Origin of the sequence: Ewingella sp. CoE-038-23, assembly GCF_040419245.1 — a bacterium.
Taxonomy (GTDB): domain Bacteria; phylum Pseudomonadota; class Gammaproteobacteria; order Enterobacterales; family Enterobacteriaceae; genus Ewingella; species Ewingella allii.
This window is the reverse complement of record NZ_JAZHOH010000002.1, coordinates 54,869-167,274: the sequence shown is the minus strand read 5'-3', so window position 1 is coordinate 167,274 and position 112,406 is coordinate 54,869. Positions and strand designations below refer to the sequence as shown.

At 53.0% G+C, this 112,406-nt stretch carries 119 protein-coding genes and 4 pseudogenes (2 of these 123 running past the window's edge); 59 read left to right on the top strand and 64 right to left on the bottom strand.

The features are described from left to right. Positions 1-105: the 3' portion of a LysR family transcriptional regulator gene (locus V2154_RS23245; protein WP_353504220.1), read on the top strand. It extends 825 nt beyond the left edge of the window; the window shows 105 of its 930 coding nt (coding positions 826-930); the start codon falls outside the window, past its left edge; its stop codon occupies positions 103-105. 202 nt (positions 106-307) lie between these two features. Then, positions 308-1,132 (top strand): methionine ABC transporter substrate-binding lipoprotein MetQ, encoded by an 825-nt coding sequence (metQ, locus tag V2154_RS23240; protein ID WP_353504219.1) that lies wholly within the window; start codon positions 308-310, stop codon positions 1,130-1,132. 62 nt (positions 1,133-1,194) lie between these two features. Here metQ and V2154_RS23235 read toward each other — a convergent pair whose 3' ends face one another. The 3 genes from V2154_RS23235 to V2154_RS23225 all read right to left on the bottom strand — a co-directional run bounded on the left by V2154_RS23235 (position 1,195) and on the right by V2154_RS23225 (position 3,628). Continuing rightward, positions 1,195-2,022 (bottom strand): AraC family transcriptional regulator, encoded by an 828-nt coding sequence (locus V2154_RS23235; RefSeq protein ID WP_353504218.1) that lies wholly within the window; start codon positions 2,020-2,022, stop codon positions 1,195-1,197. 5 nt (positions 2,023-2,027) lie between these two features. Beyond that, positions 2,028-2,630: a tellurite resistance methyltransferase TehB gene (gene tehB / locus V2154_RS23230; RefSeq protein WP_353504279.1), complete on the bottom strand. Its 603-nt coding sequence runs from the start codon at positions 2,628-2,630 to the stop codon at positions 2,028-2,030. Between the two features lie 98 nt (positions 2,631-2,728). After that, positions 2,729-3,628, bottom strand: a complete 900-nt coding sequence (locus tag V2154_RS23225; RefSeq protein ID WP_353504217.1) for a LysR family transcriptional regulator — start codon at positions 3,626-3,628, stop codon at positions 2,729-2,731. Positions 3,629-3,753: 125 nt separating this feature from the next. On the opposite strand from V2154_RS23225, the gene V2154_RS23220 reads away from it, so the two are divergent. Together V2154_RS23220 and V2154_RS23215 are read left to right on the top strand one after the other, a co-directional pair. Continuing rightward, positions 3,754-5,136, top strand: coding sequence for an MFS transporter (locus V2154_RS23220; RefSeq protein ID WP_353504216.1), 1,383 nt, complete (start codon positions 3,754-3,756; stop codon positions 5,134-5,136). Further along, positions 5,133-5,528 (top strand): DUF4440 domain-containing protein, encoded by a 396-nt coding sequence (locus V2154_RS23215; RefSeq protein WP_353504215.1) that lies wholly within the window; start codon positions 5,133-5,135, stop codon positions 5,526-5,528. Before V2154_RS23220 ends, V2154_RS23215 begins: the two co-directional genes overlap by 4 nt. A 44-nt stretch (positions 5,529-5,572) precedes the next feature. On the opposite strand, the gene V2154_RS23210 is transcribed toward V2154_RS23215, so the two are convergent. Beyond that, a complete protein-coding gene (locus V2154_RS23210; protein ID WP_353504278.1) occupies positions 5,573-5,959 on the bottom strand; it encodes a winged helix-turn-helix transcriptional regulator in 387 nt (128 codons plus the stop codon). Between the two features lie 176 nt (positions 5,960-6,135). Here V2154_RS23210 and V2154_RS23205 point away from each other — a divergent pair, with 176 nt between their 5' ends. Beyond that, on the top strand, positions 6,136-6,993 hold the full coding sequence (locus V2154_RS23205) for an SDR family oxidoreductase (RefSeq protein ID WP_353504214.1): 858 nt from the start codon (positions 6,136-6,138) through the stop codon (positions 6,991-6,993). 48 nt (positions 6,994-7,041) lie between these two features. Here V2154_RS23205 and V2154_RS23200 read toward each other — a convergent pair whose 3' ends face one another. Genes V2154_RS23200 through V2154_RS23190 form a run of 3 tightly spaced genes read right to left on the bottom strand, consistent with a single transcriptional unit; the run spans position 7,042 to position 9,809 of the window. After that, entirely contained in the window at positions 7,042-8,040 is a 999-nt protein-coding gene (locus V2154_RS23200; RefSeq protein WP_353504213.1) for a FecCD family ABC transporter permease, read from the bottom strand. Between the two features lie 2 nt (positions 8,041-8,042). After that, positions 8,043-8,999 carry an ABC transporter substrate-binding protein gene (locus tag V2154_RS23195; protein WP_353504212.1) on the bottom strand — a complete coding sequence of 319 codons (957 nt, stop codon included), beginning with the start codon at positions 8,997-8,999 and terminating at the stop codon, positions 8,043-8,045. A gap of 27 nt (positions 9,000-9,026) precedes the next feature. Beyond that, positions 9,027-9,809 (bottom strand): ABC transporter ATP-binding protein, encoded by a 783-nt coding sequence (locus tag V2154_RS23190; protein WP_353504211.1) that lies wholly within the window; start codon positions 9,807-9,809, stop codon positions 9,027-9,029. A gap of 256 nt (positions 9,810-10,065) precedes the next feature. Here V2154_RS23190 and V2154_RS23185 point away from each other — a divergent pair, with 256 nt between their 5' ends. From V2154_RS23185 to ovoA, 5 genes are all read left to right on the top strand, one after another. Continuing rightward, the gene (locus V2154_RS23185; protein WP_353504210.1) at positions 10,066-11,178 is read left to right on the top strand and encodes a tyrosine-type recombinase/integrase; all 1,113 of its coding nucleotides are present in this window, start codon (positions 10,066-10,068) and stop codon (positions 11,176-11,178) included. Positions 11,179-11,431: 253 nt separating this feature from the next. Continuing rightward, positions 11,432-13,201 carry a colicin-like bacteriocin tRNase domain-containing protein gene (locus tag V2154_RS23180; protein WP_353504209.1) on the top strand — a complete coding sequence of 590 codons (1,770 nt, stop codon included), beginning with the start codon at positions 11,432-11,434 and terminating at the stop codon, positions 13,199-13,201. Next, the gene (locus V2154_RS23175) at positions 13,198-13,524 is read left to right on the top strand and encodes a colicin transporter (RefSeq protein ID WP_236942826.1); all 327 of its coding nucleotides are present in this window, start codon (positions 13,198-13,200) and stop codon (positions 13,522-13,524) included. The genes V2154_RS23180 and V2154_RS23175 overlap by 4 nt, the downstream gene beginning before the upstream one ends. Positions 13,525-13,618: 94 nt before the next feature. After that, positions 13,619-13,954 carry a colicin transporter gene (locus tag V2154_RS23170; protein WP_353504208.1) on the top strand — a complete coding sequence of 112 codons (336 nt, stop codon included), beginning with the start codon at positions 13,619-13,621 and terminating at the stop codon, positions 13,952-13,954. Positions 13,955-14,122: 168 nt separating this feature from the next. Continuing rightward, entirely contained in the window at positions 14,123-16,264 is a 2,142-nt protein-coding gene (gene ovoA, locus V2154_RS23165) for a 5-histidylcysteine sulfoxide synthase (protein ID WP_353504207.1), read from the top strand. 82 nt (positions 16,265-16,346) lie between these two features. On the opposite strand, the gene V2154_RS23160 is transcribed toward ovoA, so the two are convergent. The 3 genes from V2154_RS23160 to V2154_RS23150 form a co-directional block, all read right to left on the bottom strand. Further along, a complete protein-coding gene (locus V2154_RS23160) occupies positions 16,347-17,729 on the bottom strand; it encodes a PTS transporter subunit EIIC (RefSeq protein WP_353504206.1) in 1,383 nt (460 codons plus the stop codon). Positions 17,730-17,749: 20 nt separating this feature from the next. Further along, positions 17,750-18,820 carry an SIS domain-containing protein gene (locus tag V2154_RS23155; RefSeq protein ID WP_353504205.1) on the bottom strand — a complete coding sequence of 357 codons (1,071 nt, stop codon included), beginning with the start codon at positions 18,818-18,820 and terminating at the stop codon, positions 17,750-17,752. Between the two features lie 225 nt (positions 18,821-19,045). After that, positions 19,046-20,098: a LacI family DNA-binding transcriptional regulator gene (locus V2154_RS23150; protein ID WP_353504204.1), complete on the bottom strand. Its 1,053-nt coding sequence runs from the start codon at positions 20,096-20,098 to the stop codon at positions 19,046-19,048. Between the two features lie 183 nt (positions 20,099-20,281). On the opposite strand from V2154_RS23150, the gene V2154_RS23145 reads away from it, so the two are divergent. Then, on the top strand, positions 20,282-20,803 hold the full coding sequence (locus V2154_RS23145; protein ID WP_353504203.1) for a PAAR domain-containing protein: 522 nt from the start codon (positions 20,282-20,284) through the stop codon (positions 20,801-20,803). A 188-nt stretch (positions 20,804-20,991) separates the two neighbouring features. Here the strand turns inward: V2154_RS23145 and V2154_RS23140 are convergent. Further along, positions 20,992-21,689 (bottom strand): IS1 family transposase gene (locus tag V2154_RS23140; protein ID WP_225865976.1). Its coding sequence is split into 2 segments (ribosomal slippage): positions 20,992-21,440 and positions 21,440-21,689, totalling 699 coding nucleotides; the frame shifts between segments, so codons are not numbered across the junction. A 124-nt stretch (positions 21,690-21,813) separates the two neighbouring features. Here V2154_RS23140 and V2154_RS23135 point away from each other — a divergent pair. Both V2154_RS23135 and V2154_RS23130 read left to right on the top strand, forming a co-directional pair. Continuing rightward, positions 21,814-22,749: a hypothetical protein gene (locus V2154_RS23135; RefSeq protein ID WP_353504202.1), complete on the top strand. Its 936-nt coding sequence runs from the start codon at positions 21,814-21,816 to the stop codon at positions 22,747-22,749. Next, entirely contained in the window at positions 22,746-23,195 is a 450-nt protein-coding gene (locus V2154_RS23130) for a hypothetical protein (RefSeq protein ID WP_353504201.1), read from the top strand. The genes V2154_RS23135 and V2154_RS23130 overlap by 4 nt, the downstream gene beginning before the upstream one ends. A gap of 149 nt (positions 23,196-23,344) precedes the next feature. Here V2154_RS23130 and V2154_RS23125 read toward each other — a convergent pair whose 3' ends face one another. After that, positions 23,345-24,295 (bottom strand): DMT family transporter, encoded by a 951-nt coding sequence (locus tag V2154_RS23125; RefSeq protein WP_353504200.1) that lies wholly within the window; start codon positions 24,293-24,295, stop codon positions 23,345-23,347. Positions 24,296-24,384: 89 nt separating this feature from the next. Between V2154_RS23125 and V2154_RS23120 the strand changes: the two genes are divergently transcribed. Continuing rightward, positions 24,385-25,239, top strand: a complete 855-nt coding sequence (locus V2154_RS23120; RefSeq protein ID WP_353504199.1) for a LysR family transcriptional regulator — start codon at positions 24,385-24,387, stop codon at positions 25,237-25,239. A 164-nt stretch (positions 25,240-25,403) separates the two neighbouring features. Here the strand turns inward: V2154_RS23120 and V2154_RS23115 are convergent. Continuing rightward, positions 25,404-25,694, bottom strand: a pseudogene (locus V2154_RS23115) (LysR family transcriptional regulator); the annotation flags it as partial. Between the two features lie 144 nt (positions 25,695-25,838). Between V2154_RS23115 and V2154_RS23110 the strand changes: the two are divergent. Continuing rightward, complete coding sequence (locus V2154_RS23110; protein ID WP_353504198.1) at positions 25,839-26,213, top strand: YebG family protein; 375 nt, start codon at positions 25,839-25,841, stop codon at positions 26,211-26,213. Between the two features lie 73 nt (positions 26,214-26,286). On the opposite strand, the gene phoC is transcribed toward V2154_RS23110, so the two are convergent. From phoC to V2154_RS23075, 7 genes and pseudogenes are all read right to left on the bottom strand, one after another. Next, positions 26,287-27,024 carry an acid phosphatase PhoC gene (gene phoC, locus V2154_RS23105; protein ID WP_185690422.1) on the bottom strand — a complete coding sequence of 246 codons (738 nt, stop codon included), beginning with the start codon at positions 27,022-27,024 and terminating at the stop codon, positions 26,287-26,289. A 219-nt stretch (positions 27,025-27,243) separates the two neighbouring features. Continuing rightward, positions 27,244-27,389, bottom strand: a pseudogene (locus tag V2154_RS23100) (thioredoxin domain-containing protein); the annotation flags it as partial. A gap of 4 nt (positions 27,390-27,393) precedes the next feature. Continuing rightward, positions 27,394-28,059, bottom strand: a complete 666-nt coding sequence (locus tag V2154_RS23095) for an amino acid ABC transporter permease (RefSeq protein WP_353504197.1) — start codon at positions 28,057-28,059, stop codon at positions 27,394-27,396. Next, complete coding sequence (locus V2154_RS23090) at positions 28,052-28,786, bottom strand: amino acid ABC transporter ATP-binding protein (protein WP_353504196.1); 735 nt, start codon at positions 28,784-28,786, stop codon at positions 28,052-28,054. Before V2154_RS23090 ends, V2154_RS23095 begins: the two co-directional genes overlap by 8 nt. A 22-nt stretch (positions 28,787-28,808) precedes the next feature. Beyond that, positions 28,809-29,450, bottom strand: a pseudogene (locus tag V2154_RS23085) (amino acid ABC transporter permease); the annotation flags it as partial. Between the two features lie 3 nt (positions 29,451-29,453). Next, a complete protein-coding gene (locus V2154_RS23080; protein ID WP_353504195.1) occupies positions 29,454-30,218 on the bottom strand; it encodes a transporter substrate-binding domain-containing protein in 765 nt (254 codons plus the stop codon). A gap of 494 nt (positions 30,219-30,712) precedes the next feature. Continuing rightward, positions 30,713-31,609 (bottom strand): AraC family transcriptional regulator, encoded by an 897-nt coding sequence (locus V2154_RS23075; RefSeq protein ID WP_353504194.1) that lies wholly within the window; start codon positions 31,607-31,609, stop codon positions 30,713-30,715. 130 nt (positions 31,610-31,739) lie between these two features. Between V2154_RS23075 and V2154_RS23070 the strand changes: the two genes are divergently transcribed. Then, entirely contained in the window at positions 31,740-32,627 is an 888-nt protein-coding gene (locus V2154_RS23070; protein ID WP_353504193.1) for an SDR family oxidoreductase, read from the top strand. On the opposite strand, the gene V2154_RS23065 is transcribed toward V2154_RS23070, so the two are convergent. Together V2154_RS23065 and V2154_RS23060 are read right to left on the bottom strand one after the other, a co-directional pair. After that, positions 32,620-33,861 (bottom strand): TCR/Tet family MFS transporter, encoded by a 1,242-nt coding sequence (locus tag V2154_RS23065; RefSeq protein WP_353504192.1) that lies wholly within the window; start codon positions 33,859-33,861, stop codon positions 32,620-32,622. The genes V2154_RS23070 and V2154_RS23065 overlap by 8 nt on opposite strands. Positions 33,862-34,079: 218 nt before the next feature. After that, positions 34,080-34,733, bottom strand: coding sequence for a hypothetical protein (locus V2154_RS23060; protein ID WP_353504191.1), 654 nt, complete (start codon positions 34,731-34,733; stop codon positions 34,080-34,082). 152 nt (positions 34,734-34,885) lie between these two features. Here V2154_RS23060 and V2154_RS23055 point away from each other — a divergent pair, with 152 nt between their 5' ends. The 4 genes from V2154_RS23055 to V2154_RS23040 all read left to right on the top strand — a co-directional run bounded on the left by V2154_RS23055 (position 34,886) and on the right by V2154_RS23040 (position 37,716). Further along, positions 34,886-35,353, top strand: a complete 468-nt coding sequence (locus V2154_RS23055) for an Rrf2 family transcriptional regulator (RefSeq protein WP_353504190.1) — start codon at positions 34,886-34,888, stop codon at positions 35,351-35,353. After that, a complete protein-coding gene (locus V2154_RS23050) occupies positions 35,350-36,045 on the top strand; it encodes a class I SAM-dependent methyltransferase (protein ID WP_353504189.1) in 696 nt (231 codons plus the stop codon). The genes V2154_RS23055 and V2154_RS23050 overlap by 4 nt, the downstream gene beginning before the upstream one ends. 67 nt (positions 36,046-36,112) lie before the next feature. Next, positions 36,113-36,751, top strand: coding sequence for a TetR family transcriptional regulator (locus tag V2154_RS23045; RefSeq protein WP_353504188.1), 639 nt, complete (start codon positions 36,113-36,115; stop codon positions 36,749-36,751). 80 nt (positions 36,752-36,831) lie between these two features. Beyond that, positions 36,832-37,716, top strand: a complete 885-nt coding sequence (locus tag V2154_RS23040) for a helix-turn-helix domain-containing protein (protein WP_353504187.1) — start codon at positions 36,832-36,834, stop codon at positions 37,714-37,716. Positions 37,717-37,749: 33 nt separating this feature from the next. Here V2154_RS23040 and V2154_RS23035 read toward each other — a convergent pair whose 3' ends face one another. Next, positions 37,750-38,661, bottom strand: a complete 912-nt coding sequence (locus V2154_RS23035; RefSeq protein WP_353504186.1) for an AraC family transcriptional regulator — start codon at positions 38,659-38,661, stop codon at positions 37,750-37,752. A 127-nt stretch (positions 38,662-38,788) separates the two neighbouring features. Between V2154_RS23035 and V2154_RS23030 the strand changes: the two genes are divergently transcribed. Together V2154_RS23030 and V2154_RS23025 are read left to right on the top strand one after the other, a co-directional pair. Continuing rightward, entirely contained in the window at positions 38,789-39,628 is an 840-nt protein-coding gene (locus tag V2154_RS23030; RefSeq protein ID WP_353504185.1) for a class I SAM-dependent methyltransferase, read from the top strand. A gap of 156 nt (positions 39,629-39,784) precedes the next feature. After that, positions 39,785-40,756, top strand: a complete 972-nt coding sequence (locus tag V2154_RS23025) for an oxidoreductase (RefSeq protein WP_353504184.1) — start codon at positions 39,785-39,787, stop codon at positions 40,754-40,756. Between the two features lie 75 nt (positions 40,757-40,831). On the opposite strand, the gene V2154_RS23020 is transcribed toward V2154_RS23025, so the two are convergent. From V2154_RS23020 to V2154_RS22985, 8 genes are all read right to left on the bottom strand, one after another. Beyond that, positions 40,832-41,137: a YdgH/BhsA/McbA family protein gene (locus V2154_RS23020; RefSeq protein WP_353504183.1), complete on the bottom strand. Its 306-nt coding sequence runs from the start codon at positions 41,135-41,137 to the stop codon at positions 40,832-40,834. A 248-nt stretch (positions 41,138-41,385) separates the two neighbouring features. Further along, the gene (locus tag V2154_RS23015; RefSeq protein ID WP_353504182.1) at positions 41,386-42,738 is read right to left on the bottom strand and encodes an LLM class flavin-dependent oxidoreductase; all 1,353 of its coding nucleotides are present in this window, start codon (positions 42,736-42,738) and stop codon (positions 41,386-41,388) included. 36 nt (positions 42,739-42,774) lie between these two features. Further along, the gene (locus V2154_RS23010; protein ID WP_353504181.1) at positions 42,775-44,382 is read right to left on the bottom strand and encodes a dipeptide ABC transporter ATP-binding protein; all 1,608 of its coding nucleotides are present in this window, start codon (positions 44,380-44,382) and stop codon (positions 42,775-42,777) included. Further along, the gene (locus V2154_RS23005) at positions 44,379-45,218 is read right to left on the bottom strand and encodes an ABC transporter permease (RefSeq protein ID WP_353504180.1); all 840 of its coding nucleotides are present in this window, start codon (positions 45,216-45,218) and stop codon (positions 44,379-44,381) included. Before V2154_RS23005 ends, V2154_RS23010 begins: the two co-directional genes overlap by 4 nt. Next, the gene (locus tag V2154_RS23000; protein ID WP_353504179.1) at positions 45,215-46,222 is read right to left on the bottom strand and encodes an ABC transporter permease; all 1,008 of its coding nucleotides are present in this window, start codon (positions 46,220-46,222) and stop codon (positions 45,215-45,217) included. Before V2154_RS23000 ends, V2154_RS23005 begins: the two co-directional genes overlap by 4 nt. Before the next feature lie 42 nt (positions 46,223-46,264). Next, positions 46,265-47,845, bottom strand: a complete 1,581-nt coding sequence (locus tag V2154_RS22995) for an ABC transporter substrate-binding protein (protein WP_353504277.1) — start codon at positions 47,843-47,845, stop codon at positions 46,265-46,267. A gap of 79 nt (positions 47,846-47,924) precedes the next feature. After that, positions 47,925-48,488, bottom strand: coding sequence for a GNAT family N-acetyltransferase (locus V2154_RS22990; RefSeq protein WP_353504178.1), 564 nt, complete (start codon positions 48,486-48,488; stop codon positions 47,925-47,927). Positions 48,489-48,499: 11 nt separating this feature from the next. Next, the gene (locus V2154_RS22985; protein WP_353504177.1) at positions 48,500-49,498 is read right to left on the bottom strand and encodes an LLM class flavin-dependent oxidoreductase; all 999 of its coding nucleotides are present in this window, start codon (positions 49,496-49,498) and stop codon (positions 48,500-48,502) included. A 195-nt stretch (positions 49,499-49,693) separates the two neighbouring features. Here V2154_RS22985 and V2154_RS22980 point away from each other — a divergent pair, with 195 nt between their 5' ends. Together V2154_RS22980 and V2154_RS22975 are read left to right on the top strand one after the other, a co-directional pair. Further along, positions 49,694-49,981, top strand: coding sequence for a HigA family addiction module antitoxin (locus V2154_RS22980; RefSeq protein WP_353504176.1), 288 nt, complete (start codon positions 49,694-49,696; stop codon positions 49,979-49,981). 55 nt (positions 49,982-50,036) lie between these two features. After that, a complete protein-coding gene (locus V2154_RS22975) occupies positions 50,037-50,450 on the top strand; it encodes a hypothetical protein (protein ID WP_353504175.1) in 414 nt (137 codons plus the stop codon). 69 nt (positions 50,451-50,519) lie between these two features. Here V2154_RS22975 and V2154_RS22970 read toward each other — a convergent pair whose 3' ends face one another. Together V2154_RS22970 and V2154_RS22965 are read right to left on the bottom strand one after the other, a co-directional pair. Then, complete coding sequence (locus tag V2154_RS22970; protein ID WP_353504174.1) at positions 50,520-51,350, bottom strand: phosphoenolpyruvate hydrolase family protein; 831 nt, start codon at positions 51,348-51,350, stop codon at positions 50,520-50,522. Positions 51,351-51,362: 12 nt separating this feature from the next. Further along, positions 51,363-52,577 (bottom strand): Tm-1-like ATP-binding domain-containing protein, encoded by a 1,215-nt coding sequence (locus V2154_RS22965; protein WP_353504173.1) that lies wholly within the window; start codon positions 52,575-52,577, stop codon positions 51,363-51,365. A gap of 176 nt (positions 52,578-52,753) precedes the next feature. Between V2154_RS22965 and V2154_RS22960 the strand changes: the two genes are divergently transcribed. Beyond that, on the top strand, positions 52,754-53,380 hold the full coding sequence (locus V2154_RS22960) for a TetR/AcrR family transcriptional regulator (RefSeq protein WP_437342051.1): 627 nt from the start codon (positions 52,754-52,756) through the stop codon (positions 53,378-53,380). A 39-nt stretch (positions 53,381-53,419) separates the two neighbouring features. Here the strand turns inward: V2154_RS22960 and V2154_RS22955 are convergent, their stop codons facing one another. The 3 genes from V2154_RS22955 to mntR form a co-directional block, all read right to left on the bottom strand. After that, positions 53,420-53,854 (bottom strand): hypothetical protein, encoded by a 435-nt coding sequence (locus tag V2154_RS22955; RefSeq protein ID WP_353504171.1) that lies wholly within the window; start codon positions 53,852-53,854, stop codon positions 53,420-53,422. Further along, positions 53,832-54,221, bottom strand: a complete 390-nt coding sequence (locus V2154_RS22950; protein WP_353504170.1) for a polymorphic toxin type 44 domain-containing protein — start codon at positions 54,219-54,221, stop codon at positions 53,832-53,834. The genes V2154_RS22955 and V2154_RS22950 overlap by 23 nt, the downstream gene beginning before the upstream one ends. Before the next feature lie 178 nt (positions 54,222-54,399). After that, a complete protein-coding gene (gene mntR, locus V2154_RS22945) occupies positions 54,400-54,843 on the bottom strand; it encodes a manganese-binding transcriptional regulator MntR (RefSeq protein ID WP_396132107.1) in 444 nt (147 codons plus the stop codon). A 190-nt stretch (positions 54,844-55,033) separates the two neighbouring features. Here mntR and V2154_RS22940 point away from each other — a divergent pair, with 190 nt between their 5' ends. From V2154_RS22940 to ompC, 7 genes are all read left to right on the top strand, one after another. Beyond that, on the top strand, positions 55,034-55,975 hold the full coding sequence (locus V2154_RS22940; RefSeq protein WP_437342047.1) for a metal ABC transporter substrate-binding protein: 942 nt from the start codon (positions 55,034-55,036) through the stop codon (positions 55,973-55,975). Continuing rightward, a complete protein-coding gene (locus V2154_RS22935; RefSeq protein WP_353504168.1) occupies positions 55,972-56,769 on the top strand; it encodes a metal ABC transporter ATP-binding protein in 798 nt (265 codons plus the stop codon). Before V2154_RS22940 ends, V2154_RS22935 begins: the two co-directional genes overlap by 4 nt. Further along, entirely contained in the window at positions 56,766-57,635 is an 870-nt protein-coding gene (locus tag V2154_RS22930) for a metal ABC transporter permease (protein ID WP_353504167.1), read from the top strand. The genes V2154_RS22935 and V2154_RS22930 overlap by 4 nt, the downstream gene beginning before the upstream one ends. Beyond that, on the top strand, positions 57,632-58,483 hold the full coding sequence (locus V2154_RS22925) for a metal ABC transporter permease (protein WP_353504166.1): 852 nt from the start codon (positions 57,632-57,634) through the stop codon (positions 58,481-58,483). The genes V2154_RS22930 and V2154_RS22925 overlap by 4 nt, the downstream gene beginning before the upstream one ends. A 51-nt stretch (positions 58,484-58,534) precedes the next feature. Next, positions 58,535-59,104: a GNAT family N-acetyltransferase gene (locus V2154_RS22920; RefSeq protein ID WP_353504165.1), complete on the top strand. Its 570-nt coding sequence runs from the start codon at positions 58,535-58,537 to the stop codon at positions 59,102-59,104. Between the two features lie 141 nt (positions 59,105-59,245). Then, a complete protein-coding gene (locus V2154_RS22915) occupies positions 59,246-59,449 on the top strand; it encodes a hypothetical protein (protein ID WP_353504164.1) in 204 nt (67 codons plus the stop codon). A gap of 483 nt (positions 59,450-59,932) precedes the next feature. Further along, entirely contained in the window at positions 59,933-61,093 is a 1,161-nt protein-coding gene (gene ompC / locus V2154_RS22910; RefSeq protein ID WP_353504163.1) for a porin OmpC, read from the top strand. A 64-nt stretch (positions 61,094-61,157) separates the two neighbouring features. On the opposite strand, the gene V2154_RS22905 is transcribed toward ompC, so the two are convergent. Next, entirely contained in the window at positions 61,158-61,706 is a 549-nt protein-coding gene (locus V2154_RS22905) for a helix-turn-helix domain-containing protein (RefSeq protein ID WP_353504162.1), read from the bottom strand. 115 nt (positions 61,707-61,821) lie between these two features. On the opposite strand from V2154_RS22905, the gene V2154_RS22900 reads away from it, so the two are divergent. The 4 genes from V2154_RS22900 (at position 61,822) to kup (ending at position 66,149) form a co-directional block, all read left to right on the top strand. Continuing rightward, a complete protein-coding gene (locus V2154_RS22900) occupies positions 61,822-62,490 on the top strand; it encodes an AzlC family ABC transporter permease (RefSeq protein ID WP_353504161.1) in 669 nt (222 codons plus the stop codon). Beyond that, complete coding sequence (locus tag V2154_RS22895) at positions 62,487-62,810, top strand: AzlD domain-containing protein (protein ID WP_353504160.1); 324 nt, start codon at positions 62,487-62,489, stop codon at positions 62,808-62,810. The genes V2154_RS22900 and V2154_RS22895 overlap by 4 nt, the downstream gene beginning before the upstream one ends. Before the next feature lie 152 nt (positions 62,811-62,962). Further along, positions 62,963-64,144 carry a sugar transporter gene (locus V2154_RS22890; protein WP_353504159.1) on the top strand — a complete coding sequence of 394 codons (1,182 nt, stop codon included), beginning with the start codon at positions 62,963-62,965 and terminating at the stop codon, positions 64,142-64,144. 136 nt (positions 64,145-64,280) lie between these two features. After that, positions 64,281-66,149: a low affinity potassium transporter Kup gene (gene kup / locus V2154_RS22885; protein ID WP_353504158.1), complete on the top strand. Its 1,869-nt coding sequence runs from the start codon at positions 64,281-64,283 to the stop codon at positions 66,147-66,149. Between the two features lie 25 nt (positions 66,150-66,174). Here kup and V2154_RS22880 read toward each other — a convergent pair whose 3' ends face one another. The 3 genes from V2154_RS22880 to V2154_RS22870 all read right to left on the bottom strand — a co-directional run bounded on the left by V2154_RS22880 (position 66,175) and on the right by V2154_RS22870 (position 68,759). Further along, the gene (locus V2154_RS22880; protein ID WP_353504157.1) at positions 66,175-66,744 is read right to left on the bottom strand and encodes a glycine zipper family protein; all 570 of its coding nucleotides are present in this window, start codon (positions 66,742-66,744) and stop codon (positions 66,175-66,177) included. A 17-nt stretch (positions 66,745-66,761) separates the two neighbouring features. Then, positions 66,762-67,106 (bottom strand): hypothetical protein, encoded by a 345-nt coding sequence (locus V2154_RS22875; RefSeq protein WP_353504156.1) that lies wholly within the window; start codon positions 67,104-67,106, stop codon positions 66,762-66,764. 192 nt (positions 67,107-67,298) lie between these two features. After that, positions 67,299-68,759 (bottom strand): AMP nucleosidase, encoded by a 1,461-nt coding sequence (locus V2154_RS22870; RefSeq protein ID WP_353504155.1) that lies wholly within the window; start codon positions 68,757-68,759, stop codon positions 67,299-67,301. A 307-nt stretch (positions 68,760-69,066) separates the two neighbouring features. Between V2154_RS22870 and V2154_RS22865 the strand changes: the two genes are divergently transcribed. The 3 genes from V2154_RS22865 (at position 69,067) to V2154_RS22855 (ending at position 71,898) form a co-directional block, all read left to right on the top strand. Further along, positions 69,067-69,921 (top strand): LysR substrate-binding domain-containing protein, encoded by an 855-nt coding sequence (locus V2154_RS22865; RefSeq protein WP_353504154.1) that lies wholly within the window; start codon positions 69,067-69,069, stop codon positions 69,919-69,921. A gap of 111 nt (positions 69,922-70,032) precedes the next feature. Beyond that, complete coding sequence (locus V2154_RS22860; protein ID WP_353504153.1) at positions 70,033-71,430, top strand: amidohydrolase family protein; 1,398 nt, start codon at positions 70,033-70,035, stop codon at positions 71,428-71,430. A gap of 150 nt (positions 71,431-71,580) precedes the next feature. Then, entirely contained in the window at positions 71,581-71,898 is a 318-nt protein-coding gene (locus tag V2154_RS22855; RefSeq protein ID WP_034795720.1) for a DMT family transporter, read from the top strand. 67 nt (positions 71,899-71,965) lie between these two features. On the opposite strand, the gene V2154_RS22850 is transcribed toward V2154_RS22855, so the two are convergent. The 3 genes from V2154_RS22850 to V2154_RS22840 form a co-directional block, all read right to left on the bottom strand. Beyond that, positions 71,966-73,360, bottom strand: a complete 1,395-nt coding sequence (locus V2154_RS22850; RefSeq protein WP_353504152.1) for a heavy metal sensor histidine kinase — start codon at positions 73,358-73,360, stop codon at positions 71,966-71,968. Next, complete coding sequence (locus V2154_RS22845; RefSeq protein WP_353504151.1) at positions 73,357-74,028, bottom strand: heavy metal response regulator transcription factor; 672 nt, start codon at positions 74,026-74,028, stop codon at positions 73,357-73,359. Before V2154_RS22845 ends, V2154_RS22850 begins: the two co-directional genes overlap by 4 nt. Before the next feature lie 75 nt (positions 74,029-74,103). Beyond that, positions 74,104-74,892 carry an alpha/beta fold hydrolase gene (locus V2154_RS22840; protein WP_353504150.1) on the bottom strand — a complete coding sequence of 263 codons (789 nt, stop codon included), beginning with the start codon at positions 74,890-74,892 and terminating at the stop codon, positions 74,104-74,106. Between the two features lie 186 nt (positions 74,893-75,078). Here V2154_RS22840 and V2154_RS22835 point away from each other — a divergent pair, with 186 nt between their 5' ends. Further along, a complete protein-coding gene (locus V2154_RS22835) occupies positions 75,079-75,828 on the top strand; it encodes an SDR family oxidoreductase (RefSeq protein ID WP_353504275.1) in 750 nt (249 codons plus the stop codon). A 96-nt stretch (positions 75,829-75,924) separates the two neighbouring features. Then, the gene (locus V2154_RS22830) at positions 75,925-76,377 is read left to right on the top strand and encodes a cupin domain-containing protein (RefSeq protein ID WP_353504149.1); all 453 of its coding nucleotides are present in this window, start codon (positions 75,925-75,927) and stop codon (positions 76,375-76,377) included. Here the strand turns inward: V2154_RS22830 and V2154_RS22825 are convergent. Beyond that, positions 76,348-76,734 carry a winged helix-turn-helix transcriptional regulator gene (locus V2154_RS22825; protein WP_353504148.1) on the bottom strand — a complete coding sequence of 129 codons (387 nt, stop codon included), beginning with the start codon at positions 76,732-76,734 and terminating at the stop codon, positions 76,348-76,350. The genes V2154_RS22830 and V2154_RS22825 overlap by 30 nt on opposite strands. A 100-nt stretch (positions 76,735-76,834) precedes the next feature. On the opposite strand from V2154_RS22825, the gene V2154_RS22820 reads away from it, so the two are divergent. The 7 genes from V2154_RS22820 (at position 76,835) to V2154_RS22790 (ending at position 82,710) form a co-directional block, all read left to right on the top strand. Then, on the top strand, positions 76,835-77,566 hold the full coding sequence (locus tag V2154_RS22820) for an SDR family NAD(P)-dependent oxidoreductase (protein WP_353504147.1): 732 nt from the start codon (positions 76,835-76,837) through the stop codon (positions 77,564-77,566). Between the two features lie 171 nt (positions 77,567-77,737). Continuing rightward, complete coding sequence (locus tag V2154_RS22815) at positions 77,738-78,088, top strand: ArsR/SmtB family transcription factor (protein ID WP_353504146.1); 351 nt, start codon at positions 77,738-77,740, stop codon at positions 78,086-78,088. Beyond that, positions 78,075-78,782, top strand: coding sequence for an arsenical resistance protein ArsH (gene arsH / locus V2154_RS22810; protein WP_437342046.1), 708 nt, complete (start codon positions 78,075-78,077; stop codon positions 78,780-78,782). Before V2154_RS22815 ends, arsH begins: the two co-directional genes overlap by 14 nt. 90 nt (positions 78,783-78,872) lie before the next feature. Beyond that, positions 78,873-79,340: a GNAT family N-acetyltransferase gene (locus V2154_RS22805; protein WP_353504144.1), complete on the top strand. Its 468-nt coding sequence runs from the start codon at positions 78,873-78,875 to the stop codon at positions 79,338-79,340. Positions 79,341-79,782: 442 nt separating this feature from the next. Continuing rightward, positions 79,783-80,274, top strand: coding sequence for an autotransporter outer membrane beta-barrel domain-containing protein (locus V2154_RS22800; protein WP_353504274.1), 492 nt, complete (start codon positions 79,783-79,785; stop codon positions 80,272-80,274). A 397-nt stretch (positions 80,275-80,671) separates the two neighbouring features. Beyond that, positions 80,672-81,652 (top strand): DUF1852 domain-containing protein, encoded by a 981-nt coding sequence (locus V2154_RS22795; RefSeq protein ID WP_353504143.1) that lies wholly within the window; start codon positions 80,672-80,674, stop codon positions 81,650-81,652. Positions 81,653-81,678: 26 nt separating this feature from the next. Then, positions 81,679-82,710 carry a methionine synthase gene (locus V2154_RS22790; RefSeq protein WP_353504142.1) on the top strand — a complete coding sequence of 344 codons (1,032 nt, stop codon included), beginning with the start codon at positions 81,679-81,681 and terminating at the stop codon, positions 82,708-82,710. Positions 82,711-82,850: 140 nt separating this feature from the next. Here V2154_RS22790 and V2154_RS22785 read toward each other — a convergent pair whose 3' ends face one another. Together V2154_RS22785 and V2154_RS22780 are read right to left on the bottom strand one after the other, a co-directional pair. After that, entirely contained in the window at positions 82,851-83,180 is a 330-nt protein-coding gene (locus V2154_RS22785; RefSeq protein ID WP_353504141.1) for a type II toxin-antitoxin system RelE/ParE family toxin, read from the bottom strand. A gap of 11 nt (positions 83,181-83,191) precedes the next feature. Continuing rightward, entirely contained in the window at positions 83,192-83,461 is a 270-nt protein-coding gene (locus V2154_RS22780) for a hypothetical protein (RefSeq protein WP_353504140.1), read from the bottom strand. 245 nt (positions 83,462-83,706) lie between these two features. On the opposite strand from V2154_RS22780, the gene V2154_RS22775 reads away from it, so the two are divergent. The 4 genes from V2154_RS22775 to V2154_RS22760 all read left to right on the top strand — a co-directional run bounded on the left by V2154_RS22775 (position 83,707) and on the right by V2154_RS22760 (position 90,209). After that, positions 83,707-83,895: a YjfB family protein gene (locus tag V2154_RS22775; RefSeq protein WP_353504139.1), complete on the top strand. Its 189-nt coding sequence runs from the start codon at positions 83,707-83,709 to the stop codon at positions 83,893-83,895. 248 nt (positions 83,896-84,143) lie between these two features. After that, positions 84,144-85,058, top strand: a complete 915-nt coding sequence (locus tag V2154_RS22770; RefSeq protein ID WP_353504138.1) for a DMT family transporter — start codon at positions 84,144-84,146, stop codon at positions 85,056-85,058. A gap of 394 nt (positions 85,059-85,452) precedes the next feature. Continuing rightward, on the top strand, positions 85,453-87,873 hold the full coding sequence (locus V2154_RS22765) for a TonB-dependent receptor domain-containing protein (RefSeq protein WP_353504137.1): 2,421 nt from the start codon (positions 85,453-85,455) through the stop codon (positions 87,871-87,873). A 275-nt stretch (positions 87,874-88,148) separates the two neighbouring features. Next, positions 88,149-90,209: an FUSC family protein gene (locus tag V2154_RS22760; RefSeq protein WP_353504136.1), complete on the top strand. Its 2,061-nt coding sequence runs from the start codon at positions 88,149-88,151 to the stop codon at positions 90,207-90,209. Between the two features lie 51 nt (positions 90,210-90,260). On the opposite strand, the pseudogene V2154_RS22755 reads toward V2154_RS22760, so the two are convergent. From V2154_RS22755 to V2154_RS22745, 3 genes and pseudogenes are all read right to left on the bottom strand, one after another. Further along, positions 90,261-90,377: pseudogene (locus V2154_RS22755) on the bottom strand (30S ribosomal protein S5 alanine N-acetyltransferase); the annotation flags it as partial. A 54-nt stretch (positions 90,378-90,431) separates the two neighbouring features. Then, the gene (locus tag V2154_RS22750) at positions 90,432-91,667 is read right to left on the bottom strand and encodes a diguanylate phosphodiesterase (protein WP_353504135.1); all 1,236 of its coding nucleotides are present in this window, start codon (positions 91,665-91,667) and stop codon (positions 90,432-90,434) included. Positions 91,668-91,828: 161 nt separating this feature from the next. Further along, positions 91,829-92,014, bottom strand: coding sequence for a hypothetical protein (locus V2154_RS22745; RefSeq protein WP_353504134.1), 186 nt, complete (start codon positions 92,012-92,014; stop codon positions 91,829-91,831). Between the two features lie 394 nt (positions 92,015-92,408). Between V2154_RS22745 and V2154_RS22740 the strand changes: the two genes are divergently transcribed. The 3 genes from V2154_RS22740 (at position 92,409) to V2154_RS22730 (ending at position 94,087) form a co-directional block, all read left to right on the top strand. Next, positions 92,409-92,891 carry a CesT family type III secretion system chaperone gene (locus V2154_RS22740; RefSeq protein ID WP_353504133.1) on the top strand — a complete coding sequence of 161 codons (483 nt, stop codon included), beginning with the start codon at positions 92,409-92,411 and terminating at the stop codon, positions 92,889-92,891. 20 nt (positions 92,892-92,911) lie between these two features. Beyond that, the gene (xopG, locus tag V2154_RS22735; protein ID WP_353504132.1) at positions 92,912-93,547 is read left to right on the top strand and encodes a XopG/HopH/AvrPtoH family type III secretion system effector; all 636 of its coding nucleotides are present in this window, start codon (positions 92,912-92,914) and stop codon (positions 93,545-93,547) included. Positions 93,548-93,610: 63 nt separating this feature from the next. Beyond that, a complete protein-coding gene (locus V2154_RS22730; RefSeq protein WP_353504131.1) occupies positions 93,611-94,087 on the top strand; it encodes a TetR family transcriptional regulator C-terminal domain-containing protein in 477 nt (158 codons plus the stop codon). A gap of 530 nt (positions 94,088-94,617) precedes the next feature. Here the strand turns inward: V2154_RS22730 and V2154_RS22725 are convergent. From V2154_RS22725 to V2154_RS22715, 3 genes are all read right to left on the bottom strand, one after another. Next, positions 94,618-95,124, bottom strand: coding sequence for a YciE/YciF ferroxidase family protein (locus tag V2154_RS22725; RefSeq protein WP_353504130.1), 507 nt, complete (start codon positions 95,122-95,124; stop codon positions 94,618-94,620). A 376-nt stretch (positions 95,125-95,500) separates the two neighbouring features. Then, on the bottom strand, positions 95,501-95,983 hold the full coding sequence (locus V2154_RS22720; protein WP_353504129.1) for a glutathione peroxidase: 483 nt from the start codon (positions 95,981-95,983) through the stop codon (positions 95,501-95,503). Between the two features lie 275 nt (positions 95,984-96,258). After that, complete coding sequence (locus V2154_RS22715; protein WP_437342045.1) at positions 96,259-97,650, bottom strand: CoA transferase; 1,392 nt, start codon at positions 97,648-97,650, stop codon at positions 96,259-96,261. 69 nt (positions 97,651-97,719) lie between these two features. Here V2154_RS22715 and V2154_RS22710 point away from each other — a divergent pair, with 69 nt between their 5' ends. Further along, on the top strand, positions 97,720-98,943 hold the full coding sequence (locus V2154_RS22710; RefSeq protein WP_353504127.1) for a citrate synthase family protein: 1,224 nt from the start codon (positions 97,720-97,722) through the stop codon (positions 98,941-98,943). 28 nt (positions 98,944-98,971) lie between these two features. On the opposite strand, the gene V2154_RS22705 is transcribed toward V2154_RS22710, so the two are convergent. From V2154_RS22705 to V2154_RS22685, 5 genes are all read right to left on the bottom strand, one after another. Next, positions 98,972-99,703: an SDR family NAD(P)-dependent oxidoreductase gene (locus V2154_RS22705; RefSeq protein ID WP_353504126.1), complete on the bottom strand. Its 732-nt coding sequence runs from the start codon at positions 99,701-99,703 to the stop codon at positions 98,972-98,974. Between the two features lie 102 nt (positions 99,704-99,805). Beyond that, positions 99,806-100,264 carry a tautomerase family protein gene (locus tag V2154_RS22700; RefSeq protein WP_353504125.1) on the bottom strand — a complete coding sequence of 153 codons (459 nt, stop codon included), beginning with the start codon at positions 100,262-100,264 and terminating at the stop codon, positions 99,806-99,808. A gap of 56 nt (positions 100,265-100,320) precedes the next feature. Further along, on the bottom strand, positions 100,321-101,694 hold the full coding sequence (locus tag V2154_RS22695) for an NAD-dependent succinate-semialdehyde dehydrogenase (RefSeq protein ID WP_353504124.1): 1,374 nt from the start codon (positions 101,692-101,694) through the stop codon (positions 100,321-100,323). A gap of 213 nt (positions 101,695-101,907) precedes the next feature. Beyond that, complete coding sequence (locus V2154_RS22690) at positions 101,908-102,330, bottom strand: RidA family protein (RefSeq protein WP_353504123.1); 423 nt, start codon at positions 102,328-102,330, stop codon at positions 101,908-101,910. 182 nt (positions 102,331-102,512) lie between these two features. Beyond that, positions 102,513-102,752, bottom strand: coding sequence for a hypothetical protein (locus tag V2154_RS22685; protein ID WP_353504122.1), 240 nt, complete (start codon positions 102,750-102,752; stop codon positions 102,513-102,515). 37 nt (positions 102,753-102,789) lie between these two features. On the opposite strand from V2154_RS22685, the gene V2154_RS22680 reads away from it, so the two are divergent. After that, a complete protein-coding gene (locus V2154_RS22680) occupies positions 102,790-103,980 on the top strand; it encodes an MFS transporter (protein ID WP_353504121.1) in 1,191 nt (396 codons plus the stop codon). A 70-nt stretch (positions 103,981-104,050) separates the two neighbouring features. On the opposite strand, the gene V2154_RS22675 is transcribed toward V2154_RS22680, so the two are convergent. Beyond that, positions 104,051-104,347, bottom strand: a complete 297-nt coding sequence (locus V2154_RS22675; protein ID WP_100934905.1) for a hypothetical protein — start codon at positions 104,345-104,347, stop codon at positions 104,051-104,053. 236 nt (positions 104,348-104,583) lie between these two features. On the opposite strand from V2154_RS22675, the gene V2154_RS22670 reads away from it, so the two are divergent. Further along, a complete protein-coding gene (locus V2154_RS22670; RefSeq protein WP_437342050.1) occupies positions 104,584-105,918 on the top strand; it encodes a glycoside hydrolase family 10-like protein in 1,335 nt (444 codons plus the stop codon). Positions 105,919-106,122: 204 nt separating this feature from the next. Next, positions 106,123-106,869 (top strand): SDR family NAD(P)-dependent oxidoreductase, encoded by a 747-nt coding sequence (locus V2154_RS22665; RefSeq protein WP_353504120.1) that lies wholly within the window; start codon positions 106,123-106,125, stop codon positions 106,867-106,869. Positions 106,870-106,910: 41 nt separating this feature from the next. On the opposite strand, the gene V2154_RS22660 is transcribed toward V2154_RS22665, so the two are convergent. The 6 genes from V2154_RS22660 to V2154_RS22635 form a co-directional block, all read right to left on the bottom strand. Further along, positions 106,911-107,438 carry a MarR family winged helix-turn-helix transcriptional regulator gene (locus tag V2154_RS22660; RefSeq protein WP_353504119.1) on the bottom strand — a complete coding sequence of 176 codons (528 nt, stop codon included), beginning with the start codon at positions 107,436-107,438 and terminating at the stop codon, positions 106,911-106,913. 137 nt (positions 107,439-107,575) lie between these two features. Further along, positions 107,576-108,289, bottom strand: coding sequence for a T6SS immunity protein Tli3 family protein (locus V2154_RS22655; protein ID WP_353504118.1), 714 nt, complete (start codon positions 108,287-108,289; stop codon positions 107,576-107,578). A gap of 29 nt (positions 108,290-108,318) precedes the next feature. Then, the gene (locus tag V2154_RS22650; RefSeq protein ID WP_353504117.1) at positions 108,319-109,032 is read right to left on the bottom strand and encodes a T6SS immunity protein Tli3 family protein; all 714 of its coding nucleotides are present in this window, start codon (positions 109,030-109,032) and stop codon (positions 108,319-108,321) included. 29 nt (positions 109,033-109,061) lie between these two features. Further along, positions 109,062-109,775: a T6SS immunity protein Tli3 family protein gene (locus V2154_RS22645; protein WP_353504116.1), complete on the bottom strand. Its 714-nt coding sequence runs from the start codon at positions 109,773-109,775 to the stop codon at positions 109,062-109,064. Continuing rightward, complete coding sequence (locus V2154_RS22640; RefSeq protein ID WP_437342049.1) at positions 109,772-111,970, bottom strand: T6SS effector phospholipase Tle3 domain-containing protein; 2,199 nt, start codon at positions 111,968-111,970, stop codon at positions 109,772-109,774. Before V2154_RS22640 ends, V2154_RS22645 begins: the two co-directional genes overlap by 4 nt. A gap of 74 nt (positions 111,971-112,044) precedes the next feature. After that, positions 112,045-112,406 carry the end of a type VI secretion system Vgr family protein gene (locus V2154_RS22635; RefSeq protein ID WP_353504114.1) on the bottom strand. 2,197 nt of this gene lie beyond the right edge of the window, so 362 of the gene's 2,559 nt are visible here — the last part of the coding sequence; its start codon lies beyond the right edge, outside the window — the gene reads right to left on this strand; the stop codon is at positions 112,045-112,047.

The window sequence follows — 112,406 nt, the reverse complement described above, 5'->3', positions numbered from 1 at the left end:
ATCACTATCTCGCAGATGTGGCACCCGAGATCTGAAGTGGATCCCGCCCATCGCTGGCTGCGGCAGCTGGTGCTCAACGTTTGTCGGCGACTGGCTCCCGGCTGATTCTCACCGCCGAAGTATTTAATTTATACCCTTGAATTTACAGGCTGAAAGTCTGAAAAAAGTCTCGCATTTTTAATGCATAGGTTATGTCTTTTTCTTATTTGCCAGCGAGGGCGGGGTTTGAAAAACTCACGCCACAAAACTAGCCCGACGGGCACCTTCATTTTGGTTGTTTTTTATAGTTTAAGGAAAGACATTGTCTATGCGCACCTCTCTCAAACACGCGGTAAAAGCTTCTTTATTAACAGTTTCTTTGGCAAGCGCGCTGATCCTTAGCGGCTGTGGCCCGAAGAAAGATGACAACCACATCAAAGTCGGCATCAGCGCCGGTATTGACCAGCCGCTGTGGGACACGGTCAAAAAAGTCGCCAAAGAGAAATACAATCTCGACGTGGAAGTCGTCACCTTCACCGATTATGTGCTGCCAAACTCAGCATTGAGCAGCGGCGATATCGACGCCAACTCCTTCCAGCACGGCCCTTATCTGGAAAAACAGATTAAAGAGCGTGGCTATAAACTGGCGGCTGTAGGCAACACCTTCGTTTACCCAATCGCAGGCTATTCGCGCAAAATCAAATCCGTCTCCGAGCTGAAAGACGGCGCGCAGGTTGCCGTGCCAAATGACCCCACCAATCTGGGACGCTCTCTATTGCTGTTGCAAAAACAGGGTTTGATTAAGCTGAAGGATAACGTGGGCTTACTGCCGACTTCTCTGGATATCGTCGAGAACCCAAAACACCTGAAAATTGTTGAAATTGAAGCGCCGCAGCTGACCCGCGCCATCGACGACGACAAAATCGACCTGGCCATCATCAACACCAACTACTCAAGCCAAGTCGGCCTGACGCCAGCTAAGAATGGCCTGTTTGTTGAAGATAAAAACTCACCTTACGTGAACATTATTGTGGCGCGTGAGGACAATAAAGACAGCCAGAAGGTGAAGGATTTGGTTAAGGCTTATCAAACTGATGAAGTTGCCGCTGCCGCCGACAAGATTTATCACGGTGATGCAGTAAAAGGTTGGTGATGATTGTGGAATCCTGAGATTTCAGGATTCCATGATACTTATTGATTTATCTGACTATATAACTAGTAGTGAGAAGGCGCGACGCCGAAAGCCCAGCGGAACGCGCGGTTGAAATGGCTTTGATCATAAAAACCCACTGCGGACGCGATGTCCGCAATGCTTCTTCCTGATTGCCCCAACAGGCTACAGGCCACTTCCAGCCGCAGGCGTTTCAGCCAGGCATAAGGCGTCATGCCGGTGTGTTTGCTGAAACAGCGCAGAAACTGAAATCGATTCAACCCGCACAACGCCGCCAGCTCGCTCAGTGAAATTTTCTCCGCCAGATGCGCGTGGCAGTAAGCTTCAATCTCTCCCCACTGGCGTCTCGACAGGCCCTGCTGCGTCTCCACCGGCCTCGTGACTTTTAGCTGAATAAACAGCGGCTCGAGCGCGGCCAAATATTGCTCGTCAAACGAATGCCCTGCCGTATCACTCTTTTGCGCCATCAGTTGATGAAGTACAGATAGGTGCTTACTGAGATCCGGCGCTTCAATAATTCCCGCGCCGACGGCCAATGGCCGGTGGCGGCCAGAAAACTCTTCCGCCAGATTATTGAGCAAAGCAGGAGCAACGCGGAAGGTGCGCAGGGTATAGGCATTATTGTTTTCCGGCGTGCCGGTGTGGATCTCGCCGGGCGGCATAATCGAAACCCGACCGGCGCCCAGCAGCCCGGTTTGCCCGGAAAATCGCTGACGCTGCGCGCCTTCGCTTATCAGGCCAATGTGGTAATCCAGATGAAAGTGCGGCTCAAAGCTGAAATCGGTGAAGTGCGCCTCACCCAGCACCATGCCCGGAATATCCTCCGGGCGGTAGTAACGCACTTGCTCAGGCTTACTCACCGATTGAGCCATGACGGTTAGGCCGGTTTTTGAGCCAGCAGAGTGGCGAAACGCATTTTGTAGCGATTGCCGTTGGCGTCGCGTTTGTGCAGTTCGCCGACGTCTTCGTTGTACTTCACAATGTTCCAACCTTGGTAGTAATCACGCAGCTCGTTGGGTTGGAAGCTGAAAGGGAAAGGCAGCGGGCAAGGGTAGTCCGGGCTATCCATGGCGGCCACAATCAGGTTGTAGCCCCCCGGTCGGGTGCTGGCGTGCATATCGGCAATGATATTCGGAATGCTGCTGCGCTCTAAGAACATCATCACTACGGTGGAGAGGATAAAATCATACTCGCCGCTAAAACGATGGGCATTGAGATTAATTTCCGCCGTCTCAATCCCTTGCAGAGATTCTGCCTCAATGATCTCATTGAGTTTGGCAATGCTCAGCGAGTTGAAGTCCCACGCGGTGACGCTCGAGCCTTTAAGATTGAGATACAGCGAGTTGCGCCCACTGCCGCAGCCTAAATCTAACACCTTGCCCGACGGAACCTGCTGGGCGGCAAAAATAACTTCGGAGTGCGTGCGGGTCAGGCCATATTTTTCGGCGTAGTAATCTTCTGCTGCTAGCTGGTTGGACATCATGCTTTCCTTTGTCTCTTAATCCTCAGAATGCCGCCATTATCCTCCGAAAGCCGCGCATTTCCCCGAAGTTTTTGTTTATCGCTATTCAGACTTAATCAACCTGCCACCCGGCGTTGTAAAAAGTCGATAAAAGCCCGCACTTTTTCCGGTACGTGGCGGGTGTTGGGGTAGAGGGCATAAATTCCCTGAGCCGGAAAACGGTGATCGGGTAGCAGATGAGTCAGCTTTTTAGTGACAATGTCACTTTCAACCAGCCATACGGGCAGCAGCGCGATACCCGCGCCGTTAAGGGCGAAGGCTAATAAAGAGGAGGCGCTGTCGGCCATCAGCATCGGGCTTTGTCCGGCGTTGAACAGCACGCTTTCACCCGTTGGGGTCAGCACTTGCCAGGTTAGCGGGGTGTTCAGGCGACTATGGGCAATCCATCGTGCCTGCTCCAGCTGGGTTAAATCCGCGATGTTGCCGCCCCATTGCTGTAAATAGTCCGGAGAAGCGACGGGGAGAATATCAAAACGGTCGATCAGCGCTGCGTGGTGGCTGGAGTCCGCCAACTGCCCGAGGCGAATAGCCACGTCAAAACGGCCAGAAATCAGGTCGTCGTGATTCGACGAAGAGACGTGCTGAATGCGCAGTTGCGGGTGAAGCAGGGAGAAAGCCGCCAGAGCCGGAACCACCACCACGCGCGCGCCATATTCCGGCGTGGTGGTGATGCGTAGCAAACCTTGCAGGCCAGAGTGATCGCGGCGTACGTCGTCGAGCACGCTTTCGGCGTCTTGCAGCAGTTGTAGGCAGCGCAGGTAAAATCGCTCTCCGGCGTCGGTCATGGCAATGCGCCGGGTGCTGCGGGTTAGCAGGGCGACGCCCAGTTCGTTTTCCAGCTGCTTAATGTTGAAACTGACCACGGCTTTAGTCAGGCCGAGGTTATTGGCCGCGGCGGTAAAACTGCCCGCCGCCACGACGGCAACGTACATTTCAAGGCGCTGTAAATTCAGCATGATTTCTCACCTAACCGGCATTATTGTCAAAGTTATTTTGACAGTGTAACGCCGGTAAGCCAATTTATCTCGGCCAGTTAAAGCCCTAGACTGCATGCTTTCCTGCTTTATATTCTGAGAACTTCATGACTTACCGGATGCGCGTCGCCAGCGTCTACCTGCTGGGCTTTTTTGTCGATCTGATCAATATGTTTATCGCTAACGTGGCCTATCCGGACATTGGCCGCCACTTCGACGCCCCCGTCAGCCTGCTGGCTTGGGTCAGCAATGGCTACATTCTTGGCCTGACGTTGATTATTCCTCTCAGCCGCTGGCTGGCTCAGTGCATCGGCGCTAAGCGATTGTTTATCATCTCATTATTGATATTTATTCTTGGCTCCTGCGGCGCGGGATTGTCAAATTCCATGGCGCAGCTGATTGGCTGGCGTGTGGTGCAAGGTCTTGGTGGGGGCCTGCTGATCCCCCTCGGCCAGACGCTGACTTATGCCCTTTACCCGAGTCACCAGCGAGCCAAGCTTTCGTCCTTGATCATGCTGGTGGGGTTGATGGCTCCGGCATTATCCCCGGCAGTTGGGGGGATGATTGTCGACAGTCTGAGCTGGCGCTGGGTGTTTTTTGCCTCACTGCCACTGGCGGTTGTGGCGCTAATTCTGGCAGCCTGCTGGTTAAAACCTGAAATCGAGAAAGTCGCCGCTGGGCATTTCGACGGGCGAGGTTTGCTGATGCTGTGCGGCGCTTTGACCCTGATTTTGCTCGGCCTGACCTATCTGGGGGATGACCAGCAGATGCTGTTCGGCGGCGGGTTGCTGCTAGCGGGAGCCTTACTAATGGCGGCTTATGTGCTTTACTCGCTGCGTTTACCTCAGCCGCTGCTCAATTTGCGACTGGTGCAGGATCCGCTGCTGCGCATTTCGATGATTATCTATCAGTTCATTCCCGGGCTGTTTACCGGCGTCAGTCTGGTCGCCATGCTCTATCTGCAAGACCAGCTCAAAATGCATGCGGCGCAGGTGGGGATTTTGATGCTGCCCTGGTCGCTGGCTTCTTTTATTGCCATTAGCCTCACGGGGAAAACCTTCAACAAGCTGGGGCCGCGCCCGCTGTTTATTGTTGGCTGTCTGGTACAGGGGATGGGCATTGCGACGCTGACGCAGATCAGCGGCGCGACGGATATCGGCCTGCAACTTACCGCCTTCGCGCTGATGGGCTTTGGCAGCAGTTTGTGCAGCAGCACGGCGCAAAGCACGGCGTTTATCCAGATTGAAGACCGCCAGTTGGCCGATGCCAGCGCGCTGTGGAACATCAACCGCCAGCTGAGTTTTTGCCTCGGCGTAACCCTGCTTAGCCTGTTACTCAACCTTTTGCTCAGCTACTCGGGCCTGAGTGCTGAACGCGCCTACCAATTCTGCTTTGTGCTGGCCGCCCTCAGCGTCTTTATTCCCATTGCGCTGTGTTGTCGAATCGCCAATCGCAGCCTTGTTAACACCTTAAATCAGGAGTCAACGTGAACCGTTATTTTCAGGAAGTGCTTGATGCACATGACTTAATCGCCAGCTGGTTGGGTAATGCTAACTCCCCGCAAACCACCTACGACCAGCTTCTGGGCCGCTTCAGCCCGCAATATTCGATGGTGACATTGAGTGGCCATGTATTGGATTTTGAGAAGTTATGCGGATTTTTCCAATCGCAGCATGGCGCAAAAATCGGCCTTCAAATTGAAATCGAACAGATGAAGTTGGTGGCAGAAAGCGCCGACGGCGGAGTGGTTAGCTATCAGGAGCGCCAGCAGCTTCCCGGCCAGAACGCCACGCTGCGCTACTCGACCGTGGTGTTTTCAGCCGATGCGGATGGCAAAGTGATCTGGCGACATTTACACGAAACCGCCGCCGCAAAGGGATAAGCCGGACTATCATTTAAACAGCGAAAGGTCCGCATTTCGGGCCTTTATTGTTTGTCCACCAGGCGCAGATTGCGCTGATTGATGATGCGGTGCAGGTTAGTTTCCACCCAGTCCGTTAGCCCAGTGAGCTGTGTTTGTACCTCAACGCCTAACGGGGTCAGGCTGTATTCCACGTGGGGCGGCACCACGGGGTAGGAGATGCGATCCACAAAACCGTCGGTTTCCAGCGCCTGTAAAGTCTGCGCCAGCATCTTCTCACTAACTCCGTTGATTTTACGGCGTAATTCGCTGAAACGCTGGGTTCCGTCGCTTAAGGCGATCAGCACTAAAACGCCCCAGCGGCTGGTGATGTGGCTGAGAATTTCGCGGGACGGGCAGTCGGCGCTCATCACTTCGCCCCGGCGAAGACGCTCTCCGAGGATGTTCTCCATGACCTGTTCTTCAGCCGTTTCGACCGGCAATGATGTTAATTTCATACTAACCTTTTTGTACGTACTTACGAAAAGTTAGTATATCGCATAGGATGTCTTTCACGGACGCGATATTCAGACTGTTTCGTCATAAGACGACCGTCCAATCGAACCTAATTCACTTTCGGAGAAACATCATGATCGCTATTACCGGTGCTACCGGCCAACTCGGCCGCCTTGTTATCGCAGCATTGTTGAAGAAAGTCCCCGCGAACCAGATCGTCGCGGCAGTGCGCAGCCCTGCAAAAGCCAAAGACCTGTCTGACCTTGGCGTCGATGTGCGTCAGGCGGATTACACCCAGCCCGAAACGCTGGAAAGTGCCTTCAAAGGTGTGGAAAAAGTGCTGCTAATTTCTTCTAACGAAGTGGGCCAGCGCGAGGCCCAGCATCAGGCGGTGATTGACGCGGCCAAACGCGCCGGGGTGAAATTGATTGCCTATACCAGCTTGCTGCACGCCGACACGACCAAACTGGGATTGGGCACCGAGCACCGCGCGACCGAGGCGGCACTCAAAGCCTCTGGCGTGCCTTCGGTGATTTTGCGCAACGGCTGGTATACCGAAAACTACGCCGCGAGTATTGCTCCGGCTCTGGCTCACAATGCATTTATCGGCGCAGTTGGCGAAGGCCGCATCTCTTCTGCAGCTCGTGAAGACTATGCCGAAGCCGCGGCGGCGGTATTGCAGTTGGAAAATCAGGGCGGGAAAATCTACGAGCTGGCTGGCGATGAAAGCTACACATTGGCCGAGTTCTCCGCCGAGATTGCGCGCCAGTCGGGCAAAAAAGTCGACTACGTTAATCTGTCGCAAGATGAGTTCGCCAAAGCGCTGCTTGGCGCGGGCTTGCCGGAAGGTTTTGCCAATCTGCTGGCGGATTCAGACGCCGGTGCGGCGCAGGGCGGACTGTTTGACGACAGCAAAACCCTGAGCAAACTGATCGGGGGTAAAACCACGCCTTATCAAGATGTTATTGCGGTGACCTTAAAGTCTCTTTAAGTTCTGGACAGGTTGAAACCGGCGCTCTGGGTCAATAGCGCCGGTTTTTTATTGGCGTTTTAACAGTAAACCCAAGACAAAAATTCCTCCTAGTCCGGCAGTGATAATGCCAATCGGCAGCTCCTGTGGTGCAATCAGTAACCTGCTCAGCAGGTCGCCGCCCGACATTAAAATGGCACCAAACAGTGCCACTACCGGCAGCAATAAACGATGGCGAACCCCACACAGCGGCCGCGCCAGGTGGGGCACCATCAAGCCAACAAAGCCAATCACCCCCGTCAAAGAGACCAACAAAGAGGTCGCCAGCGCGCAGCCGAGGAAGATTTCAATCCGCAGGCGGGTGAGGTTTATCCCCAGAGAAATCGCGGTTTGTTCTCCTGCCAGCAGGGCATCTAGCCAGCGCCAGCGTAGCGCGACTACCGCAAACAGCAGTGCGACGGCGGCCAGAGCAAAGCCAATGTTGTCCCATCGCGCCAGCCCTAATCCGCCCAGCGACCAAAATAGCACCGAACCTGCCGCGCGCTGATCGCCCGAGAAAACCAGATAGTTGGTCAGTGCGCCAAACAGGAAAGAGATCGCCAGGCCGCTGATCACCAGCTTTTCCGCCCCTTTGGCGCGTTGCAGCATAAACAGCAACATCACCGAAACCGCAGAAAGAATGCCGCCCGCGAAGGCCGAAATCGGCAAACCCCACGCACCCAGTTTATCGCCATAACGGGTGATCACCGCCACGGCTCCGGCGGACGCTCCCGAAGATAGCCCGAACAAAAAAGGGTCGGCCAGTGCATTGCGGGTAGTGGTTTGCAGCAAGGCTCCCACCATCGCCAGGCCGGCTCCGGTCAGCGCCGCCAGTAAACTTCGCGGCAGGCGCAGCTCAAACACGATGCGATGGATCATGTCAGGAACCGGGGCGTGATAAAGCCCCAGCGAGGACAAAACCTGCGAAATCGGCAGGGAAACGCTCCCCGCCGCGACGCCCAGCAGCATCAGTAATATCAGCGTGAACAGGCTCAGCGCAATAATCAAAAAGTAGCGAAAACGACCCATTTTCAACGCTTTGTGTCCGTGTAAAGCACCTTGGCGAGTTTTTCCACTGCGTCAATATTCGCCGGACCCGGCGTCAATTCGCTGTACTGCAACTTCACATAGCGATGATTTTTAACCGCGGGCGTCTCCTTCATTAATGGGTGAGATTCGAGGAAATGCTGTAAGGCCGCCGCGCCGCCGCCGGTCTGGTAATCCAGCAACACAATCACATCCGGCTCTTGGGTTGCCACGCTCTCCCATGAGGTGGTGGTCCAACTGGCGTCCAGATTGTCCATAATGTTTTTACCCCCGGCGGCTTCAATAATTGCCGTCGGCATGGCGTATTTCCCGCTGGTGAAGGGCTTGTCCTCGCCGGAGTCATACACAAAAACTTTTAGCGCTTTCTGTTTACCTATCTTCTGTTGCACGGCTGCGACGCGAGCTTTCCAGCCATCGACCAATTTTTGCGCCTCTTCGCGTTTGCCGAAAATTTCGCCCAGCTTCAACTCGTCGCCATACAGCAAATCCATGCTGGCGCGCGGGCGATGCTTGTCGACAAAAATACAGCTTTCGGTCAGCACCAGCGTTTTCACCCCGTAGTGGGCGAGCGACTGTGGTGTGACGTCGCCGCCCAATTTCATGCCATAGTTCCAACCGGCGAAAAACAGGTCAGGGGCGACGGCAACCAGAGTTTCTAAAGAGGGGTATTTGGCAGCCAGTTCGGGGATATTTCCCTGCTGAATCTTGAATTCTGGCGTCACTTTGTACCAGCCGCTAATCCCAGTCACGCCAACAATATGGCTTTGCAAACCTAAAGCAAAAGCCATTTCCGACATATTTAAATCGTTGATCACGGCGCGCTGCGGGGCCTGAGTAAAAGTCAGCGGCTGGCCGCAGCTGTCCACCGTAACCGGGAAGCCGCTGGCAAAGGTCAAACTGGAGAACAGTAAACCGGGCAACAGAAAGGCGAGTTTTTTCATGAGGTTGTCCTAGAGAAAAGTAAAACATTAAGCGCACAAAGGCGCTTCAAAAATGCGTAAAGAATTGCCGGTAATAGGGTGGGTGACGGTGTAACTTTCCATGCCGAACACGCGGTTTATTATTTGAGCAGACAGCGCGATTTCGGGGTAACCCCAGATCACCAGCCTGCCTTTTTGCATCACTACGACGCGATCGGCGAAAGGTTCGATAAGAGGCAAATCATGCAGCACGGCGATGGTCGAAATTCCCTTGCTGCGCACCAGCGACAAAAGCGTCGCGCGGCTTAATGGGTCGAGATGATTGGTCGGTTCATCGAGCAGCAACAATTGCGGAGTTTGGGCAAAAGCGCGAGCCAAGGCGGCGCGCTGTTTTTCTCCGCCGGAGAGTGACCCGATCAGTCGATGGCGCAAATGTTCCAGTTTGGTATCCACCAGTGCGCGCTCAATACAACGCCGATGATGAAGGGGCGTGCAGCAGTGATGATGGGGAATGCGGCCGAGGGCGACATAGTCTTCAACCAGCAGTCGCTGATCGGGCGGATCGTCCTGCGCCACAATCGCAATAAGCTTGGCGCGCTCTTGCCGCGAGAAGCTGGCCAACGGCTGACCGTTGAGCAAAATGCTTCCTTCGCTTGGCACGAGTTCGCTGGTCAGGGCGCGAAGTAAAGTCGATTTACCACTGCCATTCGGCCCGATCACCGCTAAACATTCCCCTGCGTCGAGCTGGAAATTTACTCCGCTAATTAACAGGTTGTTGCGCTGCGTGCAGATACTTAGGCCTTCAATGCTAAGAACGTTGGGAGTGGACATGGCAATAGGTTTGTCAAAAGATGATATTGTTATGTTATAACATATCAATACGAAGTGAAATCAAAATAAATTGGCATTTTTGGGACTATGATCGCCAAAAGCCTTGGTTAAATTGATGCAGCTGAGCTGCCTAATATTGGCGATTCGCATTCTCAGTGACTCCAGACTTAATAGGTCTGGAGTCACAAAGGTTTGCCTCGGTTTACTGAAGTTGTTATAACTGCGCACCGGACTTTTGCCTGTAGAAATTACCTGAATGAACCAAGCCGTGACAGAACCCGACATCGCCGCCGATCAGGTTGGCCGTCATGTGATCCTTTTTCTTAACCAGATCAAGAATGCGCCGCTGACCGAGCTGGATAATATGGAAGAAGAGGGGAACGCCACCGTCGAGCAGGTGATGAAAGTGTGGATCAGACTGTCGCTGATGATCACGCGGCGTCGCCCGGAAATTGCTATTTCCTCTCTGCTTAAACACGTGCTGCCGATGATTGGTTCGCTGCCGCTGAATAAAGTGACGCGCCTGCGGCTCAACCGGCTGTTTAACGTGCTGCTGGCCGACGGAAAAATTGCCGAAGCCAAGCGCGTTTTTGCTCTGTGCAAACAGTTTATGAGCTGGGCGGAAACCCAAGGTTATATCGAACATTCTCCAATTGGCTCGATGAAACGGCGAGACGTCGGCGGCCGAAATACGCCGCCAAGAGAGCGATCGTTGACCGACGCAGAAATCTGGATTTTCTGGCATGGTCTTGATTTATGGGATATTTCAGAGCAGTGCCGCTGGGCTTTGCGCCTCTGCTTGCTCACCGCCAGGCGACCTGACGAAGTGGTTCGCGCACGCAAAGACGAGTTTCATTTAACCATTGGTTTGTGGCGTCAGGGGCAGAGAAATAAGTCCCACCGTGACCACAGTTTACCCCTTACCGCAATGATGACTCGCTGCGTCAATGCCCTGTTGGAAGCCAGTCCGGCCGACAGTCCGTGGCTGGTGCCTTCGCCTTCGGACCCGCAAAAACCTTTATCGCGCGGGGCGATCACCCAGGCTTTGCGCAGAATGGTCCGCGCAGAAAGAGGGCTGGGCATCGAGGCTTTCACCACTCGTGATTTGCGCCGAACGGCCCGATCCAAGCTTGCCTCCCTCAATATCGCCAACGACGTGGCGCGTAAAATCATGAATCACTCGCTGGAAGGCATCGACCGCGTCTACGACACACACGACTATTTACCGCAGATGAAACAGGCGCTAGAAGTCCTGTCCGCAGACATCGAGCGGATAATTTCCAGCGACTCCTACCAAAGCCTCCACCACCGTTATCAAGGCGAATCGCTACAAATTAGCGAACGATCGCTGCTTTTTATGGTGGGTTGATGTCCTCTATTTCTTTACTAACAGTTGCCTATGGCGTTATTTCCATGCAAATAGCGCTTGCTGTATACATGGCTTAATCTGCTCCAGCTCGCAGCTTTTTCCCCACATTTTCACTAGCGACATTTACAGTTTTGAGCCCTATCGCAAATATGAAAATGATAATTATTATCATTTGATGTGTGCCTATAACTCCTTTAACTTACTGATTGGATAAACAGTGAAGTTGTCTTTGTACTTAAAGGAGAAATATATAATGAGTGGTGGATACAATGATAATAATCTTGGGGGGCATACTCATGATAATGGAGATGGCACCTCAACAACGTCTGATAATCGTGGCGATATAACACACCATACGCCTGATAGTAGCTCATCAAATACAAGCTCGTTTCAGGGAGGAGACGGCGGTCGTGACAATGTAACCTCATCAGTTCCCTCAGTTAATCTCACCTTATTTCCCGAAGCACAGGCCTCAATGGTTTTGGGTGCACCAACAACGCTATCCTTAGTTGATGGTTTATGGGGCTTTACGTTTCTAAAATCACAGACAATTCAACAAGCTATAGCAGAGGCTTTTGCAAAATTGAAACCCATCTCAGCGCCAGTTGCCGGTATGTTGTGGCGCGGCTCTCTATGGGGGATCGTGGTTCAAGCGGTTACACCCTCTAAAATCGCTCCTGATGATATGTCGATGGTTCCGCATATTTTTACTACGTTGCCTGCAAATATGGTTACTAAAACCCCTTACACGCAACTTCCTACTCAGACTGCTACATTAGTTGATGCTAGAGTTACGGATCTTATTCAGAACAATCAACAGATGAGTGCGCTGGTGAGTGCGCCCTCTCTGCCACTTAATGTGCCAGTGGTGGCAGCTAAACCCAGCGGTCGTCCTGGTGTCTATACGGCAAGCATTGTCCATGGAATGCCGGATATTCATATTAACGTAGGCACTCCATTGTCTGCTGCGCCTCAAAAACCAGCGACCAATTTACATGAAGTCAGAAATGCACCTTTAACCCAGCAACAGATATTCGCTTCTGGAGGAAATGTAAGTGATGCCATTATCTATTTCCCACCTGAAGCTAAGACAGATCCAATTTATATTTCGGTAACGCCAGTATTAACGGTACAGCAGATTAAAGAACTGCAAGCAGAGTTCGAAAGGCGGCAGGCACAGTGGGATTCCGGACATCCTGTAGACGTCGCTGAACGAAGACTCTATCAAGCGAACGAAGCGCTAAATTATGCACAAGAAAATTTAATCCAAAAGCAAAGTGTATTAGACAGGATAAAAAATACGCCTGAGGGACTGGCATTAGCCGATCCAATAACCCATCCAATTACTTCGACATCATCACAATTTCTTTCCGTGCCAAGTTATAGCGGCGGAGGAGTAAGTTTTGAAGCGACTGCCACTATTGATACTAGAGAAAGTCTCGGCCAGTTATTAAGTATGGGCGGTGCGGCTTATGTCAGTAATGTATTGCAATGGGGGGATGTTAGCGGGCCAGACCAAGATGGCGTCATCGTCGGTAATGGTTATAAAAATGCCACTATTGCTGAGTATGAAAAACTGCGACAGCAGTTGATTGCCAGCCAAAACGAAATTATTGCGGCGCAGGAGGCTTTAAACTCAGCTTCTGGCACACGCTATCATGCTGAACAGGATAGAAATAATGCGGAAAGTAATCGGGACAAAATAAAGGAAGAGAATAAGGATAAGCCGACTGACTTTACCATTGATGATAAAATAAGAAAGCAAATGGGCAAGAGGGGGTGGACAGAACAAGATATCAGAGATGCAGTTTCGAAAGGACCTAAGGGGCTCTCTGTTGATCAACGCGGACCTAAAAAGACCCCTCCAGATTTTTTGGGAAGGGATGATTCGGCATCCGTGTATGGCGCGCCGGGAAAATACGTCGTCATTAATGACCGAACAAAAGAAGTGACTCAAGTAAGTGATAAAACTGATCCAGATTGGGCTGATGACAGTAGGATTTTTTGGGGGAATCAAAAATGAGTCAAAGACAATTTAGTCACAAAATTCTCTATGAAGATGCAGCCGATTTTTTCCTATTGGATGGCGATGCGCGCATGAAACTATCCCCGAAAGCAGCAACAGAGGTCTGTGAAGAAGCAACTCGCAGAGGTATTTTTATTGGGGCAATTGAAGGTGGACATTGGCTCAATCCGGGGTTTAAACCTGATATGAACACCAATTGGGACTCATTAAAATATTACCAAGCCGATGCCGATCTTAAGACCAATAATGATCGCGCAATCGAAAACATCAACGATGATGCCAGAGAAGGGTACACGGCGTTTATTATTACTCTGATCTAGAGCTTCAAGTTTTTGTCATTAGGACGCCCAATAATTCTTATTGTTGGGCGTATTTCAATGATCTGCTAGCTTTTTATGTTTAAGGGAAATATCAATGACAGGGAAACTGTTTAGACAGGATACTTTGTATCATGAGGGGGCTAAGTTCTTCGAACTTAAAGGTGATTCATGCATGGCTCTATCTCCTCATGCTGCGAGAGAAGTCTGTGAAGAAGCCACCCTTAAAGAATTTTTCGTCGGGACCGTGGAAGGGGGCCACTGGCATAATCCTGGCTTTCAGCCTGATTCGAATACCCGCTGGGACTCATTGAGATATTACCAAGCCGATGCCGATCTCAAGGCCAATAATGACCGCGCTATCGAAAACATCAACGATGACGCCAGCGAAGGATACACCGCATTTCTCATTACTCTCATCAAGAGCCCCTAGCCCTTTGCTTGTTTTGACGTCAGGCTTTTGCGAACAATTAGACCCTTTTTGCCCTCCTCAAACTCAGAATTTAAAGTGTGACAGAATTTCTCATGAAACCGGTATGAAATGAATTAATGCTAGACTTTGCTCTGTACTTTGCATGGTCAGAGAACGGAGAGAATAATAATGAATTTAACAAAAACGGCGACCACCGGGTTGCCTGCGCCGACACAGACTCTGTATTTAAGTAGTCGCAGTTCAGAGGAAAAACGACAGGAGATCCTCAACTATTTTCAGCAGACTTGGGCACTGTATGAGCGTCTTTTCGACTGTCTGGACGACGAGCGCGCTTACTTCAATAAGGCCATTTCGCTGCGTCACCCGCTGATTTTCTACTTCGGCCATACCGCCACTTTCTACATTAATAAGCTGATGGCCGCGGGGCTGATTAAGCAGCGCATTGATGATGAAATTGAAGCCATGCTGGCTATCGGCGTGGATGAAATGAGCTGGGACGATCTTGATAACAATCACTACAGCTGGCCGAGCGTGGAGCAATTGCGCGACTATCGTGGCAAGGTTCACTCGCTCATTACTCAGTTTATCAAAGAGATGCCCCTTGAATTGCCTTTGGACTGGGAAAGCCCGGCGTGGGTGATTTTGATGGGTATCGAGCATGAACGCATTCACCTCGAAACCTCCAGCGTGTTGATCCGCCAGTTGCCGATTGAGTGGGTGAAGCCGCAGGCGCACTGGCCTGTCTGTCCTCAATCGAGAACCGAACGTGGCGAAGTTCCGGCGAACTCATTGGTTTCGCAAAAAGGTGGCGAGATCACTTTGGGCAAAACGGATGATACTTACGGCTGGGATAACGAATATGGTTCGTTCAAGACCGAGGTAAAACCTTTTAAAGCCAGCAAAATGCTGGTCAGCAATGCCGAGTTCTTTGAGTTTATTCAGGCCGGTGGTTATCAAAATAACGACTGGTGGGATGAAGAAGGGCAAGGGTGGCGCGATTTTGCGCAGGCAGTCTGCCCGACATTTTGGGTGGGCGATCTCGCCTCGCCTGAATCTTTGAAGCTGCGCCTGATGGCGGAAGAGATCTCCATGCCGTGGGACTGGCCTGCCGAGGTGAACCAGCTGGAAGCTGCCGCGTTCTGCCGCTGGAAGGCGGATGAAACCGGTAAGTCTATCCAGTTGCCGACCGAGGCCGAATGGTACGTTTTACGCGACCAGGTTGAGGGCGACCAGCCAGACTGGCAACAGGCGCCGGGCAATATTAATCTGGCGTGGTGGGCCTCTTCCTGCCCGGTAGACCAGTTCTCGCAAGGGGATTTTTACGACGTGGTCGGCAATGTCTGGCAGTGGACGACCACCCCAATTGGCGGTTTTTCGGGTTTCCGCGTCCACCCGCTATATGACGATTTTTCTACGCCAACCTTTGATGGCAAGCATTCCATCATCAAGGGCGGCAGCTGGATTTCTACCGGCAATGAAGCCTTGCGCTCGTCGCGCTACGCCTTCCGTCGGCATTTCTTCCAACACGCGGGCTTTCGCTACGTGGTGTCTACTCATCAGGAAAAACAGATTGTGAATCCGTACGAAACTGACACCTTGGTGTCGCAATACCTTGATTTCCAATACGGTAAATCCTATTTCGGCGTGGATAATTATGCCTGCGCATTGGTCGCCATCGCTGAAAAACTCTGTGATAAACGCCAGCGCGCTTTGGATATCGGCTGCGCCACCGGTCGCGCCAGCTTTGAGCTGGCCCGCACGTTTGACCAGGTCACCGGTCTGGACTATTCGGCGCGCTTCATTGACGTGGCACTGTCGCTGGCCGCCGGGGAAGAGCTGCGCTATTTGATTCAGGAAGAGGGCGAGCTGATGGAGTACTGTCACGCTCGTTTATCGGATGTCGGGCTAAGTGCTGAGCTGGCTGCAAAGGTGCGCTTCTCGCAGGGCGACGCCTGTAACCTTAAGCCGCAGAAAGAGCCTTACGATCTGGTGTTGGCGTCCAATTTGATTGACCGCCTGCGCGAGCCGAAGCGTTTCTTGCGTGACGTTGTCACTATGATCCGTCCCGGCGGCATTCTGATGCTCTCTTCGCCATACACCTGGCTGGAAGAGTTTACGCCGAAGGAGAATTGGCTGGGGGGCGTGCGTGAGAATGGCGAAGCCCTGACCACTCACCAAGCCTTGCAGCGCCTGCTGTCGAGTGACTTTGAAGAAGCGCAGCCGCCAATGGATGTGCCTTTTGTGATCCGCGAGACGGCGCGTAAATATCAGCACACCGTGGCCCAGTTAACGGTTTGGCGTAAGAAGTAACTTTGCAATAAAAAACGCTGCAATAAAAAAGCGCAGCCCGGAGTGATTTCGGGCTGCGCTTTTTCTTATCTACATCCATATCTCACGGCTTTTCGGTCGCCGGAATGGGCAGTTTCGCCAGTCTAGTTTTGCCATAAATAATGGTTAGGATGGCCGGGACGCTAAAGGCGACGGCGATAGCGGCGACTTCGTAAATCATCTTCGAGTCAGGGCCACTGAACAGGCCGAGCTCAAACACGTTCAGCACCGGCAAGAAACTGTAAGTTTTCACCCCCAGCAGGCCGGTTATCCCGCCACCCAGCGCCGCGCCGATGCAGCCAAACACAAACAGCATGCGATACTTCAGGTTCACCCCATACAACGCCGGTTCGGTGATGCCAAAGAAGGCGGAAATAGAGGCTGAAATGGCAATCTGCTTATCTTTCACATTGCGGGCGATGAAGATTGCGCCAAAGGCCGCGCCGAATTGCCCCATCACCGCCGACATAAACATCGGCATAATGGTGTCGAAGCCAGAAACCTGAATGTTGATCAGCGCAATCGGGATAATGCCCCAATGCACGCCGAATACCACGAACAACTGACCAATGCCTGCCAGCAGCGCGCCGGAAATCACCGGGCTGAGCTGGTAAAGCCAGAAGTAGCCTTTGGCGATGCCGATGCCCACGTAGTCAGCAATCGGGCCGATAAAGGTGAATACCACGAAACCAGTGATAATCAGCGACAGGCAGGGGACAAACACCAGCGCGGCGACTTCCGGGATGACTTTCTTCAGATAGCGTTCGACATAGCTGAGGAAAAGTACCGCGAAAATCGCCGGGATCACCGCGCCGCCGTAGATTTTCATACTCAGCGACAGGCCAAATACGCTGATTGCGGCAGGGATATCCGTCGTCGTTAATGGGTATACCATGGCCGCCGTCAAAGCTAACGCAATGTATTTATTGGTTTTAAACTTCTCTGCGGCGGTGACTGCAATAAATAAAGGCAGGAAAGTGAACACGCCGCTGGCCAGTGCGTTAAACACGGTAAAGACATAGGCATCGGTATGGACCAGGTTCATAGTTTGGAGTAAAACCACGATACCCTTGAGCATGCCGACGCCCGCCAACACGCCGATGTAAGGGGTGAAAATGGCCGAGATATTGGAAAGCAGACGGTTAAACAGCGAGGTTTTTTCCTCGGGTTCGGCAACCATCTGGCTTTCAGGTTCGACGACCCGAGCCTGCTCAATCGCCTGATAGACGTGCTCGACTTGCGGGCCGATGACGATCTGGAACTGGCTATTGTTATTGATAACTTTAATGATATCCGGCATGTCGTTGAGAGCAGGCTCATTAACCTTGGTGAGATCTTTTAGATTAAAACGTAACCGCGTGGCGCAATGCGTGAGATATTCAATATTGTTATCACCACCAATATTAGAAATAATCTGACTTGCCATCATTTTATAATCAATAGCCATGTTATTTCCTTCATTAAACCTTAGTTATAATCACCGGGTTTGGTTTTACTTTTCACCGAGACGCCAAAATCGGTAAAAATACGCTGGCCGAGGTTATTGCCTTTATCTTCAGCAATATGATGAGCCAATATCTGGAAAGGGATCACGGCAATCAGTGGCGCAATATATTCGCTGACTTTGGCATCAATTGCTAAAGTTCGCGGCTCATCGCTTGTGCCAATCTTCAGGCTGTAAATAAAGGGTGTGCATTTCTTCTCATATTCTCTGAGCAGCAACAAACGCTCTTTGGCGACGCTTTCCACTTCGATAAAGAAGATGCGATGGTGCGGATTCACCTCGAAATAGGGACCATGCATGAAGGTCTCCATCTCAATACCTTGAGAGGGGACGCGCACCGTTTCGGCAAATTTGGTCGCCATCTCCTGACAAACGCCCACCGCCGGGCCATAGCCGATACTGGTGAAACGCGGCGAGGGGACCAGCTCCTCCTTCCAGGTTTGGTAGAAAGCCTCGGTATCATCAATGATGGTGGGAATGGCGTCGATGGCGGCTTTGAACATCGCCAGTTCGGCGTGTTCTTGCTGTTCGCTAATGGCGCCTTCGGCTCTGGCACTGCGTAAACCTAGTAACATCAGGGTGAGGATCGTCGCGGTATAACCTTTGGTGACGTAGCCTACACGTTCTTCACCGTTTTGAATATCAATAGCGATATCAACGCTCTTCGCCAGTTCGCTGTCCATCTTGCTGGTGACGCCGTAGGTTTGCGCGTTGCTGTACTGCTTAATGTGGCGCATGGCGTTCAGCGTGGAGGTGCTTTCGCCACTTTGGGAAACGCCCATGACTAAATCAATCGCCGGGTTTGGCTTTTCAAAGAACTGATAATTGAAAGGTTCTTCGATAGTAATTCTGGCGCGGGTTAGTTTCTCAATATAATACTTGGCGCTTTTTGCCGCATTAATACTGGAGCCGGTGGCGAGTATTAACCACTCTTTCTTATCTTGAACAACAGGGATTGTCTTAGGATATCCATTAAGGATATTTAACAATACTTCATGCTGCTGATGAATATAGGTCATCATGGTCGGCTTCACGGTCTTCTCCCTTATTTACGATGTCTTTTAGGTTTTTAAATGAAAAACCTGAAAACGTTTTCAGTAAAATAGGAGCCGGCAATAGGAAGATCAATACGACAAGATTGAAACTGTGAGCGAAGTGGCAAAAGGCAGGGTTAAAACGCCTTTTCCAAGGGGGAGTGCGCTTTTGGATTTAACGGGGAGTGATTGATGGCTTGAGCAAACACTCAAGCCGGGACAAGCTTAGCAAGACTCGCCTTCAATCAGCACAGAGACAATTTCCGGATGCTCACTCGCCTGCTCACGCGGCTCGATGATTTCCAGAATAGTGGTGGTAACCGCCTGACCGATCTGTGCATTTTGATGGTCAACCGTGGTAATGCGTGGAACGTAATATTCGCTGCCAGGGAAGTACTCGCAGCTGGCGACCGCAATATCTTGCGGCACGCTGATATGGTTATCTTTTAACGCTCGGATAGCCCCGATGGCGACCTGATCGTTAATCGCCAAAATGGCTTCAGGAAGCCCGCCTTTTTGACGCTGCTGTATCAGGCGTTCTGCGGCCTGATAGCCGTGTTGCAGGTAAAAGTTGGTCTCAACGATCAGGCTGTCATCGGCCGTTAATCCGGCTTTCGCCAGCTGATCTTTGAAGGCTTTTATCCGCTGTTTAGTGATGTAGACCTTCTCCGAACCGCCGATAAAGGCGATTTTCTGATAGCCCTTATCAATCAAATGTTGAGTGACCAACTCAACGCTGTGGGTCTGGTCGCGGACTATACAGGGGTAATCAAGCTGCGGAATGTGACGACCCACTACCACGGTAGGGATGGTTTCGGTGAGTTTTTTCAGTGCCTCAAGATAGCTCTCCGGCACCACAAGGTAGTCAATTTCGCCACCGAGAATAATCACGCCGTCGAGCTGGCTGCTGATCACCGAGGTAAAAATGTTCTCGTCGATATGCTGCGCAGAGCCCGTCGGGCCTTTATTGGCGGACTGTGTGTCGAACAGCATAACCTTATAGCCAGCGTGTAAGCAGACCTTTTCAATCTGTTCGACTAGCATCACGAAGTAGGGGTTAGTGATATCAGAAACCACCACCGCGAGCATGTGGGTTTTCTTCGAAATCATGCCGCGCGCTACTAAGTTTGGGCTGAAATTATTCTCCTTGATCACCTTATCAACCTTGGCTTTGGTTTTATCCGCCACCCACTGGTTGTTATTGAGTACGCGGGAAACCGTGGTGATCGACACCCCGGCCATCTCAGCAATATCTTTTATGGTGATGCTTTTCTTCATTATGCGTCTCTTTCCTTCAAATCCTGTCGTCGCATTCCTTGGCTGGCAGGAACTAAAACGGCCTATAACGTCGCATAAAGCGGAAGATTTTTGAAGGTTTACCTGAGATACTGCCTCTTCAAGCCAGAATTTTGTGAGTTAGAGGCTTGTTAGCAAAACGGAAATTACATTGAGGGAACAACTATGGCCAGAGGATTGGCATGTCTTGGTGATAAAACCAGTTTTGGTGCGGTCGTTTCTGCCACCGCAACCTGGTTTGAAGGTGATAAACCCATAGCTCGCACAGGCGACAAAGCCACTTGTAGCAAATGCGACGGGGTGTTTGAAATCTTTGCATCAGCCCAAGATTGGGCGGAAGAGGGCAAGGCGTATGTCGCTACCGGCGATAGGGTATTGTGCAATTGCCCAGATCACTATGTTTTTGGCTCTACCTCGCAATATACCAGCACACCAGTTGGTGTCCTGACGTCTCGTAATACCCATCAATCCTCTGTGTCGACACAGCAGGTGAAAGACTCAACTTCCCGAAATAGCCTTCGATTCCAGTGTTGCGGTGACAATGGTCAGTTGATGGCATGCTGCCGCTACACCGTGATATTCCCTGATGGACGCTCGGAAACAGGAATGACCGACGAAAAGGGTATGACGGCGTGGCATTTTTCTGAATCCGTTGAAAACATTAATCTGCATATACTAATGGACTAATTATGCCTGTTTATTATGTCAGTACGCGCATACACACTAATGTTGCGCCGAGCTCAGTTCTTTATGACCTATGCATTTATCGGATGGACTCTGCCCGAAATAAGTATCTTCTTGTGGATGTAAAACAACAAACGCTGCAAGGAAATTTCGAAACGCAGAAACATGTTACTGCCGGTAATGACTCCAACTTACTGATAGTGTTTTATGTTCAGATAATGCCCGATGACTTTGTCATGCAGCTCCACCGATTTTGAGAACGACAGTGACTTCCTGCCCAGCCTTGACAGATGCTGCCTCAGATTCAGGTTATGCCGCTCAATGCGCTGCGTATATCGCTTGCTGATAACGTGCAGTTCTCCCTTCAGGCGTGATTCATACAGCGGCCAGCCATCCGTCATCCATACCACGACCTCAAAGGCCGACAGCAGGCTCAGAAGACGCTCCAGCGTGGCCAACGTGCGTTCACCGAATACGTGCGCCACAACCGTCCTCCGTATCCTGTCATACGCGTAAAACAACCAGCGCTGGCGTGATTTAGCGCCGACGTAACCCCACTGTTCGTCCATTTCCGCGCAGACAATCACATCACTGCCCGGTTGTATGCGCGAGGTTACCGACTGCGGCCTGAGTTTTTTAAGTGTCGTAAAACCGTGTTGAGGCCAACGCCCATAATGCGTGCACTGGCGCGACATCCGACGCCATTCATGGCCATATCAATGATTTTCTGATGCGTACCGGGTTGAGAAGCGGTGTAAGTGAACTGTAGCTGCCATGTTTTACGGCAGTGAGAGCAGAGATAGCGCTGATGTCCGGCAGTACTTTTACCGTTACGCACCACGCCTTCAGTAGCTGAACAGGAGGGACAGCTGATAGAAACAGAAGCCACTGGAGCACCTCAAAAACACCATCATACACTAAATCAGTAAGTTGGCACCATTACCGTTACTGCCGATATCAATGAGTCGCTTTCGACCATTTATATTATGCAGGTCACGCTGTATCGGAAAACAATGTTACATACACACCGTGTTTCAGCAGAGCCATTTACCAAAATGTACACGCTGCAGGAGTTTACTTCCGGTAAATCTTGGTCTCCCGTTAAGCGAGAAAATCCCTGCTACTTTGAGTCACAAGGCGCGATGAAACCGGAAAGTGAAGGAGGGGAGACGAAAGTTCTTAAGATATCCACCCCGGAACGACCTTTTATTGCGAAGGATTATCCTATTGGAAGTCCGAGGGATCCTTTTGAGAAGTCGTTAATTGAGTCTGATATAAATGACCGATTTTATCATCTGTCTTATCCATTTCAGGCTAGTGCTAGTGTATGTGGCCCTGCAGTATTTTTTTATTGCCTCCAAAATGACCGGCCGGATGTATATGCACAGGCAGCTCATGAACTATGGAAATACGGTAAAACTAAGATTGGTGAACTAGAGATTTCCCCGGGTGATGGTTGTCGCCATCCGGCTGGCCATTTTTATGGAGATATTTCTGGTCTTGATTGGATGACACTGGCTGGATTAAGGGATTCTGAGAATGCAATATTCAGCTTTGACGCGCTTGATTCCCCTGTGGCGGGGATCACCATGTGGCAAATGCTGACGACTTGGTTTGAAAAAGCTGGTTATGAAAGAGCGTATAGTAATGTCGGACTCGTTCAGGCAGGTATAAAGGGGATTCAAGATTTAAATAAGTATGTAGAAAAAGGTTACAAAGTCGTAACATTAATTAATGATGGTCTTCTTGAAGGTGGACGCTTTTCAAATCTCACCGTGCCAACTCACTGGATTGTATGGGATGGCCCTGTTACACAGTCAAAAGATGAGACTGTGCATCTAAGTTTGTTTTCTTGGGGGAAGGTTGATGATTTAATAAAACCAAGTAAGAAATTATCATTTTTTATTAACCGTTTCTTTGGAGGGATGGTTTTCAAACCATTAAAATGAATATGTTAATACTGCAAATTATATTTACTTTGTCTATTTTTAGTATTTCCGGATGCAGCATTTTAAGTTCAAAGGCTGAGTATATTCCTGATGGCAAGGTCCTAGAAAGCGCAGTAATTGACGTGCCCTATCTCTCTAGAATATATATTTTAGGTGGAGGGGTTGTCCATGGTAGAAACCATCAGACAGACGGCATAGGTCTCGTTACACCAAATGATGCTGGTATCTCTTTGCGCAATTGTCAATATCCTGAGTGGAGAGTAAAACAAATGAAACCAAGAGATAGCAACAATTATAACTGCATTGAGGTATATGGCACTCCTGCCATATTGGGGGTTGTAAAAATAAATATCAAGGGGAAAATGTACGGTAGTATGATTGCGCCAGCTGGGAATTTTAGTAAGGATTATGTACTAAATATTGTTAATTCCAATAGAGACTTATAGAAAAACTAGAAAAGATATGAAAAAAACACCTCTTGCTTTCTCTTTTCTGATATTTTTTGCATGTACTTTGCAGGCAGATTTCACTCCAGAAGGAGACACCCTTAATGTTGCTACTGTTGGGACTCCTTTTGAGTAGTGCACTCATTACCTTAACGCGCTTTAAATCGGGAGATCTTTGAATCTCCCTTGATAACCATCCCAATTCCGAGCAGGGAAACTGCCATTCCGGCCAGCATGGTCCATGAAAGGGGTTCATCAAACATCGCCCATGCCCAAAGCAGGGTGACCGGCGGGCTGAGGAACAGGACGCTGGTGACGCGCACCGCCGAGGTGCGTTGCAGGCAGAACCAGTAAAGCCCGTAGCCACCGAAAGTTGAAAACAGCCCAGTCCATAACACGCTGAGGGTAAATCCGCGCGAAATCTCCGGCAGCAAGGGCTCTTGCATCCCCACGAATATGGCAAAAGCCAGCGACGACGCTGCGCTCTGTAGCCACAACGTGGTGGTGAGATTCAAAGGCACCGAGGGTTGAAATTGCTTTTGTAGCAAGGTCGCTCCGGCCAGTGACAGCATACCAAGTAGCGGCAGAGCATAGGCCCACAGGGGAACCGCCTTCCACGACAGGCTACTCCAGCTGACCATTAGCACCCCGCCGACGCCCAATAACAAGCCGATCCAGACCACGTTAGCTGGTTTTTGCCGCATAAAGATCAGTGCCAGCAGGGCGGTACCGATGGGTAAAAGATCGGCCATTAATGCCGCAAGCCCGGCGGAAACGCCCAACTCAATGCCTTTCACTACTCCCGCCAGATATCCCGCCATGGCCAGCAGGCCAATGCCCGCGTTGAGCGCTATCGTGGCAAGCGACGTACGGCGCAACTGGCTAATAACAAAGGGGAACAAAATCACCGTGACCAGCACGCAGCGCCAGAAAACCACAAGAAAAGCCGAAGTGTAATCAATGGAGAACCTTGCGCCGACGAACCCTGAACTCCAGGCAACCACCAACAGGGCTTCGCAAGCCAAAAGTGAGAGGGTGCTAGTGAGGGCCTTTTTGTCAGATTTTGCCGGGAGAATCTTTGTCGTGTGGTGATTTAGCATATTTTTTCGCCTCTCTTTTGCTTGATCTTAGAGAAACGATGTACTTCAATAAAACGAAATAAATTAACCTAGTGGTTTATAAAAACAAAATGATGTCTTCAACCTTAGATATAGAACTACTGCGCACCTTTCACGCCGTGGCGAAGTTAGGCCAATTTCGCGCGGCGGCCGCGCAGGTGAATAAAAGCCCGGCGGCGGTGAGCGTGCATATCCAAAGATTGGAGGCGATTGCGGGCGGCAGGCTGTTTGACCGCGATAACCAGTCGGTGATCCTCACGCCGTTGGGCGAACGATTACTGGCAACCACCGGCAGCCTGCTGCGGGCTCATGACCAGATCCTCGATGAGCTTCGTACCGCGCCGCTAAAAGGCCACATCAAGCTGGGCGTGCCTGATGAATATGCGGCCTATGTGATCCGCGATATCTTGCCGACTTTTAATATGAGTTATCCCGATGTTGTGCTGGAAATCACGACCGCGCCCAGCTTCACGCTGAGGAACCTGATAGGGCAGGAGCGTTTGGATATTGCCATTTCGGTTTGTGCCGCGGGGTCACGTTCCGAGGGTTTATTGCTGATGGCTACTACGCCGGTGTGGGTGGGAGGAGTGGGGATGGCGCTCACGCCGGAAAGCCCGCTGCCGTTGGCACTGCACGCCAGCCATTGCCCCTATAGTGAAGCCATGACTAGCTCGCTTTCTGACGCAAAGTTGGGCTGGCGTGTGCTCCTCACCAGTCCCTCTTCTAGTGCAATTGAAGCCTGCGTGGAAACCGGCTTAGGTATCAGCCTGATAGATCGCGCGCGGGTAAAACCGACGATGCGTATTCTAGAAAACTTACCCAAAGTCCCGACTTACGAAGTGTACTTACTGCGTTCTCCCTCCACCGACTCTTCCCAAGCGGTGTCGGCACTTGAGAAGGTTATTGCTGAGCAGTTTCGGCTGTGATGAAGCTTTTTAGTAAGGCTTTTACACGTTTCTATTCCTGATAAGCAGTGATGGTTTTTCACTGAACATGCCGAATGCACAGTTGAGGTTCATTGAGCTTATTGTATGTTGTAACTAAAATAGGTTGTGATACACCACCTATTTTCCTAAGAAGGGCATCACCCTTAAGATTGAAACTTGGTAGCAAAAACCTTAGAGAACCAGTCTATAAACACCCTGACCTTAGGGGAGAGGTAGCAACGATCGGGGAACAAAATGGATACTGGCTTAGTGACTGTTGCATAATCGGTTAATACTTCTCGCAGCTCGCCGGATTGAATATGCGGGTCCAGCGCGGTCTGCACATTATTCAGATCTGAGAACGGGAAGTGAGTATTCCCTTGAATACCTATTTCAGGCAGAGGCGTCACCGTCACATCCCCACCATGCTTATTCACCACGTCACGCCACTCCCGGCCTGACTCGCCACCCTGAGAGTGGGTGAAGAGAATATCTGTAAGAAATTCCCGCCAGTTCCGTATTATAAAAAACAGGCTGGATGATGTATCCTGCATTGATTATTGGTATGCTGTATATAATTACAGTATAAGGAGCAAGTCATGGCTGTTGAAACAAAGTTTGTTGTCGTCAGAAAAGGTGAAGAAAAAATGACATTTGCCAATAAGAAGGAAGCGGACGCTTACGACAAAATGCTCGATATGGCTGATGCTTTTACTGACTGGCTGTTGCAAAGCGAACTGGAAATTGATGAATCGCTGGCAGAAAATATCGCCCTGCGTCTGGCTGAGCAAAAAGATACCGTTCAGTACATCCTGCGTACCAGCAAGCTGCCGGAAGAAGAAGCCATGAAAGCTCCTGTCGCGAAGGCGGAAGATCCGGCGGTGACTGAAACTGAAGAATCACTGGAAGAAACGACTGAAAAAACCGCAGCAGCGCCAGCTCCTAAAAAGTCCGGTGCGGTTAAAGCCGCCTGATTCGCTTTCAGCCCCCTGTAAAAAAACCGGCTTATCAGGCCGGTTTTTTTGTCCTGCAAGAAGCAAAAGACGCTTATTTATGCTGTTTCGCGAACTCTTCTTTGGCTTTCTTCAGTTGCTGCTGGAAAGCGTCGTTGGTGTGCAGCGTTGCCACAACTGCTGAACCGACGATTCGAGCCGCATCCACATCACTCTGCCAGTGGTATCCACAAATCACGCGGCTCTGGCCTAAATCATAACCACGCTGCAGGATTTGATCCTGACGTTGCGGGTTGATTTCAGTCAGCACTAACGCCGTTGCCCAGCCAATAGAAGTATGGCCGGAAGGATAAGAACCGTTTTTCGAAAGCTTATCCTGCTCGGTGGTATTACAGGTCGGGACGCCATAGAAGGCAAACGGGCGGATACGCATGTACTTCTCTTTCGCGCCACGCGTGGCCAGGTCTCCGGCATCTTCAATCATATTGGTCAGCAGCTTGTGCAGCTCCGGCGTGTCTTTGGCAGTGATCGGTGAGCCAAATGCACCGGAGAAAGCATTCGCCACGCCCCCTCCGCTCAGGTTTGCATCTTCAGCGGCCTGTTTGCCGCGCTCGGTTGAACGCAGCAGACGGCCCTGCTCATACATCGCCTGGTCATTGAGGAATGCAATGCTGCCCACTGCCGGTGGTGGTGGCAGCAGGTTCAGGCTATTGATGGCCTGGTCATTCTTTAAATAGTAGAGATCCGGTTTGGTGGTGGCATCGTTGCCAGTCAAGGCAAACGCATTAAATGAAACAAGTCCTGCGAGGCAAAAAGTGGTCAGTCTTTTCATGTTAGCATCCTTACAATCAGCTATTTTATTTTCATTACGAAATCACTTTCGTAACATTTCCTAATACTGGGTAGTAAAACAAAATAGGTGATAGAAAGTTGGTATGAGATCTCAAAACAAGAAATTCATAGCGGGCATGAATGTTTTACGGCTAAAAAATGGGCTTTTTGCTGGAAAGCGCGACGAAATTTGGTAAAACATTTTCTCGGCTAACCCGACCGCTAATCCGACACAAATAGCACCAGATTCGAACAGCGCCAGAGGTTTGCCGTCCGGCCTGTTCGCGTCGAGGATTGACGGGATTTTGCCATTGGGATTTAGCGCCAAAACTCCGGCGTCCAGGTTTCATTTTTACCAATGTCGACCTCGCTAAACCGGCTGCACCCGTCGTTCAATATTTTTGGCGAAAAAGTAGATAACGGACGCCATGAGGATGTAGAACACGGCCGTCAACGAATAGGTTTTGAAGAATTCGAAATTGCCTGCCGCCAACTCCTGCATGCGCGCAAACAGCTCGGGATACTGCACCAAAAACGCCAAAGAACTGTCTTTGAGGTTATGGATCACCTGATTAGTCAATGCCGGGACGGAGGTGCGCAACACCTGAGGCAGAATGATATAGCTGTAGATCTGCAAGCGGCTAAAACCCTGTGCCGACGCGGCTTCCAGCTGGGTTTTGTCTAGCCCGTTGTAGGCCGTCAACATATATGCCGCGTTGTAGGCCGCAATGTTTAGCGTGAAGCCCAGCACCGTCACTTCAAAGGGAGACAGCCTGAATCCGTGGGTCGGCAGCCCATAATAGAGAATGTAAATAATGCAGATCAGCGGCGTGCCGATGAAAAAGGATTTATAGGCTTCAACACAGCGAGCGAGACGGCTATTTTTGCTCAGGCTAAGATAGAAGACCACCACGCCCAGCAGGAAACCGGTGACGGAAATCACCACTGTCAGCTTAACCGTCGCCAAAATGCCTAAATAGATCAGTGGCCACTGGTCGAGAAAATCGTGGTAGAAACTGAGCATGCTGTCACTCATAGCGCATTTTCCGAAAGAATCGCTGCACTTCAGGAAGGGGGGAGGAATGGGCAAGTTGGCTCACCGAGCCTTGCGCCATAATTTTCCCGCCGTACATAAAAGCGACGTTATCACTGATTTCATTAGCAAAAGCTATGTCATGGGTTACGCAAACGGTGGTGACTTTGCGGCTCTCGAGCTTTTTAATTATTAGCGCCACTTCCTGGCTCATCAGAGGGTCGAGGGCGGAAGTAGGTTCGTCCAAAATCACAATTTCAGGCTTCATCACCAGCGTTCGCGCCAGCGCCACGCGCTGCTTTTGCCCGCCAGACAGCTGTGCCGGAAACTTCTTCTCGTGTGCCGACATCTCAAAATAGGCCAGCTCCTCCCGCGCCAGAGCACGCGCCTGCTCTTTGTGTTTCCCCTGAATTTTGCGCAAAGCCAGCGTCACATTGTCTAACACGCTAAGATGGCGATAGAGCGCAAAGCTCTGAAAAACAAAGCCTATCTTGCTGCGCAATAAACGCACATCCACCTCTTTACCCAACAACTCTTCGCCATGAAAGGTGATTTGGCCCGATGTTGGTCGCTCCAGCAAATTAAGGCAGCGAATGAGCGTGGTTTTGCCACAGCCGGAAGGCCCCATAATGACCTGAGTCGCACCGGCGGCGATAGCAAGGTTCACGCCATCTAACACCCGGTTGCCGTCGAACTGCTTCACCAAATCGGACACTTGTAATATCGACACGTATTCCTCCCGGCTGTTGTTCAACCGCGTATTTATTTTTTGTTTTTTTCATAATGAAAACGAAGAATAGGTAAATAATGAAATATAAAACCCCACAAATAAGATAAATATTCATTCCTAACATGGTGGCGGCGGTCAATGCTTTGGCCTGCCCCAGAATTTCCGTTATTCCTACGGTGTAGGCGAAAGGGGTATTTTTCAGGATAGAGGTCAGTTCATTCATCACGCCGGGAATTGAAAAACGCAGCATCTGGGGGAATTCGATATACAGAGTGATTTGTAAATCGCTAAAGCCCATAGCCTTGGCTGCCGTTATTTCATTTTCCTCGACCGATTCCAGCGCGCCGCGAAAGACCTCAGAGATATAAGCACCGCCAATAATACCTAAACTCAGATTCATGGCCACCAACGGCGGACTGCTTAATCCAAAGCTCGGCAAGCCGAAATAAATTAAGAATAACAGGACTAACACCGGCACGGCGCGAATAAGGAAAACAAGACAATCAAGAATATAACTCACTCGACGGCCAGTGAGTCGCCGCAGCGCGGCGACTACCAGTCCCGAAATAAAGGCCGTTATAAAGCAGGTGAGTGTGATATAAAAGGTATAAGCCACGCCGTGCAATAACAGACCAGTAATATCGAAAAGTTCTTTAGCGAACATGGATTATGACTTCAACCATTTATCCATGATGGCAGCCAGCTTCTTCGGACCCAATTGCTTGAGGTATGCGTTGAAGTCGTCACGAATTGGCGAGCCTTGTTGGAATGCAAAGCCCAAATGGTCGACGCCTTTGAACGAGTAGCTGATAGCCAGAGGCATTTTCTGGTGGAAACGGTAGTTGTCATAAACTGGTTCTTCGATGAATGCCAAGTCCAGATTACCGTTTTTCAGGTCGGTAACTGCTTCGTTATAAGAAGGATATAACTTCACATCAGCAACGTTGTAATAACCCTTCGGCTCAAGGTCGCTTTTGATTAAATCAGTGTAAGCCATACCGCGCGGGTAGCCGATGCTGTATTTTTTCAGCTGTGACAGGTCAGTGATCGTCAGCTTTTTAGAAGCCAGGCTGACTAAGTTAAAGGAGTTCTCATAATAAGAGTCAGAGAAATCCATCACCTTTTTACGTTTATCCGTAATAGAAATCCCAGAGAAGGCGACGTCAGCCTGTTTGCTAGCAACAGCGCCTAACATGCCATCCCAGTCATACTCTTTGGTTTCAATTTTGCAGCCGCGCGCTTTGCAATAATCTGTGAAAATTTCCAGATCAACGCCCTGCAATTTACCATTCTGATCTTTAAACAGCATCGGTGGCGAGTTTGGTGAAATGGCAACGGTAAGCGTTTTACCTTTAACCAAATCAGCTGCGAAGGTACCTGTTGTTGTAAAAGCTAACAAAGAAGCAAGAACGATCTTTTTAAGATGTTTCATATTAATCCTATAGAAGATTATTTAATTGGATTATAGCTGACATTTAAATAACTAATCCTAGCGAAGAGGATACTGCTTGCTTTATAAAAAACCGTCAATACGGCCAAATCCATTTTTAGCAAAAAGTGCTGAACTTAAAATTCAGCAATTTGCCATTACTTAGAATTTTATATTACCAGTAAAGGTTCAGTAGCATAGGAAATAATGCAGAGTGATTTGCTATGAGAGTTATAACGTAAGATAGGAGGCATTGTTAATCTGAATGTAATATTTTATTAATTCTATATCATTACAGTAGGTTATTAATAACTCCTAAAAGCCGATGGAACTAAAGCCTTAATTTTTCCACGCAGATAACTTGCACCTAAATAAATACAAGTTAAGGAGTTAACCAAAAACTTTAGCCAAAATCTCATTTGGTATTACAAAGGTTATACATTAGTTTAATGATGCGGAGCAATACTAAAAAGCAGTAGCGTTAAAAGTTAAATAACTTACCGATGCTGTCTCGGTGAACAGCCAATAACGCGTTTAAAAGCTTTACCAAATGCACTTTCGGACTCATAGCCGAGGGACGTGGCGATGCGCGGGATTGAATCTGCTGAGTTTTTTAATCGATCGCAGGCCAGCAGCATCCGCCAGTGGGTCAGGTACTCAATCGGCGCGCTGCCGACGATGTCTTTAAAATGCTTAGCGAAAGCTGAGCGAGACATGCCGACGTGTGCTGCAAGACTCTCTAAAGTCCAGCGATGCTCCGGGTTGTTATGCATACAGGCCAGCGCGGTGCTTAACTGTTTGTCCGCCAAAGCAAAAAGCCAGCCAACGCCGCTATTTTTTCCGTCGTGCAGATGAAGCCGAAGAGCCTGGATCAGCATCATATACGCCAGCTGCTGGGTGATCAGGCTGCCGCCCGGCTGGGGTTCGCGCACCTCCAGCGCCATTCGCTCCAGCGACCAACGCATGGCCGCTTTATCGGCTTCCTGCTGAATATGCACCACGGGCGGCAAGGAGCCGAGCAGCAAATCAGCATGAAGCCCGGTCAACACAAAGTGGCCGCCGACCAGAAAACACGCCTCCGTCCCACCCCCCAGCACGTTTTGGCCTAAAAGCCGCGCCTCGCGCAGAATAGCGAAGTCTATCGGCGCGGCTTGCAGATCTGTTGCGATAACAAAAGGCGCTCCCGGCGGCAGGAGGTAACAGTCTCCCGCATTCAGCTCTATCGGCCCCTCAGCGCCTTCGACGGATAACCAACATTGCCCAGACACCACGGCGTAACACTTAATACCAGCATGTTCGGGCCATTGAATTGCCATCTCGCGACCTATCGCCACGCCCCCCGAGGCATAGCTCTGGGGCTTGAGCAAGGAGAGCAGTTCTGACAAAGGATCCACATTAAGCTCCACGGCATTGGACGATGGGACGATAAATAGCGACTTTCCAGCATAGATCGTTCAGCGAGCAGAATCTAGAGTAAAGGCCACGGGACGCTGAAGTCCTGACCCAACCAGAGGCGAATTCACCATGCGTATTTTTCTCACCGGCGCGACCGGATTTATTGGCACCGCTGTCACCCGCGAACTTATCGCCGCGGGCCACCAGGTACTTGGATTAACCCGCAGCGAGCAGGGCGCGCACCACTTGGCGGCCTCGGGGGCGGAAGCACATTATGGCGACGTTAACGATCTAGACAGTTTGCGTCGCGGCATTAGTCAGGCCGATGGCGTGATCCACACCGCGTTCAATCACGATTTCTCGACGTTTTTAGCCAACTGTGAAAGTGACCGTCAGGTGATAGAAGCCATGGGCCGAGAATTGGCGGGGTCATCTCGCCCGCTGATTATCACCTCGGGTGTCGCGCTGGGCGCACTTCAACCCAATACGCTGGCTAGCGAGGACAACTTCAATCCTGATCACGCCAACCCGCGTAAAGCCTCAGAGCTGGGTGGCATCAAGGCCGCCGAGCAGGGCGCCAGCGTCTCGGTGGTGCGACTGTCGCAGGTTCATGACCCTATCAAGCAGGGTTTAATCACCCCGCTGGTTGAACTGGCTTTGCAGAAGGGCGTTTCGGCCTATGTCGAAGAAGGGCAAAACTGCTGGTCCGCTGTGCATATCAGCGATGCGGCGCGGCTCTATGTGTTGGCGCTGGAGAAAAACGCCACCAATAGCCGTTATAACGCCGTGGCCGAGCCTGCTATCCCAATGAAAACCCTCGCCGAGACACTGGGCCGGGTGCTGAATTTGCCGGTGAAACGCCTGGCTACGCACGAGGCGGCCGAGCATTTCGGCTGGATGAATATCTTTGTCACCCACGATATGTCTGCCTCCAGCGACCTCACCCAGCAGCGTTTAGGCTGGAAACCGACGGGCCCGTCATTGATAGCCGACCTTGAGCAAATGCCTATCAAGTAACCTTGTCAGCGGCTTCCGGCGTGGGGGCGGCTCGTCGGGTGGCGAGGAAAATCAGCGGAACTGCAATCAGGTAAATCGCCACCACAGACAGCCAGACCGCGCCGGGCCAGTGGTGCTGCACGGCAAAATAGAAGGTAGAGAAAAAGAGTGGCGCGACAATAGATGCCAAACTCACCGCCGACATCAATACCCCCTGAAATTGCCCCTGCAGGTCGGCCTCCACCTGCCGTGTCGCCAGTGCCTGAAGGGCCGGGGTGCCCATACTGCCCAACGCGAACAGCGGCATAATGGCGAACACCATCCAGCCTTGTTGAGCCAAGGCCAGCCCGACCAATGCAAGACAGGCGCAGCCAATTCCCAGCAATGTCGCGCCGCGCTCGCCAAAAAACCTGGCGGCGGGGCCGGGCAGAAAAGTCTGTACCAGCGTTTGGCACAGGCCAAAGGCTCCCAGAGATAAGCCAATCCACAAGCCGTTCCAGTGAAAAGCGTCGTGTCCCCACAGCGCCCAACAGATGCCGTAAGCCTCGCCGGTGGCACTCAAAATAAAGAAAGTCATCACAATCGGCATCAGGCCCTTCATCGACCAAACCCAGCGCAGCGGGCGTAATGGATTAAGCAGCGCGAGATTGATTTTCCCCGCACTGGCTTTGCGCGACTCCGGCAAAACCCACAGCGCCAGTAGGAAGTTGGCAGCGTTAAGCGCGGCGGCGGCCATAAACGGCAGCTGCACGCGGATATCGCCCAAAACCCCGCCGATAACCGGGCCGATAATAAAACCCAGCCCAAACATGGCATTGAACAGACCAAAGCGTCGGGCGCGGGTTTCCGGCGGCGAGATATCCGTGATGTAGGCCATGGCCACTGAGACATTGGCGCTGGTCATCCCGGCAATGGCTCGGCCAATCAGCAGCCAAACAAGGGAGGAAGAGAATGCCAGCAGCAGATAATTCAGCGCGGCACCGGCGAGGGAGAGCAACAGCACCGGCCTGCGCCCAAGGCGATCGCTCAGCGCACCCAGCACCGGCGCAAAAACAAACTGCATCACGGCATAAAGCGCGGTCAGGATGCCAATATAGAAGGCAACATTGTCGCTATGGGTAACCTGTTTGAGTAAGGAGGGCAGAATAGGAAAAATCAGGCCGATGCCCACGGCATCAAGTGCAATAGCAGTGTAAATAACAATAAGTGATTTATTCATAACGCGTTCCTGTCGACATTCAGATTCAGCCTTCATAAAGCTGAGTCCATTGACCTGCCTGACCGGGAGTCAGACCTTAGAACGCTGGCCGAGGAGTGCGTTGGATCACTCTCGACGTATGTGTCGGCACCTAAGCGCCGATTTTTCGCGAGGAGGGAGTTATAGCATGGCTCGGCGCGGGTTGCATCACCTCTGTACCTGTACGCGCTCTATTGCAGCCATGAATATTTAACAGCCATGGCCACAACGCCAAGTTAAGATTTTTGACACCCGCTCACCTGCGGGTAATTGCGGCACACCAGCATCAATTCGCCTTTTGGCTCGAAGCCTTTATCCAGCATACATTGCTGGATGCCCGCGGCTTTGCGCAGCGTTGGCACATTGGGGACTGAGCCTAAAGGGTGCGGATATCCGCATTGATACATCACCGACTCGGCCAGCTTGTCATTCTCAATCTGCTCGTCGAAGTGCTTCGACGCCCCGGCCTTGCGCCAGGTGATAAAGGAAGACTTTACTTCGGCGTAATCAGGCCTCATTGGGTGGAAGCCTCTGTCAGCCACAAAAGGCAGAGCGTCGAGCTGGCTCTGGCTGAGAGGCTTTCCCTGCTCCTGCTCACGGCAGGCTTGGGTATCGTGGTAAACGCGGACACTACAAATTTTGAATCCGTCTTTGCGGGTAAACCCTTGATTTTCCATGCACTGATAATAAAGCACTGACTCATTGTCGGTCTTGGGAATGTCGGAACCAGGCAGCTTAACGCCACATTGCCCCATCGCAACGCGCACGCCGTCAATATCCGTATTTGGGCGCTGCCACTGGGTCAGGTCGGGTGCTGGAGGGCATCCCGTTAACAATAGAACGGACACGGCCAGCAGAGGTAAGGTCAACAGAGTCGATTTGCGGAACATTGAAATCCCTTATTTATTATTGTGTAAGGCTGCGCCCATACTGCCCGTATTCCCGTTCTGCAACAATCTTGTTCTCCGAAGAAGTTTCTATGAAATAAAAATTTAACGTCGCCCGGATTGACTGCCACTGCAAACGTAATATTATAAGTTACATGAAAAGAGACAGTAAATTATCCGGCATCTTGCACCTCTTGCTGCACATGGCCGAACAGAATACGCCCGTCACCTCTGAGTTGCTGGCACAAATGATGGGCACCCATCCGGTGGTGATCCGCCGCACCATGGCGGGGCTGCGCGAACGCGGCTATGTCAGCTCGGTGAAAGGGCACGGCGGCGGTTGGACCTTAACCTGCGACCTCAACCAGATCACCTTGGCGGAAATCTGGCGCGCGGTGGGTGAGCCCGCGCTTATCGCCTTAACCCATCGCCACGAATCCCCCGGCTGTCTGGTCGAGCAGGTGGTCAATCAGGCATTAGATACCGCCAGCCGCGAGGCCGAAGCCTTGCTGATCGCCCGGCTGGGTGAAGTCACGCTGGCCGAGCTTTCCAAAGATTTTCATCAGCACTTCGCCGCGCATCGGTCAGCCACGCACGCCTGCCAACCCAAGGATCCCGCATGAACAACACCAATGACATCTTCAACGGCGAATTCTCACGCCAGTACGACGCCTATAATGAAAGTCTGAATGAGATTGCCAATAACCTGCATATGTTGATTGCCGTGTTGCTGCGCGACCTGCCGAAAAAGGCGCGAATTCTCTGCGTGGGAGTAGGGACGGGGTCTGAAATCACCCGGCTCGCCAAGCAGCATGCGGGTTGGCACTTCACCGGCGTCGATCCTTCCCCAGATATGCTGGCAGTCTGCCAAGAGAAGTTGCAGCGCGAAGAGCTGAGTGAAAGATGCACTCTGATCGAAGGTTATCTGGGCGACGTGCCGGTGAGCGGCGACTATGACGTTGCGCTGTGTCTGCTGGTCGCCCACTTTATTCAGGACGCCGATCGTTTGGGTATTTACCAGCAGGTAAATGACCAACTGGCGGCGGGCGGGCGAATGATCTGCGCCGAAATCGCCGGAGATATGGCATCTGAAGGCTTTGACGCCCAGCTCATTAGCTGGGCAGCCATGCACTCTGTAGCCAGCAAAACCGAGCGCGACCCGCTGGAAATCAGAAACCAGCTTAGCCAACGACTGTTGTTACTGGCCCCGGAGCAAACCGAGCGCCTTATTAGCCAATCAGGCTTTGAACTGCCGCAGCGCTTCTTCCAATCCTTGCTGATCCACGGCTGGATGGCAAAGAAACCTCAGAGATAGCATTTATCGTCAAAGACAGAATGTGAACGAACATTCTCAAAACTTGAACAGGCGTCCAGCTTTTGGCATGATGCTTGCCCCACCGAGTTTTAAAACGGGTAATTTCTTGGTTTATCTCTGTAAACAGGACAGGCAGGCCGCCATTTTGCAGGCCGCCGCACGCGTGGCGTTGGATGAAGGATTAGCCGCCACCACGGTGAGACGCGTAGCGTGTGAAGCGAGCACCGCCTCAGGTCAGGTGCATCACCACTTCTCCAGCGCGGCATCCCTGCGGGCAGAAGCCTATGCGCTGGTGATGCGTGAACTGCAATGGGATCTGGAAGCCACCAGCTGTCACCTGCCTGCGCTGGAACGGCTACAGCTCTATCTCATTGATGCGAAACATGAAAGATACCTACAGGCCATCCGCCTGTGGCGAGAAGCCATGCTGTTGAGCGAACAAGATGAACTGATGAAAGCCGCCTTCGCCGGTTCACTCTACGACTGGCATCGGCTAGTCACTAATGTCATCCATTCCGGGCTACAAAACGGTCAATTCACGGCGACGGATGACGCGCAGGACATTGCCTGGCGGCTAATTGGCTTAGCCAGCAGCTTCGACGGTATGTCGCGCCTCGAGTCGCTGGGTTTAACGCGGGAAAAAGTGGCTTACAACTTAAACCGCGCGATTGAAAAAGAGTTGTTTTTACCTTCTAGCACCCATTGATTGATGACGATTATAGAGTCGATTTCCGGCGCGAAAAGCCTGGGATCCACGTTAAACATCAGGACAGTTCGGAGCGCAATTTGTACAACATCGAAAAACCTGATTTCCACGACCAGCTGATCAAAGAGCTGCTGTACTGGATTGAAGTTAATCTGAATGACCGTCTGACCATGGAGAGAGCCTCGAAGAAAACGGGCTACTCGCCGTGGTATCTGCAACGCCTGTTTAAAAGCAAAACGGGCTATGCCTTGGGGAAATACATCCGCGATCGCCGTTTGACCATGGCGGCCATTGCTCTGCGCCTGACCAATATGCCGATTCTGGATATCTCGCTCTACTACTCTTATGACTCGCAGCAGACCTTCACTCGCTCTTTTAAGAAGAACTTTGCCGAGACGCCCGCCGTGTTTCGCCGCAACGCCGAGTGGAATATGGGCGGCATCACCGCGCCGCTGCTGATCGACGAATTTCCTGCGCCGAGCTATGAAATTATCGAGCTGCCGGAGATGTCATTTGTCGGCAAAACCCAGCGCCACAGCTATCCGATTGAAGCGTTATTCAATCCAAAAAACCATGTGCACCGCGACGCCATGCATCACTACCTGAAAGATCCGACCTGCCTCGACCGTGCGGCTTGGGGTTTGGCGGATTGCCGGGCCAGTGACGAAGTGGAATCGGTGATGGGCATGGACATGCTCTACACCGTGGCGCGCCAACTCGGCGAAGAGAGTCGAGAGGGGGATTGCGACGAGCTAGTGGAACAGATAGTGATCCCGGCGGGTCGCTATTTGAAATTCGACTACACCCACGAGTTGGATCGCCTTAACGATTTCATTCTATATATGTATTCGGTGTTTTTACCGACGCAAGATTTGCAGTTCCGCCTCGGGCATGATTTGGAAAAGTACACCCGCACCGCCAGCGAAAATGGCATTACCTGCGAATATTACATTCCTATTGCCTAGGTTATTCCGTCGAAACGCTCTCAGCAGGGGCCATCACTGGCCCCGCTGACGCTCGCGGTATTCGCGCGGCGAACAGAGCATCACTCGCTTAAACGCATTACTAAAAGCACTGTCCGACTCATATCCCAGCGACTGCGCCACGACAGAAACTGTCACATCGCTGGCGGCCAGGCGCCGACTCGCCAACTGCATCCGCCAGCGAAGTAAATATTCTAAAGGCCCAAAGCCGACTTTCTGTTTGAAATTCAAGGCGAAAGTTGAACGGGAAACCCCGGCCACCTCGGCCAATTGCTGCACGCTCCAGCGTTTTTCCGGTTCAGCATGCATAGCCTCCAGCGCGGCGTTGACTCTTGAATCGGAAAGGGCAAACAGCCAGCCCGTCGGGCTGTCCTGCTCCCTTCCCAGATACTGGCGCAGCACCTGAATCAACATGATATTGCCCAACTGCTGGGCCATCATCGCACCACCGGGGGACGGGCTGGATACCTCTTGCGCCAACAGTTCAAGAGCCCAGCGCAGCACCGGCGCCGAATCCGTGCTGGCATTGACTACCGCCACCGAAGGCAGGCTGTCGAGCAATAAACGGGCTTCCTGACCGTAATTAAAACGCCCGCCAATCATAAAAAAGTCCTGCTCAGCGCCGTAGTGCAACATGCCTTTGACCGACTGGCGAAACAGCGCCACGGCATCTTCGGTTTTCATCCCTAAGGCGCTGGTCAGCGTGAAGGCTCTCGGCCGGGTCAGGATGAAGCAATCCCCCCGCTGTAGCTGAATAGGGGTGGATTCTCCTTCCACTGTTAGCCAACAGCTGCCTTCGACCACGGCATTGAATTTGATGTTTTCGGGAGGCGGGAAATGCATCCCCCAGTCACCGCCGGTGCGCAGCCCGACCACATAAGCTTTGTCGGCACTGAGTTGGGAAAGTACGTCTGAAAGTGGGTCCATGGGTCGACTCCGCGAAGTGCCGTAATGGCGTCATAATGCACGGAAGATATCAGCTATACTCGCCGCACGGATAACCTTTTCATGGCTTATTCCTCCATCCTTTGTTCCCACCACACAGGCGCACTGCATGATAGAGAAGATCTTAAGCACCATGCTGTTAGACTCTACTAACCCTAAAATTCAAACGATTCAGACTGGTCATCGCCTGAATCTGGCGGAGTTCTGGGCCATCAAACCGAATGAGCGAATCCTTGAGATTGGCTGCGGGCAGGGCGACACCACCGCCGTGCTAGCGGAGTTGGTGGGCGAAGACGGGCAGGTAGTGGCGCTGGATATCGCCAGCGGCGACTACGGCAGCCCTTACACCCTCGCACAGTCTCTCGACAAGCTCACTTCCTCGCCGGTGGGCAGCCGAATCAGCGTGCATCTCGAGACGGACTTCCTGTCAGACGCCGTTGAATTTCCACCTAAGTACTTTGATAAAGTCATTGTGGCGCACTCCTCTTGGTATTTCGAAAACCTCGACGTGCTGGCGCGCATCATTGAAAAAGCCCGCCGCGTCGCCAAGCGGTTCTGCTACGCCGAGTGGGATACGCGCGTCACCGACGTCAACCAGATGGCTCACCTTTACGCAGTGCACATTCAGAACCAGTACAACCTGTTTGCCCACCACGACGACTGTAATATTCGCACGCTGATCACCCGCGACGACCTTGCCGCGATGATGGCCGCACGGGGCATTAAGCAGCAGTCGGAGCAAGTCTTTGAGCAGCACCAACTGCAAGACGGTCAGTGGGAAGTGAGCCACGTGCTGCGCCACCTCCAGCAGGTGATCGCCAACAGCGCAGAGCTGAACGCCAAGACCAAAGCCTTCTTCCAAAGCCAAATCGCCGAGTTGAAGCACTACGCCGACCGCGGCGTCGCGCCGTTAAATGCGCATGCGTCGGTGTGGGATTTGGGTGAATAAATAAAATAGCTCGCCACATTTCAATAATCAGACGATCTCGACAGTATTCGGGACGTTAATGCATTCCTAGTCTGAGCAATATCCAGCATGATGGGTTGTCGGCTAACCGATGACCCCGGGGTTGTCTTGCGATTCAACCACATTGGAACTGACTCTATGACCACTCAACAACAACCACTGCATTCTGGATTCGACAAAAACTCTACCGCCAGCGAGGTGCTGGGCCAACGCAGCCTCACTGGCATAAATGCGATTGTGACTGGCGGCTATTCTGGTATTGGGCTGGAAACGGTGCGCGTTCTGGCCGAGGCCGGGGCGCAGGTCCGCGTTCCCACCCGTGATGTGGAAAAGGCTAAAGAGGCGCTAAAAGGCATTCCCAATGTTGAAACGGACTTCTTAGACCTGATGGACCCCGCGTCTATTGACGCTTTCGCCGAGCGTTTCCTCGCAACGGGCCGCCCACTGCATATTCTGATTAACAGCGCGGGGGTGATGGCACCGCCGCTGCATCGTGACGCACGGGGCAACGAGTGGCAGTTTTCCACCAACCATCTCGGCCACTATCAACTCACCGCGCGCCTGCTGCCCGCGTTGAAAAATGCCAACGGCGCGCGCGTGGTCTGCGTCTCTTCACGCGGGCATCGCTTTGCTGGGGTGGATTTCGCCGATCCTAACTTCAATCAGCGCCCGTATGACAAATGGCTGGCCTACGGCCAGTCGAAAACCGCCAACGTACTCTTTGCCTTACAGCTGGATAAGCTCGGCGAGGCGCATAATATCCGCGCATTTTCCCTGCACCCGGGCGCGATTTTTACCGCGTTAACCCGCCATATGGAAAAGAGCGATTATCAACGCGTCGGCGCACTCAATGAGAATGGAGAGGTAAAAACCACTGAAGAGGCGGGATTCAAAACCGTTGAGCAGGGCGCTGCAACCTCGGTGTGGTGCGCCACCCATCCAAGTTTGGCGGGCAAAGGCGGTGTTTACTGTGACGATGCAGACATTGCTCCACCGGCCGCCGAGGACGGCGCAGAAATCGGCGTAAGCTCATGGGCCATCGACCCCGAGGCGGCCAAACGGCTGTGGCAGCTGAGTGAGAAACTCACCGGCGTGCGCTACGTCTGGTAAATCCGGGCAAAAAAAATGCCGCACGCCATTTCTGGAATGCGGCATTTTTAATTCCGTCATCACTGTTCTGCAACATTAGCCATAGGCCGCTTTATGATTGATGTGATAGAAGGTCGCGGTGGCGGCCATGACGTGTTGATCTTCCTTACCCGGTTTGTGCGATTCCACATTAGTAATGTGATAACCGACAGCACCCGCGTCTAACGCCTTTTTAACAAATGCACTATTCAGCTCTTCCATGGACGTTGCCCAAGAAACCGTTGCTACGCCGACGGCCTGCAAGGACGCGACTTCACGATGCGATAATCCTGTGCGAACTAAAACAGGCGTAACCGTCTTGGGGTTAAATATGGATATAATATCATTCACTAAATCTTTCATGGACTTACCCCTCATCAGGTTAGGTTCTACATCGGTTAGTCAGAGCATGTCGTCAATAAACAGAGGTTGATGGCCACTCTGATTTATTCACCGGCACCGTTCCAATAGACACCCATTTTTGTTTAGATCTTTAGCTTTAATTGCTAATTAGTTGTTAAGAAAACTCCCGCCACAATTCACGTCATCTTCAACGAAGATATTTTCAGTTGGTTACAGGTCAGGGGTGGTTGAAATGTGCCAACTGGCGGCTATTTCACCGTCGCCAGTTGGCGAACTTCAGCCTCCGGCTTTGCGGCAAATTGGTTTTCCGGCTCACGCAGGCCCAAATTCTCGCGCAGCGTCTCTCCTTCATACTCCGTGCGGTATAAGCCTCGCTGCTGCAAGAGTGGGATCACCTGCTCGACAAAATCGTCGAAAGCCGTTGGCGTGCCGCCGCGAACGATAAACCCGTCCGTCGCGCCACTGGTAAACCAGTGTTGTAGACCATCGGCCACGTCGCTGGCGCTGCCAATAAAGGTCGGGCGCGGGGTGGCGGCTTCCAAAGCCACCTGACGCAGCGTCAATCCGCGCGCTTTGGCGTCACGCTTGATAGAGTCCGTGGTGCTGCGGAAGCTGTTTTGGCCCAAATCACCAATGTCCGGGAAAGGCTCATCCAACGGATGTTGGCTAAAATCATAATGCTCGAAGTAGCGCCCTAGGTACTCCAGCGCCTTATCGGCGGTGACTAGCTGGGCCGTTTGCTGATATTTCTGCTCGGCGTCGGTGACGCTGTCACCAATAATCACGCTGATGCCTTGGAAGATACGGATATCATCGGCGTCACGGCCGTTTTCAACCAGCTGGCGTTTGACGTCCTGATAGAATTCGCGGGCCAGCTCCGGCGTGGCCTGACGGGTATAAATCGCGTCGGCGGCCTCGGCGGCAAAGGCTTTGCCCTGCTCGGAGGCTCCGGCCTGAAACACCACCGGCTGGCCCTGCGGCGAGCGCCCGACGTTGAGCGGCCCCTGCACCGAGAAGTATTTACCTTGATGGTTCAAGGTGTGTAGCTTCTCCGGCGTAAAGAATTGCCCCCTGGCCTTGTCGCGCACGAAAGCATCGCCTTCCCAAGAATCCCACAAGCCTTTGACCACGCTGACATATTCACTGGCGATGCGATAACGCTCGTCGTGCTCAGGGTGCTTATCCCGCGAGAAGTTCTTGGCCGAGCCTTCCAGTGGCGAAGTCACCACATTCCAGCCCGCGCGGCCGCCGCTGAGGTGATCCAGACTAGCGAACTGCCGCGCCACGGTAAAAGGCTCGCTGTAAGAAGTAGAAAGCGTCGCCACCAGACCAATCTTATGCGTCACCAGCGCCAGCGCGGACAGCAGGGTGATAGGCTCAAAACGGTTGAGGAAGTGCGGGATCGACTTCTCATTGATATACAGCCCATCGGCGACAAACAGAAAATCAAATTTCCCCTGTTCGGCCTTTTGCGCCAGCTGCTGGCAGAACTGGATATTGATGCTGGCGTCAGCCACCGCGTCCGGGTGGCGCCACGCGGACATATTCCCTGACGCGCCCTGAATGATCGCCCCCAAACGTAACTGTCTCTTGTTGCTCATGACGCTTTCCTCAATATTGGGTTGATGTTGTTCGAGCTAGGCCGCCTGACCGGGCAGCGCGGCCAGCAGTTGTTGAGTCCAGCGGTGCTGCGGATGGTTAAACACCCGATTGACATCGCCGCTTTCGACCACCGCGCCGTCTTTCATTACCAGCACGCGGTCGGCGAGATGGTGAATGACGCCAAGGTCGTGTGAAATAAACAGCAGCGCGGTGTGATGCTCCGCCTGCATATCGGCCAGCAGATCCAGCACCTGCGCCTGCACGGAAACGTCGAGCGCGCTGACCGGCTCGTCGGCCACCAGCAAGGCAGGGTTTGGCGCGAAGGCGCGAGCAATGGCCACGCGCTGACGCTGCCCGCCGGAGAGTTCACGCGGGTAACGCTGGAGAAAATGCTCGCCGAGGCGCACTTCATCCAAAAGCTGTAACACGCGCTGGCGGCGGGCCGCGCCGAAAATGCCCGCTGCGTCGAGGCTCTCGCCGATGATTTTCTCCACGGTATAGCGCGGGTCGAAGGAGCTGAGCGGGTCCTGCGCAATCAGCTGAATTCGGCTGCGGCGCAGGCGTCGTTCAGCCTCAGCCACGTGGCTCCACGGTTGCGCTTCAATCTGGATCAGGCCGCTGTCCGGTTCGGTCAGCCCCAGCACCATGCGCGCGACGGTGGTTTTACCCGAGCCAGACTCGCCGACGATGCCCAGCGTTTCTCCCGCCGAAAGCTGGAAACTGACATCGCGCACCACCTGATGCTCGCCGTAATATTTATTCAAGTGCTGGGCCAGCAGTAGCGGCTCACCGGCTGCAATTTGGCGCTGGGGAAGGGGCTCCGGCATGGGGGATGAGAGGCGAAAACCTTTAGTTTCGGGCGTCGGCGCGGCGCGCAGTAGCTGGCGAGTCCACTCATGGGCCGGCGCATTGAGCACCTGCCAGGTCGCGCCTTGCTCCACCGCTTCGCCATCCTTCATCACTACTACAACGTCAGCCAGCTGGCCGACGACGGACAGGTCGTGGCTAATCAGCAGCAGCGCCTGCCCGTCGTCTCGGCGGCGCTGAAGGAGGTCGAGGATCTGCTTTTGCACCGTCATATCCAGCGCGGTGGTCGGCTCATCGGCAATCAGCAGCTCGGGTTTACCGGCCAATGCCGTGGCGATCAGCGCGCGCTGGCGTAATCCGCCTGAGAGCTGATGCGGGTAGAGGCTCAGGCGGCGCTGCGCCTCCGGCATGCCCACCGACGCCAGCAGTTGCAGACTCTGCTTGCGCAGGTCGATTTTGCCCTCGCTCGGATGCGCCAACAGGGCGTCGCCCAGTTGCTGGCCGATACGCCGTAAAGGGTCGAGAGAAACCAGCGCGTCTTGCAGCACATAGCCAATCTGCCTGCCGCGCACGCCGCGCCACTCGCGCTGGCTGGCGCGCAGCATGTCACGGCCATTAATCATAAAACGGTCCGCCGTCAGCTCGGCTTTTTCATCCTGTAGCCCAATCAGCGAGCGGGCGGTAACGGTTTTCCCCGAGCCGGATTCTCCCACCAGCGCCAAAGACTGCCCGCGCTGCAATTGCAGGTTTAACCCGCGCACCACCACTTTGCGGCCCTGCGGCGAGGGGAAGCTGACGGTCAAATTGCGAATATCAATAAAGAGTTCCTGACTCATGCCTGTCTCCCTTCGAAACGCGCCTGCCAGTGGCGGCCGACGGTGTTGACTGCCACCACGGTGAGGGTGATCGCCACGCCGGGCCAGACGCCAATCCACCAGGCATTGCGCAGGTAATTTCGCCCTTCGGCCAGCATCAATCCCCACTCGGCCGTTGGTGGCTGCGGCCCCATGCCGAGGAAACTCAGCCCGGCCGTGCCGATGATCGCCGTGCCTAAACCCAAGGTTGCCAGCACCGGCACGTGGGCTATGGCGTGGGGCAACACGTGCCGCCAGACCAGCGTGCGGCGAGTCAGGCCGAAGGTGCGCGCCTGCTCTACATAGCCTGAGGACATCACCACGAAGGTTTGCGCTCGCACCACGCGGGCAAAGCGGGGGATCGAAGCGACGCCTAGGGCAAAGATCAGATTGGTGGTGCCTGGGCCGGTGAAGGCAATCAGCATCAGCGCCAGCAGCAGGTCGGGAAAGGCGGAGATCACATCCACCGCGCGGCTGATAAACTCATCCAGCGCGCCGCGCGCCAGCCCGGACAACAGCCCGAGCAGGCTGCCGACGGTGACCGCGACGGCCATCGCCGCGATGCTGATTAACATCGAATAGCGGCTGCCGTAGATAATGCGCGTCAACACGTCGCGCCCCAGTTGATCGGTGCCCAGCCAGTGGGCGGCCGAAGGAGGCAGCTGGGCGTTGATCGGGTCAGCGCTCAGCGGATCGTATGGGCTAATAAGGGAAGGAAAAAGCACCGCCAGCAGTATTAAAATCAGGAACAGAGCTGCCACTGCTAATCCTGTTGAAGGCCAACTGCGGCGGCGCTGTAAGCTTAGGGAGAGGCTCATGACGCGCCTCCCTGTGAAGAGGGCTGGTCGCGCAGGCGCGGGTCAATCAGCAGGTAGAGAATATCCACCAGCGTGCTCATCGCCACGTAAACCAGCGCCGAGAAAATAGCCACGGCGAGCACTACCGGCAGATCTTTGCCGAGCACGGCGTCCACCGTTACTTTGCCCAGCCCCGGGCGGCCAAACACCTGTTCGGTGATCACCGCGCCGCTGAGCAGCCCGCCAATCAGCCAGCCGGTGAGAGTGACGGCGGGCAGCGCGGCGTGACGCAACGCGTGGCGCAGGCGAATGGTCAAATTACCCAGCCCCCACGCCCGCAGCGTCAAGGCGAAAGGCTCGTTTAACGCGTCCTCCAGACCCCGGCGCAGCACCTGCGCGACCACCGCACCCTGCGCCAAGCCCAGCGACAGCGCCGGTAATACCAGTGCCGAGAAGTTGCGATCCCCGGCGACCGGGAACCAGCGCAGGGTAAAGCTGAAGATAAACAGCAGCACGATCCCCAGCCAGAAAGAGGGTGTCGAGGCCAGCAGCAGCTCGAAGAACCCGGCAATCCGGCGGCCAAGGCGGCGGTTAGCGGTGAGCACCGCCATCGCCACGGCGAAGGTCAGGCTGACCAGCAGCGCCGCGCCGGTCAGTTTCAACGTCGGCCAAAGCTGTGAAAGTACCAGTGAACTGACATCAATATTGAGCAGGTAAGAGCGGCCGAAATCGCCGTGCAGCACCCGCCACAGATAGTGCAGATATTGCAGCCACAGCGGCTGATCCAGCCCCCATTCGGCGCGAATCGCCGCCTCAATCGCTGGGGTACGTACCTGCTCGCCAATCAGCAGGCTGACAATATCCCCCGGCGCGAGATAGACGCTGATAAAGGACAAACTCACCGCCGCCCACAGCACCAGAACGCCGCTGCCAATGCGGCGTAGAATTCGCCACAACAGCGGCGCGCGCCATCTCGGCGGGCTGCGCCACCGGCGAGGCGTATCGAGTGAAGTTTCAACAGTCATCGGGCGGCTCCTTGGTTCACTTACAGTTCAGTTCGGCGCGATTTAATGGTCGCTCAGCCAGACGTCATAGGCGTTTTCAGGCATCTGCTTGAAAGGTCTAAAGCTGACACCGTGGACGTAAGACGCGGCAGCAATCTGGTCTTCCGGCTCATAGAGCGGGATGGCGAAGGCCTGCTGCACGATGGCAAACTCCTGCAACTGGGCATAAAAGCCTTTGCGCTTGTCGTTATCGAGGGTTTGCGCCGCGCCGTGCAGCCAAGGGGCGATTTCTGGCGCATCGGTACGGCTATAGTTGATGGCACCGCCGCCTTTCACTGGCAGGTAGTGGTTTTCAATATCAATGCCGTCGGTGTCGGTGTTCGAGTTAGCAATCGAGCCAAACAGCCCGGTATTGCGCACATCGGTGTAGGTGCCGGAGTCGACATAACGAATCTTCAGTTCGATACCCAAACGCTGGCGAGCCTGCGCCTGAAGGGCTTGCAGCAGCACATCGCGCTGGTCGCGCACCGTGGCCTGCGCCTGAATGATCTCAATGCTCAGGCGTTTGCCGTCTTTGGTGCGAAAGCCCTCGCCGTCGCGGGTTTTCCAGCCCGCCTCATCCAACAGTGAATTGGCGAGTTGCGGGTTATTGCCATATTTGCCGTCGAGGCTGTTGTCATACAGCGGGTCTACTGGCGACGTGATGCCCCACACCCGCGTGCGCTCGCCGCGATAGATAGATTGCAAAATCGGCCCGACATCCAGCCCCTGCAACAGCGCCTGGCGTACCTTTACTTCCTGGGTTGGGCCGTAAGTCACGTTAAGAAACAAGGAGTAAGGCGTGCCGGTGTTCAGCGCATGTTGGTAGGTGAAGTCTGGGTTATCTTTGAATTCTCCGGCGTCATTGCCGGAAATCCCCTCAATCACGTCCACCTGACCAGAAAGCAGCGCGCCAGTGCGCACTGAGGATTCAGGCAGGAAGCGATAAGTCACGCTGTCGAGATAGGCCGGGCCTTGGTGCGCGGCATTGGCCGACGCCCAGTTGTAGGCCGGGTTTTTCACATACTCGACCTGCTGGCCTTTCTCATAACGCTTGAGGATAAACGGCCCGGTGCCCGCCAAGTCCGGCCCACCGGCTTTAAGCTGCGGAGAGGACCACGAGGCCGGAGAGAGCAATTTCAGCCCGGCGGCGAAAGAGAGGAAGGGCGCGTACACCTGCTTAAGAGTGATCACCACCGTGTTTTCATCCGGAGTGGTGACGCTCTCGATACGGCTGGCAATGGCGCACAGGCTAGAACCGGCGCAGTACGCCGGGTCCTGCGCATGGCGGAAGTTCTCCGCCACGGCGTTGGCATCAAACTTTTTGCCGTCGGAGAAAGTGACGTCAGGGCGCAGGGTGAAAGTGTAGGTTTTGCCGTCGTCAGACAGGCTGTAGCCCTTGGCCAACCACGGAATATAGGAGCCGTCTGGCTTGCGAGCCAGCAGGGATTCATAGGCCACGCGCAGGATCAGTTCGGCTTTCGACTGGCCGTTAAGCTGCGGGTTGAAAGTATTGGGTTCGGTTTCTACGCCCCAGGTTAGAGAGCCGCCGCTGCGCGGTTTTTCATCGGCGGCAAAGGCAGAATAACTGACAGACAGCGCCATTAACGAAAGGGCGGTTAGCCCGATAGTGGGTTTAATCAGGTTCATTGTTTTCCCAGAGATCAATAAGTTAAAACGGCATTTAGACGAAAAGCTTGGCCTCGGGCACGGTGCGCACGAACTCTTTTTGCGCCTGCGCCTCATAGAGCGAGGTGTTGAGGATTTTGCGTAAGTACACCAGTTCCACCCCTAGCGGATTCACCGCCGTGTGGAAAGGCTCATAGCCGCGACGCTGATAGAGCGCCGTCAGCCAAGGGTGGCGAATGGCGGTCGCTAGGTAGACGGCGGGCACTTTGAGGGTGTCGCGCAGAAAAGTATTTTCGACATGCGTCATGATCTGGCCGCCATAGCCGTGGCCTTTGGCATTCTCATCCACCGCGAACCAGTGGACGAAAGGCCAGGGCGCGTACTCTTTCTTGCTGGTCGGCGTCCAAGGAAAGCGAGTGGTGAGGGTCGCCGTGATGCCTTGCTCGGTTTCCAGCACATAGGTGGTTTCATTGCGGATCACCTCACGCACGTCCTCCACGCTGGCGCGGGTAATGGTGAAGTGAATGTTCAATTTCAGCAGCGGCGAGTAAGCGCGTTGCAGCAGGCCATGCAGCTCGGCGGCCTCATCTTCTCGGGCCAGACGGATACGTTGACTCATGTGTTACCCCCCTAAGCCAGCGCCCGGCTCTCTGCGGCGAGCAGTTCGAGCGAGGCCAAACGCGCCTGTGGCTGAGCCAGCGGCGTGTCGATCACAAACTCTTCCACGCCATAGCGCGCCTGCAGCTCTTCGAGCTGATGGTGCACCTGCTCGGCGGTGCCGGTCAGAATCGACGAAACGCGCTCTTCAATCTTGTGCGAGGCGGCGGTGGACTGGCGAATGTAAGCCTCGGCCTGTGCCACGCTGCCCACGGTGACGCTCTGACCGTCGCTGCCAATCACCCGGAAAGCCTGCTTGTCTGCGGCCAGCTCTTCGGCTTTCGCTGCCGTCTCCGCCACAATCACCGACACGGCCAGCAGCGCGCGACGCCCCTGACTGTCATGGGTGTAAGCTGAGAGGGCGCGGCCGATTTCGGTCTGGTCGCCATTTAAATGCGCGGCAAACACAAAGTTCCAGTTCAGGCTGGCCGCCAGACGGGCGCTCTGCTCACTGGCACCGAGCAGGAAGCGTCCGGCAGTCTGCGGCGGCAGCGGCGTGGCGAGCAGGGTATCGCCCTGAGTGTCATTCGGCTTGGCATTTAGCCAGTCGTCGAGCAGGCGCAGCTGATCGGCAAAATCCCCTTTCAGGGCCGGATCCACGGCATATTGCAGCGCGCGAGTAGAGAGCGGCAATCCGCCCGGTGCTTTACCCACGCCTAAATCTACCCGGCCCGGCGCGAGGGAAGAGAGGACGTTGAAGTTTTCCGCCACTTTGTAAGGACTGTAGTGCTGCAACATCACGCCGCCCGAGCCGACGCGAATGCGCTGGGTGTGGGCGAGGATCCAGGCAATCACCACTTCCGGCGAGGAAATAGCCAGCTTGTCAGTGTTGTGATGCTCTGCCAGCCAGAAGCGGTGATAGCCCCAGCGCTCGGCCTTCTGCGCCAATTCCAGCGTACGTTTCAGCGCACCGCTGGCACTCTCACCTTCATCGATTGGACTTTTTTCCAGCAGACTTAATCGGTAACCCATCTCGTTATTGTCCTTATGTTCCCTGACTACGGTATGGGTTCGATTATTAAAGGCAGGTTAGAAAGTTGTAAAACAACAATAGTTGCTATGAAGTTGCGCGAAATGAGATAGGGATGGCGAGGAAATAGAAGTAATTGCCCAATAACTTGGTTTAAGATGCCACTTTCTGTTGTGCCAAGATAAGGATTATCATTAATGGCCACCATGCATAACCCACCGCATCCGGGGCTTCTTGTGAAAGAAACCATGGAAGAGTTAAACCTGAGTACCCGTGCCTTGGCGAAAGAGTTGGGGGTTGCGCCCTCGACGGTTCAGAGGATCTTTGCCGGGAAGTCCGATATTTCGCCTGAAATGGCCATTCGTCTCTCGGTAGTGATCGGCAGCTCTGAATATGTCTGGCTCGGCATGCAGAATGATTATGATTTGTGGCAGGCGAGGCAGGTGGTGGACGTTTCCCAACTGCACCGATTGCAAACGGCATAGCGATATAAATTGAAAGACAGAAGGGCTGCAAACCCGTCCCATAATTAGGTCCACCATGACACAACAAACCCCCAACCAAGATTTTGACCAGCGCTTCAATGCCTTGATGGCTAGCCTGTCGCTCGCGCCCAATACGCCGGACAATCAGGTTATTGACCGCATTGCCCTGCATTTTCGCAAGCTGCTGAATTTCTTGACTCAAGACGCGGCGCTGACCCAGCAGGCATTTGGCGATAGCCATAAAATCGCGCTGGTTGAGGCCATTAGCAGCCTGTTAGCCGGGTGCCAGCAGAGCGGGCTGTTTCGTCAAGACCTGTCGGCACGGTGGATGGCGCGCTGCTTTGTTGGCATGCTAGATCAAATGAAGGAGGAGCCGGGCGACGCGGCGGCTCGCCACCAGCAAAGCATCGGCTGCGCCAAAATCCTGTGTGAAGGGATTTGGCCGGGCGCGGCGGACGCCAGACCTTAATCAGCGCCAAAAATGACATAAAAAAGCCCGATGATAGCTGCAATCACCGGGCTTTTAGTCACTAAAACCTTAGCGAGTCAATGATTTGAACTGACGCGTCGTTTCGGTGAGTGCCACCTCGGTCGGAAGGCGCTCCATTGAGCTGGCACCGTAGAAACCGTCAACCTGCGGGCAGTTCTGCATGATGTATTCTGCATCCTGTGGAGAAGAAATCGGTCCGCCGTGGCACAGCACAATCACGTCTTCGCGCACGCCTTTCGCCGCTTTGGCCCAGTCATTAATCAGCGGTACGCAGTCTTCGAGTTTCAACGCGGTGCCCGCGCCGATATTGCCACCGGTGGTTAACCCCATGTGCGGCACGATGATATCAGCACCGGCTTCGGTCATGGCGATGGCGTCCGCCGCGCTAAATACGTAAGGCGTGGTCAGCATGTCTTTTTGGTGAGCGAGGCGGATCATGTCCACTTCCAGTCCGTATCCCATGCCGGTCTCTTCCAGGTTCGCGCGGAAGTTGCCGTCAATCAGGCCGACAGTGGGGAAATTTTGCACACCGGCAAAGCCAAGGGCTTTCAAATCATCGAGGAATTTGTCGAACTGGCAGAAAGGGTCTGTGCCGTTGACACCGGCCAGAACTGGCGTGTGTTTTACCACCGGGATCACTTCCTTCGCCATATCCACCACAATCTCGTTGGCGTTGCCATAGGCCAGTAAGCCTGCCAAAGAGCCGCGCCCGGCCATGCGATAACGCCCAGAGTTGTAGATCACAATCAGGTCAATGCCACCCGCTTCTTCGCATTTTGCCGAAAGGCCGGTTCCCGCGCCGCCGCCAATGATAGGTTCGCGACGCGCGATCATTTCGCGGAATTTTGCCAGTAGCGCCTGTCGTTCAAATTTAGCCATGATGGTTTTCCCTTAATGTTGAGCAATATCTTTAAAAAGTCCTACTGCCGTTTCTGCAAACTCTGGATCATTGATGTTGCAGTTGAGCCTAATTACACGCCGCTTCGCGGTCTGTTTTACGGTGTTTTCCAAGGTGTTAGCAAAAGCATTCAACGCATCGGGGTTCCAGAAGGGTTGCCCGACTGCATCTAGAGCGGAAAAACCGCCCTCTGGTATCAGGAAACGCACTTCGCCTTCGCAGGCGTTGAGCTTTTCCCCGATCCATCTCGCCATTTCGGCGTTTTCTTCCGGCGTGGTGCGCATCAGCGTCACCTGCGCGTTATGTTCATAAAACTGGCGGTCGGCATACTTGGCCGGGACCGTGGAAATATGCCCAAAATTGACCATATCCAAGGCGCCACACGATCCCACGAAGGGGATTTCAGTCTGGGCGATGGCGTCGAAACGCTCCGGGCCGCAGGCCAGTACGCCGTCGAACAGCAGGTCGCACACTTCCGTGGTCGTTAAATCCAGCACGCCGGATAGCAACCCGCTGGAGACTAATTTCTCCATCGCTTTACCGCCGCTGCCTGTCGCGTGAAACACCAGACAGTCGAATTCGCTCTCTAGCAATTCGTTGGCGCTATTAATGCACGGCGTGGTGACGCCAAACATGGTGAGGCCAACCGCCGGTTTGTCATCCTGGCTTTCTGGGTGAGAAAACAGTACCGCGCCGGCTATTTGGTGCGCGGCGTTAGCCAGCACTTTACGCGAAATGCGATTCAAACCCGCGACGTCAGTCACAGAGTAGAGCAGGGATATATCGCTCGCGCCGATATACGCCGAGACATCGCCAGAAGCCATGGTCGACACCATCAACTTCGGCACGCCAACGGGCAGAGCCTGCATCGCCGGGGTGATTAATGCCGTGCCCCCAGAGCCACCTAGGCCCAACAAGCCCGCCACATCAGTCCGTGAGGCGATAAAGACTTCGAACGCCTGCGCCATGGCGCTGATGGCTTTGCCGCGATCGCCACAGAAAACCGCATCGATGCCCTGAGGATGAAACGCAGCGACGGCGGCGGCACTGATATCAGCCTGACCGTCATGGGTTTTGTGCTTTGTCGATAAATCGACCGTGACCACGTTAACCCCCGTCGCGCGGATTAAATCCGCCACAAAAGCCTGTTCCCGGCCTTTGGTATCGGTGGTGGTAGCAACATAAACATTGGCTTGTTTTGCGTTCATCAGGACATCCTTTTTTGATTAATATCCCCGCATAATGAGACGCAAGTCTCACTAGAGCAAGGTCATCATACACATTTGAGACTCGAGTCTCATAAAATTTACATTTCGGTGATTTTGCTTTTCCAGCAGGCATTTTTTGTTAAAGTTGCGTCATTAGACTCCTAGGTGGAAACCCTATCTTGACTCCTATTCATACGCCGGTAGCCCTGACCGAAGCCCAGACCCGCACCCAGCAGAAGCTGGTGGCCGCGGCCATGCGTCTGGCAGAAAGTGGAGCATTACCTACGCTAACCGAAGTGGCCGCCAGTGCCGGATTCTCCCGCGCGACGGCGTATCGCTACTTTCCCACGCAGAGTGCGCTGGTCGCCGCCATGGTGGAAGAAAGCCTGCGGCCAATCATCGAGTGGGATCCGCAGCATGCCCACGCCGGTGAACGTATCGCCGAGTTACTGAGTTTTGCGTACCCACGAATGCTAGAACATGAAGGCGTTTTACGCGCGGCTTTACAGTTATCTCTGCAACAATGGTCAGAAAAGCGTCGCGATCCCGATACCCAAGAGACGCTGGTACGCGGCAACCGCAAAAAGATTTTGAAAAGGGTGCTCGCCCCCCTGGAAGACAGGCTTTCGCCAGCAGCGTTACAGCGCACCATGCACGCTTTTTCGCTAATTTACGGCTCGGAAGTGTTTATGGTGATGAAAGATATCTGGCACGTCGGTGACGGCGAAATTCAAGATCTCACCCAGTGGATGGCCAAGGCTATTTTGCGGCAGGCTGAGGAAGATGCGCGGCTGGAGGAGTGAGAGGGCCTTAGGTGCCCGCACTGCGCGGGCATTTTGCGATTAGTTGAGGTGGTAGCTGAGACTAACCGTGATCTGCTGCCCCCCGTCTTCATAGCTCGCTTCGTTACTGAGCGAGAACACCTTGCCGCTGTAAGCGACGACAACCCGATTATCCGCCTCGCGACGAATCTCAGAGATAGTTCCCGTGCCCGAGAGAAAGGGAACACCCTCAGCCAGATGTTTCACTATTTCGTGTTCACTACCATTCAGTTCACCTGCTAAATAGAAGTGATATTGCGTAGGAACCGTTGCGCCACCGCTTTGACTTTTCGTCACGTACAACCACATACGGTCGCTGACTTTTGAGGCACGCTGCAATAAATCCTCTTCTCGGTTATCCGTGCTTGAGACATTCAAAAATAACCCCATCAGTACAACCAAAATCCCCGCAATGACAATCCATGGCAGCCATTTAGTACCCATTTTGAATGGCATATTCTATTCCCCATTTAATGTTACGTTGATCGGTAGGGTCATCACCATACGGGGGTTTTTGGGTCCATTTTCCCCATTCTGGTTTTGATGTACCGGCCCGCTGTTGCGCAAAACCAGCTCCCATTAACAGCGTTTTTTCCGGAATGCCGGCAGCAAAACCCGCCGCTCCAAAGTTGAAATTTCCGAAGTCCTGCCAGTAAGGATTATATTGTTTGTAGTCCCAAGGACCGCGGCCTCTGACCTTTTGATAAAACCAATAATACGTGCTTGCAGTTGCTGCGTTTCTTGATGTTCCGCGTTGTCTCGCTTCCCGCATATTGTTTATGACAACTATCGAACCTGGTCCTGATAATGGAACTGATGCCATAATAACTCCCTGTTATTTTGTAGTTTTAAGCAGATCATACCAGCATCATTTGAGCCAAAAAATCCGAAAATGAAATACCGTTTTGTTGATGCAGGGACATTCACAATCCAAGAAAATGGGAAGTTGCATGAAACCTGAGAGCATGGCTCTCAGTTCCATAATGGCATGGGGAAGGGAGTTACTTCTTATTCTGCTCGGTGAATCGGCGGAAGACTTCGAGGGTTTCATCGCTGACGTGGTGCTCAACGCCTTCGGCGTCGAGGCGGGCGGTTTCCGGGCTGATGCCTAACGCGATAAAGAAGGCTTCAACTACGTTGTGGCGCTCGCGGTTTTCCGCCGCCAGTTTCTCGCCCTCTGGCGTCAGAAAAGTCCCGCGATAGGGAAGTTGACGCACCAATCCCGCACTGGCCAAGCGCTTGAGGGTTTTTGCCACTGTAGGTTGAGATACGCCTAAACGGGCTGCCAAGTCGACCTGTCTGGCCTCGCCAAACTCACGAATCAAATCCGAAATCAGCTCGACATAGTCGTCCATCAGTTCGCGGCGATGCGCTTCTCGCACTTGTAAAAAACCCTGAGCGTGCTCTTCAACATCCAGTAAAGGATTCACCTTCTTTTCATTCACAACGCTTGCCTCTTTCTTGCTCAACGGTTTTTTACCGCCGCCATTTACGGCGACAGGGATTGATATTGTAAACCAAGCTGGCGCTAGCACCAATTTTTGCAAACTTTGCATTGGCTAAGGAGTATAGCCTATGCTATATCTGTGTAATAAAACGTCGCCACGCTGCAAAAGAGCACACAGGAGAAATTTCATGGAGAGAAAACAAAGTGTTTGGAAACTGTTCAGCCTTACCCCGTTTCAGTTACGGCTGATGCTCATCGGCATGCTGGTCGCACTGCTGGGTGGCAATGCGCAGGCTGCTGATAAAGAAAAGAAAAAATTCAAAGTCGTCACGACATTCACCGTGATTCAGGATATCGCGCAGAACGTCGCGGGCGACGCCGCCACGGTTGAATCCATCACCAAGCCGGGGGCGGAAATCCATGATTACCAGCCGACGCCGCGTGACATCGTCAAAACCCAATCCGCCGATCTGATTTTGTGGAATGGCTTTAATCTTGAGCGTTGGTTCGGGCGTTTCTTCGAAAATATCAAAAATGTGCCCTCCGCGACGGTCACTGACGGCATTACGCCGCTGCCGATCCAAGAGGGGCCTTACCTTGGCAATCCCAATCCTCACGCCTGGATGTCGTCCAAAAATGCCTTGGTGTATGTCGAGAATATTCGCGCCGCTCTGGTGAAGTACGATCCGGCCAATGCCGAGGTGTATGACAAAAATGCTAAAGATTATTCAGAGAAAATTAGCCAATTAGATGCTCCACTGCGTGCCCGACTGGCGAAAATCCCGGCCGAGCAGCGTTGGTTAGTCACCAGTGAAGGGGCTTTTAGCTATATGGCGAAGGATTACGGTTTGCAGGAAGCCTACCTTTGGCCTATTAACGCCGAAGAGCAGGGCACGCCGCAGCAGGTCAAAAAGATGATTGATTTGGTGCGCGAGAAACATATTCCGGTAGTGTTTAGTGAAAGCACCATTTCAGATAAGCCCGCCAGACAGGTGAGCAAGGAGACCGGCGCGGCCTATGGCGGCGTGCTGTATGTCGATTCACTGTCGACAGCCGAAGGTCCGGTGCCAACCTATATTGATTTGCTGAAAGTCACCGTCGGGACAGTGGCAAAAGGGTTTGGCCAATGACAGCAGAAACTTTAGAACTCAATGTAGAAAACGTCAGTGTGACCTATAACAATGGCCACACGGCGATTGAAGATGCCAGTTTCCGGCTGGAAGGAGGCTCGATTTGCGCCTTGCTGGGGGTAAATGGCAGCGGCAAGTCGACGCTGTTCAAAACCATTATGGGCATTGTTCGCCCGACCACCGGCAGCGTGTCGCTTAACAAAATGGACGTTGCCAAGTCTTTGCGCCAGAACCTTATCGCCTACGTGCCGCAGTCAGAAGACGTCGACTGGAACTTCCCGGTGCTGGTGCGTGACGTGGTGATGATGGGGCGCTACGGCAAAATGTCCTTCTTGCGCATTCCTTCTAAAGAGGACAAGAAGCAAGTTGCTTCAGCCTTGGCGCGGGTCGGCCTGACCGATCTTGCTCAGCGTCAAATCGGCGAGCTGTCCGGCGGGCAGAAGAAACGGGTATTTTTGGCCCGCGCGCTGGCGCAGCAGGGCAGCGTGATGCTGCTGGATGAGCCTTTTACCGGCGTCGACATCAAAACTGAAAATGCCATTGTTGACCTGCTCAGGCAGCTGCGCGATGAGGGACACCTGATTCTGGTATCGACCCACAACATCGCCAGCGTGCCGGATTTCTGCGACCGCGTGGTGCTGATCAACCGAACGGTGATCGCCAAAGGGCCGCTGGAAACCACCTTTACCCACGCCAATTTAGAGCACGCCTTTGGCGGCGCAATGCGCAATATTGACTATCTGGCGAAAGAACGCGTGGCCGAGCGCCCATCGCCAGTGAGGCTGGTGCAATGATCGAGCTACTGCTACAACCTTTCCACTATAACTACATGGTGAAAGCCATTTGGGTAAGCGCCGGGGTCGGCGCGGTGTGTGCGTTTCTTTCGGCTTACTTAATGTTGAAAGGCTGGTCACTGATGGGCGACGCGCTGTCGCACTCCGTGGTTCCGGGTGTCGCCGGGGCTTACGCATTGGGCTTTCCCTATGCCATTGGGGCTTTCGGCACCGGCATTCTGGCCGCGCTCTCCATGACCCTGCTGCGCCATTACACCCGGCTGCGTGAAGATGCCATCATCGGCTTTGTCTTCTCCTCCTTCTTCGCGCTGGGCCTGCTTTTGGTATCACTGAATCCCACCTCGGTGAACGTGCAGTCCATCCTTTTTGGCAATATTTTGGGCATCGACGACGCCGATATTTTGCAGGTGCAAATCATCGTCGGCGTTTCGCTGCTGGTGCTGTGTGTTATCTGGCGCGACCTGCTTGCCGTATTTTTTGATGAAGCCCATGCCCGCTCAGTCGGTTTATCGCCCCTGTGGCTGAAAGTGATTTTCTTCACCCTGTTCAGCGCCTGCAGCGTGGCGGCGCTGCAAACCGTCGGGGCGATTTTGGTGATCGCCATGGTGATCACACCCGGTGCGACGGCCTACTTGTTGACCGACAGGTTCTCCCACCTTTTGCTGTTATCCGTCGCCATCGGTGCCGTCACTAGCGCGGTCGGAGCCTGGCTCAGTTACTACCTCGATGGTGCCACCGGCGGGGTGATTGTGTGCCTTCAGACCAGCGTCTTCCTGCTGGCCTTCATCTTCGCGCCTAAGCACGGCTGGTTGGCGAATCACTTTCGTATCAGAGCTAAGGCGCAGCACAAGGAGAGTGCCTCATGACCTCATGGTTTGACCTGGTGATGGAGCCGATGGGCTTCGTCTTTATGCAGCGCGCCCTGTTGACCGCCATGGCGACCAGCATCGTGTGCGCTATCTTCTCCTGCTTTCTGGTCTTGAAAGGCTGGTCATTGATGGGAGATGCCATCTCGCACGCGGTGCTGCCCGGCGTGGTGTTGGCGTTTCTGGCGGGCATTCCACTGGTGATTGGCGCTTTTGTTTCCGGCTTATTCTGCGCCGTGGCGACGGGCTACATCAAAGAGCATTGCCGCGTGAAAGAAGATTCGGTGATGGGCATTGTTTTCTCAGGCATGTTTGCAGCGGGACTGGTGCTGTTCTCCCGCGTTAACACTGAACAGCATTTAAGCCACATACTTTTTGGCAACGTGCTCGGCGTGACTGACAGCGAAATGCTGCAAACGCTGGTGATTGCTGGCGGCGTAACGCTGGCTATTCTGGTGAAATTTAAAGATCTGACGCTGTTCTGCTTCGACCCAGTACAAGCCAAGGTGATAGGCCTGCCGGTGCGTTTCTACCACTACGCGCTGCTCTGTTTGCTGGCATTAACCATTGTCGCCGCTTTGCAGGCGGTGGGGGTTGTGCTGGTGGTTGCCATGCTGATCACGCCGGGGATCACAGCTTTTCTGTTGTGCAAAACGCTGCCTAAAATGCTGCTGGTTGCTGTGACAACGTCACTGATTGCCGCCATTGCCGGGACTTTCATCAGTTTTTATATTGATGCCGCGACTGGCCCGGCCATCGTTTTGGTGCAGGCAACCCTCTTTTTACTGGCACTGGCAGGCTATTTATTACGTAAAATCCCCACCCGCCGCGCTGAAAAGATCGCCTGAAAAGTAAGATTTTTGCCATACTGACGGCAGAGTCCCTTTTCAGGAGTGTTCATGGAAATCATTAAATCAGGTCATGCCGATGTGCAGGAGATCCTGCACATTCTGAGCGAATCCAAGGGTGAGAACCTCTCTTCCGAGCAGCGAGCTAACGAGGGATTTACTCAGGGCAATATGGACGAGTCCTTGCTGAAAACCTTTCAGGACGGCGTCGGCGTTTTTGTTTGCAAAGAGCAGGTTGACGGACAGCCGGTGATTGCGGGGGTAGCAATGACTTCGCTCGGTAAGCTGGCCAAGCACGGGGTGGCGCAGGCGACTTACAACGCCGTGGTCAGTAACGGCAAGGTTCCGGCCGATCAGATTTTCCTCTACGGGCCAGTGAGCGTGCGGCGGGAATTTCGCGGCAAAGGGATATTGACCCAGCTCCTCATCCATATCTGCGAAAACCTACAAAATCGTTTCGCGCTTGGCGTGGCTTTTGTCGATAAAGAGAATCAGAAGTCGCTGGCTATCCATCGCCATTATCCGATGACTGAATTTGATACCATCAGCATGAACCGCCGCGAGTATGTTATTTTCACTTTTGAGCCGCGCCGCGTCCTCTCCTTTTATAAAAATCGCTAAATCCTCATAGTCATCACGCAGATATAGAAAGCAGAAATCGTCATTTTATTTCTGCTTCATTCCATTGTTAACTGGTTTCAACGAAGAGCGACGCAAAACGCATTTCTCTTTCAGAAATTTATTTAGCAAGGGGCCGACATCATGACGCAGAAAAACTCGTTTTCTTCATCAACAACCTTTTGGCAACGCGTTAAAGATAAATGTTTAACCGCATTTCTCACTGAACCTTCACAGGACAGCACGCGCATGATGGAAGCCTTAATCCCTACAGGAAGCTTATATGGTATCGAAATGGGCAGTTTTTCAATGGAAAGAGTTGACCCAGCCTGGTATCGCACAAAATAGCTTTTACCGGCATAGGGTACGCTTTAGTTACTGGAATGAGCTGTGCATCACCCATCAGCTGTAATTCCTGATCTTTCTCCTGGTAGTCCGAGTAGTAGTGCAGTAAATGTTCAACACTTTTAGCCTTAGTTCTCTCTGACCTCGTCGTAAATGTGATTTTTCTCTCAATTGTGGAGCCCGTAACTGATATCAGTTATGGGTTTTTTTATTGCCTAAATTTTGACACATTTAACCGCTAATTCCCGCCTTTGTCTTTTTACGCCGCAAATTAATATATATTTAGAATATTCAAATTAAATACATTCACCAAACAAATAATTAAAGCCAAAAGAAATAGTTAGCAATAAATAATAAATCTATTTATAGAAAATTAATTAATACCAAGGGGAACTCTGTCGTTATTATTAGAAGGAAATATAATATATACAAATTTATTATATTGAATATAAAAAAATTCATTTGAATGATAAAAGGAATGAGATCATGAAATTAAAAGCATTGGCACTATTGGTCCCAGCATTACTGATTACAAACGCTGCACATTCGGCTGAAGTTTATAACAAAGATGGCAACAAATTAGACCTGTACGGCAAAGTTGATGGTCTGCACTATTTTTCTGACGATGCGTCAAAAGACGGCGACCAGTCTTATGCCCGTTTCGGCTTCAAAGGTGAAACCCAGATCTCTGATCAACTCTCAGGCTACGGCCAGTGGGAATATAACGTTCAGGCGAACAATACTGAAAGCAGTGGCTCTTCTAAAAACGCCACGCGTCTCGGCTTCGCGGGCCTGAAATTCGGTGACTACGGCTCATTTGACTACGGCCGTAACTATGGCGTGGTGTACGACGTTGAATCCTGGACGGATATGCTGCCTGAGTTCGGCGGCGACACCTATACCACTGCGGATAACTTCATGGTTGGCCGTACTAACGGCGTGGCAACCTACCGTAATAACGGCTTCTTCGGTCTGGTTGAAGGCCTGAACTTCGCGCTGCAATACCAAGGCGCAAACGACGGCACTAACAATGGCGAAGGCACGAACAACAGCCGTGACGTGCGCCACCAGAATGGTGATGGCTACGGTATGTCCACCAGCTATGACTTTGGTATGGGTATCAGCGCGGGTGCGGCATTTGCCTCTTCCGACCGTACTAATGACCAAACCAATGGCGGCACCACTGCTAAAGGCGACAAAGCAGACGTCTGGACCGTGGGCCTGAAATACGATGCCAACAGCCTGTATCTGGCAACCATGTATTCTGAAACCCGTAACATGACCATGTACGGTGGCGGTAAAACCACTCTGGCAAACGGCACCACCCAAGACAATGACGGCAACGTCGCCAACAAAACGCAGAACTTTGAAGCCACTGCACAATACCAGTTCGATTTCGGTCTGCGCCCTGAGGTCTCTTACCTGCAATCTAAAGGTAAGGACCTGAACACTAACACCACCAATGTCGACAACGATAAAGATCTGGTGAAATACGTGTCAGTGGGTACCACTTACAACTTCAATAAAAATATGTCGACCTATGTTGATTACAAAATCAACCTGCTGGATGACTCCGACAGCTTCTACAAAGACAACGGCATCTCAACGGACGACGTGGTCGCCGTGGGTCTGGTTTATCAGTTCTAAACCTCAGCCTGAAAACGCGTTACCCCAAGCCCGCCGCCATGGCGGGCTTTTTTATGTCCAACGTTTAGTTTTGCTCAGACACCAACACAGCCAGCGTATCCGGTACCAGCGCGCGGAAAATATGCTCCTGATCTGCCGGATAGCTGATGTAATCCCCCGCGTTTAGCACATAGGGCTCCTCCGTCAGCCCGACCAACGCCTGACCCTGAGTGACAATAATGTGCTCCACCGATCCCGGCGAATGGGGTTTTGATACGCGATCGGCGCCCGGCTCGGCGCTCAGCAGATAGATATCCCGTCGCGATCCCGGCGGGCAGGTTGCCAGCAGCACGGCCTTATAATTGGCTAATTCGGCAATGACCGCAGGGCCTTCGCCGCGTCGAATCAGCTGCGACTTGTTGACCTGCGGCTCCATCAGGCGCGCAAAGGGGATCTCCAGCGCGACGCATAGCGCCCACAGGGTTTCAATGCTGGGGTTGCCATTGGCCGCCTCGAGTTGCGAGAGGGTAGATTTGGCAATTCCCGCGCGTCTGGCGACTTCCGCCAGTGATAAGCCTGTGCGCTGGCGCTCCCTGACCAGAGAGCTGGCAATAATGTCGATGGGTTGGATCATAGATTTAGCCTAAATAAAGATAGCGATAACCGTTATAACGAACAATCGTTCGACTTGTAAAACGATTTTAATGTGTTCATTATAACAGCCTGTTTGTTCGTTATGAGATTGAAAAATGCATTTTCATCAATTTTCTGCACTGAAATCGGGGACCATTAAGGCCATCATTCTGGTCTGTCTGGCTGATGGTATTGTCGGCATATCCTACGGCTCGCTGGCAACCGGCGTTGGCTTCCCTTTTTGGGTGCCGATGGCGCTCTCCGTTTTCGTGCTGGCCGGGGCCTCTGAGTTTCTCTTTATCGGTATTGTCTCGAGTGGCGGAAGCCCGTTCGCCGCCGCAGCAGCAGGTTTATTGGTGAATGCGCGCCATCTGCCGTTTGGTATTGCGGTGAAAGATTTGGTCGGCACTAAATCCAAGAGCCTGCTGGGCTGCCACATCGTCAATGATGAAAGTGTAGTATTCGGCGTGTCTCAGCCAACCAAGGAAGAGTGCAAAGCTGCCTTTTGGCTGTGCGGCTTGGGCATTGCCCTCTGCTGGCCGCTGGGGGTGATTATCGGCGGCTCGATTGGGCAAATTATCCCGGATCCGCAGGCTATCGGCCTTGATGCCGTTTTCCCAGCCATCTTGCTGGCGTTGACCCTTCCAGCGCTGAAAAATGCCAAAACCATCGTCTCCGCCTGCTCGGGCGCGCTGATTTCACTCGCGGCAGTGCCTTTTGTGCCTGTCGGTATGCCGGTGCTGTTTTCCCTGCTCGGATTGGCTATCAGGAAGAAAAAATCATGAATCAACACACATTGATCATTTGTGGCATCGCGCTTTTGGCCGTGGGCACCTATGCATTTCGCTTTGTCGGCTTCAAGCTCGGATCGCGGATGACCTTCACCGACAATACTCGCGCACTGATTGCCGACGCCGCGACCACGCTTTTGCTCTCAGTGGCGGTGATTGCCACGCTGCTGGAAGGTGAACACTTCGCCGGGTTGGCGCGTCTGCTGGGAGTAGGGGTGGCGGCGGTGCTGGCGTGGCGAAAAGTGCCGCTGATTGCGGTGATCCTCTCCGCCGCCGCGGTCACCGCACTGGCCCGCTGGCTGGGTTTACCTTGAATTTCTGCTCTGAGGGAGCATAAATTTATCGCAGCCCGGATTTAGCGGTTTTCATTCCGGCCGAAATAAAACACAATACTCGTCACAAAAAATGACATTTCTCGCCGTCATTAAACAAGCAGTTAACCCATCACTTACAAGCCAACATCTCAATGCAATCACATAACGTTTCGCGCAAAACCGAGTGGCTACGCGTCATCATGCTAGCTATCGCCGCGTTTATTTTTAATACCACCGAATTCGTCCCCGTCGGCCTGTTATCAGACATCGCCAGCTCTTTCTCTATGGAAACCGCGCAGGTCGGCCTGATGCTGACCATTTACGCCTGGGTGGTCGCCCTGATGTCGCTGCCGCTGATGCTGCTGACCCGCAACGTCGAGCGCCGCCTGCTGCTGATGGCGGTGTTTGGCCTGTTTATCCTCAGCCACGTGCTGTCGGTGGTGGCCTGGGACTTCGGCTCGCTGGTGGTATCGCGCATTGGGATTGCACTGGCGCACGCGATTTTCTGGTCAATAACTTCATCGCTGGCCATTCGCGTCGCCCCGGCGGGCAAGAAAACGCAGGCTCTGAGTATGCTGGCGACCGGCACCGCGCTGGCGATGGTGCTCGGCCTGCCGCTCGGGCGGGTGATTGGTCAATATCTTGGCTGGCGCATTACCTTTGGGGTGATTGGCGTCGTGGCGCTGATCACCTTAATCAGCCTGAGTCGCCTGCTGCCGAAACTGCCAAGCGAACACAGCGGCTCTCTGAGCAGCGTGCCGATGCTGTTCAAACGACCGGCGCTGGTGTCGATGTACCTGCTGATCGCGCTGATCGTCACTTCGCACTACACGGCGTACAGCTACATTGAGCCGTTCGTGCAGAATGTCGCTAAAATGAGTGAAGATTTCACTACCTTCTTACTGCTGATTTTCGGCGGAGCAGGCATTTTGGGCAGTGCGCTATTTAGCGTGATGGGCAGCAAATTCCCGACGGCGTTCTTTGTCGGCGCTATCACTATCATCGCGGTTTCAATGCTGTTGCTGCTGGTCTCCTCGACCAGTGCTTTCAGCATCTCTGCGCTGACCGTTTTGTGGGGCATTGGGATGATGGCTATCGCGCTGGCGATGCAAATTCGCGTGCTGGCGCTGGCGCCGGATGCCACCGACGTCGCCATGTCGCTGTTCTCAGGGATTTTCAATCTGGGGATTGGCGCGGGTGCACTGCTGGGCAATCAGGTGATTATGCATCTTGAACTGTCGGACGTGGGCTATGTCGGCGGGGCGATGGGCTGCATTTCACTGGCATGGTGCCTGTTTATCCTGCGCCGCTACCCCCAACTGCGGACCGTATGATCGGCCTCGCTTTTGCTTCTTAGCTCGCAAATAACCATCAAAGAAACATATCATTAACAGTACCGACCCATGTCGGTACTATACTCCCAACATTAGCCGGTGTTTCCGGTCCTTTTACTTTGCGAATCACTCATCTATGCATGCACAAAAGAAGCAGCCGTTGCCTGCCGTCACGCTGGCGGCCATCGGCGTAGTGTACGGTGATATTGGTACCAGTCCGCTCTATACCTTGCGCGAATGTCTGACCGGCCAGGCTGGGATCACCATGACCCAAGGATCTATTTTCGGCTTTTTGTCGCTGATTTTCTGGCTGCTGATGCTGGTGGTATCATTCAAATATATCGGCTACGTGATGCGTGCCGATAACGGCGGCGAAGGGGGGATTTTGACCCTGATGTCGCTGGCGGTGCGCGATATCAACCCGCGCTGGTACGCCACCGTGGTGTTCCTCGGGCTGGTTGGCGGCAGTTTCTTCTATGGCGATGGGGTGATCACGCCAGCCATTTCGGTGCTTTCGGCCATTGAAGGGCTGGAGATCATCGCGCCTTCGCTAGATAAATTTATCATCCCCATCTCCATTGCCGTGCTGACCCTGCTGTTTGTTATCCAGAAGAAGGGCACGGGCAGCGTCGGTAAGCTGTTCGCGCCGGTGATGGTGCTGTGGTTTGTCTCGCTGGGCGTGATGGGCATTGGCGGCATCTTGTATAATCCGGGCGTGCTGCAAGCCTTGAATCCTTACTGGGCGCTGCACTTCTTTATTGAATTCAAAGGCATTTCCTTCTTCGCGCTGGGCATGGTGGTGCTGGCCGTGACCGGGGCCGAGGCGCTGTATGCCGACATGGGCCACTTCGGTAAAAAGCCTATCCGCATTGCGTGGTTCCTGCTGGTGGCGCCATCGCTGGTGCTGAACTACTTCGGGCAGGGCGCACTGTTGATGAGCAACCCGGAGGCCATCAAAAACCCTTTCTTCCTACTGGCTCCTGACTGGGCGCTGGTTCCGCTACTGATTATTGCCACTCTGGCAACGGTTATCGCCTCCCAGGCCGTCATTTCTGGCGTGTTTTCACTGACTCGTCAGGCGATGCGTTTAGGCTATCTGCCACCGATGCGCATTGTGTACACCTCCGACGTCGAATCCGGGCAAATCTATATTCCGGTGGTGAACTGGCTGCTGTACGTGGCGGTGCTGATTGTGATCATCAGCTTCAAACACTCCAGCGACTTGGCGTCGGCCTACGGCATCGTGGTGACGGGAACCATGCTGCTGACCTCCATCCTGCTGTGCATTGTGGCGATTAAAAACTGGGGCTGGAAGAAGCGCTGGGGCCTGCTGCTGCTGGCATTCCTGATGATGATTGATATCCCGCTGTTCGCCGCCAACCTCACCAAGCTGTTCTCCGGCGGCTGGCTGCCGGTGGCGCTGGGGCTGAGCATTCTGCTTGTCATGATCACCTGGCACACCGAGCGTTCGCGGCTGTTGCGCCGCCTGCGTGAAGACCCGGATGCCCTGAGCGCGCTGATCACCTCCCTCGAAAAATCCCCGCCGCGCCGCGTACCGGGCACTGCCGTGTTTATGGCCCGCGCGCCGGATGCCGTGCCTCTAGTGCTTTTGCACAATTTAAAGCACAACAAAGTGCTGCACGAGCGCATCATTTTGCTGACTATCAGCAGCGCCGATGTGCCTTATGTGCATAATCTGAAGCGCGTGACCATTGAGCACCTGTCGCCATCCTTCTGGCGCGTGGTGGCGAGCTATGGCTGGCGCGAGACGCCCAATCTGGAAGATGTGTTCTATCGTTGCGGGCAGGATGGGCTGCGCTGCACCATGAGCGACACCTCATTCTTTATGTCGCGCGACACGCTGGTATTGGACAAACGCCCATGGTATTTGCAGATCCGCGGCAAGCTGTTCCAAGTGTTACAGCGTAACGCGCTGCGGGCGCCGGATCAGTTCCAGCTCCCGCCTAACCGCGTTATTGAACTTGGCGCCATGGTGAAGTTTTAAGTTTTTTTATCAAGCAATCAATTATTTATGGACGATAGTCTGGCGGCGCGTTGCTGTCAGGCACGCCCCCATTATAATCGGGTGGCACGCTGCTTGGATCAGAAGCGGGGTGGTAATCAGGGGGAACCTCTGACTGCCCCGATCTTGGTTCATCGTAGCTATAAGCCACCGGCACTTTATTGCCCTTGGCGTACATACATTGGGTGTAGATAACGTCGTACTGATCTTGTAAATCGTCGCTGCTCATTCCCGCCGTATTACTGCCCATGGCGCTTCCCACCAGCAGGCCGCTGCCTGCGCCGATCAGCGCCCCCTGCCCGGCATGGCCCGATGCCGCGCCAATCAAAGCGCCCGCCGCTGCACCGACCACCGTTCCCGCTGCCGCCGTGCCAGCTGCACTGTTAGATGCCGCCTGCGCGCCGCCGCTCACGCTATTCTGCGCCGCGTTGCGACATAACATATCATCCTGCCTAAACTGCCCGTAGCTCTTGGTGCTGCCTGGTAAAACCTGAACTTCCGGCGCCGAAGGGGGCGCCACGCAGCCCGCCAGTGCCATCACCAGCGCCAGAGGGGCTAATTGATAGAGACGTTTCATGATTGATTCACTCAGGCTTAGCGCGGTGCAGAATCGCCAACCACCACTTTCATCCAGCCCTGCGCGCAGCGCTGAACGTGCGGATAGTAACCCGCTGGATTCTGGCAGTAGTAAGCGTAATTAGGGGTTTTCTCCACATAGGTTTGCGGAGGTGACGGTGTCACATAGACCACCGGAGGCGGCCCGTAATAGACCGGCGGCGGAGGCCCCCAAGGTGCGCCAATGATCACCCTCGGGCCGTACCAGCCGTGATAATAACCATGACCATAATACCCGTGGCCATAATAGCCATAGGCGTAAGAAGTTTGTGCCACCGACATCATTGCACCTGCGGCCAGCAACAGCAGCAATAGCCTTTTCATAACCACCTCGACATCCGTTTAAACCGCCCATTTATCGCCGAAAGGTTCCCGGTCGATGAGCAAGAATATACGCGCTATCCGCCGCTTTTTTACACGGCAAATCAGGTGGAATGCGCTAAGGGATCGGCAGTAATTGTGTGGAAATATTGTGAAATTTACCGAGGAGGACAAACCTCCCCGGTAGAGGCGTTTTTAGCGGAATGGCGGTTCGTTGAAGGTACGTAATTTACGCGAATGTAGCTTGTCGCCTTCCTGTCGCAGCAGGCCAATGGCGTGGATACCAATCTGTAAATGCTCGGAAATCGCCCCTTCGTAGAAGTGGTTCGCCTGCCCCGGCAGCTTAATTTCGCCGTGCAGCGGCTTGTCGGAGACACAGAGCAAAGTGCCGTAAGGCACGCGGAAGCGATAGCCCTGCGCCGCAATGGTCGCACTCTCCATATCCACAGCCACGGCGCGACTCAGGTTGAAGCGCATGGCCGAAGCAGAATAGCGCAGCTCCCAGTTACGGTCGTCGGTAGTCACCACGGTGCCGGTACGCAGGCGCTGCTTAACTTCTTCCCCCGGCATATTGCTGATGGCCTTGGTGGCGTCATACAGCGCGCGCTGCACTTCGGCAATGCTTGGAATTGGGATATCCGGCGGCAGCACGGCGTCCAGCACGTGGTCGTCGCGCAGGTAGGCGTGGGCCAGCACGTAGTCGCCAATTTGCTGGCTTTCGCGCAGACCGCCGCAGTGGCCAATCATCAGCCAGGCGTGCGGGCGCAGCACAGCCAGATGGTCGCAAATGGTTTTGGCGTTAGACGGGCCGACGCCGATATTCACCAGCGTAATGCCTTTGCCGTCGTCGGCAATCAGGTGATAGGCCGGCATCTGGTGTTTTTTCCACGCCAAGTCAGAGACCGTCTGCTCCAGATTGACGGTTTCCGCCGTGACGTAGGCCCCGCCAGCGCAGGAGAGCGCCACGTAAGGAGTGGCCGGATCGACGATTTGCGCGCAGGCCCAGCTAACAAACTCATCCACGTAACGGGTGTAGTTGGTGAACAGCACGTAAGGCTGCACGTGCTCCGCCGGGGTGCCGGTGTAGTGTTTCAAGCGCGCCAGTGAGAAGTCGGTGCGCAGCGCGTCGAAGTGCGACAGCGGGAACTCGGTGGTGGAGGTGGATAAACCGTCGGTGATCTGGTCGCCGATTTGCGACAGCTCGGTGGTCGGGAAGTGTTGCGCCAGCGCCGCGCTCATAGTGCGATCGAGGTTCAGGTCAGAGCCGTCGATAACAAACGGGAAGGGGATCTCGAGCTGGGAAGGTTTCACCACAAAACTGGCGTTATATTCGCTTTCCAGCAGGCTCAGTTGGTCCGCCAGATAGCCACGGAACAGCTCCGGGCGGGTAATGGTAGTAGTGTATTTCCCGGCGCGCGGGAAGCGGCCATAGGCGCGAGACTTAAACTGATTCTGCGCAGCCCCGTCCCAGCTAACGCTCAGCTCAGGGTAGGTGAAAAGTCCTGCCAAACGCACGTCGTTATCAGGCAGTGTACCATCGAGAATAAAGTCACCGATGGCTTTTCGCAGTGCTACTACGGCACCGTTGTACAGTGCCTCCAGCCGATCCAGCGCGTCGGTGGCGTTCAATTGGGTTGCGGAATAAGCATTATTCAAAATCGTTCCCTTATGCAGATGAGCAAGACTTAACACAAAGTATGGCATTGGTTAACAAAGGATTCTAATCCAAAGATTTTGCTAATTATAAGTAAACAATGAACTCTGGCTCGTCTTACTCATCTGGATTAGGGGCCTTATGAACCCCAATTTGGAAGATAGTTAGGGAATATCAACAGGGCTTGTGGGGCTCGCGGTCGGCTAATCGCGCAACGAGGGGCACTTTATTACCCAACCCCAGGTTGTCAGCCTCGTCCAGATTGATACTATTGGTTAATCGAATGCCAGACGAATATGTATTGATAAAATGAATCGCTACCCGATGTTTAGCCCTCAGCAGTTGCTGAGTTTCGTGGCAGTTTGCGATAGCGGCAGTTTTACCCGTGCCGCCGAACGGGTGTTCCTTTCTCAATCCACCGTCAGCCAGCAGGTGCGCCGCCTTGAAGAGATGTTGGGCAAAGCCCTGCTGGAACGCACCTCTCATCAGGTTTTGCTCACCGAAGAGGGGGAGAGATTCCTCGGCTATGCGCGGCGAATCATTGCGCTGAACGGCGAGGCGCATGACGCGCTTTCCGACCAGTGGCGCGACGGCGTGGTGCGTCTTGGCGTGCCGGAGGACTTTGCGGCGCCCACCACCGGACTGCTGGCCGAGTTTAGCCGCACTCATCCCCATTTGCGTCTCGACGTCACCAGCGGCCTGAGCTATGAACTGCGTAAATCCTGGCAGCAGGACGAGTTGGATATCATTCTGGTGAAGCAGATTAAGGGCGAGAAACCCAACGCGGCGCGCCCGGAGCCTATGCTCTGGCTGGACAGCGCGGCTTACCCGGCGTTTGAAAATAACCCGGTGCCGCTGGTGCTGTTTCCACTCAACGGGTTGTATCGCGAGGAACTGTGTCAGGCGTTGGATGCTATCGGCCGCCCCTGGCGCATCAGTTACAGTAGCGCCAGCCTTGCGGCTCTGGTCGCCGCCAGCGCGGCAGGGCTGGGCGTGACCCTGCTGCCCGCCAGCTGTCGCCTGCCGGAGCACCGCGTGTTGGGCGCGGAGAGTGGATTGCCGCAAATTGATAATGTCGAGCTGGCACTGTTTTATCGCCCTGACGCCACCCCGGCGCAGCTGGCGCTGGCCGAGAAGCTGCGCCAGTTCTGCCAGCTGAGCTGACTATTGCGTTTACCACTGACCACCAGTGGCAAATATCGCAGCCAGCGAAAGCGCCTTATTTTATGGTGAAACGGTAATGTCATTTTTGTTCTCTGGATTAAGGAAATCGACGTGCAGAACACTCAACAACAAAGCCGCAGAAATTTTCTCTCACACACCGCGAAATTGACCGCCGGAGGCGCGCTGCTGGCGACCGGCATGGCTTCGGCTCAGGCATCAACTCAAAACGCGATGGCTAAATGCGAAGAGAGTAACGCAGTCACCTCTCTGCCCGCCGCCCACTACCAGCTGCGCAATGTCCGACTGGAAGAGGGTTTCAAGCGCGAAGGGGAGATGATTATCGGCACCCGGACGGCCCTTTATCATCTTGAGATAAAAGACGGCAAAATTATGGCGATTCAACCCGCCAGCGGTGCGGCCGCCAGCACGCTAACTGCTTTTGACGCCCAAGGATTATTGCTCCTGCCCGCCACCCGCGACATGCATATTCACCTCGACAAGACCTTCTACGGCGGCCCGTGGGAAGCGCCAAGGCCGCGTAAAGGCAAGACCATTATGGATATGATTGCTCGCGAGCAGGTGCTGATCCCACAGCTTCTGCCGACCTCGGTTCAACGCGCGGAAGCCATTATTGGCCTGCTGCACTCGAAAGGCACCACGGTGGCGCGTAGCCACTGCAACATCGACCCGGTTAGCGGCTTGAAAAGCCTCGAACATCTGCAAATCGCGCTGGAAAAACATAAAAACGACTTCAGCTGTGAAATCGTCGCCTTCCCGCAGCACGGCCTGCTGCACTCGAAAGTGGACGGCTTGATGCGCGAAGCGATGCAAATGGGTGTGCAGTACGTCGGCGGGCTGGATCCAACCAACGTCGACGGCGCGATGGAGAAGTCACTCGACGCCATGTGCCAGATTGCTCTGGATACCCACACCGGCGTGGATATCCACCTGCATGAAACCTCACCGGCCGGCGTGGCTGCCGTAAAATATATGATAAAAACCGTCGAGCAGAACCCGCAGCTGAAGGGCAAAGTGACGCTGAGCCACGGCTTTGCGCTCTCGACGCTGAAAGATGCTGAGCTGGATGAAGTGATAGACGGGCTGGCCCGCCAGCAGTTTACCGTGGCGTCCACCGTGCCGATTGGCAAGCTGGCGATGCCGCTGCCGCAATTGAGCGAAAAGGGCGTGTTTGTCATGACCGGCACGGACAGCGTGATTGACCACTGGTCGCCGTTTGGCACCGGCAGCATGCTGGAAAAAGCCAACCTTTATGCCCAGCTTTATGGCAACTCTGACGAGTTCGGCCTGACACGCTCGCTGGCTATCGCCACCGGCAACGTGCTGCCGCTGGACAACAACGGCACTCGCCAATGGCCGGCGGTGAACGACAATGCCGAGATGATTCTGGTTGACGCCAGCTGCTCCGCTGAAGCCGTGGCGCGGGTTTCCGACGTCAAAGCCACCTTCCATCAGGGCCGTCTGGTGTTCGGCAGCGTGCAAAAAGTCTAACTTCCCTCTGCGGGCCGTGCGATGCGGCTCGCAATTCTCTCCGGCTTCATCTTGATCTATACTCTTCTCTCACCGTTTTATGCTGACTGGACGACCAGAGACTCGGCTTCATTGAATAGGGACGACCCTGCGATTAAATAAGGTCAGAATATGGCTTGGGTATATCTGTTGTTAGCAGGTTTGTTTGAAGTGGTATGGTCGACGGCGATGAAAGAGTCGCACGGCTTTACCAAGCTGGTTCCGAGTATTGTCACCTTAGTCTTCATGCTGCTCAGCTTCGCGCTGCTGGCTATCTCCATGAAAACCCTCCCTTTAGGCACCTCCTACACCGTGTGGGTCGGCATCGGCGCTATCGGCGCATTCATCCTCGGCGTCACCATGTTTGGCGAGAGCCTCAACCCCATGCGCGTCATCGCCGTACTGCTGATTTTCTCCGGCGTGGTGCTATTGAAGCTGGCAACTAAGTAAACCGAGTTAATTCCATTATTTTGGGTGTTAAACCGCTTTTTGGCGGATAACACCCCATATTTTGGATTTACACCTGTGCATTCGGAAAAAACAGCCCAAACGTAGTGGTGCCTTGGTTGCTCTCCACCCAGCAGCGGCCTTGGTGCAGTTGCATGATTGAGGTGACAATCGACAGGCCCAGCCCGCTGGAGTTTGACGAGTTCTGCCGCGCGGAGTCCGCACGATAGAATCGGTCGAAAATCCTCTCCTGATGCTGTTTAGAAATGGTGTCGCCCTGATTCACCACCTGAATGGTCATGCCTTCGGCCGAAGGGATGGCGTTGATTTCAATCAGGCTGCCCGGCGCGGCGTGGCGCACCGCGTTGGACAGCAAGTTAGCCAGCGCGCGGCGTAACAGCATGGCGTCGGCAAACAGCGTGCCTTCGCCACTGACTTGGATTTGAATGTCCCGGTCGGCGGCCAAGTCCTCGAAATAGTCACAAAGCCGACGCATGTCCTGCGTGGCGTCCAGCAGCGTACGCTCAATCTCAAGGTCGGGTTGCTCGGCCTGCGCCAAGAACAGCATATTGTCGATCATTCGCGACATACGCTGAAGCTCTTCAAAATTGGACCCCAGCAGCCGCCGGTAATACTCATTTTCGCGCGGCGCGCCGAGGCCCACCTCAGTCTGCCCCAGCAAAATGGTGATCGGCGTGCGCAAGTCGTGGGCCATGTCGGCGCTCACCTGCTTCAACTGCTTAAAGCCGCGCTCGAGCCTTTCCAGCATGGCGTTAATCTGGTCAATCAAGGTATCCAGCTCGGTCGGGGCATCATCTTTGGTCAGTCGCGATGACAGAGTGCGGGTGCCAATCCTGGCGGTTCTCTCCGCCAGCCTGCGCAGCGGCGAGACGCCGCGACGGGCAAAAATAAACGCCAGAACCACAGAGATGGCAGCCATCATCGAAGCAAACAGAATGATGTAATTACGGTACACATCCAGAATGTGGGTCCTGTCGGTCAATACCCGGCTGGAGATGATCTCCAGCGGCACTAAATCGTTGGAAGAGGGGCTGGTGGCGGCCATATAAATCATCGGCGTGCCGTCGGCTGTCTGGGAGTGATGCACCGCATTCAGCGACAGCCGCTGCTCGGCAGAAATAGGCGTGACCTGCGGGATCGGGCGTTTGAGCGGGTTGACCTCTAACAAGATCGGGCCGCCGACATAGCGGATCACCAGCAGCGACTCGGTGTTACCCAGCATATTGGCGAACAGGTGCGGCTTCTCATGGATCAACTGACGGGCGTCCAGATCCCTCAAAAGGGTGCCTATCTGGTCGACACGCGACACCAGCGCCGCGTCGTCCCTCAGCGTCAGCTGATAGCGCAACGCGTAATACAGCGCGCCGCCCATGACGGTAAAGGCCACAAAAGAGAAGGCCGCCAGCAGCCCCGCCAGGCGAAAAGTGAGGGAGATGCGTCTCATGGCTCAGCCTCACAGCGATAGCCAACGCCGTGTATGGTGTGTATTAACTGGGTGTCGAAAGGCTCGTCGATTTTCTGCCGTAATCTTCTCACCGCCACATCCACCACGTTGGTGTCGCTGTCAAAATTCATGTCCCACACGCGGGAAGCCAAAAAGGTGCGCGACAGAACCTGTCCCGGATGTTGCAGGAAGCAGACCAACAGCTTGAACTCTTTGTTGGTCAAGGTGATGCGTTTGCCGCCACGCTCACAGCGGAATTTTTCAATATCCACCACCAGATCCGCCAGCGTCAGCACGTCACCGGACTGCGGCTGGCCGCGACGCAGAATGATGCGAATGCGCGCCAGCAGCTCGGCGTAGGAGAAAGGCTTCACCAGATACTCATCAGCACCCAGCCCCAAGCCGCGCAGGCGGTCTTCCAGCGCACCACGGGCGCTGAGAAACAGCACCGGCGTCTGGCTGTGGATGCGCAGACGCTCCATCACCGTCCAGCCGTCCATCTCTGGCAGCATGACGTCCAGCAGGATCAGGTCATAAGCATTTTCCCGCGCCATGTGCAGGCCGTCGATGCCATTCGCCGCCCAGTCTGCGGTGTAGCCCGCTTCGTTAAGGCCATTGCGCAGATACTCGGCGGTTTTTTCTTCGTCTTCAACGATGAGAATTTTCAAGCAGCGTCAAACCTCGAATACAGGAGCAAAGGGCGCACGCGGCGCCCAGTTCTCATCATGATGATGGAGTAAAACTCAGTAACCCGGCACGTGCGCGGCTTTCATAATCAGGTTCGCCACGGCTTCCGGCTGGGAAATCAGTGATACATGGCTAGATTTTAGCTCGATCGTCTGCGCGTGCATACGTTTCGCCATGAAGCGTTCGAGATCGGGGTTGATGGTGCGGTCTTCGGTCGAGACAGCATAGTAAGTTGGTTTAAATTCCCAAGCCGCGACGCTGGTCTTCGCCATGGTGATGGCGCGGCCCATAGGCTGCTGCACGGCGTAGTAAGCCTTGGCTTCTTTCTCCGGCAGGTCACCGGCAAAATCATGCACAAAGGCCGATTCGCTCAGAGCACCAAAATCGCTGTTCCACTGGATACCGGCAGAGGCCGGCGCTGCTGGGAATTTCTTGGTCAGCGCCGGGTAGTCTTCACCCGCAGCCGGGGCGCGGGCGGCGATATACACCAGACCTTTCACTTCTGGCTCGTTGCCCGCTTGGCTAATGACCATACCGCCGTAGGAGTGGGCGACCAGGATCACCGGGCCGTTTTGCAGCGCCAGCGCGCGTTTCACCGCCGCAACGTCGTTATCCAAAGAGGTAGTTGGGTTCTGCACCGCAGTGACGTGCAAACCTTTGGCTTGCAGCAGCGGAATAACTTTACCCCAGCTCGATGCGTCAGCGAACAGGCCGTGAACCAGCACGATGTTGGTCACTTCGGGTTGAGTAGCGGCAGGCTTGCTGGTGTCAGCCTGAGCTGTAGACAGAGACATGCCGGCCAGAACCAGTGAAGCGATAAGTGACAGGTTGCGTAATTTCATCATAAATCCTCTTGGTAGGGTGTGATTGCACTCTAGCAAGCAGGGGCCAACAAAAGGCTGACGAGAAAATGACAAAAGAATGACAAAAAGTTGAAACAAGCTGAGGTTAGGCCAGCTTGTTGTTACTTCATCAGCTCATTTCAGCTATGTTAAATCCTGTAAATCCACAGGTTACTCAGCAGAATAATGATGAATCCAAAGGTGTTGTTAGTCACCGGCTCCAGCCGGGGCATAGGGGCCGCCACGGCGATATTGGCGGCAAAACGGGGTTACGCCGTCTGTGTAAATTACGTCAATGACCAGCAGGCCGCCTTTCACGTTCGCGATGAGATTTTAAGCCTTGGCGCTCAGTGCATCGCGGTACGCGGCGACGTCTCTAACGAGCAGCAGGTCAAAGAAGTCTTCGCCACCATCGACAGCCAGCTTGGGGCCATTACTCATTTGGTGAATAACGTCGGGATCCTAAAGCAAAAAATGCCGATGATTGAGATGGACGGAGAGCGTTTCCAGCAGGTGCTGCTGACTAACGTGATGAGCCACTTTTACTGTTCACGTGAAGCGATAAAGCGCATGGCGCGGTCCAGAGGCGGCGCTGGCGGGGCCATTGTTAATGTTTCATCTGGCGCATCGCGCAGCGGCTCGCCGTTTGAATATGTGGATTACGCCGCCTCCAAAGGCGCGGTGGACACCTTCACCGTCGGGCTGTCGAAAGAGGTGGCGGCTGAAGGCATTCGTGTCAACTGCGTGCGCCCCGGAGGCATTTATACCGATATCCACGCCGACGGCGGCGAGGCGGCACGGGTTGACCGCATCGCTAAGAACTTCCCGATGCAGCGCGGCGGCACGCCGGAAGAAGTCGCCAACGCCATTCTTTGGCTGCTGAGCGACGAGGCCTCCTTTGTGACCGGCAGTTTTACTGACCTGTGCGGCGGGGTGTAGGCTAAAAATCTTTTGAAACTCCGCCCCGGGTCTTGCCACTCAGTCGCCATGATCCGGGGTGATTATTCACGAGTTTAGCCTAGAGGAAATTCACAGATGAGTGCTATCAAGCCAGAGTGCAGACTGACCCAGCCGCAGCCTACTTTTATCGGCAAGCAGGGGCTCTCTTATCAGGTCGGGGTTTCCCATGAGCTGGTCGGCGCTGAGAATATCCATATGCAGCTGGCGACAATTCCGCCGCATTCACAGGCCAAAGCGCACCGGCACGAACACCATGAAACCGCGATTTATGCCCTCAGTGGCACTTCGTCGGTGCGTGACGGCGACGCGCTGGAGCACTTCTCAGAAGTCCCGGCAGGCAGCTTCTTCTACATCCCGAAAAACGTGCCTCATCTGCCATACAACAGTACCGACACGCCCGCCGTGGTGGTGATTTCCCGCACAGGCGCCAACGAGCAGGAAAGCGTGATTATGATGCCCGAGTGGGATTTTGACGTGCTGACGGGGGATATGCTCGATTCAAACCACTTCGCCAGCATCAGCCCTTAAAGTGTCATAACTCTCCTGAGCCTGTTCCATTTCAGCGCCGTGCTCGAGCGCCCATTGGTACAGTGCAACAAAGGGTTCCTGCAGCGTCTTTGCCAAAGGAGTAAGGCTGTATTCCACACTCACCGGCGAAGTTGGAAGCACCTTGCGATTGACCAACCCATTGCGCTCGAGACGCTTTAGCGCGTCAGACAAGGCTTTGTGGGTGATGCCCTCTAATCGGCGGCGGAGCTCATTAAAACGCGTGGGTTGAGTACAAAGCACCGTGAGGATCAAAATCGACCATTTGTTGGTAATATTTTCAAGAATAGGACGGGTTTTTCCTACGTCTCTTAGGCTAAAACTATCAATTTCTGTCATGGCGATATACTCCCCGACACCTAGTTTACGCTAAGTGCGTAATTGTTATTAAGTATAAAAATTATATCATCTGTTTTTCCATTAGAACAGGAACAAGCAGATGAACAGATTAGACAATAAAGTTGCCCTAATACTGGGTGGAGCATCAGGTATCGGTCATGCTATTAGTCAACGATTTGCCCGTGAAGGGGCGACAACTTGGTTCACCTCGCGGCGAGATGAAGAGTTAAAAGCGGCAATCCAAACCATGGTGGGCAACGTCAAGACGATACGTGCTGATGCCAGCCAGCTAAGCGAGCTGGACCGCATCATAGAGACCATTAAGTCGGGATCAGGCCAGATTGACGTGCTGGTGATCAATGCCGCAATGTCGGAGTACGCAATTCTCGATGACATAACCCCTGCGCATTTTGATCAAATTTTTAGCCTGAATGTTCGCTCACCGCTTTTTGCTGTTCAGGCCGCACTTCCACTGATGAAAGCGGGTGCAAGCGTGGTGCTAATCGGGTCAGTCGCGGATGTCATAGGCACGCGGGGATATGGCGTTTACAGCGCTAGCAAGGCGGCACTTCGCTCTTTTGCGCGCACCTGGACACGTGAACTCGCAACCCGAGGCATTCGAATCAATGTGGTCGCTCCCGGCCCGATTAATACGGAAATGATGCTGGCCGCGCCAGAAGAAGTACGCAATGAATTAACCCGCGCCATCCCGTTAGCAAGAATGGGCAAGCCCGAAGAAGTCGCCAATGCGGTACTCTTTTTAGCAAGTGATGAAAGCAGCTTTATCGCCGGAGCAGAGATCTGCGTGGACGGCGGGCTGACGCAAGTTTAGTGATAGTGTCTGCTTCTGCTCTTCCTAGAGGCTTTGTTGGCTAAGACTGAAAAGCAGTCCTTAGCCTTCATTGCTCGACTCCACTATCCCAGCATTCTAAAGTCGCCAAACCAAAGGTTGATTCATTTATTATTTCGATTATTCTAGAAATATAGTTTAAAAGGAGGCGTTATGGATCTCAACACAGCGGCCAGTGCGTTAAAAGAGCTTGGTCATCCTACACGACTGGCTGTCTACAAGGCGCTGGTCAAGGCGGGGCACGGCGGGCTGCCGGTCGGCGAGCTACAAACCCAGCTTGATATCCCAGCTTCCACGCTGAGCCACCACCTCTCGGCGCTGTTAACCGTCGGGCTTATTCGCCAAGAGCGACAAGGCCGCACGCTTTTTTGCCTGCCACAGTATCAGCGACTTGAACAACTATTGGTGTTTCTGGTCGAGGAGTGCTGTTCGGGGGAAGGGGGATGTGACATTAATTTGCCAACACAGCTAGGAGGAAAATCCAATGGGCATGCTGATGAATAATTTGGATAAACAACTTTTTGACGCGCCGATCACCGCAGAGAAGCTGACGGCAGCCCAGCCAGCACACCCACCGCGCATACTGCTGCTGTATGGTTCAGTGCGTGAGCGCTCATTCAGCCGGTTTGCCACTGAAGAGGCAGCCCGACTGCTGAGCGCTATGGGCGCCGAGGTCAAAATTTTTAATCCGTCCGGCCTGCCTTTGCCAGACGATACCCCTGAAACCCACCCTAAAGTCGCCGAGCTGCGCGAGCTGGTAATGTGGTCCGAAGGCATGGTGTGGTGCTCGCCGGAACGTCACGGCGCGATGACTGGCGTGATGAAGGCGCAGATCGACTGGATCCCGCTATCAATGGGCGCGGTGCGCCCGTCGCAAGGAAAAACGCTGGCGGTCATGCAGGTCAGCGGCGGCTCTCAGTCGTTTAACGCGGTCAATCAGATGCGCATTCTGGGGCGCTGGATGCGGATGATCACCATCCCCAATCAATCATCGGTGGCCAAAGCCTGGGCAGAGTTCGATGAGGAAGGACGGATGAAGCCTTCAGCCTATTATGATCGTATTGTCGACGTTATGGAGGAGTTGATGAAGTTCACCGTGCTGACGCGCGGGAACGCCGACTATCTCACCGATCGCTATAGCGAGAGGAAGGAGAGCGCCGAGCAGCTTTCGGCCAGAGTGAATCAGCGGAGCATATAAAAGCCGCTGAAAATATTGGGTCGAGCAGCCTGACTTTCCCCATGCAATGATAGGGTTAACCCCCACACAATCCAGTGAGTAGGTAGCAAAGTGAACATTTCAGCGAACCATGAATGGCGTGAAAATAACTATCTGGTCAGCACCAATAGTGAAAAGTTGGATGTGCAGGCGGTCCATCAGTATTTGATTCGATCCACGTGGGCGCAGGGCATCAGCCTCGAAACCGTCACGGCGTCCATACAGAACAGCCTTAACTTTGGCCTTTACCATGATGGCTCCCAAATAGGTTTTGCACGTCTAATCACCGACTATGCGACCTTCGCCTACCTGTGCGATGTCTACGTGCTTGAAGAATATCAGGGGGAGGGACTTGGGCGATGGCTGATGGAATGTGTTCATGCTCATCCGGTGTTTGAGAAACTACGCCGGATCATGCTGTTCACCACCACCGCCCCATGGCTGTATGAAAAGTTAGGCTATGAACCCGTTAATAGAGAAAATTATGCGTGGACCATTACCCGACCTGACATTTACACCCGTGGTAAAAATCAGCAGTAACGGCCCATCACAGAAAGCATGTCAGTAACCTCTGGCGGGCGGTGATCCGCCTGCACTGCTTCACCACTTTTACCATCCGCTAGCTTATTCCCCGTCTGTCCAAGTTCCAAATGGCGTATTCAGATATCGACGTCCGCCCAACTAGATATTTCTTAATCCAACAAAGTGAATGTAATTTATAAGAAAAAGGCCATATGTAAGCCATTTCCTACATCCTTTGTAGGATCGTCTTATTACCGACACATCTAAAAAATGACAATATCTCTTCGTTCTGAAATGGCGGTGGGCGCATCGAATATCGCCTCCGTCATAACGTTAAGCACTTTTACAGTGGAAATAACACGAACCTGTTATCTGAAGTCTAATTATTAGGTGTGCTTGCAGTATAAGGCCAATAATTTAGCTGATTTTATAAACGTTCTTTCGCAGCGTCTGGCTATGTATCAGCGAACTCGTTCTTATTTTTAATTCCACTTCGGTTGAAAGTGGTTACACCTGGAAAGTGGGCGAGAAAAACGATCACGAGAGCTACTACTTGCAGCCTAAAGCCCAGCTAACCTGGATGGGCGTCGAAGCGGACAGTATTCGCGAAGACAATGGCACTCGCGTAGAAGGTTTAGGTGACGGCAACCTTCAGGCTCGCCTTGGTGTTCGCGCCTTCATCAAAGGTCATAGCCAGATTGATGAAGGTAAAAACCGTTCGTTCGAACCCTTTGTTGAGGCAAACCTGATCAGCAATACCCATTCGTTTGGTAGCCAGCTCAACGGCGTTAACGTGACCCAAAAGGGCGCGCGCAACCTTGGCGAACTCAAAGTGGGGGTTGAAGGCCAGATTAAACCGGGCGTGAATCTGTGGGGCAACGTGGCTCAGCAGATGGGCGGCAGTGGTTATTCAGATACCAGCGCCTTGATGGGCATTAAAGTCAGCTTCTGATAGCCATGATTGCGTAAAACGGTGGTTGTTTCTCAAACCTAAAGTGAATCAAGCGCCCTTCGGGGCGCTTTAAATTTATCTCGAAACATGGGCTTACCAAAACATTGCCCTTCTGCCCCCTTCGTTAAATCCCCTTGATCCCAGCTGTAATCCCTTAGTGGCAAAGGGTTTGAGATAGCGTTAAAGACGTCTATACGTCTGGACATGAAAATAGCTCATGTTCAATGAAATTAAATCACTTTTCCTCATCCAACGACTCAGGCATAAATTGTCTTCAGAGATTTGCTGTAGATCACATAAGGGCGACTTAATGACAAAACTAGAACAGAAAATTAGGAAGTCCTGAGTAAAGAGCAATTAACCATATTTTATACCGGAAGTTAGGAACCAAATTACAATGAATAATAATTTCACATTTACGACGAAAAGTTTGCGCTTTGACGAGAATTACAATCCGTCTACTAGCACGCGCATTACAACTAACTTTGCTAATTTGGCTCGCGGTGAGAAACGCCAAGAGAACCTGCACAACGCCTTAGTGATGATCGATAATCGTTTTAACTCTCTGGCGAACTGGGATAACCCGAAGTCAGATCGCTATACCGTCGAACTGGACATCATTTCCGTTGAGTTGAAGATTGAAAGTGCAGGCACGTCCTTCCCGGTTATTGAAATTTTGAAAACCAATATCGTTGATAAAAAAACCAACGAGCGCATTGAAGGTATTGTCGGCAATAACTTCTCCTCTTATGTGCGTGATTACGACTTCAGCGTGTTGTTGTCCGAGCACAATAAGGGCAAGAACCAATTCACCATCCCAGAAAACTTTGGTGAATTGCATGGCAATATCTTCAAATGTTTCATTAATTCAGAAGCTTACAAACAGAATTTCAACAAAACGCCGGTTATCTGCCTGAGCGTCTCGAGCAAGAATGTCTATAACCGTACTGGTAATGTGCATCCGGTATTGGGCATTGAATATGAGCAAGATGATCAATCTTCTTTGACCGATCTCTATTTCGGCAGAATGGGTTTGCAGGCTCGTTACTTCATGCCTGCCGGTAGCGTCGCGCCTTTGGCCTTCTATTTCGCCGGTGATTTACTCAGCGATTACACCAATCTGGAACTGATTAGCACCATCAGCACCATGGAAACCTTCCAGAAGATTTATCGCCCAGAGATTTACAACGCGAACTCTCCGGCGGGTCGCTGCTATCAGCCAAGTTTGAACCAACAAGATTATTCATTAACTCGCATTGTTTATGATCGTGAAGAACGTAGCCAATTAGCCGTTGAGCAGGGGAAGTTTACTGAAGAAGAATTCATTAAGCCTCACCAAACTATTCTTGAGCAATGGTCTGCTAATTCCGTTCTTTGATTAACCAAAACACAGGGTCATCCATTATGAAAAAGTTATTACCGACTTCAACTGCTGGCAGCTTACCTAAACCTTCTTGGCTGGCACAGCCTGAGCAACTTTGGTCACCTTGGAAATTGCAAGATCAAGAACTCGTCGACGGCAAGCTAGATGCTTTGCGTCTGTGTCTGGAAGATCAACAGCAGGCCGGTATTGATATCGTCAGCGACGGCGAGCAAACGCGTCAGCACTTCGTCACCACCTTTATCGAGCACCTTAACGGCGTTGATTTTGAGAAACGCGAAATCGTCAAAATCCGTGACCGTTATGAAGCCAGCGTACCGACCGTGGTTGGTCCAGTGAGCCGTCAGAAGTCCGTATTTGTTGAAGACGCGAAGTTCTTGCGTAAGCAGACTGACCAGCCAATCAAGTGGGCGCTGCCAGGTCCTATGACCATGATCGACACCCTGTATGACAACCACTACAAAAGTCGCGAAAAACTGGCGTGGGAATTTGCAAAAATCCTCAATGAAGAAGCCAAAGAGTTGGAAGCCGCCGGTGTGGATATCATCCAGTTTGACGAGCCAGCCTTTAACGTGTTCTTCGATGAAGTAAATGATTGGGGTATTGCTACCCTAGAGCGCGCCATCGAAGGCCTGAAATGCGAAACCGCCGTGCACATCTGCTACGGTTACGGCATCAAAGCCAACACCGACTGGAAAAAGACGCTGGGCACCGAGTGGCGACAGTACGAAGAGATTTTCCCGAAACTGCAAAAATCGAATATCGACATCATCTCTCTGGAATGCCACAACTCCCACGTTCCAATGGAGCTGATGGAGCTGATTCGCGGTAAGAAGGTGATGGTGGGTGCCATTGACGTGGCGAGCAGTACCGTTGAGACACCAGAGGAAGTCGCCGCGACCCTGCGCAAAGCGCTGCAATTCGTTGACGCCGACAAACTCTATCCATGCACCAACTGCGGCATGATCCCACTTCCTCGCGGCATCGCGCGCGGCAAGTTGGATGCACTGAGTGCAGGTGCAGAAATCGTGCGTAAAGAGCTGCTGGCTAAATAACTCCGCCAAACACTCTTACATGATGAAAACTCAGCCCGGAATGTGCAATCGAATAGATTGCCTTCTGGGCTGAGTTGTTTTGGATTCGTGCTATCTTTTCACTGCGTGGGACAATGCTGCTGTGCTAGCGACTCTGATAATTATTGAGTGATCAAATAGCGATATAAGGCTTTTTCAAGGTCCTGCTTCATGCTGACAAACAGTAAGATCTCAATCGTCTCACCATCGAAATCGTAGATTAGACGGTACTCACTCTCGATATCTAGCCTTTCTCGTAATAACAACCCTTTGTCTGCAAGAAGGCCGTTGTAGCGATATCGCACATGATCCTCAGCTACTGCGGCAAGAGAGCTGTCAAACATTGCGTCTACATATTGCGCCGCATCCTTGGCACCCATCGTTAAACTTTTGAAAGATTCGATTTCAAGCAGACAGTTTAGGGCTGCCGGAGTAACAACGACGTTAAACATCCTTTTACCTTCTATTTACGCGCGTCACGCAGCTTCTGACGTGCTTCTTCAGCAGTCATAGCCCGGCCTTGGCGAACTTCTTGTTTTGCCAGCATAGAAAATTTAAGCAGTGCATTCGCCTGACGCTCAAGGGCTTGAGCTTGAATGTCTGCCTCGCGTTCAGCTGCTGTCTGAATGAACAATTCGGAGACGCCGTTTTTGGTGATGTATACCCCGCCAGTAAAGAGTTCTGGAGAACCCAGACCTTCTCGGGCGGCACGCTGTGACATGGTGTTAGACATAACTTCCTCACTTTTCAAAGAGTTTGGGAAACCCTTAGCTCAATGTCTATCAGTATAGCACTCGCTCCCGACTGCGGACAAATTGATGAGATATTTTACCCACTACTATTTTGATCAAACCCTTATATCCCAACTGAACAATACTCCCTTAAAAGTCGACCTAAAGAATCCCCATAAATTGCCGATAACATCTTCAGGCTTGGGTCCAAGCCGTGAGCAATTTTTGTTTTGAAAAGGAGAATAGAATGGATGTATCGCAGATTGCTTCAGTCGCGACCGGGCTGGATAACCTGGATCTCGACAGTAAGGTGAATACCCTGCTGCTGAAAAAAACGCTGGATAATCAAGCATCAACGGCTGCCAGCCTGCTCGACGCTATTCCACAACTTCCTGCAAATCCTGCCATCGGGCGCAACATTAATATCACTGTCTGAGTCGATCGTTTTTGAGGGTAGGGGAAGGGAAGTCACAAATCACCATTCCCCCGCCGCTTCTGCTCCAATAACCCGCCCATTCAATGCTCCCATACGCTGATAAACTACATCACTGAATTCAAAAGCAAGAAGCGGAGTGCTATTTTAATCGGCTAGAATATATTCTAGCTGGGCGTTAGGGGTTCATGACGCAGTGGTAATAATTAAATCTTATAAAAATATGCAAAGTACCTAAAGGGGCCTAAAACATGCGTGTTGCAGATTATCTACGATTACTCCTACTTGCCGCAATTTGGGGAGCCAGTTTTATTTTCATGAGAATTGCCGCACCACAGTTTGGCGCGATTAATACTGCATTTTTACGGGTGTTTTTCGGATTTGTTGGCCTTGGCGTGATTCTTTTAATGCTGAGGTCCTCATTCAATTTTGAGAATAAATTCAAATCATCATTATTTCTCGGGGTTATTAATTCAGGATTACCCTTCTTAATGTATTGTTTTGCCGCCCAGTGGTTGCCCGCCGGTTATTCGGCAATATTCAATGCCACGACGCCACTCATGGGAGCCATTATAGGCTTTGCTTTTTTCAGTGAGAAATTGAGTGCCAGAAAGTGGGGTGGGGTGATATTAGGATTGTTAGGAATAATCGTCATCACCACTATTGGAGATATAAATTCAGCCAGCGGTATGTTGTACGGCATTCTGGCCTGCTTAGTGGCAACCAGCTGTTATGGCGTGGCGGGCTTCCTGACCCGTCGGTGGATATCCAACCGCGGCGGGCTTGATCCTAAAACGGTCGCCTTTGGTAGCCAAATGGGCGCGACACTGTTTCTTCTGCCTTTCTTTGCCTGGTCGATGGGCACTGGCCCGGCAGTCAACTGGGGGCAAATTGACGTGTGGGCCAGCGTTCTTGCCGTCGGCCTTGTCTGCACTGCCTTGGCCTATATTCTCTATTTCCGGCTAATTGCCGACATCGGCCCATTACGCTCACTGACAGTAACCTTCCTGATCCCACCCTTTGGCGTGCTCTGGGGATACCTCGCGCTGGGTGAGACCATCACTAAAGGTTTCATCATCGGCGCCATCATTGTCGGCATCGCCGTGTGGATGATAGTCAGCCCGGGGAAACAAGCAGTTTCAATAAAAAACGCGGCGGTGAAGTAACCAGGCCAGCCATCTTAGGTGGCTGCACAATTGAAACACCTTTTAATGAATAAGGTTTAGAAGGTGTTCAATATCCCTCTTTTATTACTAGTGTAATCCGTTATTTTTATAGTTATATATTCCATGTGGAGTTAAAGCCTTTTTGGGAAAATATCGTCAAGAAAGCGACTTTTATTTGTTATTTTCTCGATAATGATTATTATCGGCAGCAAGCCAAAATGAAACGTCACAATAATATCATAAATTATAAGGGTAAATGGCTAACTCAGGATTGAGAATACTTATAGAAGCCACTATTTTACATCATTTTTACCCAGTCTCATTGATTCTTCGGTGATGGGTAAGGCAGCAATTGATGAGCATATTTTAATAATCAGTACGGAATAAAATTAAAATGCTCAAACCTTTTAAAGTGCAGGGAATTATTAGGAACGTTATTTTACCGGGGATTGTCCTCAGTGCCACTTTGCAGGCTAACGCAGCGGAAACTGTTAAAGACAATAATCTATCAAACATCGGGGAAGCTCAGACAGCGCCTTCTGGTAAAAAGAAACCGATAGCTCGCAGAACTCAGGCGCCGTTGCAGAACAATGAAGACGTGATGACCATCACCGAGACGCTGCCGGATAAGAAACCGGGCTCGAAAACCTCGATTTCTGCGGCAGATATGCAGAAAAACGGCGGAAACGATTTCGGCACGATTATGCGCTATCAGCCATTAATTTCTGCCACTGGCTCCAGCGGCGGTTCTGGAAATGGCAAAAGCGGCTTCGACCGCAGCGGCTATACCGGCTACAACATTCGTGGGCTGGAAAGCAACCGCGTCGGCATTGACGTCGATGGCATTCCGCAACCCAACGCCACCGGGCGCAGCTATGTCAGCCGCGCCGGACTGGGCACCTTCGGCATCGGCCGTGACTATATTGACCCTTACATGTACGGCCAAGTTGATATTCAGTCTGGCGCGACCTCAGCCGAGCGCGCCAACACCTCCATCGGCGGCGAAGTCTCCTTCTTGCCAAAATCTGCCGATGATTATCTGCATCCCGGCAAAGAGACCTACTTTGGTTATCAGTCAGATTATGATTCTGCCGATCGCTCATGGCACAACGGTATCACCGCCGCCGCCGGGGACGACACCTTACGCGGCCTGATAGCTATCAGCCGTCGCGACGGTCAGGAAACCAGCAATAACAGCGGCACTCGTGACGCCTATCCTGAGAACTGGCACTCTGACGCGGTCATGTCATCCGTCATCTGGCAGCCCACCGATGCGCACAAGTTCACCGGCACGCTCGATTACTACGAGAAGGTGAACCACACCCATTACGACGCGTGGGACGGTTCTGGTGACACCATTTTGGGCACCGCCCATCAGCAAAGTAATACCCGCCGCTGGGGGATAAGCCTGAAGGATGAGTGGACGCCGTTCAACGATTACGTGGACGCCGTGGTGTCGAAAGTCTATTACCAGTACACCCAGGCGCACGATAATACCTACCTGCCTAACTCCAGCGATCAGATGATCAACGTCTATTCCAACTATGACGTTGACACCTACGGCGCTGAAACCAGCTGGCTGAAAACGGTAGGGCGCCACGAGCTGAGCGCCGGGCTGAATGGCCGGGTGTCCAATACCGAGCGCCCGTTCCGCCAAAGTCCGACGCAGGACATTTTCAACACCCTGATGCAGCCCGAGGCTGACAGCCGGGCCTATATTCTGGGCGGCTTCGTGCAGGACACTATGAAGTTTGACCTCGACGGTCATAACTTTGGCATTGTCCCCGCAGTGCGCATTGCTCATCAGAACACCGAAGCGCGAGACTTGTCGGACTTGGCCAACGGCGTGGTGTCAACCGGGCAGGTTTCTACTTTATACAGTAAGGCGAACTCGGACACTCAGGCTCTGCCCTCACTGGCCTTTACCTACGACATCACGCCTAAGCTGATGACTTACCTGCAATATCAGCGCGGAGCACAGTTCCCCGACGCCAGCCAATTGTACGGCTCCTGGAACCTTGGCTCTTCCTACGCCGGATCTGCCCAATATGCCTTGATTGGGAATACCAACCTAAAAACCGAGACCAGCAATAACTTTGAGTGGGGAATGAAGGGCGAGCTGAGTGAAGGGGTGACCTTTAAAACCTCGGCGTTCTACAACACTTACAAGAACTTCATCGCCAATACGCGCTACACCCGCAAAGCGAATCCGGGCATGTTTGCGGACGTGCCATCCAATATTTACACCATTTATCAGGCCGAAAACCGCGATGACGCCTTCATCTATGGCGCAGACCTAACCACGAAAATCAGCTACGGCTCGTGGTTTAGCGCGGTAAATGGACTGAGCACCAGCTTCGCGCTGGGTTACGCGCAGGGCGAATCCAAGTCCAGCTATGCCGGGGATAAATACGTCGATCTCGATAGCGTCCCACCAATGAAACTGGTAGCGGGCGTGGCGTGGGATGATCCATCAGGCATTTACGGTACCGCGCTGATCGCGACGTTCGTCAAAGGTAAGAAAGCCGAGGCCACTAATCGCCAAAGTTATAGCAATAGCGGGGCACCAATCACTGACTCCACCACGGATTACATGAACGTGCCGGGCTTCGGCATGCTTGATGCCACGGCCTACTGGCAGGTCGCCAAAAACGTCAAACTCAGCGGCGGCGTGTATAACATCACCGACCGTAAATACTGGGATTATCTCAGCAGCCGCACCCTGACCGACACCAGCAATCAGGATACTTACAACAAGGCACTGGCCGTCATGCCGGGCCGCAATTTCCAGTTGGGCGTGAATGTTGATTTCTAACGGTTGATGAGTCGCTAAAGGAGAAGTCATGGTGTTACTCGACTTGTTTGGGTAACACCTTTTATAAATCTTAGCCTCTAAGCACAATGTAAAATTAAAAAATCGGGCTGTTTAAAAAAGCCAAATGCTATTTTTAATTACTAAAGTCAGTGAGGTTAAAAAATAGCTTATCGCGGAAATAAATTGTAGGAAATTTAAAAATGCTGGCGTGATCGGCTTCGGATATTATGCGCGGATAACGATAAAATGCAGTTCTTGTGAGTTAGTCTCCACCTATGAAATGGTTCTCAAAAAGCGCAGTATTGTTCTCGCTTAAAACCTGTTTTGCCGCGTTTCTTGCTCTATACATCGCACTGGCTCTTAATTTAGATAAGCCCGCCTGGTCAGTTGCCTCGGTTTTTATTGCTTCTCAATTATATTCTGCTTCTACGCTCTCAAAATCCGTGTTCCGCATGCTCGGAACCCTGCTAGGAGGGCTGTTTATTCTGCTGATTTACCCCATCACGGTCCAGAACCCGCTGCTGTTCAGCCTGTGTGTTTCTGCCTGGGTCGCCCTCTGTTTGTATCTCTCGCTGCACGACCGTACCCCGAAAAGCTATGTCTTTATGCTGGCCGGTTATAGTGCCGCGATTATGGGATTCCCTGACGTGACTTCCCCTCTGGCCATCACCTATACGGTGTTATCACGCATTGAGGAAATTGGTGTTGCGATTGTCTGTAGCAGCCTGATTCACAGCCTGATTTTGCCGGTTTCGATGAGCAATATTCTGGAAAAAAGCATCACCAATTGGTACGACAGTGCCAAGAAGCTGTGTAACGCGCTGCTCACCGCGCCGACGCCGGAGAAGTCGCCGGATCACGAAAATATTCTGATCCAGATGGCCGGTTATCCCGCCAATGTCGAAGTTCTGATCACCCACTGCATCTTTGAAGGTAATGCGGCGAGAAAGCTAATTCGCCTGGTGACGGTGCAATATCAGCATCTGTCTTATCTGGTGCCCACGCTGACATCCATTGAGCTGCGCCTGACTATGTTGGCGAAGCGTCAGATTGCTTTCCCGGAAAACGTGCAAAACACTTTTCGTCACTTTTTACTCTGGCTGAATAACAGCGACGCCGTCGAAAACACCCATACCATTCAACAAAATATCGCCCAGACACAGGCTGAGTTGCAGCAGGCTCACCAAGCTAAGGCGATGAACGTGGAAGAGAGTTTGCTGCTGAACGGCTTACTCGACAGGCTAGGGGATTTTGTCAGAGTGGCCGATGCGCACTTTAGCGTGGGTAAGCGCGTCGATAACTTTGATGAAAGCAAGGCCAGACGCTCCACGGCCCACTGGCATATCGATAAAGGGATGCTGCTGCTCTCGTCATTTACCGCGTTTTTGGTGACTTTCCTCTGCTGCTTGTTCTGGATTGGCTCTGGCTGGAAGGACGGGGCAACCGCGCCGATGATGGCGGCAATACTCTGCTCTTTCTTCGCGGCGATGGACAACCCGGTAGCCCCGATGAAGGTATTTTTGACCGGCGTGGTGGTCGCTACGGCGATCAGCATCTTTTATGTCTCAACGCTCATCCCGCTCACCACCACCTTTGAAGCTCTGCTGATTTGCCTATTCCCCGGCCTATTTGCGCTCGGCGTGCTCATCGCCAATCCTGTCACCAACTTACTCGGCTTAATTATTGCCACCCAAATTCCGGGCTTAATCAGCCTGAGCCATTACTATAAACCCGATCTGCTGGCGACGTTAAACGGCGCAGTTTCAAGTCTGGTCGGCGTGGTGATTGGCGTGGTGGTGACAGCAATTATTCGCAGTAAACGGCCCTCATGGACGGCGAAACGTGCATTGCTCAAGGGGATAAAAGAGCTGATTCACTTTCTGGCGGAGATCAAACTGCAACGCGCCTCTCCTCACTCACGCCAACAGTTTGTGGCGAGAATGCTCGATAAAGTGAATGTGATTTTGCCGAGAAAAAAGAGTGACGTAACGGATGAATTAGCCGCAGGCGGGGACTTGATCACCGAAGTGTGGCTTGGCGCGAACTATTACGATTTCCATATGAAGAATCAGGAATTATTGGCCGATCACATCAACGCCACTGACCGCATATTCTATGAATTAAAACATTACCTGAAAGCACGCCTAAAATCGTTCCATGCTTCGCCGCACCCGAAATTGCTCCGCGAAATAGACCTCTTGCTGATAAAGCTTGAGACGCTCTCCAGCAAAGACGCCCGCTACTACGCCCCCATGCTGTCACTGTTTAACATCCGGCTGGTACTGTTCTCGCGCTCGCACTGGCCGAGCTTGAATCGGGTGGAGACGGATATGTAGTTGCGCCTTTACGTGGAGTGACCAACCCTGTCAGCACCGTGCTTGGCAGGGTTAATCGTCCCGCGGGTTGATCAGTGACGTTAAAACATGGTCCTGCCACTTTCCGGCAATTTTCAAATAAGAGGCGGCATAGCCTTCGCGCTTAAACCCTAATCTTTGCAGCACCTGCTCACTCTTTTTATTATATGGAATTTCCCCCGCAGTCCACAGCGGCCGCGGGGTTTACACCGCCTTCTCACGCGGACCAAACTCGTCCCCGATTTCAGGCCAGGCAATAAGGGGCAGGCGATTCACCCCCGGCTTGGCAAACAGGCTGCCCTGAAAATGGCAAATCCCCGCCGCTTCGAGCCACATCCACTCCTCGACTTTCTCCACGCCGGTGGCGGTCAGCGAGATCTCAAGCGACGAGCAGAACTTAATGATGGAAAGCACAATCGCCTGTTTCGGCCCGCTTTTATGCACGTCTTGAATCAGGCTCGGTTCAATCATTAGCTTGTCGGGCTGCATCTGAGTCAGCTGTAGCAAGCCCGCCGAGCCTGCGCCGAAGTTCTCCACCGCCAGTCGCATGCCGGAAGCCTTGAGCTTTTTCATTGCCAAGTAGAACGGCTCTTCCGCCGTGATTGAGCCGTTTTCACTTAACGCGATAACCACCTGTTCCGGCACCAGCCCGCTGGCGGCTATCTCCTGAAGGAGAAACTCCACCGCGTTCGGCGCGTTGGACAGGGTCATAGGCAGCAGTGAGATAGTCAGGCTTTTGTGACCAATGCCGAATTCACTCGCCATCGCAAAAGCGTGCCGCTTGGACTCGAGATCGGCGCTGTAGATATTCTTATGTTCAGACCGCGCGTAATACCCCAGCGGCGAGCCGCCTTCCGGGTCGCAGAGTGTGGAGACAAACGAAACAATCTGTTTTTTGAGTGGATCGACAACGGGCTGGAAGGCGTAACTGCACTCCGCAGAGGGGGATGCCTGAACCGGGTAGGACTGAGAGTGATCGACCACAAAGGACCAGGTGTCCGGCGAGGGAATATCAAGATAGTTTTCTTTCTCGCGCGCCTGCACAAAGGTGGAAAGAAACTGCAATGCGCGGTCATCGTAGGTTAAGCGATACTTCGACGTCCCTTTATCCAACACGGCCTGAAATACCACGTCCTCGCTATAGGTTCTGAGGTCGAAAAGCTCCATTCCCACCTTGCCGAACCGGCGCGAAGGCGCGTGGTCGCGCATCAGTTCCACCACGTTGTTATGGCGTTTATCCATGGCAATTTTAGCAAAGATACTGTCAACGGCGTCCTCTGGACCTTCCAGCAGTTGGAAAAAGTGGGTGTCATCGTGCAACAGGATGCCGGTGACCGAGGATTGGCTGTTGGTCATGCTGGCTTTAGCGACCATATTGTCCAAATCATCAAGCTGGGTGTTGCTGCTGATTTGGCTGCGGTAGACGAGTGTCAGGAGCATGTAGGGGACCTTGGATTAGTAATTCAGGGTAAGACCCTATCAGAGAATGCAGGGTGAGAGCCAAGGATTAAGTAAAATTGCCGGGTAAAAAATGAGATCTAATTGGGCAATTTAGCGGAAAGTTGATGAAGCGTCGTGAAGACGCTTCAGTCAAAAGAAAGTTACTTGTTATCGACAAGTCCCAGTTCAATTAAGCTTTTAGCCGTGGCGATAATCGCCTGTTCAGGCGAGCGAGGCGCCCAGCCTAATAAACTTCTAGCCTTCGCGTTAGTCACATTCATATCTACACCCAGCAGTTTGACCATCCCCAGCATGACCGGATTTTTATCGGCGGCGGCCCGCGCCATGTCACGCACCACCTTTGCGCAAAATTTCAAGCTTATTGCGGGCATGACCCCAATTGCCTATTTGACACAGTGGCGCGTGCGTCTTACCGAACGGACATTGTCCGAAGGAGAAGAACAGATTCCGTGGTGGCTCACTCACTGGGTTATGCTTTGGTGAGTGCTTTCAATACCATTTTTGAACGAGAGACCGGTCTGTCCCCCAAAGCTTGGAGACTGGCTGTGCGGTCTTCGCCTGCCATTTGAAAATCTAATCAATTAATTCGCATACCTTTCATCTGAAAAATCAGCTTTGTATATGCAATATCGATTGCACCTTGTTACAAACTCCCGCAGGAACCAGCCTCGAACGCCAACCACATAACTCGTCATATTGGTCCGCGAAATAGGTGTAGCTATGGTGATTGCTGAACAGCTCTATCAAAAACTCCAACCGCTGTTTAAACAGCTGAACGTGCCCGCAATTGAGTGCAATCCGCATGGATACTATGCGTTGCCGCTCGAGAGTGGCCAAGAGGTCTTTCTGGAACTTACGGAAAACATGTCTTTGATTATGATGGGGATGTTGCCGTTGCCTGAAAACCCAAGTGAGACGCTGCTGCTTGAATTGCTTCAGGCCAACCTGAATATCGAGGAGCAGCCTGTCATTACCGTTGCGGCTGATAAAGAGGGCGCACAACTGGTGATATGGGCCGCCTTGCCGCTAAAAGATCTTCTTCACGATACGCTTATCTCCTTATTTGAACGCCTCGTCTGGACGCTGTCGGTAATTGGTCGCTGGTGTCAGCCCGCGGTCCCACAAGGCCGTTCGGTCACCAAAGATGAAGAAAAGCTTTTACTTCAGCGCCGTCAGGTTGAAGCCCTGATGTCGCAACGTTAAAACAGCACGTAGGAGAGAAAATGAGTACGATTTCTGCCAGTCAAATAGCACCGCATATCGCGATTGAATACCATCGTCAGGAGGACTATTTTGCCGCTGAAAGCGCATTACAAAAGTTGAATAGTCGCCCAAATGGCCGCAGCCTGCTGAATGAACTGCGTGATCTAAGCAGCAATGGCCGCTACGTTAAAGTCAAGGTGACGGCAATGGCTAACACCGTGGCCCGCCCGGTGCTAACGCAATCTCAGGTCAGCCGCTTTAAGCTGTCCAGCAGCGAGTATGACCAAGCCCATAATAAGAAAGCTACCCAGCTAGCGCAGAAGCAGACGCTGGGTATGAAAGGTGAGGGAACGAGCGCCAGCGTGGACTGGAACCCGCGCCAATCCGTGGCGATTGACGCTTATGGGCGTCCAAGCCTGATGGACGATACCTCGCTGGCGTTTGTATCTTTGGCCCATGAGTTAGTACACGGCTATCGCATGCTGAAGGGGACATACACCGGCGGGACTTCGGACCGTTACGATAATAGCTCTCCGGCCGGGCAGGAGGAGGCGCGCGCGGTGGGCATTGGCAAGTTCGCCAATGAGGCGCTTTCTGAGAATGGCATCCGCCATGAACATGGCCTGCCGCTGCGCGGCCAGTACGCCGCAGGGTAATGGCTGTGAGTTAACAGGTGATACAGGCTCACCGGCTAAACCGATGAGCCTGATGGGTTAATTTTGCGCGAACGCTCAGAGAGTTTAGCCGGGATCATTACCCCTGAAATGGGAAAAGCCCTGACGGCGGCCCGCGCTGAAGTCAAGAAGTGCGCTGCCACGCTTGACTGGATTGCCAGCAATGGCCCCGCCATCCTCGCCGATGAGCCTGTGTCTGTTGAAAATGACGATAGGGTACTCTCTGACTGTCAGGGTAAGTGTCTTGCCGTGAAACTGGGTGCTGAAGTGGCCGATCTGTCGGACACAATGCGCTTAACCCTTGAGGCTGGTACTTCAGGGATAATCTCACGTCTGGCGGAAGCCTTAGAAAAGGGAATAGACGAAGGATCTCTGACGATTGACGATACGCCCCGCATCGTGGCAGAAAGTCTCTACCAGCTTTGGGTAGGCGCAAGCGTCATGGTTAAGATTGTTCGAAATACCGGGCCTTTTGATTCGGCGCTGAACACGACAAGAAAAATTATTCATATCACCCCCTAAGCGAGGGACGGCGGCTAGCAGGCCAAAGGCCTGCTCTAAGGTTTCTAAGCAATAACACAGTGCCGATCAACCTTTTATATTCAGCTTGGCACGCAGCTGCCACATCACAACGCGCCAGTCGAACCAATAAGTAGTCGGTGCTGACATTGATCATTGATTTGCAACCAAGAAATAGCGCCCTGGAGTTCAGCATCTAACTTTACTAAAGTAAAATCAATTTCACTGTAGCGAGAATCAAACTCTACTTCGGGACTTATGGAGAAGTTCAAACTCATTGCAGTATCTCTTCATCAGAATGCCATTTTTAATATCGGGACATGCTCTCTCCTGCGTTGATATAGAGGCGAGTGGAATAACTTCCCGAATGAAAATTGTTTTTGATCAAGGAAATTTAGCGTTTTTTAAAGGCAAATAATAAGGTCGTCTTGGGATCGTTGCACAAGTAATATCCCTAAGAGGTATGCGGAATATATAACCAATCTTGATGGAAAGCAGATGGCCTATATTGCTCATGGGCCATCTGCAATAAGTCAACGAACGGGGGTGCTTTTTTTAGATTTCGGAGAGCTGGCTTCGGCAATAGAGGTTAGTTTCACATCCGTATTTTTCTCTTCTTCCAGCGTTTCAAGCAGGAGTTTTGCTGCCTCGGTATAACCGAGTTTTTTCGCCAGCGCCGCGAGCGTGCCATAGGTGGCAATTTCATAGTGCTCCACTTTTTGCGCGGCGCCGATTAGACCGGCATCTAGCACTTCGCCTTTTTCTACTGATTCGATAAGTTCCTGCGCTTCTTCTACCAGACCTTCAAGCGCGTGGCATTTCATACGCTTAATACGAATATCAGCATGTGACTCAGCCACTTTATCAAGGCGCTCAATTTGACCCTGAGTTTCTTCCAGGTGAAGTTTAAATGCATCAACTAATTGAGTATCCGTTGCTGCACGTGCCATTTTTGGAAGTGCTTTGGTAATTTGTTTTTCTGCGCTGTAAACGTCAGATAAATCATGATTAAACAACTCTTTTAAAGTAGTAATAGGCATCAAAACTTCCTCTCATTAAAAAAAATAACACCTCTAAAGAATAGTCGGGTGAGAAAATAAAAAACTCAATTAAGATTTATCTTACTCCATGAGATTTTATTTAAATGCGACGAAACAGCTAATTATGCATACGTAAGCTTATGTGTAACTTGAGTTAACAGGCTTACAACCCCTTTAATTAACCTATACTTACAAGATGAGTCATTTAGACAAAGACATTTTAATTATCTATTAATAATGGAGAGGAATTTCCACCTTATGACTATTTATTAAAGGAAAAAGGATATGATTTCTTATAATCAACATACTCGGTATTTAAAAGAATAATACAGCGATCATCCATTGATAACCTTAAGAAAATATCCTCTAGACATACTTAGATTGCAAGTGCAGCAAGGATTGCGGCTTCCATTTTCTCCGGGGTAGCGATCGGAGCAAAACGCTTGAGCGGTTTACCGTCGCGTCCAATCAAAAATTTAGTGAAGTTCCACTTGATTTTGCCACCCAGCACGCCGGGTAGTTCATTTTTTAGATGACGAAATACCGGGTGCGCTGCCGTTCCGTTGACCTGTACCTTCTCGAAGATAGGGAAGCTCACTCCGTAATTAATATAACAGGTCCGCGCGATTTCGTCGGCGTCGCCTGGCTCCTGTTTACCGAACTGGTTGCAGGGGAAACCCAGCACCATCAAACCTTGGGAGGCGTATTTATTGTAGAGCGTTTCAAGACCGCCGTACTGTGGCGTGAAGCCACATTGGCTTGCAGTATTCACGACCAAAACCACCTTACCGGCGAAGTCGCCCATAGAGATAAGCTTGCCGTCCAGACTGGTGGCGGTAAGTTGATGAAAGGTAGTCATATCGGAATCCTCTAACTAGAAATAGCTCGACGTTGAAATTGCCACTTTATCTGATATATGTAAATAATCAGAGGGGCAGCAGGTTTTCAGAATCAGGACGGAGACTTCACAAAAGTCCCTTATCTATTGAGTGATTAAAATGTAAGATTTATAACTTAATTCGCTTTATTTAACATAATCAATGTTATACGCACCTAGATTGTCAGCGCAAAGCGCTATGCAGTTGCTGCAAAAAGCGGCGGAGCACCGGCAATCTTACACATATTAGTCCCTGTTTAACCTAAACTTGACTCCACCCAACCCGCTTCAGCCGACCCAAGTCGCGACGCCGGACGTTGCCAAACCAAAGGTAAGCCGCCGACTAACAGTGGAGATTTACATCGTTTGGCCTCGCCCCACGGCGTTTTTTCTATTTCCAGAGACAAATCGTCGGGGCTGATTTCCAAACCCTGCGCGGCGACGGGGGCACGCGGCAGCTCAGCCAGCGAGTGCGCTACACGCGCCAGAGACAAGCGCGCCGTTGATGCGCGATTGTCAGTCAATCGCCAAACCAGAGCGCGGATCACCGCCGCCGCCATTAAATAGCCCGTAGCGTGGTCGAGCGCCTGCACCGGCAGCGGCACAGGCCGGTCCGAATGCGTTCCTTGCATGCCGCAGTGCGCGATCCCGGAGCTCATTTGCACCAGGCTATCAAAGCCGCGCCGCCCGGCCCACGGACCACACCAGCCATAGGCATTGAGAGAAACATCAATCAGACCCGGATTGATGCTGCGCCGCTCGGCTTCGCCATAGCCCAGTCGGACAAGAGCATCGGGGCGATAGCCGTGCACCAGCACGTCGGCTTCGGCCAGTAATCGCTCGAAGGTAGCTCGCCCGGCGGACGTTTTAATATCCAGTCGCGCGCAGCGTTTGCCCAGTGTCACCTCGGGGATCACCGAGGGTTCATCCCACTCCGGCGGGTCTAGCCGCAGCACTTCTGCCCCATAACCGGCGAGGAATCGGGTGGCTATCGGGCCTGCCAGTACGCGGGTCAAATCCAGCACTTTTAGACCCGCCAGTGGCCTTTTTTCTTCAGGTTGCCAAGCTGAGTAAGGAGATGCCGCCTCAGCGGATGACCAGGCAATCAGTGGCTCTGCCGCCACGGCTTTGCCCTGCGGATGGACCTGCCACTCGGCCAAACTGCGCATAACCGCCGCGCAGCCCTTTTGCTCCACAATCGCCGTTTCCAATGCCTCGCCGGGCCATTTCGTCACCTCTTTCATCACCGCCTCGCGGTCGTCGGCACACTGCAAAACCTTTAGCGCGGCGGCTTTGTGGCGCGGCGCGTTGGTGTGCAGACGGATCCAGCCATCTTGAGTTTTATAGTCTCCGGCAATGGAATCCCACAAGGCGGGCATCTGCCAGCCAATAGGCCGTATTGACCAACTAAACCACAGCGAAGCCAGTTTACGGTCAACCTCCACCTGCGGCTTGTGCCCAAATTGCACTTTGATGAGTTCAGCCAGCGCCATTCCCGCCGCGCCAATGGCCGCAACGGCAAAATCGGTGACCGGGAACTCAGACGCCAATTGCGCCGTGCCTTGCACATCGAACTGAGTTAACGCTTCTTGAGGGAGATGCAGCGCCTGTCGAGCTTGATCAAAAAAAGTCATGGTTGCATTCGTCATATGTCCGCCTGAGTAAACTGGATTTGAGGGAGCAGTGGGCCATCTTTTAACCCCAGAATAATCTTGCTAATGTTGACGTCAATCTTGACTCGAATCATCAACATCAACCTGAGGATCGCCATGGTGTGGATAACGGCCGCAGAAGCCCTGAGCATTTTGAATGTCCGCCCGCAAACGCTTTATGCCAATGTCAGCCGGGGAAAAATCCGCGCGCAGCCGGACAGCAAAGACAGCCGTCGCAGCCTTTATCACCGCGAAGATGTGATGCGCATGGCGAAGCGAACCAACGGCCGCCGCACGCTGGAAGTGGTGGCCGCGCAGGCCATTGAATGGGGTGACCCGGTGCTGCCTTCGGCGATTTCGACGGTGATTGACGGGCGGCTTTGGTATCGCGGGCAGGACGCGGTGGCGCTTTCACGCACGGCGTCGTTGGAGCAAGTCGCGGCGCTGCTGTGGGAGTATCCGCAGGCGGACTTTCAGCAGGCGCTGGTTGCTGGCGGCAGCCCCACTCGTCATTTCAAAGGTTTTTCTCAGGCTTCGGCAGCTGGGCTGATAGCACTGGCCGAGCGCAGCGGCAGAGATTTACCTTCAACGGGGCGCGCCCTGCCGGTGCTGCGTGCCGAGGCTGCAGGCGTACTCGCCACGCTGACCGAAGCCATGCTCGGCATCGACATAACCAGTAGTGAAAGCACGCTCAGCGAGAGTTTGGCTCAGGCGTGGCAATGCCCCGAAGCGGAAAAGGTGTTGCGCCAGACGCTGGTGCTGCTGGCCGAACATGAGTTGAATGCCTCGGCGTTCGCCGTGCGGGTGACTATCTCAACCGGCGCGTCGCTGGCCGCCGGGGTGCTCTCCGGGCTGGCATCCTTGACCGGGCCTCTGCACGGCGGTGCTTCGCGCTCGCTCAACGTGCTGGTTGACTCGACCCGGCGAGTCGGCGCGCAGCAGGCCGTCAGGGAGTGGTTGGCGCAGGGGCGGACACTGCCGGGCTTTGGGCATCCGCTCTACCCCGACGGAGACGTGCGAGCCAATGCCATCATGGCAATGTTGCCGAGCGGCGGGCCTTACGGCGAACTCATGGAGTATGTGGCACAGGCAGCGGGCGAGCGCCCGAGCATCGACTTCGCACTCGCCCTGCTGGCGGACACCTACAACTTGCCACAGGAAGCACCCTTTATACTGTTTGCCGTCAGCCGCTGTTCCGGCTGGCTGGCCCACGCGCTGGAGCAGGTCGCCGCCAGTCGGCTGATCCGCCCGCGAGCGCGTTATGTCGGCATCCCGCCTCAGGCGCTTTAAGGCCACGTCCGTGGCCTGTTTCATCGGCTTAAAATGACTCTTTGAAGGGGCGCAGGTCGATCTCCTGGGTCCACGCCGAAGGGTGCTGCTGGTGCAGGTGCCAGTAAGTCTCGGCGATAGCATCAATGTCCAGCAGCCCGTTAACACCGCGCTTATCGACGACGTCTGGCATCGCGGACTTCAGCCGGTTGCCATTGATGCCGCCGTCTATCAACACATGAGCCACGTGCAGCCCCTGCGGCCCAAACTCGCGGGCCAGACTCTGGCTGAGCATACGCAGCCCGGCCTTGGCGGCTGAGAAATGGGCATAGCCGGGACGGCCGCGCAGGCTGGCGGATGCGCCGGTAAAGATGAGGCTCCCCTTGCCCTGCGGCAGCAGCAGATTGACCGCCTCTTGAGCCACCAAGAAGCCTGCGAAGCAGCCGACGCGCCAGAACTCATCAACCTGAGCGGCGGTCAATTCACGGAACGGGATGTGCTGATTATTGCCCGCGTTGAAAATCACCGCGCTCGCCGGTGCTCTCCCGGCGCCCGGCGCGGACGCCGTCAGGAACAGCCGCCGCACCTCTTCTGGCTGCGTCACGTCGACCTGTACCGCCGTGCCATTACCCTCGCCAAGGTTTTTCGCCACGGACTCAATTTTTTCAACGGTTCGCCCTGCGACGATCACGTGAAAACCGCCCTTAGCAAAGCGGCGAGCCAGCGCCCCGCCCAGCCCCTCTTCAGAACCTACGCCAACAATCACTGCGGTGGGTTGCATATTTGTCACCTTAATGTTCAGTACCGGAGCACTCATCCTAGCCCCTGCTTTCACTGTCTGACAAAGGCAGGATGTGCCCTGAAGGGGTTTTGCGATGGAGAATTAAAGCTGGAATTTATGCTGATCGATCCCCAAGGTTGCCAGCCTTTCGCGCAGCGACTGAGGCAGAGTCTCAAACCACTGCTGTTCCTCGCCCGGCCCCGGCAGCACGCGACCGTACTCCACCATGTCAGTTGGGTTGAGCATGCACATATTGATCCAGACATTTTCGGCGGGAATACCCGAAATGCGGCTCACGTCGCCAACAATGCGCAGCATCAGCGCTTTTAGCTGCTCTTCGGACCGCCCGGCGCGAAGATCGGCGCGTATCCAGATGTATTCGGTGGTGGCGAGGGCTCCGATATAGCGTTTCAGCGTCCCCTCTTCTTCAATAATGACCTGCACAAAAAAAGGCGGCGCGCCGGTGGCTTCACAGTGGCTATGGGTAATGCAGGTTGCTATTTCCTGCTTCTGGGCGTCGCTTAACAGCCCATTCGGCACAGAACAGACGTAGGATGGCATGGTGAACTCCTTAATGGTCATGGCCCCGCCGTAACGTGGCGGGGCCAAATTTGTTCTTAAGACTTGGCAACCAGCACCAGTTTTTGGTTCACGAACTCTTTAATGCCGAGTTCAGATAACTCGCGGCCATACCCCGAACGCTTCACGCCGCCAAACGGCAGTTCCGGCGCGGTGCTAGCAAAGGTGTTGATCCAAACTGCGCCAGTTTCGATACGGGACGCCAATGATTTGGCGCGTTCGATATTCTGTGAGAATACTGCGCCAGCCAGACCGTAGCGGGAATCATTCGCCAGTTCGACCGCCTCGTCATCGCTTTTCACCACGTAAATCTGCGCCACCGGGCCGAAGAACTCTTCGAAGTAAGCCGGGTTGTCGCGCGTCACGTCAGTCAGGATGGTTGGCTCGAAGAAGTTACCTTTGCCCGCGATGGCTTTACCACCTAAATGCAGCGTTGCGCCGTTTTGCAGGGCGCGTTCTACCTGTTTGGACAGGCCTTTTACTGCCTCTGCCGAAGACAATGGGCCAAGCTTGGTGCTCTCATCCAGCGGATCGCCGATGGTGACGGTGGCCATCGCCGTGGTGAATCTTGCGAGGAATTCGTCGGCAATGTTCTCATGCAAAACAAAGCGTTTGGCACAAATACACTCCTGGCCGGAGATGTGAAGACGGGAGAAGACGCCGATTTCTACGGCTTTCTCCAAGTCTGCGTCGTCGAGCACCACAAAGACGTCGTTGCCGCCCATTTCCAGTGTCGATTTCTTCAAATATTTGCCAGCCTGCGCGGCAATCGCGCTACCCGCCCCTTCGGAGCCGGTCATCGCCGCGCCCTGCACGCGCTCGTCAGCAATGATGTTGGCGACCTGCGTTGAGGTAATAAACAGGTTTTTCCACGCACCTTTTGGCGCTCCGGCTTCATTGACCAGCTCTTCGAATACGCTCGCACAGTGCGGTACGATGCTGGCATGTTTGGCGACCACCGGGTTGCCCGCCGCAATCGCCGGAGCAAATACGCGCATCAGCTGATAATAAGGGAAGTTCCAAGGCTCGACCGCCAGCAGCACGCCAATCGGATGGTTCTCGACCCAGGCTTCGCCCAGCTTGGAATCAATTTTCGACGGGGCTAAGAATTTTTCGGCATTGCGCGCATAGTAACGAGCGATTTCGGCAATGATCCATACTTCGTCACGGGCATCAGAGATAAGTTTTCCCATCTCGACGGTGGCGATGCGCGCCAGCTCTTCTTTACGGGCATCAATCAGGTCCGCCAGACGTTCCAGCACCTGTAAACGAGGTTGAATAGGGCCTTTCGACCATTGGGATTTATACAGTTTATGTGCCGTATCTAGCGCCGCTTCGATGTCAGCATCAGTGTGGTTGGCGTAGGTTTTCAGCAGTTCGTTGGTGGTCGGGTTAATCGTTTGATAGGCCATTATTGACTCCGATATCTAAGATAATTACGCCCCCTGTGGCAGCTATATGCAGCGTATTCAGGGTTTGCAGTGGCGAGAAGACCAGTCTGCCGGTCCGTTGTCGCCATCTTAGGCTCGGCGCATCAATGGCAGCAATGCCGTATACGCAAGGATTTAGGCCATGGAATTCGGACGGTATTGGGTAATTTTTCGCGCAATTCCGTCCGCTTTTTATTACTCCAGCACTACCGCAGTGGCTTCTATCTCCACCAGCAGTCCATCGAGCGCCAGTCGAGGCACGGGCACCAACGTGCTGGCCGGATAAGGCCCCTCACCCCAAATGCGCTTGGCGGCGGCAGACCAAATCGGCAGCAGCGCCTCGGTGTGGTTCACGATATAGAGATTGATGCGCACGATGTCATGCACGGTTCCCCCTCCAGCCTGAATCACCGTTTTCATTCCAGCTAGCGCGCCGTCTAATTGTGCTGCAAAATCAAGGGGCTGGCCGTTATGGTGAATGGCCCCACACTGCCCAGAGGCAAAAATCGTTCGCCCCGCCAGTGGCGCGGTCACCACGTGGGTGTAACAGCTCGGCGTAGGATCATGCAGACCTTTAGGATTGATATGGACCAGTTTTGATGAGCTTGGCTGTGACATGGGATCTCCTGATAATCTGGATATAGCGAGGTTGTAGAAGGTTACTGTAAAGCCAGAAAATTAATATTCCAAGTGTTTTCTTTGTAAATTGAGTGCTAAGTTCATTCCATGGCGACACTCAATCACGCGTAATCAATGATCGGTCTTCAATTCAGGTCCACAGCAAAACTCAGGGGTTTATCCTAAGTTTTAAGGTCGAATGAATAAGATTTTTCATAGCGGAATAATACCAACTCCAATTTTTTCATTAACGATGCTTTTAATTTTCTTTTTTTAAACGCAGAAATAATGCGATGTAAAACAGGCGAAGAAATAACCATTGACTTCAATAAAGCACCAATAAATACTTGAGTACTATTTAACCTTGCGCCGTGAAATACATTACACCATTGGCTAGGGGTGCCTAAAAATAATGGGAGCATCTCGCTGATCCTCTCAAATAATTAAGGGATGAATATAATGACTCAGCATTATCGTGAGATTTTTGCCGTTCCCGGCGTTTTGGGATTGGTTATCTCTGGGACCATCGCTCGCCTGACGTACGCCATGATGGGTATCGGCATTATTACTATGCTGGTCATGCAAACGGACCACTATGGGCTGGCGGGCACGGTGGCCGGGACCTTCACCCTTTCCAGCGCGCTAATTGCTCCCCGAGTAGCAAAGTTTGTCGATAGCCACGGGCAGCGCCGAGTGCTGCCTTGGGTCACGGCTTTCAGCACCCTGATGCTGCTATCGCTGGTCGCCGCGGCTTATCTGTCCGCCCCGGCACCGATTTTATATCTTCTGGCGGTCCTCGCCGGGACCATGCCCAGCATGTCAGCCATGATCAGGGCGCGCTGGGCGGCGATGTTCCGTGATAGTCATCACTTGCACACCGCCTTCTCTCTCGACACCGTACTGGCGGAAATCACCTTTATTGTCGGCGCTCCTTTAGCCATCGCCCTAAGCTCAGGGCTGTTTGCCGAAGCCGGGCCTTTAATCGCCGTGCTACTGCAAATCTTGGGCCTGACGGCTTTTCTGATGCAGAGAAAGACCGAACCCAAGGTGGTGGCTGGCGGAGGCAGCGATGGCAGCTCGGTATTGCGCACGCCCGGCCTCGCTACCATTGTGCTGGTGCTGCTGACCATGGGGGTGATGGGCGGCACCATTGACGTGTCGGCCGTGGCCTTCGCCAACGAACATGATTGGCCGACGGCGGCCAGCATCATGCTCGCTGCCTATGCGCTGGGTTCCATACTGTCTGGCCTGATGTTTGGCGGCCTTCGGCTCTCTATCTCGATGCCAAAACAGTTTTTCATCGGCACACTGCTCACCGCGCTGACCATGGTTCCTACGGTGTTTTCTCACACTGTCTTCGCGCTGGTGGCGACGCTGTTTGTGGCGGGCATCTCTTACGCCCCGACCATGATTGTCGCACTGAATATTGGCTCAAAAATTATTGCTCCGGGCAGAATTACCGAAGGGCTGACTTGGATGATGACCGGGATTTGCGTTGGCGTGGCGGTTGGTGCGGGTCTGGCGGGTGCGGTGGTGGACCATTATGGAGCGCGGGCAGGTTTGCTGCTTGGCACCTCGGCCGGTTTTATTATGCTGATTGTTTTAGTTGCTGGCTGGAGCAGGTTGCGCGATGCAAGTTTAAATTCTTAATCAATTAATCAGGATGGATGCATAGCCTCTTCCCCGCTATGCATCCATCCCTTTAATATTCTCAATAAGCTTACTTGTGTAAAAAATATAATCTTATGTACATCAAAATCGGCAAAATAAAGATAATGGTAATAGCAATTCTATATTTTAGGGTTTTAGCTAAAGCCTGTTCTCTATGGTTTACTTCAGAAAGTGCTCTCTCTTTTGCTTCGGCCTGGGACTCAGCGTAAGGCTCGTGGAAATCAGGGCCATGGGTATCTGCTCTGTCTTTCAGAATGGCATTTTTCTTGCGACGCCAATCCCACCACGTCAGGGCGATGATTAAAATAGGCACGATAATCACGTACAAATTATATTGTGGATGCATTTTCACTCCTTGAGACATTTCGTATTAGTGATTTATTTTTTCATAAATTTAACAAAAGAACCACATTGAACTTTATAGGGTGATTATTGGGGAATGTCCACCAGCAGGTTTGCGTGATTTAAGTGAAAACCGTGGGGAGAATTAAATGACCCCGTCGCTGCACAAAACTTGCCGCTGCGGCCTGATTCATAAGAGAATGGCGATCCCCACGTGACCACCAGAAAACACTGGAGAATATCATCGCCCGTCATCGTCGCTTTCCCGAGCTAACTCGCGTTTTGCGCTTAGGTGCACTTTTTGCCGGTGCCCTGTGGCTTGCCAGTTGTTCCTCCACGCCGCCAAAATCTCTGGTCACCCCGCTGCCACCGGTGGCGAAGCAGCCGCTGCCGGATAAAAGCTCGCACTTGCAAGAGCCGATGCGCGGCGTCTGGCTGACCACGGTGTCTCGCCTCGACTGGCCGCCGATCTCTTCGGTGAATGTCAGCAATCCGGCGGTTCGCATTAGTCAGCAGCAGAAGGCGCTGACCGACAAACTGGATAAGCTGAAACGTCTCGGCATCAACACGGTATTTTTCCAAGTGAAGCCTGACGGCACCGCGCTCTGGCCTTCAAAGATCCTGCCTTGGTCAGACGTGATGACGGGAAATATCGGTCAAGATCCCGGCTACGACCCCCTTCAGTTTATGCTGGATGAAGCCCACAAGCGCGGCATGAAGGTCCACGCTTGGTTCAACCCTTATCGCGTATCTGTCAATACCAAGCCGAGAACCGTGGCGGAGCTAAACCGCACCCTGTCAATGCATCCGGCCAGCGTCTTTGTGCTGCACCGCGACTGGATCCGCACCGCCGGTGACCGTTTTGTGCTCGACCCCGGCATTCCCGAAGCGCGCGACTGGATAACCAGCATCGTGGCGGAAGTGGTGTCACGCTATCCGGTCGACGGCGTGCAGTTTGATGATTATTTCTACACCGAATCGCCGGGTTCGACGCTCGACGATAGCCAAACCTTTAGGAGATACGGACAGGGGTTCAGCTCGAAAGCCGACTGGCGCCGCCACAATACCCAACTGCTGGTTGAGCAGGTGTCGCGCACCATCAAGCAACTGAAACCTAACGTAGAATTTGGAATCAGCCCGGCAGGCGTGTGGCGCAATCGCTCGCACGATCCGGCAGGTTCGAATACTCGCGGCGCGGCTGCCTATGATGAGTCCTATGCCGACACTCGCCTTTGGGTGCAAGAAGGATTGCTGGACTACATCGCGCCACAGCTCTATTGGCCGTTCGCGCGTGACGCGGCCCGCTACGACGTGCTGGCAAAATGGTGGGCCGACGTGGTGAAGCCGACCCATACCCGCCTCTACATTGGTATTGCGCTGTACAAAGTGGGCGAACCCTCGAAAAACGAACCCGACTGGATGGTCAGCGGCGGCGTACCTGAGCTGAAAAAGCAGCTCGACCTCAACGACGCGGTACCGCAAATCTCCGGCACCATTCTGTTCCGCGAGGATTACCTCAACCAGCCACAAACCCAGCAAGCGGTAAATTACCTGCGCACCCGCTGGGGTAGCTAACTCCCCCCACCCTCTGAAGATCCGCACAATTTGATTTGTGTTGTTCTTCAGAGGGTTATGCATATTCCCCGCATAAGTTGAACATCACCCTCCCCGCTCCATCTTGACAGTCCCGGTCATTTTATTCATATACTTTAGCACTAAAGTAATTATGCACTATCAGCAAACACCCCCTATCTGAGCAGGATGAAGAGAAAACTATTTATGAAACTGAGTGGAAAAGTGGCGATTGTCACTGGCGGAAATTCCGGGATTGGCCTTGCGAGCGCCAAAGCGCTGATTGCCGAAGGGGCGCATGTTTACATCACCGGGCGTCGCGCTGAAGAGTTGCAAGCTGCGGCGGTAATGCTGGGCAGTAATGCCACCGCCGTGCAGGGCGATGTCTCCAATCCAGAAGACGTCGAGGCGCTGTACCAGTTGGTTAAGAAGCAGCATGGGCACGTGGATATCGTTTTCGCCAATGCCGGGGTAGTCAACCCCGCGCCTTTAGGATCACTGACGGACGAACACATCGATAAGATGTTTAATATCAACGTCAAAGGGGTGATTTGGACGGTGCAGAAAGCCCTGCCGCTGATGGGGTCTGGCGGCTCCATTATTCTCAGTTCCTCGATTGTTGCCAGCAAAGGCTTCCCGTCATGGAGTATTTATAGCGCGTCGAAGGCCGCCGTGCGCTCATTCGCCCGCACTTGGGCCTCCGACCTGCAAGGCAAAAATATTCGCGTTAACGCCATTAGTCCGGGCGTGATCGACACCCCCGGACATAGCCGACCGGATACTGAAAAAACCCAAGTGGAAGCCTTCTTCTCACACGTCGCCAGCCTCACCCCGCTGCAACGCGTGGGAAGTGATGACGAAGTAGCAAAAACGGTGTGCTTCTTGGCTTCAGAAGAGAGTAGCTTTATCAACGGCGTAGAATTGTTTATTGACGGCGGGTTTGCGCAGATTTGATTCGGTCGCGAGAAAAATACGCTGAAAAGTCAGTCTGTCACTTAGGGCTTTTCAGCATTAAAACCTGATTTATAAGCTTTTAAGAAATCATCCGAGCCAACCTGCCCGGCTAGGTCACGCAGCAAAAGAGCCGAATTTGCGCCAAGCACCCCCTCGGTCCGGCAATTGGCGACTCTCCACAGCTTCACCCCTTCTTGCAACTTTTCCTTCCCGAGCGGCGTCAGCAACGCGTGCTTGATGCGTTTATCTTCCGCGTCGGCTTGCAGCTGGACAATACCGTCGCGCACCAAAGGGCGCAGGGCGTGAGTGAGAGCCGAAATACCAATGGGCAGCTGCTTGGCAAGCGCTTGTAGAGTAGGCCCGGCGCCCTGCTGCAGGCTTTCAATCTGCCCTAGCATCACCAGTTGAGTGATTTTCAAACCCGTCGGCGAGACAATCTCGTCATACAGATTACCCAACTGACGCGCCGCGCGGCGAAGCGCGTCGTGCGTGCAGGCCAGTTCCGCCAAGAGGTCAGTCATATCAGCCGCGTTTTCGCTATCACTCACTTTAAGACCTTGCTCTTCCACAATACTCACCCCATTGGCATGTCAGACCCGGATTTTACCACGGATAGACGGAGGACTTGAACTGGGCTAGGTGGTGTTAGGCCAGACAAGAGAGCCGCCTTTTACAACTCGTGGCTCTATATAATCCGAGCGAGCTATTACCGCAAACCCTTACTCGGGTCACATTGCATTCGGCTCCAGCCCTTATAGTTTTTCACCTCTGGCACGCTGGTGGGTAGGTCTTGCCAGTTGGAAAGGTATTCTGCGGTCAAGCCACCTATGGCCTTTATGGCGATGTATTGCACCCCCCAGCCTGGACCTGCGGAACCATATTTTAAGTGATGTGGATCACCGTCATCATCAACATAATCAATACCTGGTCCACCCGGCATAACTCGCGGATCATCAAAAGGTTTTGAACTCATATACAGATTACCCTGACGGGTGAGCAGGAAACCCTGATCGTTGACCACGGTGAAGGAGAGGTTATTTTCTCTTGTTGGACGATTACCCCTACCTGGCTCTAAGCTATGAGAGTTCATCGCAAATGATGCGGTTTTCCAATTTTTGCCGTAATCCTTCGATACTGTAAATGCTGTAGAGTCCCACCAGGGCACTGCAATATAGCGTTCGGAAGGATGAATATACGTTTTGCCATAAGCTTGATAAAACTGGCTGCTTATTTCAGAGCGAATGCCACGCGTTGAATCTATGTAATGCAGGGCTCCCTGACAGTACCATCCAGTCAACTCCAGATAACGGTAGTCGTCAAAACGGTAGATGACCTGCGTGGGTGTCTCTTGCGGGCGGGAGCAGCCCGACACTGCAAGTAAGCTGGCCATCATGACCAGAGACAGTCCTTTGATTTTCATACAGTCTTCCTTTTCGACCACGGCAACAGTTACCGCAAACCCTTACTCGGGTCACACTGCATTCGGCTCCAGCCTTTATAATTCTTCACCTCTGGCACGCTGCTGGGCATGTCCTGCCAATTTGTAAGAAGCTCTGCCGTCAAACCACCTATGGCTTTTGTAGCAATATACTCGAGTCCCCAACCAGGGCCCGCTGAGCCTGGAGCGATGTTCTGCTTTTCACCGTCCATATCCACATAATCAACGCCGGGGCCGCCTGGCATTACTCGCGGATCATCAAAGGGTTTTGAACTCATATACAGATTACCCTGACGGGTGAGCAGGAAACCCTGATCGTTGACCACGGTGAAGTAGAGCATATTCTCTCTTAACGGACTCCAAGTCCCATTTGGCTCAACGGTATGAGTGTTGGTAGTAAAATATGCGTTGCGCCAAGTTTTGCCATAATCCTTTGAGACAAGAAAGGCATCGGTGTCCCAGCCAGGAACAGCGATATAGCGCTCAGATGGATGGACATATTTATCGGCAAAAGCGCGGTAAAACTGGCTTGCCACCTCAGAACGGATACCGCGAATGGGGTCAACGTAATACAGTGCTCCCTGGCAGTACCATCCCTTTAGTTCAAGATAACGGTGGTCATCAAAGCGATAAATGACCTGCGTGGGTGTCTCTTGCGGGCGGGAGCGGCCCAACACTGTGAGTAAGCTGGCCATCATGACCAGAGACAGTCCTTTAATTGTCATACAGTCTTCCTTTTCGACCACGGCAACTGTTACCGCAAACCCTTACTCGGGTCACACTGCATTCGGCTCCAGCCCTTATAGTTTTTCACCTCTGGCACGCTGGTAGGCATGTCCTGCCAATTTGTAAGAAGCTCTGCCGTCAGGCCACCTATGGCTTTTGTCGCGATATACTCTAACCCCCATCGAGGGCCAGCAGAGCCGGGAGCAATGTTCTGCTTTTCACCGTCCATATCCACATAATCAACGCCGGGGCCGCCCGGCATTACTCGCGGATCATCAAAGGGTTTTGAACTCATATACAGATTACCCTGACGGGTGAGCAGGAAACCCTGATCGTTAATCACAGTGAATGAGAGGTTATTCTGTCTTAATGGGCGATCACCCTTGCTTGGCTCAACACTACGGTAGTTGGTAGCAAATGATGCGGTTTTCCAAGTTTTTCCGTAATCCTTTGATACGGTAAATCCCGTGGAATCCCACCAAGGTATAGCAATATATCGTTCGGAAGGATGGATATAGATTTTGCCATAGGCCTGATAAAACTGGCTTGCCACCTCAGAGCGGATACCGCGAATGGGATCAATGTAATACAGCGCCCCCTCGCAGTGCCATCCCTTTAGCTCCAGATAACGGTGGTCGTCAAAACGGTAGATGACCTGCGTGGGTGTCTCTTGAGGATGGCTACAGCCAGACGCTGCGAGTAAGCTGATCAACATAGCCAGAGGCAGTCCTTTAATTTTCATACTATCTTCCTTTTCGGCTGGGCGGGCACTCTGTCATAACTTTCTATTCGCGGCATTGGCCACTGCAGGTTCGACACCTCTTTATTATGGATCTCCGGATAGCGTGCCGGTACCACGCGGGTGGCATTCATAAACTGATTCACCACGCCAAACTCACCTGTGGGTAAGATAAGATTTGGTTTATTCATATAATTTTTGGTTTCAGGCCCGGGCAAAATACCGGTTTGATAATATTCCACCGCTCCATCTTCTTCAGAAGATATTTCACGCCAGTCGGCACGCCGCAATAATTGTTTCCAGAAGCCGCCGTGATCCATATCAAATGCTTTACAGGGCCCGACGGCCAAATCGTAGGCCATTGCCAGTTCCGGGACCTTGTCTGACATAACAATCGAGGAGTGCTGGCTAAACATCACGTCGTCGGACTTGCTGTATAAATCATGCAGCTCCGCCTCGGTCAGCCTGCGGCGAAAAACAATCTTTTTATTCGCCTCGTTTACGCCGACCACTTTGGCACTGACGATATCCACGTTGCGCCAGTATTTGAGCGTGTCGAGTTCTCGCTGAGTCAATACGTGCCCCGGCCGCAAATCCTTGAAGGGGTGATACGGCGGGCAGTCAACGGTTTCTTCCACGGTTCGCTGAGACGCCCCCGTCGCCCCCGCGCGGGCGTTATAGGAGACCATGGCGTCATTCCCCCCCACCGGAGCATGGTAGGCCTTGTTTTTATCGCCCGCGTCATCCAATGCTTCAGGCTGGCCCATCAGGGTAAACATAAACGGTTCGGGAAGCGTTTCACCGGTGGGGATCACGTCGCTGAAGGACCAGCGGGCATTGGTCGCCGCAGAATACTCAAAGTCCCCTTTAGCGGAAGGGGGTCTTCTAAAGGCTTTGCCGTCAGGGGGTAGCCCGACGCTGCTGTTCTGAAAGAAGACTCGCTGTTTGAGATTGGGAAGCGTCTTGGCAATCTCTTGCGGTACGCCTCGCCAGCCAAAGCCCTGTATCGGCAACAGCGACACCGTGCCGTCATTGGGGCAAAAGTAGTTATAGACCTTGCCGAAGTTATTACGCTGATTGAGCGGCGTGCTGTACCAACTGTTATTAAACTCTTTGCGAGGCAGCGCCATGGTATCCAGCAGTTTCTTCTGCTCTTCAGGACTGACTAAGCCGTCACCGTCGGCACAATATTTGCTGTTGGTCGCCATCAGTTTGCAAAAATTTTCAAAGGTCTTCTGCCGCGCCGCGTCCGTCTGGTGATGACCCGGCTGGCCGTTCTCCAGCCAGCGATTTTCCAGCGAATAAGGGGAGTGATTGAGGATCACGCAGTCTGCGGGGTTTATACCCTCAGCTTTGAGTATCATATTTGCAAGCATGGTAATGATCGTCCCCTGACTATGCGCCACGATATTGATCGTATCCTTGGACGTTTCTCTCCTGCTACGAATGGTTCTTATAAGACTGGCAAGACGCTGCGCGGCATAGAACTGGTAAATCCGGTGAGGATTGTTGTAGACGGGGTGGGTAAAGTCGCCGCCGTTAGCGAGCTCGGCGCGGCTGAGAAACCCGACCACGCCTAACGTCGCTCCGCCCGCGCCCGGCCCAAGCATATCGGGGATGTTTGTGGTCGCGTTGGCAAAGGTTCCGCCGCCCCAGACACCTTTTAAATCCAGAGTGTTATGGAAACAGTCCATAGGATATTTCGCACCAAACTTGCGCAGTATTTCTGGATTATTTTCCCGATACGCATCGTAAGGCAGAGGCGTATCAGGGTTTTTACCGTTTTGGACCATCGCTTCACGATACTGGCGCTGGTCCTCTTCCCACGTCTCGTAGTCAACAGGGCGATAGCCCCAGTAGAAAGGAATGATCGGCGAACGGGCGCTGTCTGAGCATGTCATCTGTTTTTGCTGCGGCTCGTGGCAATCCTCCATCACGCCGGACGCGCTGCGAATGCGGTACTTTTTCTCTTCCCACTGGTGCGGCCACAGGTCATCACGTCCCAGACGCTTTTTCAGCCCCGCAATGATGCCGCGCTCCTGATTCTGATAGGCCTCCCCCACATCATTCACGCCGTGGACCAGAATGACGATGCCCGGCATTGGCCGATTCACCGGACAGTTGGTGGTATAGCTTTTCTTGCCCGCGCTGACCGGCACGCCGATACAATCGCTGGCCAGAAAACGCGGAGTATGCACTTTCTGGCTTTGTGGGTCGTGCGGCTCTGGCGCGTCATCAAAGGGGTTGGGGTTTTGTTGTTCAGATTGTTCAGTCACGCGGTTCCCTCCGGGCTGTCATTATCGTGCAGTATTTCAAGCGACCAGGTATCCAGCTCGCTGCTGTTCAGTAACGGGGACTCCCCTTGATCGTCGGTTATCCCTTCAATCACCTCGCCTTTTCTATGCAGCCTGAAGCGTTGCTGGATCAAGATGTGGCCGGGGTCGTTGGGCGCATGCAGGCGAAACTGCTGGGCAAGTTGGCCCTCATTGAAGGAAGGTTTCACCTGATCGATACTGGCTTGTGACATGTAAGCGACATGCTGCGTTTTGAAAGAAATGTCGCCAGGCGCGATAACCTCCACCCTGCCATTCATGAGCCGAATACCCGCGCCGCCGCACATCAACAGCAACTCTT

Excerpts from the sequence above, each read along its gene's own strand:
- V2154_RS22965 (WP_353504173.1), bottom strand. The coding sequence starts at position 52,577 with ATGAACGCAAAACAAGCCAATGTTTATGTTGCTACCACCACCGATACC.
- V2154_RS22740 (WP_353504133.1), top strand. The coding sequence starts at position 92,409 with ATGGTGATTGCTGAACAGCTCTATCAAAAACTCCAACCGCTGTTTAAA.
- V2154_RS23050 (WP_353504189.1), top strand. The coding sequence starts at position 35,350 with ATGAACAACACCAATGACATCTTCAACGGCGAATTCTCACGCCAGTAC.
- V2154_RS23120 (WP_353504199.1), top strand. The coding sequence starts at position 24,385 with ATGATGTCTTCAACCTTAGATATAGAACTACTGCGCACCTTTCACGCC.
- V2154_RS23195 (WP_353504212.1), bottom strand. The coding sequence starts at position 8,999 with ATGAAAAAACTCGCCTTTCTGTTGCCCGGTTTACTGTTCTCCAGTTTG.
- V2154_RS22745 (WP_353504134.1), bottom strand. The coding sequence starts at position 92,014 with ATGGCGCGGGCCGCCGCCGATAAAAATCCGGTCATGCTGGGGATGGTC.
- V2154_RS23220 (WP_353504216.1), top strand. The coding sequence starts at position 3,754 with ATGACTTACCGGATGCGCGTCGCCAGCGTCTACCTGCTGGGCTTTTTT.
- V2154_RS22785 (WP_353504141.1), bottom strand. The coding sequence starts at position 83,180 with ATGTTTAACGTCGTTGTTACTCCGGCAGCCCTAAACTGTCTGCTTGAA.
- V2154_RS22895 (WP_353504160.1), top strand. The coding sequence starts at position 62,487 with ATGAATCAACACACATTGATCATTTGTGGCATCGCGCTTTTGGCCGTG.
- V2154_RS23210 (WP_353504278.1), bottom strand. The coding sequence starts at position 5,959 with ATGGAGAACATCCTCGGAGAGCGTCTTCGCCGGGGCGAAGTGATGAGC.
- V2154_RS22970 (WP_353504174.1), bottom strand. The coding sequence starts at position 51,350 with ATGGCTAAATTTGAACGACAGGCGCTACTGGCAAAATTCCGCGAAATG.
- V2154_RS23055 (WP_353504190.1), top strand. The coding sequence starts at position 34,886 with ATGAAAAGAGACAGTAAATTATCCGGCATCTTGCACCTCTTGCTGCAC.
- V2154_RS22830 (WP_353504149.1), top strand. The coding sequence starts at position 75,925 with ATGAGTGCTATCAAGCCAGAGTGCAGACTGACCCAGCCGCAGCCTACT.
- V2154_RS22975 (WP_353504175.1), top strand. The coding sequence starts at position 50,037 with ATGACACAACAAACCCCCAACCAAGATTTTGACCAGCGCTTCAATGCC.
- V2154_RS22725 (WP_353504130.1), bottom strand. The coding sequence starts at position 95,124 with ATGCCTATTACTACTTTAAAAGAGTTGTTTAATCATGATTTATCTGAC.
- V2154_RS22825 (WP_353504148.1), bottom strand. The coding sequence starts at position 76,734 with ATGACAGAAATTGATAGTTTTAGCCTAAGAGACGTAGGAAAAACCCGT.
- V2154_RS23145 (WP_353504203.1), top strand. The coding sequence starts at position 20,282 with ATGGCCAGAGGATTGGCATGTCTTGGTGATAAAACCAGTTTTGGTGCG.
- xopG (WP_353504132.1), top strand. The coding sequence starts at position 92,912 with ATGAGTACGATTTCTGCCAGTCAAATAGCACCGCATATCGCGATTGAA.
- V2154_RS23225 (WP_353504217.1), bottom strand. The coding sequence starts at position 3,628 with ATGCTGAATTTACAGCGCCTTGAAATGTACGTTGCCGTCGTGGCGGCG.
- V2154_RS22775 (WP_353504139.1), top strand. The coding sequence starts at position 83,707 with ATGGATGTATCGCAGATTGCTTCAGTCGCGACCGGGCTGGATAACCTG.
- V2154_RS22990 (WP_353504178.1), bottom strand. The coding sequence starts at position 48,488 with ATGAGTCAACGTATCCGTCTGGCCCGAGAAGATGAGGCCGCCGAGCTG.
- V2154_RS22875 (WP_353504156.1), bottom strand. The coding sequence starts at position 67,106 with ATGAAAAGGCTATTGCTGCTGTTGCTGGCCGCAGGTGCAATGATGTCG.
- V2154_RS23015 (WP_353504182.1), bottom strand. The coding sequence starts at position 42,738 with ATGAGCAACAAGAGACAGTTACGTTTGGGGGCGATCATTCAGGGCGCG.
- V2154_RS22765 (WP_353504137.1), top strand. The coding sequence starts at position 85,453 with ATGCTCAAACCTTTTAAAGTGCAGGGAATTATTAGGAACGTTATTTTA.
- V2154_RS22920 (WP_353504165.1), top strand. The coding sequence starts at position 58,535 with ATGGAAATCATTAAATCAGGTCATGCCGATGTGCAGGAGATCCTGCAC.
- V2154_RS22795 (WP_353504143.1), top strand. The coding sequence starts at position 80,672 with ATGAATAATAATTTCACATTTACGACGAAAAGTTTGCGCTTTGACGAG.
- V2154_RS22980 (WP_353504176.1), top strand. The coding sequence starts at position 49,694 with ATGGCCACCATGCATAACCCACCGCATCCGGGGCTTCTTGTGAAAGAA.
- V2154_RS23185 (WP_353504210.1), top strand. The coding sequence starts at position 10,066 with ATGAACCAAGCCGTGACAGAACCCGACATCGCCGCCGATCAGGTTGGC.
- V2154_RS22650 (WP_353504117.1), bottom strand. The coding sequence starts at position 109,032 with ATGACAATTAAAGGACTGTCTCTGGTCATGATGGCCAGCTTACTCACA.
- V2154_RS23005 (WP_353504180.1), bottom strand. The coding sequence starts at position 45,218 with ATGAGCCTCTCCCTAAGCTTACAGCGCCGCCGCAGTTGGCCTTCAACA.
- V2154_RS23180 (WP_353504209.1), top strand. The coding sequence starts at position 11,432 with ATGAGTGGTGGATACAATGATAATAATCTTGGGGGGCATACTCATGAT.
- V2154_RS22855 (WP_034795720.1), top strand. The coding sequence starts at position 71,581 with ATGGCTTGGGTATATCTGTTGTTAGCAGGTTTGTTTGAAGTGGTATGG.
- V2154_RS23065 (WP_353504192.1), bottom strand. The coding sequence starts at position 33,861 with ATGAAGGCTGAATCTGAATGTCGACAGGAACGCGTTATGAATAAATCA.
- arsH (WP_437342046.1), top strand. The coding sequence starts at position 78,075 with ATGCTGATGAATAATTTGGATAAACAACTTTTTGACGCGCCGATCACC.
- V2154_RS22665 (WP_353504120.1), top strand. The coding sequence starts at position 106,123 with ATGAAACTGAGTGGAAAAGTGGCGATTGTCACTGGCGGAAATTCCGGG.
- V2154_RS22930 (WP_353504167.1), top strand. The coding sequence starts at position 56,766 with ATGATCGAGCTACTGCTACAACCTTTCCACTATAACTACATGGTGAAA.
- V2154_RS22675 (WP_100934905.1), bottom strand. The coding sequence starts at position 104,347 with ATGCATCCACAATATAATTTGTACGTGATTATCGTGCCTATTTTAATC.
- V2154_RS22915 (WP_353504164.1), top strand. The coding sequence starts at position 59,246 with ATGACGCAGAAAAACTCGTTTTCTTCATCAACAACCTTTTGGCAACGC.
- V2154_RS22925 (WP_353504166.1), top strand. The coding sequence starts at position 57,632 with ATGACCTCATGGTTTGACCTGGTGATGGAGCCGATGGGCTTCGTCTTT.
- V2154_RS22995 (WP_353504277.1), bottom strand. The coding sequence starts at position 47,845 with ATGGCGCTGTCTGTCAGTTATTCTGCCTTTGCCGCCGATGAAAAACCG.
- V2154_RS23045 (WP_353504188.1), top strand. The coding sequence starts at position 36,113 with ATGATGCTTGCCCCACCGAGTTTTAAAACGGGTAATTTCTTGGTTTAT.
- V2154_RS22835 (WP_353504275.1), top strand. The coding sequence starts at position 75,079 with ATGAATCCAAAGGTGTTGTTAGTCACCGGCTCCAGCCGGGGCATAGGG.
- V2154_RS22865 (WP_353504154.1), top strand. The coding sequence starts at position 69,067 with ATGAATCGCTACCCGATGTTTAGCCCTCAGCAGTTGCTGAGTTTCGTG.
- V2154_RS23080 (WP_353504195.1), bottom strand. The coding sequence starts at position 30,218 with ATGAAACATCTTAAAAAGATCGTTCTTGCTTCTTTGTTAGCTTTTACA.
- V2154_RS23130 (WP_353504201.1), top strand. The coding sequence starts at position 22,746 with ATGAATATGTTAATACTGCAAATTATATTTACTTTGTCTATTTTTAGT.
- V2154_RS23060 (WP_353504191.1), bottom strand. The coding sequence starts at position 34,733 with ATGTTCCGCAAATCGACTCTGTTGACCTTACCTCTGCTGGCCGTGTCC.
- metQ (WP_353504219.1), top strand. The coding sequence starts at position 308 with ATGCGCACCTCTCTCAAACACGCGGTAAAAGCTTCTTTATTAACAGTT.
- V2154_RS22720 (WP_353504129.1), bottom strand. The coding sequence starts at position 95,983 with ATGACTACCTTTCATCAACTTACCGCCACCAGTCTGGACGGCAAGCTT.
- V2154_RS22815 (WP_353504146.1), top strand. The coding sequence starts at position 77,738 with ATGGATCTCAACACAGCGGCCAGTGCGTTAAAAGAGCTTGGTCATCCT.
- V2154_RS22750 (WP_353504135.1), bottom strand. The coding sequence starts at position 91,667 with ATGCTCCTGACACTCGTCTACCGCAGCCAAATCAGCAGCAACACCCAG.
- V2154_RS22935 (WP_353504168.1), top strand. The coding sequence starts at position 55,972 with ATGACAGCAGAAACTTTAGAACTCAATGTAGAAAACGTCAGTGTGACC.
- V2154_RS23070 (WP_353504193.1), top strand. The coding sequence starts at position 31,740 with ATGCGTATTTTTCTCACCGGCGCGACCGGATTTATTGGCACCGCTGTC.
- V2154_RS22790 (WP_353504142.1), top strand. The coding sequence starts at position 81,679 with ATGAAAAAGTTATTACCGACTTCAACTGCTGGCAGCTTACCTAAACCT.
- V2154_RS22880 (WP_353504157.1), bottom strand. The coding sequence starts at position 66,744 with ATGAAACGTCTCTATCAATTAGCCCCTCTGGCGCTGGTGATGGCACTG.
- V2154_RS23020 (WP_353504183.1), bottom strand. The coding sequence starts at position 41,137 with ATGAAAGATTTAGTGAATGATATTATATCCATATTTAACCCCAAGACG.
- V2154_RS23150 (WP_353504204.1), bottom strand. The coding sequence starts at position 20,098 with ATGAAGAAAAGCATCACCATAAAAGATATTGCTGAGATGGCCGGGGTG.
- V2154_RS23095 (WP_353504197.1), bottom strand. The coding sequence starts at position 28,059 with ATGAGTGACAGCATGCTCAGTTTCTACCACGATTTTCTCGACCAGTGG.
- V2154_RS22840 (WP_353504150.1), bottom strand. The coding sequence starts at position 74,892 with ATGATGAAATTACGCAACCTGTCACTTATCGCTTCACTGGTTCTGGCC.
- V2154_RS22940 (WP_437342047.1), top strand. The coding sequence starts at position 55,034 with ATGGAGAGAAAACAAAGTGTTTGGAAACTGTTCAGCCTTACCCCGTTT.
- V2154_RS23030 (WP_353504185.1), top strand. The coding sequence starts at position 38,789 with ATGATAGAGAAGATCTTAAGCACCATGCTGTTAGACTCTACTAACCCT.
- kup (WP_353504158.1), top strand. The coding sequence starts at position 64,281 with ATGCATGCACAAAAGAAGCAGCCGTTGCCTGCCGTCACGCTGGCGGCC.
- V2154_RS23110 (WP_353504198.1), top strand. The coding sequence starts at position 25,839 with ATGGCTGTTGAAACAAAGTTTGTTGTCGTCAGAAAAGGTGAAGAAAAA.
- V2154_RS23000 (WP_353504179.1), bottom strand. The coding sequence starts at position 46,222 with ATGACTGTTGAAACTTCACTCGATACGCCTCGCCGGTGGCGCAGCCCG.
- V2154_RS22705 (WP_353504126.1), bottom strand. The coding sequence starts at position 99,703 with ATGCAACCCACCGCAGTGATTGTTGGCGTAGGTTCTGAAGAGGGGCTG.
- V2154_RS22780 (WP_353504140.1), bottom strand. The coding sequence starts at position 83,461 with ATGTCTAACACCATGTCACAGCGTGCCGCCCGAGAAGGTCTGGGTTCT.
- V2154_RS22760 (WP_353504136.1), top strand. The coding sequence starts at position 88,149 with ATGAAATGGTTCTCAAAAAGCGCAGTATTGTTCTCGCTTAAAACCTGT.
- V2154_RS23125 (WP_353504200.1), bottom strand. The coding sequence starts at position 24,295 with ATGCTAAATCACCACACGACAAAGATTCTCCCGGCAAAATCTGACAAA.
- V2154_RS22710 (WP_353504127.1), top strand. The coding sequence starts at position 97,720 with ATGTTGACGTCAATCTTGACTCGAATCATCAACATCAACCTGAGGATC.
- V2154_RS22645 (WP_353504116.1), bottom strand. The coding sequence starts at position 109,775 with ATGAAAATTAAAGGACTGCCTCTGGCTATGTTGATCAGCTTACTCGCA.
- V2154_RS22950 (WP_353504170.1), bottom strand. The coding sequence starts at position 54,221 with ATGGCATCAGTTCCATTATCAGGACCAGGTTCGATAGTTGTCATAAAC.
- V2154_RS22695 (WP_353504124.1), bottom strand. The coding sequence starts at position 101,694 with ATGGCCTATCAAACGATTAACCCGACCACCAACGAACTGCTGAAAACC.
- V2154_RS23175 (WP_236942826.1), top strand. The coding sequence starts at position 13,198 with ATGAGTCAAAGACAATTTAGTCACAAAATTCTCTATGAAGATGCAGCC.
- V2154_RS22985 (WP_353504177.1), bottom strand. The coding sequence starts at position 49,498 with ATGGGTTACCGATTAAGTCTGCTGGAAAAAAGTCCAATCGATGAAGGT.
- V2154_RS23235 (WP_353504218.1), bottom strand. The coding sequence starts at position 2,022 with ATGGCTCAATCGGTGAGTAAGCCTGAGCAAGTGCGTTACTACCGCCCG.
- V2154_RS23170 (WP_353504208.1), top strand. The coding sequence starts at position 13,619 with ATGACAGGGAAACTGTTTAGACAGGATACTTTGTATCATGAGGGGGCT.
- V2154_RS22890 (WP_353504159.1), top strand. The coding sequence starts at position 62,963 with ATGCAATCACATAACGTTTCGCGCAAAACCGAGTGGCTACGCGTCATC.
- V2154_RS22715 (WP_437342045.1), bottom strand. The coding sequence starts at position 97,650 with ATGACGAATGCAACCATGACTTTTTTTGATCAAGCTCGACAGGCGCTG.
- V2154_RS23035 (WP_353504186.1), bottom strand. The coding sequence starts at position 38,661 with ATGGACCCACTTTCAGACGTACTTTCCCAACTCAGTGCCGACAAAGCT.
- V2154_RS23025 (WP_353504184.1), top strand. The coding sequence starts at position 39,785 with ATGACCACTCAACAACAACCACTGCATTCTGGATTCGACAAAAACTCT.
- V2154_RS22700 (WP_353504125.1), bottom strand. The coding sequence starts at position 100,264 with ATGCCATCCTACGTCTGTTCTGTGCCGAATGGGCTGTTAAGCGACGCC.
- V2154_RS22680 (WP_353504121.1), top strand. The coding sequence starts at position 102,790 with ATGACTCAGCATTATCGTGAGATTTTTGCCGTTCCCGGCGTTTTGGGA.
- ovoA (WP_353504207.1), top strand. The coding sequence starts at position 14,123 with ATGAATTTAACAAAAACGGCGACCACCGGGTTGCCTGCGCCGACACAG.
- V2154_RS22850 (WP_353504152.1), bottom strand. The coding sequence starts at position 73,360 with ATGAGACGCATCTCCCTCACTTTTCGCCTGGCGGGGCTGCTGGCGGCC.
- ompC (WP_353504163.1), top strand. The coding sequence starts at position 59,933 with ATGAAATTAAAAGCATTGGCACTATTGGTCCCAGCATTACTGATTACA.
- V2154_RS23010 (WP_353504181.1), bottom strand. The coding sequence starts at position 44,382 with ATGAGTCAGGAACTCTTTATTGATATTCGCAATTTGACCGTCAGCTTC.
- V2154_RS22955 (WP_353504171.1), bottom strand. The coding sequence starts at position 53,854 with ATGCCATTCAAAATGGGTACTAAATGGCTGCCATGGATTGTCATTGCG.
- V2154_RS22770 (WP_353504138.1), top strand. The coding sequence starts at position 84,144 with ATGCGTGTTGCAGATTATCTACGATTACTCCTACTTGCCGCAATTTGG.
- V2154_RS23160 (WP_353504206.1), bottom strand. The coding sequence starts at position 17,729 with ATGGCTATTGATTATAAAATGATGGCAAGTCAGATTATTTCTAATATT.
- V2154_RS22905 (WP_353504162.1), bottom strand. The coding sequence starts at position 61,706 with ATGATCCAACCCATCGACATTATTGCCAGCTCTCTGGTCAGGGAGCGC.
- V2154_RS23135 (WP_353504202.1), top strand. The coding sequence starts at position 21,814 with ATGTTACATACACACCGTGTTTCAGCAGAGCCATTTACCAAAATGTAC.
- tehB (WP_353504279.1), bottom strand. The coding sequence starts at position 2,630 with ATGTCCAACCAGCTAGCAGCAGAAGATTACTACGCCGAAAAATATGGC.
- V2154_RS22900 (WP_353504161.1), top strand. The coding sequence starts at position 61,822 with ATGCATTTTCATCAATTTTCTGCACTGAAATCGGGGACCATTAAGGCC.
- V2154_RS23205 (WP_353504214.1), top strand. The coding sequence starts at position 6,136 with ATGATCGCTATTACCGGTGCTACCGGCCAACTCGGCCGCCTTGTTATC.
- V2154_RS22690 (WP_353504123.1), bottom strand. The coding sequence starts at position 102,330 with ATGTCACAGCCAAGCTCATCAAAACTGGTCCATATCAATCCTAAAGGT.
- V2154_RS22820 (WP_353504147.1), top strand. The coding sequence starts at position 76,835 with ATGAACAGATTAGACAATAAAGTTGCCCTAATACTGGGTGGAGCATCA.
- V2154_RS22685 (WP_353504122.1), bottom strand. The coding sequence starts at position 102,752 with ATGCTCCCATTATTTTTAGGCACCCCTAGCCAATGGTGTAATGTATTT.
- V2154_RS23190 (WP_353504211.1), bottom strand. The coding sequence starts at position 9,809 with ATGTCCACTCCCAACGTTCTTAGCATTGAAGGCCTAAGTATCTGCACG.
- V2154_RS22655 (WP_353504118.1), bottom strand. The coding sequence starts at position 108,289 with ATGAAAATCAAAGGACTGTCTCTGGTCATGATGGCCAGCTTACTTGCA.
- V2154_RS23200 (WP_353504213.1), bottom strand. The coding sequence starts at position 8,040 with ATGGGTCGTTTTCGCTACTTTTTGATTATTGCGCTGAGCCTGTTCACG.
- phoC (WP_185690422.1), bottom strand. The coding sequence starts at position 27,024 with ATGAAAAGACTGACCACTTTTTGCCTCGCAGGACTTGTTTCATTTAAT.